Consider the following 115343-nt stretch of genomic DNA (forward strand, 5'->3'; position numbering starts at 1 on the left):
CTGGAAAATTTTCAACAATACCAGCACATCCATCATAAACATGAGAGACCATTGCCTTGCCGGCGATATTTGCTAGAGGTTTTCCGGGGAAACGAGTCGAGGCGAATCTTGATGGTATTAATACCAAAGCTTTTAAGTTCATTATTTACCTTTTTGACAGTAAATAATAACAAATACCTGTGATACTTGCAAAGTGTGATATCATAAATCTCATGAAATACTTCGCCTTAACACTCAGTGCCATTGTTTTTATTTATACGGCCTCAATTGAGAATAGACTTAATGCGCAAACTATTTCCGATTCAATTATTACTGACCCAAGTATTTCTCGTCGTTGCGACTCACTAATGAACCAAAGACAAGAAAAAGTTGAACACCGTCAAAGACTGCTTTTTCTCTTAGATCGAAACAAGAATCTTCTAAAGACGACACCTGATAATAAAAAGTCGATTTCCTCAAAGCTAAGAGACAATCAATACCGCGTCATCCAAGAATTAAAGATTACGAACTTGAAAGTTATTAAGCTCGAAGAACAAATTGTTCGCCGTGGATGTCCAGGATTGACTCTCTAGCGAGCAAGTGTTGCCATCTCATATCACGCAAGTCATAATTTTAGCAGACGCACAAAATTAGCAATTAGCTAAATGAGAGGGACTTCACTTATGACTAAAACAATAGGCTTTGTTTGCGCCTACCTATTTCTATCAAGCTTTTCTTATGCATTAGAACAATCTCCTGAAATCTTTATCCAAGAGGCCAGTGAAGATAAAGTTGATGAAAATGCTTATCGTCCACTCGATATTGGAACAGTAATCGAGCAAGGAATGAGAAGCTACCAAGACAATGTTATCCGTCGCAAAAATATTGAGATTCTAAAAAATAGATTAAAGGATACAAAAGAAGAGTTCTGGACGCCTAATCCAAAAATTAACTTGCAACTAAACCCACAGCGAATTGGAACACTTAAGAGTGGAAGTAATGACTTAACTCGCCTACCTCGTACAGCGAGCGGAAGTGTTGGACTGGAGCTTGGAGAATATACGCTTTTCAATTGGGGTAAGGACTACCTTAATTATAAGAATGAAAAAGAATCACTTGAGCGTCAAATTGACCGCGACAAAGAAACGCTTCGTGAGTTTAAACAGGAACTCGTTCGTGAATATGTAAGACTGATTCACGCTAAAGACTTGAAGATCATTGCTCGCCAATACCTTCAACGCGCTACTCTTGTTTATCGTATGAACCGAGAAAAAGTATTACAAAAGAAAATTACAAAACACGAGTACTACCAATCTCGCTCAGAGTACTTAAGAGCTCAAGAAGCCTATACTGACGCTAAGACAAATGAAAATATCGCTTCAGAAGATATGGCCAAACGTTTAAATGATCCTCCGGGAACACTTTATTTCATCAAAGACGATTATCAATACGAAAAGTCGACTTATAGCAGAGACAATGCCATCGCTACAGCGAGAAAAGTTTCACCATTTATTCTTGATAAGAAAGTCGAAAGAAATATTAAGAATCGCGAGTATGAAATAGCAGTTAGAGATAATCTTCCGCTGCCAAAAATCACAGTAAATTTTGGAACTTACTCTCAAATTTTTGACGGCAGCTCTGTAACAAATGACTACTACACGACATCAGTTGGTAATTCAAATATTGATCTTGTGGCCAGCTTAAACGCAAGTTGGACAATCTTTGGGGACGGTGGACTTTTTAATCGAAGAAAACTTGCAAATGCAAGACTAGAAAAAGAAAAGGCCATGTATGATTTAAGTCTTACAAGAAGAAAGGTTGAAGAGGCCATTGTTAATATCTTCAACTTTTTAAACTCTGCAGTTGAGCATCTAAATATTATTAAATCCCGTAATGACTCGTTAAAAAAGAGAATGGAGACAGCTCTTTATCAATATACAAATCGTAAGACACGTTATCTTGAGTACCAATTAGCGATGCAGGACTACTTTGACTCACTAACGAGAGAGTCGATTATTAAATTTCAATACCTGGCCAAGAGAGTTGAACTGGCCCAAATTGTAGGTCTAGAAAATCTTCCTGACCAAGCCTTTGATAAGGCCATTATTAAGGGAGGAGGACAATAATGAAAAAATTAAGTTTTATCTCTACTCTACTTTTATTAACACTAGCCTCAACTAGTTTTGCACAAGACTTAACAAGTTTTGAAGATATCAATATCACTGATGAAGATTATGGCTATGAACTTTCACGCTATAATATCAAAGATGATAATTTCTCACTTGAATTTAATTATGGTGGAATTACAAACTTAAGTGAATTTGCTTCGACAAATACAATCAGTGGTACAATTACATTTTACAGCGAAAGGTATTCACTAAATCTCTACGGCGCTCTTAATACACTTGACGTTGCGAGTGTAACACAATTTGATAACCTTGATGCAAGCCTAAGTGTTTACTCAGTCGGAGCAGGGCTAAGTAGACGCTCAATCCTAATCAACGACTTCATCAATATTAAGTCTATTTACGATGAAATTCAGGCACATCTTACTTATAATATAAGTGACTCAGAGGCTTTCGGTACTGAATTATCAGGGATTGGCTTTAATGCAAGCTATGGCCTAATTTATCGAGCAAGTAGTGGCCTACACTTCTCTGCACGATTTATTTATAACCTAATGGCATTAGAAAGCTCAGATGAAACAATTACGACTGAAGCATCAGCGAGTTGGGTAAGTGCTCAGCTTGGAGTTGGATTTATATTTTAATTAACTGGAAGACTTATGATTGAAAGATACGAAAAGAAAGAGATTAGTGAAATTTGGAGCGAGCAATTTAAATTTGAAAAATTTCTTGAGGTCGAAATTGCACTGACAAAGGCCCTTGAGAATGCCGGAATTATAAAAGAAGCATTTTCAAATAAGTTAAATCTTGTGACTGTTAATCCTGAGCGAATCAAGGAGATCGAACGTGAAACAAGACATGATGTTATTGCCTTTTGTACTTCAATTACTGAGCAACTAGAGACTAATGAAGGAAAGTATTTTCACTTTGGAGTCACTTCATCCGACATCATTGATACAGCTCTAACACTTCAAATAAAAGAAACACTCAATCGTATTCTACCAGCTTTTGAAATGCTTATTAAAACACTCGATGAAAAATCAAATGAGCATATGGAAACAATCTGCATTGGACGCTCTCACGGTATCTTTGCAGAGCCAATGAGTTTTGGCCAAAAACTGAGAGGACATCTTTGTGAGTTCAAAAGACGCTACAGTGATCTCAAAGATTTTTATGACAAAGAACTGACAGGCCAAATCTCAGGTGCAGTTGGAAATTACACTATTTTAACTCCGGCAATTGAAGCTGAAGTTTTAAACTTTCTTGGACTAAAAGTTGAACCTGTTTCAACACAAGTCATTCCTCGCGATCGCATTGCAAAGCTAACGACAATTATCTCACTATTTGGCTGCGCCTTAGAAAGACTATGTGTCGAGATTCGCCATCTTCAACACTCTGATGTTGCAGAAGTTTTTGAAGGCTTTAAAAAAGGTCAAAAAGGTTCATCGACAATGCCACACAAGAAAAATCCTATCTCAAGTGAGAACCTTACAGGAATGGCAAGAATGCTTAGAACATATAACCAAGTAGCAATGGATAACTGCCTGCTTTGGCATGAAAGAGATATCAGCCACTCAAGTGCTGAAAGGTTCTTTCTACCTGATATGTTTGGAATCCTACTCTACTCAATTGAGCGCATGAATAGCACTGTAGAAGATCTCGTCATTGATAAAGAAGCAATGAAATCTAAAGTCACTCAAAACTTTAAACACCTTTCTAGCTTCGTTTTACATAAATTAATTGAAGTTTCAAATAATACAAGAGAAGACTTATACCGCGTGGTTCAAAAGGCTTCATTTGAAGCAAGTGATCGCCAGTCTTTTTTTACGATTTTAGAAAACGATCTTCCAGATAGTGACGACAAGAAGCTTATTGGGCAACTAAAAGATCTCAATGATCTCGAAATCTATAGTGCCCATACAAAAAGTGTTTTTTCTCGTAGCTAAAACTAAACAGTAAATTCAGTAAATGGATGCGGAAGAAGTTCTTTAAATAGAACTTTTTTCGTAATTCCTTTTAGATTTCCTAGGTAAACAGGAAAGTCTGCCTTTACAAATTCAGACATGACTTGAAGGCAAAAAGCACAAGGAACTGCTGGCTCTTCTTGGTCTGTCACAACTACGATAAATTCGAAATCCTTCTTACCAAATTGTGCAACACTTGATAGAACACTTCCCCTTTCCGCACAAATTGTTCCACCGTAGCTAGCATTTTCAACATTACAACCTGGGATTGGATCATCAATACCGTTTAGTTTTAAGGCCGAACCTACTTGAAATTTTGAATACGGGGCATGTGCATTTGAGCGCGCTTTAATTGCAATGTCATATGCCTGCTTAACTTTGTCTGATACATCAATTTTATTTTCCATAGAGATCATTATAAATGAAATCACATCGAAGTCTATTTGAAAAAAACCGGCCTCCTTTTAATAAAATTGAAGAGTAGAGGCCGGACAAAACCTGGAGGAGTTTTGATGAGGCTTAAAAACTTAAACTTATATTTCCAAGAACATCTCGTTGATTAATCATCCCATGTCCTTTCTCTAGTGTTTCAGTAGAGATCTCACCTAAGTCCATTGCAACAAGAGGCTTAAGCGCCCCCGCTTCAACTAAATGAGTCACCTCTCTTAAGTAATTTCCGTATTCTTCATGATCAACTATTCCACTTGAAGAAACTAAAACAAACTCTTGCTCAACTTCTGGTAAAGCGCTCACAAAATCGTTAGGTAAAAATTCATCTCGAGTCGAAAAAAGAGATACCATACGAGTTCTCTTACTTACTATTGCCCTTAGCCTACGAATGTATTGATTCGGAGAGCTAGCACAAAGAATATAGTCAACTTTATCAATTCCCATTCGCTTTAATTGTGTAGCAATTGGAAGGGAGCTATTAATGGTCAAGTCTGCTCCCATCTTCTTTGAAAACTCCTTCGTTTCCATATCATCAGCAGTCGTAATAATTGTTAAATTCGTTATTTTGCTGGCCAGTTGAGTGGCCATGGCACCAATACTATTGCCTCCATCGATAATTAAAATTGTTTGCCCACGACTACGTTCGGGATCAACTTGTAATTTATCAAATAGACTATCAAAGGCCATAATTGATGCTAAAGGAAGCGTTGCCGCTTGTGCAAAGTTTAGATTACTTGGCTTATGTGAAACAAGTCTCTCATCCACAATTTGAAATTCTGAATTAGTACCACTTCTTTTCATATCACTAGTGTAATAAACTTCATCACCAACTTTAAAATCTTGAACGCCTTCACCAACTTCTGCCACAATACCTGAAGCATCAAAGCCCAAAGTCTTTCCCATATGTGTTGGTCTCATTTCATTATCATATGAGCCAAGTGAGACAGACTTAACCTCAATGAGGAGATCTCGTCCCTTTGCTTTTGGGCGGTCCACCTCTATTTGAGAGAAGCTCATTGGATTGATTTCGTTCACAATAAAAGTTTTCATAAATAAGTCTCCATGTAGTAGTTGTGTGATAACCACATGCCTATTATGGAATTTTGTAGCGTAAAGTTTGTGGAGAATTAGTCAATTCGCCGTGAATAATAATTTTTATTGTGATTTTAACGAAAAGATAATTTGATTTAATGAACAAAACCTTTAAATGTTGCGTCAAATACTATAGTATTTAGCCTTACACTTAAATAGGAAGAGAGACATGTCAGCTGATAAAATCAAGCATAGTGAAGATGTGAGTGCTTCGCTTAAAAATCGTTTTATCGATTTAACAATCAAGAAACCAGAGAACTTAAAAAATGATTTTCTTTCAGGACTAACAGTTGCTTTAGCACTTGTTCCTGAGGCCATCGCATTTGCTTTCGTAGCAGGTGTTCATCCAAAGGTTGGTCTTTATGCGGCCTTTATGATGGGACTTATCACAGCAATTTTTGGCGGACGTCCAGGAATGATTTCTGGTGCGACAGGTGCCGTTGCAGTTATTTTTGCTCCCCTTGTTTATAAAGTAATGGAAATGAGCAAAGATAGTGGAATGACTTTTGATGCGGCAATGGAAAATGCATTAAGCTATCTTTTTGCGGCCGTAATTATAATGGGACTAATCCAAATTATTTTTGGATTACTAAAACTTGGAAAATTTATTCGTCTCGTTCCTCATCCAGTAATGCTTGGATTTGTTAATGGTCTTGCTATCATTATCTTCCGTGCTCAATTTTCTCAATTTACGGTTGGTGGAGAACTTCTTGCTTCAACTCAACTTCTGGTAATGTGTGGATTGATCGCTTTAACAATGGGGATCAGTGTTTTCCTACCAAAACTAACAAAGGCCGTACCGGCAACACTCGTTGGTATCGTCGCGTCTACTGTTATTGGCTACTTCTTAAATGAAGCAAATCCAGGCCTTGTTAGAACTGTACTTGATTTTGTTCAAGACCAAGATAAGACAATCACAACAATTGCAGCAGGTCTTCCAACATTTAAAATTCCATACGTTGAATTAACAATGGATAATCTAAAGCTAATTCTTCCATATGCATTCCTTGCAGCAGCAGTTGGTCTAATTGAATCACTAATGACACTACAATTAGTTGATGAACTTACAGATACTAGAGGTCAAGGTAACCGTGAATCAGTTGGTCAAGGTCTTGCCAACTTAGTAAACGGATTCTTTGGTGGAATGGGTGGTTGTGCCATGATCGGTCAATCAATGATTAATATCCGTGGTGGAGGTCGAGGTCGCTTCTCAGGTATCACGGCGGCAATCTTACTACTAGGATTTGTACTTTTTGGTGCACCTTTGATTGAGATGATTCCTCTTGGAGCACTTGTTGGTGTAATGTTTATGGTTGTTATTGGAACATTTGAATGGTCAAGCTTACGTCTATTTAAGAAAGTTCCACTTTCAGACTTCTTAGTTATTATTCTTGTTTCTGTCGTGACAATCTTAGCGGACCTAGCTGTTGCAGTACTAGTTGGTATTATTGTTTCTGCTCTTGTATTTGCTTGGGAGCACGGAAAGACAATGCATGCAAAGAAAAGAGATGAAGACGACAAGACAATCTATGAATTAGATGGCCCACTATTTTTTGGTTCAGTAACATCATTTAAAGATCTTTTTGATTTTAAAGATGACAAAGAGCATGTGTATATTGATTTTGACAACTCACGTGTTTGGGATCACTCTGGTATTGAGGCCCTACAGAATATTACTGAGCGCTACGCACAGCAAGGTAAGAAGCTACACCTTCTTAATTTAAGTAAAGACTGTCTTATTCTATTGGATAAGGCATCAAATATAGTTGAATTATCTGTTATTGAGGATTTAAATACTCATATCGCAGATGATAGACTTGATGGGTAATTGATTTTTCTGTACAAAGAAAGTCTTTTCCTAAACAATTATTAGAGACACTAATTAAAGGATTAAATTATGAGTGAAGAAAAAGGATTAAAAAAACCAGTAAAACTAAAATCAGACTTAGCAGCAATGCTTGGTGAGACAGAACTACCAAGAACTGAAATCACTAAAAGACTGTGGGATTATATTAAAGAAAAAGGTCTTCAAACTAAGACTGAAAATGGAAAGCCAGAGAACGCAGGTAAGTTCATCGTAGCTGATGCAACTCTTCTTTCAATCTTTAAGCACACACACTCGACTTCAAAGTCTGGTAAAGTAACTGACCTTCGTAATATGAAGGAAGGTGAAACGATCAACATGATGCAAATGGCAGCTGTTGTTGGTGCAAATATCGAAAAATAATTTTCATAAAATTGCATAAAAAAAGGGCCTACTTAGTAGGCCCTTTTATATGGATATCAAGTCCAAGTTCTTTTTGAATTCTTTTAAAATATTTTTCTTCACTTGGTGAGATATAAGAGATAGCAATACCTCTTCTTCCCCCACGTCCAGTGCGCCCTATTCTGTGAGTGTAATTTTCAACTTGTTGTGGAAGACTAAAGTTTAATACATATCCTACGCCATCGATATCAAGCCCTCTTGCCGCAATATCTGTAGCAACAAGAACATGCATATTACCTTTTTGAAATTCTTTTAAGTTATAGATTCTCTGGCGCTGGTCTCGATCACCATGAATGGCACATGCTTTTATTTGATTTGCTTTTAAATGCCTCTCAAGCTTATTGGCATCTGACTTTGTTTTTACAAAGACAATGATACTTTTTACTTGGCGATCTTTTAAAAACTTTAATAGGAAGTCAGCTTTTCTTTCTTCTTCGACGAGATAGGCCATCTGACGAATCCCCTCATGCCTTGCTTTAACAGGTGCAATTTCAATTTTATGAGGATTCTGTAAAAGTTTATTTGCAATAGCTTCTACTTCTTTGGCCATCGTAGCAGAAAAGAAAAGGCACTGCTTACTTTCAGGAAGTCTCTTTAATACAAATTCAAGATCATCCTTAAAGCCCATATCTAACATACGATCTGCTTCATCAAGAACTAAGTGCGTTACTTCATCTAAAAAGATTTTTTCATCTCTTATAAGATCAACTAAGCGTCCTGGAGTTGCAACGAGGATCTGAATCCCCTTCGCAAGCTTTTGAACTTGTAACTTTTTTGCACTTCCACCATAAACAGCAAGAGTTGAAAGAGCTAGGCCCTTACCATACTCCTTAAAACTTTCTTCGACCTGCATCGCTAGTTCGCGAGTTGGTGCAATAATAAGTGATCTAATATGAAATGGTTTAAGTTTTGACTTACTCTTTGAGATTAAATCAAGAATAGGCGTCGAAAATGCGGCAGTCTTCCCACTTCCAGTCTGAGAGATCGCAAGAAGATCCTTGCCTTCTAATACAGAAGGGATTCCTTCAGCTTGAATCTGAGTTGGTTTTGTATAGCCCTTCTTTAAAAGAGCTTCTTCAATAGTTTGGGATAGCCCCAATTGCGTAAATTCTGCCATTCGTCATTTTTAGCAGAGTTTATAGGGGCCAGTCAATGTGTATTCCATTATACTAAGGATATGGAAGTTGCATTTAATAAAGAACATCTCTTAAAATTCGTCCAGACCACGATGCCATTTGGAAAGTACAGGGGACGACTTCTTATTGATCTTCCTGATGAATACCTCGTGTGGTTTTCGCAAAAGGGCTTTCCGCAAGGAGAGCTCGGCAGACTCCTAGAAGAGCTTGCCGAGATCAAATTAAATGGACTTGAATTTCTATTCAAAGACCTTCGTTAGAAACAATCCTCACCAACTCTATTTGGCATTTGATGACTTAGAGTGTGTGTAAACTTAAATCCACGAATATTTGCGTTAATATTTTCTTGAAGAGACACACGACATTGACCTTGCGCATCTTTAGAAAAGAACTTTGTCAGAGTTATTTCAAAATCAATATCTTCGACGCCTGGGTTGTTACCAATAACATCTTCAAGGTTTTGTGTATCGTACGTGAACATACATGGTCCATCTTCACCTACGTTACGGTGGTTCATAATCGTCTCTCCAGCAAGCTCCGGAACAATAACTTTAACAAAGAAAGTTTCACCATAACCAAGGCTCGTCCACTTAAGTTTGGCCGTACTAATATCAACTGGTAGTGTAACAGTACGCTTTGATAAAACTTTTTGATTAGCAAATGTCATTAATGTAAATAATAAGACAAATAGGACCTTCATTTCTCCTCCTCGATTCCTTTTGATGAAGAGATAATGGCCTTCCTATTAAGATAAATAAAATAACAATTACAAACTACTGTGATAAGTAATATTTATTATAAAGCATGGTACTCCAAAATGCGAGACCGATGACATTGAGAATAATTATTTGTGTGATACGAAAGAATTTTAATTTTTCTTTGTGCTTAATTCCTAATCCGAATTTATAAAGAGATAAAAGATTCAGAACGACAGGAACAAATATCATACCAAAGATAGCAAGTCTTAATGAGTCGTGCATATAATCCACTTCTTTTTGTGACTTACTTTCTTCAAGGTTTAAAACTTCGATGCCGTTTTTCTCTAAGATATACTTAGCATCGATATAATATAATTCTTCAACAGAAATCAAATACTCTTGGGCAGCTGCAGAGTTTAAGTAAATATGCTGATTCAAGTGGCCACTAGAAGAATGTACTTTGAAACCAGCGCTCTCTAACATTTCCCTTACATGCTTTGCATCTTCTAAGATTAATGTCGTATAAATTTGCTTAAGCTTCATTTTAATTTGCAATTAATTTTCTAATTGCCTCCACACAATTTGTCTTACGTGAAAACTGCTTTCCACCATAGAAGTTAGGATCAAGTGTCGCACGATTAATCTCACCTTGTTTGGCCGATTCCACGCGAAGCTCTTGAAATTCTAAAGCTTCGGGATAAATCGGCCCAGTATACGCCTTTCCTTCCGAAGCTATTGCAGAGTTCTTCCCTCTTGGCCTAACAGCTTTTTCCCAACCATCAAAAACAGGATTATTCACAAGCTGATCTTTAAGTGGACGATAAAACCTCATATTTGTGTACTGCTCTACATTTGCAAGACCTTCACCAATAATTGGACGATATTCTCGCATTTCAAGTCCTAAGTCATCTGTCATTTTCTTAAGATCTTCAATAAGCCTTGCTGGATTCTTAAGATATTCTTCATGACTTACATTTTGTAACTCCCCTGAAATCTCATCTGTTGTATTTAAGGCCTTATTTAAGATGGCCCTGAATAACTTCATTTGTAGAGCACTCTCATAAGCATCACGAGGAGCATTCATTAAACGAACCTCGGCTTTTCTGATTTTCGGATTAACTCTAAAAGCAGGACGCCATGGAACTTTTGGATTAGATATATCGAAATCATCACTAATAAATTTCTCAGGGATAACATCTTGGAAATATGCCGAAACATCTAAGTGAGTGTAACGGGCCTTACGTCCAACACGTTTATTAAAATAGCCTTCATTATAAAGTGCTTTTTTTAGTTCAGTTTCTGTCCCATTCCAATTAGCAAGTTTTTGTGCAAACTCATCTGAGATAGCAACTGGCTCCGCACTCTTAACACGATTTAAATCTTGAAACATAAATGCAATCACAGAGCGATACTCATTGAAGACAGCAAGAAATCTTGCAAACTCGTGAGGCTTACCATCAAAGACTGTTAAATCAATATTTAAGTGACCACCACCGGCCTTAATATATGGAAGTGCATTATTCTTTTGAAAAGTATCAAATACCGCCTGCATCTCATCCATATTTGGTTCAAATTTAGGTGTGACAACTTCAATAGATCCAGCTCGAACCGAGTCAATAATGACATCACCTGCTGGAGTATAATTTCGGCCAATACCATCCCACTCAACTCTCCATGATCGATCTTTAGAGTCACGGATTTTAAAAGCAATATCAAGACCGTGGCCATGCCCATCTTCATACAGTCTTTCAACTTCCCCTTCTCCACCTAAACGATCACGAAGATCAGTTGCAAGTTTTTCAAGGTATGCTTCTTTTTCATCAGGTGACATATCCACACGAGTTTGAAGCCATGACATTTTACCGTCCATAAGCCTTTGGCGATTATAACCGCCATCTTCATTTTCAATCATAGCAAAATCACCCTGATACTTAAGGGGAAATTTTGCAGAATACTCAATACCAAGATCAACTTTATTTACGTCTATTGGCATATTCGTACCTGGTTTGAATTTATGAAAGTTTTCTGTGTCAGAAAAACTTCTCTGCGGCATCATGTACTTTCTGATGTCTTCTGTGATATTTGAAGAAGCAACCCATTCTCTTTGTAAAGAGATGATGGCCTTTTTCAAGTTCTCTCGATTAGTATGTCTTAAGCTTCCAACATCAATGAGATAATCCCTTGTTAAATTTTTAAGAATCGTCTTCTTAGTTTTCCCAAGAATCGGACATTCATTATACCAATTCCAAAGGACGACATTATAGCCTTCAAGGGATGCTTGATTAAGTTTATCGGCGGCCCTCTTCGCTTGTTCCATTGTTAGACCAAAGCGATGCTTTAAATCGGAAGCTTCTGCATAATGTATCGTCTCTTCATCAATGAGAGTCCAAGAGCGAATCTTTTCAATTCCAGAAAAGTCATTACGAGAAAAACGTGAAGCAAGTGAGGCTTGAATAAAACGTGCGACTCTTGCATTCTTTGTTCCAGAGCGAAATTCAATTGAAATCGAATCATTTACAAAACGACCTTCATAATCAACTCTTAAAGGTCCTCTATTGGTTTCTTCTCCATCGATAATTCCATTTGATATTTCCCAATCATCAAGAATTTCTTTATAGTCTGCCGTTTCGATTCCTGAGCGCCCGGCAATTCCCTCAAGAACAATAAGGGCCTGAGCGACTTTAGTAAGTTCTGCAGCTTTTTGACGATTAAATTTTTTCCCAACTGGAACGACCATACGTTGATGTCCAGGGGCCTGAAACAACTCTCCATTTCTTCCCATTGTCTTTTTAAACCACGCAATCATCTCTTGGAATTCACCATATGATTTTTGAGGTTTAAATAGAATTTCCCAACCAACCGAAGTTGGCTCGATATCATCTATATATTTTTGAAAAATACCGATATTTGGAACCATACGGTAGTAAGGTTTCAATTCTGTTTCGATATGTGGAAACTCACCTTTAAAGAATTGCCTTCTTGTTAGAGGCGAAAGATAACTAAATGGACTGTTATTTGTTTTACTTCCCCACTCATTCCACATTTCCTCAAGTTCATCCAAAGACGCTTCTTCTGGATTAAAACCATTCAGAAAGGAAATATCCATGGCCTTACTTCGCCCTTTTTCATCGAAGAGCTCTTGTGCAGGATCGTAGCGAGTTCCGTTTTCATCTACCCATACACGACTTGATTGACCCGGGGTATTGTTCATCCATTTTGTGAAGAATTCTTTTAAAAATTTGCGACGCTTCGACTCTTCAGTTGGAAGAATATCCATAAATGCTCTAACATCTGGACCTAGAATTCTAGTTACATACGAAGAGGAGCCTTCTTTCTCCGCCCCCCATGTAATAGAGCGTCGGCCAGAGCCTTTGACACCTATTGCTTTAGCATTATAGCCAACAGATGCTTCCATCATCTCTCCCCAAATCTCATAAGCGCTACTTTGTGTTGAAGCGGGTGTTCGCCAATCAATTTCAGGTAGATTATTTTTTACAAAATAGACCTGAGGAAAAACACCTAATAGAAGTGAAAAGATTAAGATAAAAGAAGGGTTCTTAATAAACTTCATGAACATCCTTAATAAAGATTAATTATTCATTCACTTTTCGGAAATTCAACGTCCATACTTGACCAAAAGACTGTTTTAAAAATAATTCCAACAACTTACAAGCTTGCCTAAGTCTAATGAGATACATATAATCGCGCCCATGAAAAATAAAAAACCACTAAATTACTGGCGTATCAGTTTTAAACTAGTCTTACTTGTTCTAAGTATTTACATCTGGTTTGCGCTCTACCAAGGAATGACTGGTAAGTAATGAAGGCCGCAGTCATTGGAATACTTTCACTAAATATCTTAGCGGCCATCCCAAGTCCCGGATTTTGTCTTGCGGACTATGCTACGAAGAAGTATATCCAAAATGATTTTTCGGCTCCCTATCCAAAGGAAGTCATTTTTAGTTGTCAGTATGATTGTCGCGATATGGAAAGTGAATCCATTGAAAAGATCACTGGTATTTCAAAGGTAAGTGTCTCAAATATTTCTGATGATGCTTTAAAAGTTGTTTGCCAGGGTGTTATTGTAAAAAAATCAAAATGGGGATACGACTACGATCGCACACTTGAGTTCTATGCTCATCAAACAAATATAAAAGAAGTAAAGAGCTGGGCAAATCACACTATTCCAACAGAGAATAAATATACGACAAAGCTTCTCACTGATTTCAAAAATCATCTTAATAAAGTCTATCCTAGCTATAAGATCGCAGGAGAATCGAAAACTGAAGTAGCAAAAGAATTTGCACAAGCAGCTTATATTTTAGAAGAGATGGCAAAGCAATTACCTGAGAATAGAAATCTATTTGATGAATACCGACTAATGCTTGAGCAAAGAAATGGAGAAACGGGAAGTGAGCTAACGGCCAACAAGTTAGTCATGGACCAAATACTCTTTGGAGCAAGTTGGTCCATGAATATAAAAAATTAATCGCGTCGATTTAATTTTGAAAGAAGTCTTAATACTTCAATATATAGCCACACAAGAGTAACCATTAAAGAGAAGCCCGCATACCACTCAAGATATTTTGGTGCTCCCTGATCAACACTTTTTTCAATAAAGTCGAAATCTAGAATTAAACTAAATGCAGCAACACCTACTACAATAAGGCTAAATCCAATTCCCACTGGGCCATTTCCGTGAATCATTGGGATCGTTGTTCCAAAGAAAGACATAATGAAACTTACGAGATAAACACCCATGATTGCAAACATCGCCGTCATGATTACCTTTCTAAACATCCCTGTTGCTCTTACAAGGCCCCAACGATAAAGAAAGAATAAAGTAATGAAGGCAGAAAAAGTAATCGTTACAGCATTAAAGACAATCCCTTGAAATTGAAATTCATAGATTGCAGAAATTGACCCAAGAAGAAGGCCTTCACATAGAGCATAAACAGGAGCTGTAAACATGGCCAACTTTGGTTTAAAGATCGTAATAAGAGCGAAAATAAAACCGCCAATACCACCAATCAACGGATACATACCCATTTGTGGTTGCATTGAATTCTCCAGAGTACCTAGAGTTACATTCCATGTATAAATAAATGTCATAAGCATTAGAGCAAAGAGAATCATCCCTTTATTAAATACTCCAGAAAAAGACATTCTTTCATCTGATAAAGTTCCCGCCTTAAAGACGTCATTTCTTAGTGTCGGGTTTGTCGACCTCATAATTCCTCTTTTGTTATAATTTTAATTTATTATATCAAAAGCACAGAGGTTTGGTCTAAGAAAACAGAGTCTTTTTAAATAACAGAGAGAATTGTGTACCGTGATTGTCAGGTGATACTGCTTTTGTTTTTGAGTGCACAGAAATACTGCCATGACTAAGTTCGACAAAGGTCTTAACTATGGACATTCCAAATCCTGTTCCTTTTTCTCCACTTGTTCCAATTTTAGAAGGAATCGCATTATTTTCAAATAATACTTCTAATAACTCTTCCTCAATTCCTACACCCTTATCAATTAGATTAACTTGAACTCCATCACTTCTTTCAGTAACGGATATTTCAATTTCTTGGCCTGTTTCTGAAAATTTAATCGCATTTGATAATAGATTGCCAAAAATTTGATATTTTAATGCTGTGGAATTCCCCATGAAGTAAACATTCTGGTTTGCATTATAATCATACTTTAAGGTGATATTCTTATCATGTAATTTTGATTCAAAAACTCGATAGAGATATTCAATGATATGATTCAGATATACTTTCTCAAATTTTAACTCAACCTTACCTTGCTTAATTGATTGTAGATCACGAATCTGAGTTAAAATATTGCTTATTCCCGAAGTACATGAATTAATACGAGTTAAGCACTTTTGAATATCAGCATCATCATTAGTGGCCAATAACTTACTAAGCCTTTTAGCAGAGAGATTAACAACTGTAAGAGGGTTACTGATATCATGTCCTACTAATGTTAAGAGAGTATCAATCTGTTCCTTTTTTTCAACAATCGCTTGGTAGAAGCGATCTCGATCAATCATGTAAACAAACATAAAAAGAGAGTTCAAAAGAATAAAGCCAATCATGATCAGAACTTGACCTAAAACTTCTCCTGTTTCATTCAAGTAACTATGTAGAACAACACCATTTAGGTGCAAGATGAATAAATAAGTTGCGGCCAGAATAGATAAAATAAACCATAGGAGTAAATCTCTCCTGGTTCCAATCAAACCTGCAATCATAGGTAAAACTGCAAACCAGATAGGAGAAACACTAAAAAATCCTCCCGTTAAAATCGACCAAGAGAACTCATGAATAAAGCCTGCTAAAATTGTAATATTAAGAGCTAGTGATAAAGAACCAAAAAAGTAATAAAAAACGGGACTAAAAAAATGTATTAAACATGTACCGATTCCAATTTGATAAAGAAGAGGGTTGTCACAAAAGAAGTATGCAATAACCAAATGCCCCCACATTAAGGGCGCAGTTAAGAAAACTGTATAAATATACAGGCTCAATTGTGAAAGATCTCTTACAGATAGATCAGGCTCCCTAAGGGCCAAGAATCTAATGATCTTATTAATAGGGTTTACTGGATTCATAACCATTTATTAATACCACGAACACAAGTTTTGTTTAGATAATTAAGATATTAATAGTAGATAAGCGCTTAAAAATAAAGATAAATTTAAGCGCTCAGTGCTATTTGTAATTTTCCTTAAAAAAGCTGTGCAACAAAAAATATTGCCAACGATCTATGGCAAGTTAGAATTGAATACTTGCTGATATTTTCTTTAATGGCATGTACTCTATCCCCTCTATTTTTAAAGATTTATCCAAATTTTTAAGCTCCTTCTTGAAGTTTTCAGCAATTTTTCTTTGCCTTGGATCTTTAAACTTATAGCGAGCATTAATTAGCTTTGTCACAGTAGTCGGTGAAAAGAATAGATTATCGGCCATTGAGTATTTCATCTGATCGATAGCATTGACCAGCTTTGATCTCTTGATCATCTTTGTATCTTTTGTCGGTGCTGCTTGTCTTAGTCGCAGTGGAACTTTTCTTTTATCAAGGATTCCGTAATTATAGTGATCCGTAGCGTGTGCAACAGTAACGGTAAAAAGATAAGTCGTGACCGCTCGAACTAATTTATCATCTTCGAAAATTTCTTTACTCGAAGGAAATTCATTTACATGCTGATTACAGTAATCGGCCCACTTACTAATCCAAAAGTCATCGGTACTCACATCAGCTAAAATATCTCTTACGAAATTATAAAATACTTCGTAGTAGCGTTTTAAGTAAATGCCATACTTCCCCTCTACACTTGGCGATTTTAGTGAATAAGAAAATGGCGGGTATGAAAGATTACCTTTAATACCTTTATATCCTTCAACTAGTAAATCTCTTAAACCTTCAGGTCCTCCTGGGTAAGGAGCATAAGTCATCCACCACTTTTCTTGTAGAAGTGAACTCTTATAATTCAAGACTGCATTCTCTAAAGGAAGAGTAAATCTGAAGTGTGGAGATAATAATCTAAAAAGAATATGATCTTTTGGAAGAGATGTTTTTGAGATGGCGTTAATTGAATCAAAAGGAAAATGTAAAAGAGGATGAACAACAAGGGTTGCACATAGAGCACCACCTTGAAGAACAAAGTATTTCGCCAACTCCCAAGCATCACATGGATTGGAAATATCAAATACCGTCTCTGTCTTTTGAACGTAAATTGCTTGAACTTTGAAACGTTTCCCTTCTTTATAAAGAAGTGTTTTTGTAGCGCTCACATGAATACCTTCTAAAGGCTTAACAACACGAACTGCATCAAGGTCAACGATAAACCAGTTCTTTTCGTCTTTATTATAATCACTAAAACACTTCCAATCTTCATCATCCAATTTATCTGTTAGAAATTTACTCATCATGGAATAGTTTAGAAGATCTTCGAATTCTTTATTTGTTACTTCTTTAAGGCCAGGAAAGATTAGACCCTTTATAAAGTAGTATGGAGAGAGAGCTAGAGTGGCCACATAACGAGAGCCAATAAACATCCACCAATCAAGAGTTTCTCTAAGTGGTACATGAATAACCGCAGGAGACTCTCCCCAAGGGTGTACAGGAGAAGGTTGAGGCCATGGCCCCTTTCTCTCATACATGAAATCCTTTTGAGAATAGAGGTGCTTTGGAGAAGTTGCACTGTTGATCTGAGAGCGGATTTTATCCTTAACTCGACTTGAGAACTTGCCTTGATTTTTCATTTTGCCTTCCTAGCTTAAAAAAATATTATTCGATTTCAATACCAAAAGGACTCAAAAGGTTAAGGACTTCAGGCATTGAAAACTTACAGTTTTTTAAATTTGTATTTGCAATATCGATATAAAAATTTCGTGCATTAAGAAATTTAGAGCCTTTTAAATTGGCCCTTGAGAAATTTGTTCCCTGAAGATCGCTTTCAGAGAAATCACTCCCCTCAAATGTCCCTTGAGAAAAGTCTGTCTCTCTAAGAGATGAGCAAGTAAATTGCGCCCCATGAATTGTACAGTCCTGAAAAGATGCATAATCTAGAATACAATTTTTAAACTTAAGTTCGAAAAGAGTATTACAGTCTGCGAAGTTTAAACCAATACATTTAGAATCATTGAATGTAACATCACGAAATGTGGCACCTAGCAACTTCAAGTTACTTAAGTTTGAACCTTTGAAAGAACATTCGATGAACTTGGCCCCAGATACATCTATCTCACTTATATCAAGGCCGTTGAACTCACAGCAGATAAATTCACTACCCTTGAACTCACTAACCTCGCTAATATTATCAGTATCAAAAACTTCATCTTCAAAATATGGCATGAGAGCATTTTAAACTAAATTTATTAACGAGGCTATTTTAAATTTTATGAGAAAATAGGTACAGGTTTGCGATCATCATTAATAGCAACAAGAGTGAAACTCCCCTTTACTGCTTCAACTTGTCCCTCTTCGTACATACCTTCAAGCATTAGTCTTACTTCAACAACAAGACTGCTATTGCCAACCTTCGTAATCTCTCCTACAAGCTCGGCAAAATGCCCACCTGGAATAGGCATATTGAAGTCAACTCGGTCACTTGAGACAGTTACAAATTTCTTGCGGCCAAATCGAGTTGCAGTGATAAAGGCTACCTCATCCATCCACTTAAGCGTGTTACCACCAAATAATGTATCGTAGTGATTTGTACTATTAGGGAAGACGGCCCTAACTACCGTAGTTTTCGCGCGTGCAATAGCTTCGCTTAATTGCGCTTCATTCATAGATTCCTCCTCGGGATTAAAATTTTGCTAGCTTGGGATCGGACTTTACCGTTGCGGGACAGTGTTGGAATTACACCAACTTCACCTCCTAGCGCTAACTATCCTAAATCTCGATAAACTTAAAGGCAATAAGAATTACAATTAAGCTGGCTAATTAATGTGGCCGTGGTATTGAGAATCAACAATAATTAATTAAGGACACATATTATGAAGAAGTTACTATCAATTGCGGCCTTATTTCTTAGCTTCAATGCTGCCGCAGTTCAAACTACAGCAAGGCCATTTAGCTTTGATCTATATGCACCTACTAATGAGCTAAATTTTAAAGTTACTCTTGAGCAATGGTGCCGCTATGAAATTCCAGTTTGGGGAGATAGCGCAAAATTTGAAACAAAACATAAATCAACTGCTCTAGTTGAAAAGAAGTCTAATCAATCAAGTGGGTTAACTCGCTATACTTTTTCACTAAAACAAGCTCAAAGCTTAGATATGACTGGATTTTTTAAGTACGGCAAAGAGTGTACAAGTGGAATTAAAATTCTGGTTCAAAGTGCAAAGTATGCGCTTGGTTGGGCAAATCAATATGGCCGTCCAATTGAGTTTAGCTTCTTAGATGAAATGTATGCTTTTAAAGAATATGACACAGTATTTGAGCCAAGTGATGATAAGAATATTAAGCTATTTGAAGGTAATGAAATCTCGTTCGTATACGATTCGCTACCAAAGGCCAATCAGGTAAATGTAACGATTTTATCAAATGGCAAGAAAATACCGAGCGCTTTTACTAAAGGTGTTCTAAAGAATCCAGAAACTGGCTTACCTTACAAGTTAAAGAAATAAAAAAGGCCTCTTTAAGAGGCCTTTTATTTTTTAGTATCCTAATTTATCGTAAACAACTTCTTCTTGTTCAGTCACACAATCAGTAACTGCAAAGTAAAAATCTTGATTAAGTCTTGGCCAACCATTACGAGATACTTCAATCATTTGATCGTACTTTGTATATCCCTTGATTTCACATGTTGCTGCATATTCTGTTGCTGTATAAGAATCATCATCACCCCATACTTCATCAAGAATAACAAAGTCTAAAACACAAGAGTTAGTTTCTGCATTACACTTAAGAGTATCAAATCTAAAATTAAAATCACCTTCACACCAAGTATCACCACAGATATTATCAATCTCAGTAACAACTTTACTTTCTTCTTGCTTAGTTAGAGTGTTTGCAAAAACAGACGATGCAAAAAATGCTAGAATTATAATTTTTTTCATGAGTAATCTCCCAAATAATGATTTTTCGGGAATATAGGCTGAGCAGAAGTGTATGTAAATCCGATTAATAATATTTACATGATACAATAATTAGATAGATTAAAAGAGCTCTTCGATCATCTCGATTCCTCTAGCAAGCTTGGCCGAGGCATCTGAATCCCTTTCATTTCGATCTGCAATATCTCTTAAATCTTGCGATTTTATCTTCTTAGAGAGCTTAAACTTTGCTGAGAAGGCTTTTTTATCAACATAAGCAGTAATTATAGCTGTAGCGTATGCTTTATTCACTTCAGCAATGAAGTTATTAACTGGTCGATAATTATTCGCTTCTTTAACTAGCTTCTTAATTCGGCCACTATCTTGAGACACTTTAAGACCTCGATCTTTCATTTGCTTCATAAACTCTTGCATTACACCAGCACCACGTGTGGCCAGTCCAAGAAAGATAGAATCAATATTTTTTTGATTCACAGGAATTCGACTAATATTCTTATAAATAAAGAGTTCTGCACTTACTAATCCCGTTTCACTTGATAGCGTTGCCATATCTCTTAAATAGTTTGGATCAATCTCATTTTTTGGATCATAACCCCCAAGACAGATATTACAGGCCGCTACTTTTGCAGATTTCTTATCAGAGAAACAACAAACTTCACAACCATAACTCACATCAATTCCATGGCCATGTCGATATCCTAAATTATGTAGAAGCTCATGAAATACAATTCCTTCAAGCTCATCTCTAGGTGGACCATTTTTAATTGAGTTTAAAAACCCTGACTTCATTTTTGGATTAAGTGAGACATATGGGCCATCCACCCCTAAGTTTTTCAATTTGTTGTTACCAACAGATGCGTTAGCAATTGTTCCTTGCCAAGAATAATCATTTTGATGACATATAACTGATGTCGGCTTTACTTTACCACTTAATTGAATATTTAAGAGATTGATAATATTGGCGATCTCAGCTTTTGCTCCAGTCTCTTTATTATTTGTTCCAAGCTCTGACAGACAACTCATTCCTTTATCAAGAGAGTTTCTCATAAGAGTTTCAAAATTATCATCACCAAAGTTTTCTAAACAGCTCTTATGTATTTGTACTCCGGGTGTAAATTCATAAAAACCATTATTAAGTTTTTGTAGAATTGGATCAAAATCAGAAATCAAATCATCAAGCGAGTTGATGGATTTTAAAAAGCTCTCATATGAGCACGTATTTATCGCTTCGCTATGCTGAATATTTTGAATTCTTTTTTCAATAACCAAAAGACGCTTATCGTTTTCAATACGGTAAAGTTTATAAATCGATTCTTTCTCGAGTTTCTCAATGATTTCAATTCGATCAAATTTTAAATCGAAGTTATTATCAGATTCAATCGTCGTTAGATTTCCAACAACTTTCATCTGATAATCAAATTTTCCATCGTAATTACGATCATTCAGATGCTCAACAAGTCTCTGACTTTGGTAGCGAAAAATATTATCAATCTTTCCATCTTTATTATCATCAAACTCAAAGACTTGTTTTTCTTCGGCCTTGGCCAGAAGACTAAAGAAGGCCAAGATTATAATTGAAAGTATTTTAGAATGCGATTTCATCATGATATTTATTTATCGGAAGAATCATGAAAAAAATGACAAAAAAGGCCCACAATCGTGGGCCTTAAATATATGAAAATATATAGTCTAGATTACCAAGTATTGTAACAACGCTGACGACTTAACTTCTTTTGAGTTTGGTTATAGTAGATAGTACAGCTATGGTATTCATAGTGTAGCATTAACTTAACATGGTGATCCTCTTCCTCACCTACTGGCCAGAAATTAGGTGCATGACTAACCTCTAGATCCCATAGACGATCAGCTGTACAAAAAGCTTCTACAGAATCGTAATTTAAAAGATCAGCAGTGAATTGAATTGCTTCAACCTTAACAGCATCATTTTCAAATCTTAGACATTCATTTGATCCATTAATTGCGAATACTTGTGTGCTAATAAATAGCGCCACTAGCATCATAAGTGCGTTTTTCATAATTCCCCCTTATAAAAGTGAGGAAGTTTTACCTATCAAACAATAATATGACAAAACATATTGCGTTAATTAGGCCACTTTTGCGAGGAAAGTATTATCAAAAGTCTCGAAATCACCAATAATCTCGACAAGCTGAATATTTTTGAATTCAGGAAGCTCTATTGGATAGCCTCCACCAATAACGACTTCAATCTGACGCTCAAGTCTGTCGTCAATTTTTTGAAGATATGGAATAATACTCTTAAAGTAATCCCAGCTATCAGATGAAACAGCACCTAGGATGAGCCCCTTGCAGTTTAGGGCATTGATTGCTTCAGCAAGACACTCTGCTGGATTTGCGGCACCTAGATAGTAAGTTCCAACCCTTCTTGTTCGACATAGAATATCTGCAATCATAATTGAAAGCTCATGCAAATTTCCTTCCGGAGTTGCAAGAACATAACGTCCATTTAGATCATTATTAGGAAGACGTATCTGGCTCATTTGATCGCGTATAATCGTCGAAATAATATGTTCTTGAGTAACACTGTAACTTCCTTCAAAGACAAGTCTTCCAATTTTTTGCATAACTGGTAGAACTACTGAGAAGATAAAGTCTTGGGCACTAAGACTTAACCTTAGAAACTCTATTTCATTTCTCACACTTTCAATTTTGTATATAGCTAATGCTGAAAAGAGCTTATCAATTGATTGAGCAACCTTATCTTCTTCAGAGAGACTTGATTCACTAATAGCAATACTAAGTTCTTTAAGCTCGTCTAAAGACAGCCTCGCTACTTTGGAGATGGTTTGCCCAGACTTAATGAGTGAAGCAATCATCTTGGCGCGGGCCAAGTCTTCTGGGCCATACAAACGTTGACCGCCCTCATCGCGAATTGGGCTAAAAGCATTGTATCTCTTCTCCCACATGCGAATTGTGTGAGGCTGAACATTACAAATACCTGATATTATTCGAATTGCTACATTTTGCTTCATTTTTAACCTCAATATCTCACAATTAGGTGTTTAACTGTTGTATATTATATTATATATACAAGACCTATACAAGGAGTAATTAATGGGAATTATAATTACTGGTGCAACAGGGCTTATCGGCCGTGAATTAATTCATGAATTGGCCATTCATGGCCATGAAGATATTCGAGTACTGAGTCGAAATCCTGAGAAGGCACAGGCTTCTTTTAATATTCCAATCAAATGCTTTTACTGGGATCCACAAAAAGGTGAAGTCGATAAAGACGCATTTAATTCTGTAGATACTATCATTCATCTTGCTGGTGAAAATATTGGTGCAAGAAGATGGTCTAAAAAACAGAAAGAAGAAATCGTAAACTCTCGAGTGTTATCAACTCGACTACTCGTCAACACTATAAACGAAAATAAAACTTCGATTAAAAAATTTATTAGCGCAAGTGCGATAGGAATCTATGGCAATCGAAGTGGAGATCAAGTCTTAGATGAGCAAGCAAGCTTTGGAAGTGACTTTCTCGCTAAGACTTGTATTGCATGGGAAAAAGAAACAGAGAGACTCATTGATAAGGATATCTTGGTTAATCATGTAAGAACAGGGATAGTGCTCGCAAGTAATGGCGGTGCTCTTGAAAAGATGCTCATCCCATTTAAGCTAGGAGTCGCAGGAAAGCTTGGTAGTGGAAAACAGATGATGAGCTGGATTCATCTTGCAGATATGGTGGCCATCTATCGCTTTCTTGTTGAAAGTGATTTCGAAGAAAGTGCATTTAATGCGGTTGCTCCAAAAGCCTATTCAAATTCTAATTTTACAAGAGTAATGGGAAAAGTTTTAAAACGACCAACAATCCTTCCTGCTCCAGGTTTTGCTTTAAAGATAGCACTTGGAGAAATGTCGACATTAGTGTTAGACGGACAAAACGTTTACCCAAAGAATCTCTTAGATAAAGGCTATTCATTCAAATTTGAAAATCTGGAAGATGCTCTACATAATCTGGTGGGTTTAGAAAAAGAATTTAAACAAGTTCAATGGGTAGAAAGGCCACTAGATGAAGTTTTCGGCTTCTTTAGTGACGAGAAAAATCTTGAAACAATAACGCCTGATTCTTTAAGTTTTAAAGTCCTAGGAAAAAGTACTCCACAAATAGAAGCAGGAACAATTATTGATTATCAACTAAGTCTTTATGGCCTGCCATTTAAGTGGAAAACAGAAATATCAAGTTATGATCAAAATAATGAATTTACTGATACTCAGTTAAAAGGCCCTTATAAAAAATGGGTTCATACCCATGGATTTAAGGTGTACGCAAACGGTACTTTAATGACAGATAATGTTTCCTACATGGTTCCCATGGGACAACTAGGTAGTATGGTCGCAGGTGCCTTTGTCAAAAAAGATATTAATAAAATTTTTAACTATCGTAGCCAAAAATTATACAAAATTTTTGGTGAGACTAATAACCATGCTGAATAAAATTTAAGAGGAGAAGAAATGAAGAAGCTCATGTTACTTATTGCCATTTTATCAAGTTCACTAACTTTCTCTGGATCGTCACTTCCACTAGATACTGTCGATTATGTTGATCTACAAAGCTATCTTGGTAAGTGGTATGAAATTGCTCGCTTTGAACAGAGTTTTCAAAAAGGCTGTGCTGCAGTTACAGCAAATTACAGTCTACGTTCTGATGGTGATATCGAAGTTTTAAATACGTGTCGCCAAGGTTCACCAACAGGAGAATTAAAAACTGCCAAGGCCCGTGCTTGGGTTGTTGATAAAGAAACTAATGCTAAGTTAAAGGTACAATTCTTTCTACGTGGAATTAAGCTGCCAATCTTTGCAGGAAATTATTGGATCTTAGATCTAGGCGAAAATTACGAATACGCTATGGTTGGAGATAGTTCAAGAAAGTATCTGTGGATTCTTTCAAGAACAAAAGAACTTGATGAGAAGATCTACCTTGAGCTTATTGCCAAGGCGAAAGACCTTCACTTTGATGTTTCTAAACTAATTAAAACAAAGCACTAATTGCTAAACAAGGAGACCCCAATGTCTTTGCGTCCTAAAATTGCCATAAGCTCTTGTCTGCTCGGTGAGAATATTCGCTATAATGGTGGTCATTGTCGTGAAGACTGGGTCTACTCTGAACTATCAAAATTTGTAGACTTTGTACCAGTATGCCCTGAGTTTGAAATGGGTCTAGGAGTTCCACGAGAAGAAGTACATTTGTTCAAAGTTGATAAACAATCTAATGAAGTACGCTTAAGATCAAAGTTTACTAAAAAAGACCTTACGGAAGAAGCAAATCAGGTTTATCAAAATATTCATGCACGTATAGCTAACGAGGAAATAAATGGTCATATTTTTACAAGAAAGTCCCCTACTTGTGGAACTGACAACGTAAAAACAATTACCCTAAGTGATGAAAACTACGTTACGAAATCAACAGGACTATATGCTCAATATATTATGGATACGATGCCAACTCTCCCATTTATTGACAGTGGTAGAATTAAAAATCTGGAGCTACGAGAAAACTTTGTAAAAAAAATATTCTCTCATTTAAGATTTCAACAACTCGATGGATCGATAAGAGAGCTACAACTATTTCATCAAATGTATAAGTACTCTATTATGGAACATAATCAGAACAACTTAAGACTCCTAGGTGGAATAGCTGCCAATCATGAAAAACTTGAAGTTAGTGAAGTCTATTCAAAATACTTTAAGCTCTTCATGGAAACACTCGATATTCTCCCTACAAGAAAGAATCGACTAAATGCGTGTTTTCATGTTTTTGGCTATTTCAAGAAAGATCTCACAGCGCATGAGAAAGATATTCTCATAAAAATGATGGAAGACTATAAGAATGGAATATCTAACTATTTAACAGTTAATTCCTTTTTGAACATACTAACGAATACACACAAGAAAACTTACCTTCAAGATCAATACATTTTTGGGCCTTATCCAAAAGACTTGAAGCTTCTAAAAAATATTGCATAGAATGAGAAAGAAAGAAGAAGTTAATATATTTTGGTTTAGAAGAGACTTAAGACTTAGAGACAATCGTGGTTTACTCTATGCCCTTCAGTCTAATAAACCAGTTATACCGATCTTTATCTTTGATAAAAATATTCTTTCCAAGTTAAAAGATGAAGATGACCTAAGAGTAAGCTTCATTCACGATGCAATTCAACAACTCAAGGAAGAACTAATTGAACTAGGAAGTGATCTTCTTGTATATCACTCAACTCCAGGAGAAGCATACAAAGATTTATGTGAAACCTATACTATTGAGGAAGTTTTTACAAATGAGGACTATGAGCCTTATGCGATAAAAAGAGATAACAAAGTTGAGAAGATTCTAAAAAGTGAAGATATAAAATTCTCACGCTACAAAGACCACTGTATCTTTGCAAAAAATGATATTTTAAAAGAAGATGGTAAACCTTATGTTGTCTACACACCTTTTAAAAATAAGTGGCTTAGTACACTTGCACCAAAAGATATTGCAACAATTGAGACTCATAAATTCTTTAATAACTTTCACAAGTTTAAAGCGAAAGGCTTTCCAAGTTTAAATGAGCTAGGTTTTACTTACAATGAGAAGGCCAAGGATCAAGTGAAGACGATTAAAGGTAAGATCATCGATAGCTACGATCAAAACCGTGATATCCCAGCACTAGATGCAACCTCAAAGCTTGGTATACATCTACGCTTTGGAACAGTCTCTCCTCGAAAGTGTGCCCAAGTGGGCTTTAAGAGAAATCAAGTCTGGCTTAGTGAGCTAATTTGGCGAGAATTTTTCATTCAAATCATGTATCACTTCCCTCACGTGGTCGATGGACCATTTAGAGAAAAGTACGGCCAGATTAAGTGGAATAATGACAAGAGTCTATTTAAAAAATGGTGTGAAGGAAAAACCGGTTATCCAATCGTTGATGCAGGAATGAGAGAGCTTAATGAGACAGGCCACATGCATAATCGCGTGCGAATGATTGCAGCCTCTTTTCTCGTGAAAGACCTTCTCATTGACTGGCGTTGGGGGGAGGAGTACTTTGCACGTAAATTGAATGACTTTGAGCTGGCCTCTAATAATGGTAATTGGCAATGGGTTGCTGGAACAGGGTGTGATGCCGCTCCATATTTTAGAATTTTTAATCCCTATACACAGCAAAAGAAATTTGATCCTGACTTTAAATATATAAAGAAATGGGTACCCGAGTACGGAACTTCAGAGTACCCTAATGAAATTATTGATCACAAAATTGCTTATCATGAAACACTAAAAGCCTATAAGGCCTGTGAGTAAGAAACAATTAAATTGTTACACAATCAGTAATTGAACGCACTACTTTAAAATCTGAACCATAATCATCACTTAGATTATATTCAACAGTGATTTCATCATTTGAGTATTCGTCTGTCGCGAAATCTTCTTCACAGCTAAGAATCTCAATACGATCGTGTGCCCCTTGATAATAGCGCCCATTCATATCCTGTGCTGCTTGATGAATTTGACTGCATACTTGTGATGCATCACCCACAAAACAAAATTGACGTGCTCTAACAGCATCACTAACTTCATAATTAAAACTTGAATCACTAAAACCAATGATAGCACCAAGCTTTGAATCCGAAGTGATGATAAATGTTGAATTTGAAGAATGTGCAAACGCACTGACTGCACTCATCATAATGAGTGACTTAAAAATTGTTTTCATATTGAGCTCCCTAATACTAAATATGTTTTCCAACTTCTAGCATGATGATCTCAATAAATAAAACACTAATAGAATCTTAACGAAATCTAAAAATTAATGACAAAGGTAGTGTTTTCACTATCATTATCGATAAATAACTTATATCCCGAGCGCTCAATAATCTGCTTAGTAATTGCAAGGCCGACTCCATGTCCGTTTCCGCACTTCTTCTTCGACCGTCCTAACTCAAAGATACCTTCTTGAACTTTGGCCGGTATCCCCTTTCCACTATCGATAACTTTAACAAAGCGCTCAGTTGAAGATGCTACGACCTTGATCCATGGTGAATCCGTAGTTTTAATCTCATCTAAAGAGTTTTTAATGAGATTAACCAAGCAAAGACTAAGTTCCGTTTCATTTCCCTCAATTGCAAAATCATCCATCTCTATTTCAACTCTAACACTATGACGTGCAATCTTATCACTAACTAGTTCAAGAGCATCTTGTGTTATTTGGGAAACAGAGATCTTTTCTTTCGATGATGAATAATTCTTTTTAAAAATATTCATATAAAGGTCAGTTACTTCAAGGATCTTTCCAATATGACGACGCAGCTTTTGCGTATAGGGAGAGAGTTCCTTATCTACCATTTTATCAAGTCTATCGTTAGTCGTACCTAAGACAAAGAGATGATTTCTTATGTCATGAGCAATACTTGCAGAAGCAAAACCAAATTGAGCAACTTTAGAGAGCTTAACCATATCTTTTTCAAGGTTGTACATTTTAGTAAAGGCCAAGTCTTGATAGTACATATTAAAGCGCATTGATTCAAAGACATAACCTAGGTAATAGATCGGCACTAGATATCCAATTGTTTCAGTACCAATTAATGTATCCCAACAAGATACAAATAAAGTAAGAAGAATACCTGCTTTAAAAAGATACTCCTTGCCCTTTCTCTTATTTAACTCACTCCAAATCACAACGGTCGTATAAAGAATTGTTATAATTCCAAAAAATCCGACAACAACAACTAAAACGCTTGGATATATAGTTAAGTTTAATGCTTGAGTAAAAAGAGTTGATGGAGGAGTTGTGCGAGGAATAAACATGAGGTCGATATCTGTTAGCAGGTAAAGGAAACCTCCTATAACTTGGAAAATAGAATGACCTATACAAAAAATCTTGGCCGGCTTTAATAACTTTATATCCTGACCAAGAAAGCCTTCAATTGCCTTTATATAACAATAGTAAGTGAAATATGCGAAGAACCAGTAAGTGAGTAGAAGAAAATTTGAAAGCTTAATATCTGAAACGTGAGTATTGACGGCAATTAGGATGGCGTATGAGCCTGCTCCCAAACACATTGCGATATGCCAGAAGACCTTACGACTAAGCAACTTTCTAGAGGTATAAACCCCTATAGAAGCTTGGTATAAGAAAAACGCAAATGCGAAGGTCGTTACATATCTAGTAAGTACCTTATATTCTTCGATGCTCATACGTTAAATATACTATATTTAAAATAATTAAAACACCTAAAAACATTCGAATTTATTAAAATTATCTCAAGCTAGTTGGTAAAGGTCTTATGACTCCAAATTTTGACTCAATTGAGTTCTTCTTAATACTCTGTTCCTTCATTAACTCAACGATTTCTAATGCACTCATATTAGGGTTTTGTTCCATAAGATGGGCCGCCATATTAAGGGCCATTGGCGAGGCCATCGATGTTCCCGAGTGACGTATTTTCATATCACCAAGAAGGGCCGCCTCAACTTTTGTTCCTGGAGCAAAAAAGTCAACAAAGCTAGAACTATAGTTTGAATAATCTGCCATTTCATAATTTTCATCATTTCGCCAATCACTATCTGTTGTAGCACCAATAGTCACAACATTAGGATAAGTATAGCAAGCTGGGTACATACAATCACGGCTTCCATTCAGAAAGCGCCCATCATTTCCAGCGGCCACAAAGAAGACAACCTCAGGATTGTTCAAGAATAGGTTTTGCATACTTCGATATGTTTTACGATCAACTAGCCCTAGTGACTGGTGCGGAAATGAAAAACTCATATTTACGAAATCAACTTCTGATTTCTGTAGCTTTGCTGAAATCATATCGAGATATTTCGACTCTCCAAAATCTCCAGCAAAGGCCAGAAGAGATGCCGACTTTAAACCACGTAATGCAATTGAAGAAACATGCGTTCCATGCGATGTAATTGGACCAGTTGTTCCCTTGGCCTTAATCGTTTCAAATGGGATTCCGTAAACTGCAGCTTTTTGAACAGAAGGAGCACCCGTTCGAGGTAAGAATCCTGAAAATGGATTCATAAACTTGATATCGCTATCACCATCAAAATGGACGCCCAAAATATTATCAATAAATCCATCACCATCATTATCTTCTTTATTAAAAGATTCATTTGAATTGATTAGGATATGATCTTGAATATCGACATGGTTATGATCAAAGCCAGAATCAATAACAGCAATTTTCACAGTGGCATCTTTAGGCCCACCATCAACCTCACCTACTTCATTTTGAATATAGTCACCGATTTTGACGTCATCATTATTGAAAACATCAAATCCGATAATACGATCAGCATCGTAGATAAACTTATATTTAAAATCTTCACCGTCTGTATTAATAACTTTTCTCTCGACAATAGTACCTTCAGATATAGTGTCAATACTTTCTAAAACATGGGTTCTCTTATTAAAACCATATTCTTTTAAAATAACTTCTTGATCATTTATCTTTTGTACTAATACCTTTGACTGTACATGGTTCCCCTGAGTATTAAATACTGTTTTAAAGAATAATGAATCACTTTGATAATCAAAGGTAATACTTGAAATCTGTTCTCCCTCGATTGTATAGAAGTTCTGCTTTACTAATCTATTATCTAAATAGAACTCTTGGGAAGAAAGGCCATTAGTCTTTTCAAAATATTTTGAAATACTTTTCTTAGTACCTTCAATACATGTTTTGACATTGCCATCAAGAGTACAAGTCTGCGCAGCAAAAATATTAGTGATAGAAACTAGGGAAATAAAAAAAGGGATTATTTTCATAATCCCTTTATATCTTAATTCTGAATTTTATATTTGTTCTTTGAAAAAATTATGTCCAAGATTAAACTTTAGACACTTCTTAGTTTAACTCACAAGTGTAGTTAATTTTATTTTTCTTGAATAGAAAACAACGGTAGCTAACATTAATTGATACAGAGTTTTCGTCAATTGAAATTGTCTCTTTATAGTTAGAAGCACCACCAAAATCACCACAAGCATCTCCACCTGGACGATTAGAGTTTGTTGAAACAAGAAGAGTATCTGCATCTGTTAATTCTGCACTATCAAGAAGTGCAACTGAAACAGGATTTGCATATAGTTCAGGAGTATCAAACTCAACTCTTACAGCATCACTATCCTTCTCAACAAGAACAGTACAATTTCCTCTTTCTTCACCATTCATGATTACCTTACCAGACTTACCGTCAAAGCTTTTTAGGTCAGATACAAAGTTATTAATATCAGAGTTTGCTGATACATTCGCTCCAAATGCTGAAAGTGCAATTAAGATTGCTAAAGAAATTGATTTCATATGATTCTCCTTATTTTTAATGTCTTATAGAGAACCTTATACCTAAGAAATAAAATTTAATCAGCTTAACATGTAATTTTAACCTACCTGTCAAAAATCAATCACAAATGTCGTATTTAGCTCATCGCAGTTTAAATCGAGCCTAAAACCGGCCCGTCCCAGTAATTCCTTAGTGATAGCAAGACCTATTCCATGCCCGCCAGCACTTCCCTTGGTCGTATAGCCGAGACTAAAAAGCTCCTCTTTACTCACAGTAATCACTCCATGCCCACAATCTATAATCGACAACTTACGGGTTTCTGCATCCGTCTTAATTTTGACCCAAGGAGCATCGTACTTCCCCTCTTGAGAGACCTCCTCAAGAGCATTTTTTAATATATTAACTAAGCAAATCGTTACCTCTGTTTGATTGCAGCATAAGTCAAAGTTTTCTATGGCCACATCTAATTTTACGCCGGCCTCTTTAAATTTTGCAGAAACTAGCTCTAAGGCTTCTTCAATGACAAATTTAATCGTCGTATCAGACTTAATATTATTAGTATTCTTCTTGAAGACATCCATATAGAGATTAGTGATTTCAGTTATCTTATCTGTATGTTTATCAATTGAAAGATACGTCTCTTCAGGGTTTGTTGATCGCCCCCTAATTAAGCGCTCAATAGATATTTTAATAATGAAAATATGATTCCTAATATCATGAGCAATACTTGCGGCAGCGAAGCCAAATTGTGCAATTTTAGAAAGTCTAATAACCTCTGTTTCTAGGTTATACATTTTTCGATAACTTAAATTACGGTAGTAAATATTAAATCTAACTGCTTCAAATGCGTTCCCAAAATAATACAGAGGTAGAATTGCTCCAGTTACTTCAAGTCCAAGAAGTGAATCATTTAATACGACTAAAAAACTTATTATAATTCCTAACCGTAAGAGGCGCTCCTTCTTCTTTAATCGATTTAATTCTAACCAGACCATTGTGCATGAATAAAAGACCACAAGGGCACCGATACCCCCAAGTGCCTTCCCTATCAAATTTGGAGAAACATTAAAATTCATTGTTCTAGCGAAGAGACTATCTTTTACATAATTATGCTTATCAAAGAGAAAGTTAAAATCAAAAGCAAGTGTAGTGAAGGAACAAATAAGCTGAGTAACAACGAAGAACAGACAAAATGTCTTAGCAAATGAAAGACCTTTAACTTTATGCCCGAAATAAATCTCAACCGTTCTTAGGTAACAATAGAATGATGAGTAGGCACATATCCAAAATACAATAAGAATAAAATCAGATAACTTCTGATTAATAAAATGCGTATTAAAAGCAAAAACAAAACAGTAGCATGCAGTTGAAATACACATGGCCGCTGGCCAAAGAATATTGCGATCACGTATCTGATAATAATTCGCAAGGCTAGCAAAGAACTGATAAACGAAGAATGAAAAAACAAAAGTCGTTAAATATCTTGTAAATGAAATATATAAGTCAAGCTCCACAAACGTTCCTCTAAGTAAATGACTTAGCGATTAGTATAATAGAGATTAAACTCCATTTAATTAGACCAACCAAATTATCTTGATATTCTCTAATTATATCAATCGGTTACCCTTTAAACCTCAATGAAGGTGAATGGCAAGAGTTGTATTCGAAAGATTTTCATATAGCCAAGAATTAAAGTCGAAACGACTAGATAAGATTCTCTCCTCCATCATCTAATTGCTCAGGACGACTCCAATAACTATACTGCGGCGTCCAGTCACTGGATGATACACCGGCCAAAGATAGAATATTCCACATAGAGCAAAATTCATCTCCAGGACCGAATGCCGCAGAATTTTTTCGATACACCTTAGTGCCAACTTTTTGGTAACAGACAATTCCAGGCATATTCTCCTCACCTGCAACGACGCTTTGATCCTTAATATATTCTCCTCCCCCATGAGATAACATATTAAAACGCCACCCTCTCTCATTTGCAAAACGACGTTGTACGTCTGGCCTGTCTTTTGATACCAAAACGAGTGAACACACGCTCTCAATATGAGAAACAAAACCGTTAATTCCATCTCCCCACAATGTACAATAACGGCATCCTTGTCCCATATTGTGTATTATAATGAGCTGATCCTTATCCCCAAAAAGATCATATAAATTCACTGCACCTGCAGTGCTTCGAAATGTATAATTTTTAACTTCTTGCGAGGCTTGATCTCTACGTAGAGCCGCAACCTTTTGAGTTAACTCAAAAAGCTCCTTTTCCGCATCTCTTAGTGCTGAAACATTTTCCATATAATCTCCAAATGAATGAATTTATATTCAAGTGCACACTAGAAGCTGTCAATTTAGGAAAGGTAAAGAATAGAAAAGCTATTTTAAACAATTGATTAATTCTTCAATAAGCCTTTTTGTATCTCTATTTTCAAGAAAGTTTTGTCGTACACAGATATATATTCCGTGACTACTGTCTTTCTTCTTATAAATTTTTAATCCACCAGAATTATTGAAACTTGATTCAGGTACGACACAAAAATGGCCACCAGCTTCACAAAGAGAAAGCATTGCCTTATGTGAGTTTACACAACCTATGATTTCAAATTTAGATCTCCAATTTTTACCTAAAGTTTTGTGTAAGAATTCTTCTGTATAAAGGTCTTCATTACGATATGTGACGAGCTTTCTTTTGCGCTTACCATCCTCTTTCTTAGGGCCAACGAGGTAGGTGCCGTCACGAAAAACTTCAAAAAAGCTCAAGCTCTTTTGAGCAGGAATAATATGAGTCATAATGATATCTAACTCTCCTGCTTGTAATTTATCGATAAGATTAATGGCCGAATCGAACTGGAGATCAAAGTGACCAATTCTTTCATTTTCATGTAAGTCATTTAGGGCCGATAAGAGATATTTTTCACCTGCCTCAAAGATACTCCCAACTTTCAGATCAATTTTCTGTTCTTTATTATGAATAGCGCCACTAATAGTATTAAAACTAGGCAGGACTTGATCAAGAAACGCCTGTCCTTTTAGAGTTAATGATGTTGTTTTGTTTGAGCGAACAAAAAGCTCATAACCTAATTCATCTTCTAGAAGTTTTATCTTTCTTGAGATCGCAGGCTGGGATGTATTTAGCTCCCTCGCTGTCTGAGAAAAATTTAAGTTCTGTCCTAGGTGGCAAAATACTTCTATATAGTTGAGATTAATATTCATAGCTTTTAGCTACCATACTAATCTGGTATACACAAAATACTTTTATATTATTTCAATATATAAATATTTCTTGTTATGAATGGCCAACAAGGAGAATTTGTATGAAAACTGTGTGTAAAAATCTTATTTCTATTTTTTGTATTACTCTTACTGCCAATACAACTTTGGCATCTCAAATTAATTACAATACATTTACGAAACTATTTTGTAGTGATGATGTTTCAGGTCACACTTATAGCGTATCACTTCTAGACTATAAGCCTAATACGACATATATCCTGGAAAATAGCGGTAACAGATCATACAATGGCCACAGTGCAGTTAGATCGATAGAAGACGGCGAAATGGTGATTTACTCAGAGGAATCAGATTTTGGAATCGCATATCCTATCAATGACTTAAGTGGTGCCTACTATTTCGATGGTGGCGACAGCCGTGCTATTGAGTGTAATTTCTTTGATGAAAGAAATGTAAAAAGAATGAAGCTACCAAAGAAGCTTAACTTTCTAAAAAGACATGGAAATGTCGATGCTTATATTACCGATCTAAAAGTTGGTGGCCTTGAAATTATCCAAGAAGTTTTTGAAAATAAGGTTGTAGATATGGGCGATTGGTATCCAGTAAAAGTCGATAAAGATCAACAGAAGAAAGTTCTTTATACCCTTGATAAACATATACCTGCATTTCGCAAGCTAGTCGATGATATCAACAATTCAGGTATTCAATTTGTAGGCCTTTTATTCGGAAGAGATTGGTATTACGCCAATGGTGAAATTGCTTTCATTCTAAGACATGAAAATAAACTATTTCTTGCTCATTTCGAATTTGATAGTGATATAAGATTTGGAGATAAAGATCTTGATTATATTTATTAGAAGCAAAAGGGAGCATGAAGCTCCCTTTTTATATTCTTAGTAACAATAAGCATTCTGAGTAAGTAGAACTTTCTTAGTATCTACTAAATAAACCATTTCCTGCTCACATTCTGTTTTTACAGGAACATAAATTTGCTCACCTTCATCGTAAAAAACATCTGTCGTTTCTTCAGTCCAAAGCACGTTAAAGAAAACCTCTTTATCTTCTGCACTACTATTTGAGTAGTAAACATAAGCTTTTGGTCCAAAATATGATTTTGCAGTTTCTTCTACTGCCTTCTTTGCCTTAGCAATAACAGAGTTAGAAACAGGTGATGCAACTGCAGATAGAGATAGCATTGCTACCAGTAATAATTTTTTCATCGAATTCTCCTCATAAGTTTTTGTCTAAATAGCAAGCTTTCTATTTAGTCGTCCATGAGTTTTCTAAGGTATGTAATTTATTCTTCTAAATATTTTAATAACTTACTAGTGTCTATTTTTTAGTCTGCCCTATGATTAATTACACTTATGAAGCTTTTTTTACAGTTTCAGCTATATTGGCCTCATGAAAAATATAAAGAAAATAATTACAAATGGTCTAATCCTATCAACTCTCGTATCGAGTGCTATGGCACAAGAGAATCTCTACTTCTGGGAACAGAAGTCATTCAATCCACTACAGGAGAACTGCGAGTGGCGTTATGAAGGCTGTGTCTCAGTAGACGAAAATCAAATTGATATGCGCTCTCAAGCAAAGCGAATGCTTGATGAAATCTACAGCTGTAAAAATACAATTCAAGGCTGTAGTGAAGAAGAGCAAAGAAATATCGATGAAATGGAAGGAATTAAAGGAAGAATTGGAAACGAAACTATTCGTGGCGGGATGAATCCTAAAGAGTTCTCTGAATTCCTAAGAAAATACGACCCTAGTGATAACAAGAAGGGCTACTTCATACCACTTGGTCTAAGTGACAAAGAAGCACTTATGTTAGCAGCATCAACTTCACTGGGCCTTGTAATGTTTGCATCAGATGAAGAAACGATGGACTTCATTCAAGACCACAAAAATGGATTTACTGAAAAGTTAGTATACCCAACAAATAACCACGAACGCCTGATCATGGGCGGAGCTGCCGCAGGTTCTTACTTTATGGGTGTAGTGCTTGAAGATGGAAAGTTAAAGAAAGCAGGACTTTATGTTGTAACGTCACAAATTGCGACACAAATTGTAACGGAGGGCTTTAAGAAAACTTTCGGTCGTCAAAGACCTAATAAAGACCTTGGTGCCTATGAATTTGGAACTGAAGGGAAATCATTCTTCTCTGGACACTCTTCAGGTGCATGGTCATTTGCGACAGTATTTGCAGAAATCTACAAAGATAATAAAGTTGTGCCATACCTTGCTTATGGTGTTGCGGCCCTAACATCTTACGGCCGTCTACACGATCGCAAGCACTGGCTATCAGATGTATTTGCAGGGGCCATCGCAGGTCATCTCATTACAAAGCTTGTTATCAGAATGCATGAAAGTGATGATAGCCAAGGTGGACTAATGGTTTTTCCAAGCTGGAATGCTGAATCAGGAACATTCATGGTTAATTTTGAATGGACTCCTAAGAGAAAAAATTCACAGGGTGAATTCAAATGTAAAAAGATGCCTGAAGGAAAAGAAAAAATCCGCGCATGTATCTATGAAGCTTACTTAAGATCACAAAACTAAAACTGAGGCCAGCATAGCTGGCCTTTATACGTATAAATTTTATCGAGTAACTATGATAAATTTTGATATCCCCCTATAATCAGGCAAATTGGAGATATTATGAAAAAGTTGAAATCCCTAGCTCTACTAGCTCTTATTGGAATTAGTGCACAAGCTCAAGCGGCCCGTATCTGGTCATCAATCCCTTTTGTAAGAGGAGCGGATCTGTGTGCTTATAAGCAAGCCTACTCACAAACTCGAACTGAGTATATGAGTGAGATGACTGGCCTTGCCTCAGAGCTTATGCAATCTGGAGCAAAAGGTAGTGAAGCGCTACAGATGCTTGTTACTTTCGATGCTTTATATGACAAGAACGTAAGACTAGCGACTCAACATAAGTATCTTGATGTAACTCTTGAAAATACACTAAAGGCTTACTTTGATGGTTACTACCGTGATTTTCCAGTAGTTGATAGAAAACTAGAATTCGTCCAAATGAATAATATTCGATATATTTTTAATTCAATCAACAATGGTCAAAGGCCTGGTTGGATTCCTGATAATGCTGGTGCACTTGTTGATTACATGGCCTATGGATCATACTCTTTTGCTCCAAACTGTCGCGGAAATATTCAAGTAACTCTTACTCTTGTAGGCTCAGATGGTTCTACTAAAAACTATCAAGGAATTGGGCAACCTTCTGTTGTGATGTCTCAAATTGCTTCACGTATGTTTGAAGATTTCCAAAGAACAAAATTCCCTTCTACTCTAAGAGTAAATGGTAGAAAACTGACAATCATTGGAACGCATAATGGCTCAATCGGAAGAGTAAACTCACTAAGACAAGCAGAACAAGCTTGTGACAATATGTATGCAAGACTTCCTAATGGATCAGAGCTTGAGGCCATTGATGCCTACGGAGACTGGAACGGAGGTATTTCTATCCACCAAAATATTTGGGCCCTACGTGGCGGAAAGGTTTATCATCCAGGACTAATGAATCCGTCACCAGTGCGTGATCCATGGTCAGTAAATGCCAAAGTTATGAATTACTACTGTATTCGCTAGAGCTTAAAAAGTTTTTTAATATCAGTGTCGGGTTTAATTTGCCCGGCACGATAATCCATAACTCTCTTTCTCTTCTCATTGAAATAGTGATGAAGATGAATGAGAACACCAAATTTATCATCTAGTTCCATTTTAGAAATAAGAAAGCCGGCCTTAAGCTTTGGGATAATAACGGCATTATTAGTAGCGCAGTGGCGAGAGTAGACCATCTGAAATCCTTCTGCTTCAAGGATTGCGAGAGTCTTATCAAGCATGGCACCGTACACACCGTGTCGTCGATACTCAGGAAGAACTGCAGAGTTACACATATAGTAAGTGGTACTATTTTCTTGAAATCCCCAACTCCAGCCGATGAAATTCTTATCTTTATCGAATGCCGCAAGACAAAGTTGATATGGACTCCCCATATTCTCTTTTAGTCTTTTGATATTAGTTAATTCTTCTTCTGAGAGAATATCCCAAAGAACATAACTATGGTCTTCTTCAAAGACTGCTTCTTTGTGTGCCTGATAATACTTATCAAATTCTTTGCCTTCTAAGATTCTAATTTCAAATTCCATCATAGAAAAATGATACAGGAAATATTAACGGGTGCAAATCATTTGAGAGAATTTAAAGAGGAGGCTACGCCACATAGCCTCCCCCATTTTAGAGTTTTAGAATCTAAAACCAATACCGATACCAACAAGGAGAGGATCGATATCAACTTCAGCCTTCACAACTCCAGATCCAGTATCAACTGTTGCATCTGTTTGTAAGTAAAGTTTTTTTACGTCAAAGTTTAGATACATATTTTGTGCAACCTTGATATCTGTACCAAGCTGTAATGCATATCCAAATGAATCATCGTACTTAGTTGAGGCCATGTCTCCAGGAACTTCTCCATAAAAGATTGTGTAGTTGATCCCTGCTCCTACATATGGTTTAAACATACCAAAATCCATATGGTACTGAGCAAGTAATGTTGGAGGTAGAAGAGAAACACTTCCAAGGCTTCCTGTTCCGTTAAGATTTACATCATGAGTTGCTGTTGCAAGAATTAATTCAACAGCAAAGTTTGGATGGAAGAAGTAAGAGAAATCGACTTCAGGTACTGATTCGTTATTAATTGCAATATTACCACCGATATTATCACTAACATCAGGGCTTACACCTAGCGCTCTAACACGCACCATCGCGTTTTCCTGCGCGAATGAAAAAGAATTGAACATTAAGAAAAATAGAATTGAAATGATTGATGTTTTTTTCACAAAAACTCCTTGTGTGTTTTTTTATATAAAAAAAATAACAAAAGAGTTTTTAATTTTTTATGAGACAGATCAGAGATAAAAATAAAAATAAAAAAAAGCCTACTTTTGTAGGCTTTCATTTTTAATTCTTAGTAGTGGAATCCCCACTGTTGCATGAATGCATGATCTGAATCATCAAACATTGGCCACCAGCCTTGAGAACCTAGTTGCTCACCTGTTTCATAATCGATCGTATGGTTGATCCAACCTGTTGGCTCTGGTCCAACAAAACGACGAAGAACAATTCTTCCATCAACAATATAATCTGAACGGTGATAAGTTACAGTGAAAACAGAACCGTCAGCCTTTCTTCTAAAGAAACGAATTACTTCACGATCTGTTAAATTATCACCAAGGTTCCACATAAGAGTTGTGTCACCAAAATCTTTGGCCTTATACCAATCACCTACTAGGTAATCGTGCTTCATTGTTGAAACCATCGAACGGAATTCTTGGTATTCAGTCATAAGTGTTTTTGCGTCTGGGTGGTTATAACCAAAAACTAGGCAAGGCAGCATTGCCAGCATTAGAATGATAGATTTCATTAACTTCTCCTTTAAATTGAACGAGTATTTTCGCAATAAAGATCATGGAATGGCAATAATTGGCAACTTAAGAAAGTTAAATTTATTTATTTTCACATACTTACAATGAGATAAATAGCAGTAATTCTTATAGGATGGAAGATCGTTAGGGCCATAACATACTTATTTATGGTAGTTATAGCGCCATGCAAGTAAACGTAAAATACCTCGACAATCTAAAAATCGAAGCAAGCTTCGACGACTTTAAAATCATCTCAGACCAACCTGTTCGCTACAAAGGTGACGGTACAGCTCCTGGCCCATATGACTATTTCCTCGCATCCTCTGCCATGTGTGCAGCCTACTTTGCGAAGGTCTATTGTAATAGTCGTGATATTCCAACTGATGATATTCGTATCAGTCAGCAAAATATTGTGGATCCTGACAATCGCTATAAGCAATCATTTGTCATTCATGCAGAACTTCCCGCTACGATTTCTGAAAAAGATAAGAAAGGGATTCTAGCATCAATGGAGCGCTGTACAGTTAAGCGAGTCATCCAAAATGAAATCGATTTTAAAATAGAAGCAAAAGAAGTTTTAGGAAACGATGTTAAGCTTGAATATGAAGTTGAAAACACTAAAACGATGATTCCAGGCAAAGATTGTTCTCTTGAAGAGACAATCGCTAACATGACTGAACTTCTTGCAGGACTAGGGATTAAAATTGAAATCGCTTCTTGGCGTAACCAAGTCCCACACGTTTGGTCTGTCCATATTAGAGACGCAGACTCTCCAATGTGTTTTACAAATGGTAAGGGTGCAACAAAAGATGCGGCCCTTGCATCTGCTCTTGGGGAATACCTTGAGCGCATCAGTACAAATTATTTCTACAGTGATTACTATCTTGGTGAAGAAATCGCAAATGCAGACTTTGTTCACTACCCTAATGAGAAATGGTTTGAGATTCCAGAAGATGACTCTTTACCACTAGGGCTTATGGATGAAACACTTATCTGTGCCTATGATAACGATGGAGAGCTTTCAGCATCACATTTAGTTGATACGAACTCAGGAAATTATGAGCGCGGTATTTGTGCTCTTCCATATGAAAGGCAATCAGATGGAAAGACTGTTTATATACCGGCCAACCTTATTGCAAACCTTTTTGTAAGTAATGGGATGAGTGCTGGAAATACAAAATATGAAGCCCGCGTACAATGTCTTTCTGAAATTTTTGAAAGAGCTGTAAAAAAACAAATCATTGTTGATGAAATTACTCTTCCTGATGTACCCAAATCAGTATTAGAAAAATACCCAACGATTATGGAAGGTATAAACAAGCTTGAAGAAGCAGGTTTTCCAATCGTAGTTAAAGATGCTTCACTTGGTGGAAAATTTCCAGTTATGTGTGTCACTCTTATGAACCCTAGAAATGGTGGCGTCTTTGCTTCTTTTGGTGCGCACCCTCGTTTTGAGGTTGCTCTTGAGAGATCACTTACTGAACTTCTCCAAGGACGAAGTTTTGAAGGAATGAATGATACATTCCCTCCAACATTTAATGAATTTGCGATCAAAGAGCATAATAATATTGTTGATCACTTTATTGATTCAACAGGTATCATTTCTTGGCGTTTCTTTGCAGGAAAGCCGCAGTATGAATTTAATGATTGGAATTTTTCTGGAACAACTCAAGAAGAATATGACTACCTGATGGGGATTTTAAAAGAGCTCGAAAAAGAAGTATATATTGCTGACTACAATGAACTTGGAGCAGCGGCTTGTCGAATCTTGGTACCTAATTATTCTGAAATCTATCTTCCAGAAGACCTTATTTGGGATAACCACAATCAGGCACTAGACTACAGAGAAGCGATTTTAAACCTACACGCACTTGATGAAGAGGATTTGTCAGAGTTAGTTGGTCAACTTGAAGAAAGTTCTCTTGATAACTATATGCCTGTATCAGAACTAATTGGTGTGGCATTTGACGAAAGTACGGTTTGGGGACAATTAGTAATTGGCGAGTTAAAAGCACTTACATACCTTGCATTAAAACAATTTGATGATGCAAAAGAGCTAGTAGAAATGCTTGGTACGTTTAATGACAATACTATTGAGCGAAGACGTTTTTATCAAGTATTAAATATTGCACTTGATATTGAACTTGGCGACGATCTTGAGATGAAAGATTACATTGAAAACCTAACTCGTATGTACGGGCCAGATCTGATGGAGCGAGTGAATAAAACCATAACAGGTGAAAATCGTTTCGACGGCCTAACACCGACAAGTATGAATCTTGAGGGAATCGATAAACACCTTAAGTTAATTGAAAGTTATAAAAAGCTTCAATTGGCACGCCACAACTTTCTTAAATAAATCTTTATGGTAACCTCTTATAGAAAATCTTTAGGAGGTTACCAATATGAGTACAAATCTAAATACAATTCAATTTAAAGATGCAAAAGGTCTTACAAAGACGATCCCTGACTTTAATGCAAAAGCATACCTCATCGTTAATGTTGCTTCAAAATGTGGCCTAACACCACAATATGAAGGATTACAGAAATTATATTCAGAATACAAAGACAAGGGACTTGAGATTCTTGCGTTCCCAGCAAATGAATTCCTTGGACAAGAACCTGGAAGCAATGAAGAAATCCAGCAATTCTGCTCTCTTGAGTACAACGTGACATTTCCAGTAAATGAAAAGATCATTGTTAAAGGTGAAGGTCAACATCCTCTATACAAGGCCCTTACTGAAACAAAAAAAGATGCTGTAAGAAATGATAAGCCTGACTTTGAGCAACTTCTAACTAGTAAAGGACTTATCACAGGCCAAGAGCATGATATTCACTGGAACTTTGAAAAGTTTCTTCTAAATTCGAATGGTGAAATTGTAGAGCGCTACTTTCCTGATATTGCTCCAACTGATGAAAAGATCACTTCAAAGTTAAATGAAATTTTATAAGTAAGACCTGCGTTAAGCAGGTCTATTTCTTATGTCACTAACATTTTTATTCATCAAGAAGCGAATAAAATATTTATAGAAGAATTTTTTTATTCCTTTAGGGTTTGTTCCATATTTTTGATAAAACTCATCTGGTGTTTCATATAATCCCAAATCTCTTACGATCCCTTCCTTTTGAATATAAGTTGAGTTTCCACCTTTCCAATCGACTTCAGGATTCTGTAAATCTTTACAAGCAACTCCGTAGCCACAAAACGAACGAACATCCTTTCCGGCCATCTTTTGAATAGCTGTCAGATAGTCTATATCGAGGATAAAACCTTCAAGATTATACCATTTTCCATGATACTTAACTTCGACCCAACTATGAAGAATTTCACGAGGAGCGATTGTATAAAAAAATCCTGTAACTGCTCCGTATTGTAGTTTTTTGTCAATCGTAAAACCATGAAGCCTATTCTCAATCCCACAGGAAGTCAGTAAACTCATCAGTAGTGTTGCCTTGGTATTGCACTGACCGTAGCCGTCACGTAATACTTGAGATGCTGTAATATCATCACTTGAGTTATAGCCAAAATTAATCTCATCTCTAACATAGCGGTAGCAAGCTCCTATGATTTGAGATTCGTCTCGAGAAAGCTCTAGAATTTCATCTTTCAATTTGATTATATCGGGGTGATTAAGATCGAGTAACTTTGATTTCATATATTCTCCTTAAGAAGATAATACGAATCTTGGATATTTTATTCTTGTATAAACTGGCTATTTTTAAAAATTTCTTTTGGTGAAAGACCAAAACTTTGTTTAAAAAACTTTGAGAAATGTGCAGAATCACTAAAGCCAGCAGCGATGGCAATATCCGTAATATTTCGACCTTCTGCTTGTGCATCAACCGCCCTCTTAAGCTTTTGCCAAAGAATATACTTTCTAAATGTTACACCAACCTCTTCTTTAAATAGATGTAAAAGACGACTTTCCGAAAGTGCAAGCGAGTTTGCAAAATCCTTTAACTTTACTTCATCAAGGTTCTCATAATCTTTAATCATTTGAAATAGCTTGATAATTCTCTCATCCAATTCTTTATTAGATATTAGGCCAAGTTGTTTAAGAAAGCTTTCGACACTCTTGCGATTGATCGTTTCAAGTTTTAGAACTCTAGTATCAATATGTTCAACATCAAGTTTGAAGCTGGCATCTTCATCAATGAGAATCGTTAAATTGTGGCAACTCTCACTTAGGAATCTGTGCTTTGTTAAAGAAGGCAGGTAAATAAATCTCTTTTCAAACACGCCTTCTTCCGTCTCATATTTTAAAGGACAAGAATCTAGGGAGAAAGACAACTGTTGAGCAATATGAGAATGAAACTCAACATTTAGTGATTCGGATTCAATTACAGTGAAATAGTCAAAGAGATAAATTTTTCGATTCATGGCCCTATTATAAGGGCCATTTGAATCAATTACTAGCTTGTTATGCTGCGATTTTTTCTAATTTCTCAACTGCTGTTTTAATTTGTTCACTCTTCTTAACTAGATCTTCAACTTCACGAGCTGAAGACTCCTGTGAACTCTTTAGCTGCCATTGCGACTCATTTAGAGTATTAATCGAAGTATTAACATCTGCGATACCATTTTCTTGTTCAGAAAGAGCACCTAGGATTTCATTACACATACTTGAGGACTCCATTGACTGACCAACCAACTCTTCAAGAGCATCACGACAATCGGCCATTAACTTTTGCCCTTCGAGCAAATCTTTCTCTGTTACTTGAACGAGATTTTCAACAGTCTTTGTCGTCATATCAGTTAACTCTTTCACTCGACGAGTTGATTCATCAATTATTGTAGCGATCTCAATTGCTGACTCTCCACTAACCTTAGCAAGTCCCCCAATTTCTTCTGCCACAACACTAAATCCCTTTCCGTGCTCTCCAGCTCTTGCAGCCTCGACCGAAGCATTGAAAGATAAAAGCTTTGTCTGAAAAACGATATCACTAATAACTTCAGTCTTTTCTTGAATATCATTGATTGTATTCGAGATATCATTTAACTGAACACTATTGTCTCTAATGACTTGAATTACCTCTTCGTTATCTTTTTTGATGATATCAAAAGACTGCACAAGTCTTAGAATTTTTTCTTTAGACTCATTTGAAATATTTGCTGTATGTTTAGCAAGACCACTTGATCGATCAGCATTGTCCCTTGTTGAGTCAACCATAGACTTTATTTCAGTTATGGCCGCAGCAACATTATCCACAGAGTCAGTTTGCTTACTTGAAACATCAAGAATTTGTCTCGAACTAGAGTTAATATTATTAGCGATTCTCTCTAGCTCTACATATTCTTGTTTAAGGTTTCTAATGACTGACTTAATTGGAGCAATGAAATTTGCATACATTGAGTGCGCATTCCACAAAGAAAGGCCAAGAGCAATAGCAACACAAATCATAAGACCAATTAGAGTGCTCTTTTTAGCTTCAAAAACTGCGACATTAACATCATCTAGATAGACACCTGTTCCAATTACCCAACCCCATGGTTCGAAATATTTGATATAAGATGTTTTTTCAATTACATCACCTTCTTTCTTTCGAGCACGATAATAAGTTAGTTGGCCTTCCCCTTTTTCAAGACCAATCTTTAGAAATTCCTTATAAAGAAATGTTCCCTTACCGTCTTGATACTTGGCCATATTATTTCCAACTTTATATGGGTCTGCACCATGAGCAACAACATTAAGATTCTTATCACTTACAAAGAAATAATTCTTTCCATCAAAACGTAGCGCCTGAAGAAGGTTTTTAGCATGAAGCTTTGCTTGTGCTTCTGTAATCTTCCCCTCTTGTGATTCATCATAAAGATACTTAACCATACTATATGCATTATGTATCGCAACTTTAACACTTTCATTCTTTCCAATGCGTGCTGTTGAGTTAATTGCCGGAAGTGTTACAGCAAATAATAGAACGACAAAAACTGCTGAAGACAAAACAGAATAAACTGACGCAGAAAAGAAGTACTTGATTCTCTCTCTTAGACTAACCATTAGATTTCCTCCTAAATACCTCTTACTCCTCGTCAGTTTGCAAAACAAATTAATGAACCGAACTCAATTATTTTTATGATATTGGTCAGGGTTTACTATTTATAAGAGCGGCAATTATCAAGGACAATCAATTCATCATCATATAAAGACAACTCTACTCGACTTCCCTCGATTACAACTTCTCCAATTTCTAACTCATCTTTATCTGTACTTGTATAAATACGAGCATTAGTTGAACTATAGAACTCAATTCTTCCCTTCGCTAATACTTGAGTACCGTAAGGAGGCCATCCACACATTCTTCCCGATGGCGTGGATAATTCTTTAGTGAAACTAAATTGATTATTCTCGTAAAAGAAACTGTAAAATGATGGCCAACATCCTACTGCCGAAGCAGAAGCACTCTTGCAAAATAGATTTTCTGGTGCCTCTTGGGCATTGGCCTTCATTCCAAATGTTGTCCCTATAGACATAAGAAGAGTTAGTTTTAACATCAATAATTTCAAATACATATATTCCTCCCTTTCAGATGAAGGCAATATACAAAAGTAATTTATTGAATAAAAGTGAATGTTATTATATCTTTGGTAACTTATGGATACCAATAAAATTAGACATTTTAAATCGCTTGTACAGACCAAAAATATGAGAGAAGCCGCGCAAATTCTTGGGATATCTCATGCAGGGCTTTCAAAATCAATCAAAAGCTTGGAGCAAGAGCTTGGTGTTGATCTCATTACAAAAGACGGACGTGGTATAAAAATCACACAGGCGGGATTGCGAATTGCCCAAGAGATTGATCGACTATTACTAGAGGAAGAAAGGCTTTTACAACTGGCCAATCAAGAACAAATTAAAGTTGAAACAATTTGTCGGATTGGTACCTTTGAAGTTTTTTCTACTTACTTAGCACCAGATATCATGACTCAACTTGGTGACGATATTCAAGTTGAAATTCGTGAGTTAACACCTGGAAAAATTGAAGAAGCTATTATCAATGGTAATGTTGATTACGGACTGACTTATATTCCTGTACCTCATCATCAACTTGATCATTTAAATATAGGACATGTTCAAATGGGACTATATGGCACATCAAAATTCAACAAACAATATATAAGTGATAAAGTTGATTTTGATCTTTTACCTTTTGTCGCTCCTCTTACTTCTGTAAACGACACTCCGACAAGGGCACAAGGACTTGATGGATGGCCAGATGGAAGAATCAAGCGATTTATCAAATACCGTGTTAGCTTACTAGAGACCGCCTTATCAATTTCACGCTCAAGCTTAGCTGTTGGTTATTTTCCGACTTTTCTAGTCGATCTACATAATAAGAATGTTAAAAGTGAATTTAAACTTCATGAAATAAAGATTTCTAAACTTGATTCAACTAAGCAACCAATATATCTTGTAAAAAGAAAAGAAGATCAGGAAAATAGAATTACAAAAGTACTTGGTAAAGTACTACGAAAACTTAAATAGAGTAACTTGAATCAAGAATGACAAGAGGGATAATGAAAAAATTAGTTTTCTTCGTACCAAAAGCAAATGCTGAAATGGTTAAGAATGCAGTATTTGATGCTGGCGCAGGGACAATTGGAAATTACGATCGCTGCTCTTTTGAGGTTGAAGGTATTGGACAATTTAGGCCAAATCAAAACGCCACCCCACATATAGGAAGAGGTGGAGAGCTAGAAAAAGTTGTAGAATTAAAAGTTGAAACAATTTGTCCTGATAATAAAGTAGATGAAGTAATCGAGGCATTAAGAGCGGCCCACCCATACGAAGAGCCAGCAATAGATCTCTACGACCTTATTAATTTTTAATAGATAAAATCGAGGAGTATCGATGAGCACATTAAGTGAAAAAAGCTGTATTCCATGTCAAGGCGGAGTTCCACCTCTCCCACTTGATGAAAAGCTACAACTAAAAGACCAGATTGATCCACGTTGGAGCTTTACAAATGATAAGAAGCGCTTGTGTCTTGATCTAACATGTGAAAAGTTTGAGCAACCAATGGCCATTGCAAATGAAATAGCAAAGGTTGCGGATGAGCAGTGGCATCATCCTGATCTGTATATAAGTTTTGGAAAACTAAGAGTCGACTTATGGACACATAAGATAGATGATCTCGTGGAAAGTGACTTCATATTTGCGAGTAAAATCGATCAGATCCTAAAGTCACATAAGCTTTAAAATAATATTGTAAACGAATGGTATAACTTCAATAGCAATAAGAACAATGATGACAATTTCCATCAAATGACTTTTATGGTTATTTACTTCTGCCATATACATTTGTGAAACATCAAGTAAGTTTTTTAGTTTTTGATCCACAAGAGATTGCCATTGTTCTACTTGTAAACGCTTCAAACAAATACGAAATAAGCGTGCATAGTAAATATCTCCAATAACCTTAACGGAATTCTCAATTCGATCGACAAGTTCACTTGTTTCAAAATATAACTGACTTGCATCCTTAGCTAAGACAGAAATTTTACTAAAGACAGAAGGATTTTTTTCCACGACTTGGCGATATAAACCTGAAAGCTTCTTATCAAGAAGATCATCAAAGTAGCGAAGTTCTAGGAGCTGTATATTTGCAAATTCAATAACATCACAAATATCATGTCCATCAACTTCAGAATAAACGAACGCATTATCCCAATCGATTGCCACTAGATCATCCGGTCCATACGATATCGTACAATCGATAACCGGAGCGAGCATGGCCGGACTAAGCTTTACGTTCTTTTCCATTGCTAATAACTGATAAACAAAAGAGTCTTCTAGCCAATAATCCTTATTATGATATTTTGGAGAAGTAACGAAAATACTATACTCTTCACTTTGTTCCCAAGTCTTAGGCTTAATAAGAGAATCCCCTAACGACTCCACAAAGAAGTTGATTCGTTCTCGACAGAAGTTCTCTACAGAGTCTCCCTGAGACCAATTCTCTACCCATTCAATAAGCTCCTTCTTCTCAACAAAGAAAGGACATTCGATATCAACAGAAAAAGAAAGCGCACCATAACTCCAAAGTTTAACAGTTACAGCAACTTTCATATTTTCGATTGAATGATCTCCTAAGAAAACCACCAAAGGAGGATCTTGAAATAGCATATTTTTAGAAGGTCTATTTAAGCTAAACTTTTTTAAGATAGTAAGACTTTTGAGCTTTTCATAAGCTTTGTCTAATTTGACTTCGTGAGCGATATCAAAAATTCGATATACTTTTAGGACACCCATTTTCTTATTCATAAGTCACCAATACCTAATTTATGGAAATAGTGAAATAACACATTTCAACTGTCCACTTCCATATTTTGCCATTTTTTCAAACTCATCAATACCTACAGGGATGTTTATATTATCGACCTTATCTTGATTATCTTTCAAATCAGGATCATTAAAATAAATAAACTCGTCATCAATATTAGTTATGACAATCCAATGCGGAACTTTCGTCTCCGTCAATCGATAGGCACTAATTAAAACTAAGGCCAATCCTCCGCCTTCTATTATCTCACGGATTTTGCTGATGCCATAATTTTTAAAGTGAGTTTTTACACCTACTTCCTTGAGTTTCTTTTCAAAATTACTTTGAACTAGCTCAATCACCTGTTTTTTCTTCTTATCCCGTACTGTGTCAGTAAAAAGAGATGACTTTCTATTGATGTAAATTTCAGTTTTAAGGCCGCGATTCGCGGCTGCAAGAGCAATCCCATGAGGGCCACATCCACCATGGCCAGAAGCCATATAAATGGTTGTGGCCTCACGCCATAGATCTAACTCTAACTCTTGATTAAGCTTAATTTTTGGACGTAAAAAGCGAAGTGCCATCATCAGTGCACTCGGTCCACAAGTGAAGTCTGTCGTTTGTTGATAATAAGGGATATTTCTCTTTGCCTTGAGCGGAGCTTTACGGATCCTCTTCTCATAGCAAAGAGCATCTTGATGATCCTCATAATAGTCATGTTTTATCTTAAATTCTTTATATCCTAACTTTTCATAAAGAGAAATGGCCCCCTTATTAGTGCGTTTAACCTCAAGGCGCAAATATGAACATGAGTGTTCCAAACCCACTTTCTCGGCCAATAACATAAGTTTTTTTGCTAGCCCCTGCCCTTGATGGGCTTTACTTATAGCAATTGAGTAAATACGTCCTAAAGAAGTCCCTCTGTGAAAAAGAACGAGGATATAGCCAGCAATTACCTTGTTAACAAGGATAACTTTTAAGGCCCCATGAGACTTGGTAATGGCGTATTTAAAATTCGTGGCGCTCAGGCGATCGCCATCAAATGACTCCTCTTCAATTGCAAGGAGTGCGTTCAGATCTTCTAAGGTTGCATCTCTAAAAATATGCATAAAAAACTCTCGCTTTTTTTTAATAATTTATATTATTCTTGTGTAAAAAAATATCTTTATTTTTATGTGGAGATAAAAAAAGATGGAAAAACTTGTTGTCATCGTTGACCGTCTAAAAGATTGGCAACCCTACTTCCCAACTGACCAGGTCATTACAGCCAAGGACTACTTATCAAAAGAAGAGTACCAACAACTTAAAAACTTAAGAGTTTTGAACCTATGTAACTCTTCCAAGTACTTATCTCTTGGTTACTATACTTCCCTTATTGCCGAGGCACGAGGCCATAAGGTTATGCCAACGGTAAAGACTATTAATGATCTTTGTAAGAAGAAGCACTACACTTATGATCTCGACGAACTACAAAGTTTGGCACAAGAGGTGGCAACGAAGTATATCGACAATAAAGAGGAAGTTCGCTCAATTGCTTTTCGAGTCTTCTTTGGTGAAACCAAAGAGAAGCTCTTTAGGAATATTGGTAAGGTAATTTTTAATAACTACCCTGTCCCTATTTTTGAAGTACGCTTGGCCTTTAATAAGATTTGGAAGATTAACTCAATCGTACCTGTTCATATTTCTGATCTCAGTGAAACACAAGAGACATTCTTCGCTGACCATCTAGAGAAATTTAACAATCGTATTTGGCGTCTTCCAAATGCGAGGAAGCAATACAAATATGATTTAGCAATCCTAGTGGATGATAAAGAGAAGCTTCCTCCTAGTAACCCAGAAGCAATCAAGAAGTTCATCGAGATTGGTAATAAGAATGGACTCTATGTTGAAACAATTTCTAAGTACGACCTTGCACGAATCAACGAATTTGATGCTCTTTTTATTCGTACAACAACATCTCTAGTAAATCCTACCTATGCATTTGCAAAAACTGCTGTTGATGAAGGACTTATTGTCATTGATGATCCAAATGCTATTTTGAAGTGTACGAATAAGATCTATCTACACAACCTCTTTAAGAAGAATGGCATAAATACGATTAAGAGTGAAATTGTTAGTGACTACAACGAAGCAACACTTAACCTTCTTGTTGAAACGCTGAAGTTACCAATGGTTTTAAAGATTCCAGATGGAAGTTTTTCAATTGGTGTGACAAAAGTAGAAACTAGAGAGGAATTAAAAGAAGGCCTAAAAGACTTTCTACATAAGTCAGCTCTTATTTTAGTTCAAGAGTTCCTTTATACAGATTTTGACTGGCGAATTGGAGTGATTAACAAAAAGCCTTTCTATGCTTGTAAGTACTTTATGAGTAAGGAACATTGGCAGATCTATAATCACGCAAGTGGTGAAGAAGATAGCTCAGGAGATTCGCTGTGTTTAGCGATCGAGGATGTTCCACAATATGTAATCGATACTGCGACAAAGGCCTGTGCAAAAATTGGTGATGGACTCTTTGGCGTCGATATTAAAGATGACGGAAAGAAAGCTTATGTCGTTGAGGTCAACGATAATCCAAACCTCGATTTTGGAGTTGAAGACGAATTAATTGGCGACGAGCTTTATGAAATTGTTATCAAGCATTTCATCCATAAAATTGAAGAAACTAAGAATCTTCACTAGAATCATAAGTGTGGCCTAGCCACACTTTCTTTAAAGCTTCATAAAGCGCTTCATTAATATGCATTAACTTAGCATCTGAACTTTGTCCCAAGAGATATATTTGCTTAGCAAAGTCACCTATTACTGGTGCATCGTTTGGGTCTAACTTCTTTACTTCCTCAGGATACGCTTCTTTTAAGCGCTTACATATACTCATTGTTTTGCCCCCGTTCTTGTCTCGGTAAGCAGCAACACCAAATGAGCGACAGACTGCCGGCCTTGTTGAATAATTCATACAATAACCTTTAGTCCCATCTTCAGAGTTACGATGGTAGAAGACACAAGTTTTAGAAGGAGTCCCTTCAAGTTCATCTAACAACTCTTCAACTCTCTCAATTCCCTCGTCATTAAGTAGACGGAATGCACTAGGTAACATTTCTGAAGTTGAAGCAGATATTTCCTGACTCAAGCAACATGCTCCACACCCACTAAGGCAAGGTAGTTCCCTGGTCAATTGATAGCTAGAGAAAGTCTTTGCAGACTCTTCAAAGATTGATTCGATATGCTTAGAGATCTCTTTATTTAAATTCACAAAACCTTCAACATGTAAAAACCGAAGGCCATTCTATTCATAAAAATTTAATTGGCAATAAAATTCGACATGCAAATTCGCTTCAATAAATTCAACAGCTTAGCGTTTAGTAATTTATACAACACAACTACTCTAGATAAATTTTCTAGAGTATAAAGCATCCATGAAAATCATAATCACTACCCTATTTCTAAGTCTTACGACGTATGCAAAAGTTTTTAATGTTATGGCACCTCTACTTGTAGGTGATCCAAATAATTTAAACTCTGATTATTCCAAATATCAAATTGAAGACTTTAAAAGACAGTTACATGAAATAAAGGCCCTGGGGGCAACAGGTGTCAGTACAGATATTTGGTGGGGATTAGTTGAAAAAAATGATAACCAATTTGATTGGCAATACTATCAGCTCTTAAGTGATTTAATTATTCAAGCAGGTCTAAAGTGGGTTCCAATTCTTTCATTCCATCAATGTGGTGGTAATGTTGGAGATACATGTAACGTCCCTATTCCAAATTGGCTTTGGAAAAAATACGGACAAGATGCCATGTCAAAATCAGAGCAAGGTAATTACTCAAAAGAATTTCTATCTGTGTGGACAACTAAAAATGCCATCGGAGAATTTTACGATGTCATGCACTCGTTTAATTATCACTTTGGTCACAAGATGAATCAAATTTATGAAATTAATATTAGCCTTGGCCCTGCAGGAGAGCTTCGTTACCCTTCTTATAACTCCCACGATTATGGCACAGGATATCCGACAAGAGGAGCAATTCAAGCCTACTCAAATCCAGCAATTGAAAGCTTTCAAAATGCAATAAAAGAAAAATATAAGAGTGTTAATGCCTTAAATAATGCGTGGGGTTTTGGATTACAAAACTTCACACAAGTTTTCCCACCAAATCCGAATTTCTTTTTTTCAAATAACGAACAGTATACTCAATATGGGAAGGATTTTTATCAGTGGTATTCTAATAGCTTAAAACAGCATGGAAAGCGCATACTATCTGCGGCCATTGACGTCTTTAGAATGCACTCACATATTCAACTAGGTTTTAAAGTACCAGGAATCCACTGGCGTGTGGCACCTGGAGGGGATCGCTTAGCAGAGTTAAACGCAGGCTTAATCTCTACAGATAATGATATTTATAGCGATAATACAGGTCATGGCTATAACCGTATCATTGGTCTTGTTAACGAACTTAGGGCCGAGAAGAATTTTTACAATATCAACTTTCACTTCACTTGCTTGGAGATGGATAATTTTGATGGACCTACACATGCCCAAAGTTATGCTAAGGCCCTTGTGTTTTGGGTTGCTCAAGAAGCAAATCGACAAGGAGTAAGGATTCTCGGGGAGAATGCATTGGCAGGGACTTTATACTCGCAAAGAGCATGGGATAATATCGCCGATGCCCTTTACTTTGGAAATTATGATGGTGTTACATTTCTTAGAATGGGAACAATTTTAAGCAGTGGACTAGCAAGAGACAACTTCTATCGCCTTACTCATCCACACTAACTTTTTTAAGTAGAAAGTCTGCTCTATCGTCCAAGGCTTTGTAATTTTCGCTTGAAAGCTTCCCTCCAGAAAGAGAAAGCTTTCTTACACTATCTCCGATCACAAAGTCATGATAGTAATTATTTAAATAGATCACATTTGAGCTTACACCTAAAACCATTTGATCTCGCCTTGTAATACGCATAGACTGATCTATTGTTACCTCTTCTAAGTTAGAAAAGAATCTTAAGAAATAATAATTTCCAACAATCCTCCATTTTCCTTGAATAAATTCCGCCTTACTACTAGGCTTCTCCGAATATGAAATTGTTTTAGAGAACCAAGCATTCATCGAATCACATTTAAAATTACCGATAACTCGAGAGGCATACGTATAAAGTCCCTGCCAACGAGCAATACTTAAAGAGCTTAAATTGTCACATTCTAATTCAGATGAGTTTTCTCTTTCATTTTGTGCAAACTCAAATGGATGATAATCAAAATCAGAAGGGTTATATTCTGTTTTATTAATGACACTTTCAATCCATGCCTTATAGTCTGGTAAGAATGTATACATCCCCTTTCCTGAAGAGCAATCGAGATCCTCAACACCATCAAAAGCTGCTTTAGCATACCCTTGAGTCGCCCCAACTAAGTAAGTTTTATCATCAATCATAACCGTGGCAGGACCACCAGAGTCACCACGACAAGCTCCGTTGTCGTCTTCATAAAGTAGAATTGAACGCTCTAAAAGATTGCGCCTTATATCCATTGCTCTTACTTCAACCTTCTTGGCCCTACCAACAACTCCATTAGCATCTTGACCAAAGCCAGTAAGCTTAATCTTTCTATTTAAAACCTTATCACTTTCCAAAGGATCAAGAATTTCTATAACTTCAGCACTCTGTGGAGCTTCTTCTTCCAATTCAAGAATAGCGATATCAAAGTTATGCCCAAAGTCTCCTCTTACTGATTCGAGGTTATGCATTCTTAGCAAAGTATCCTGTGCCAAGTGGACTTCTTTGATATTAATAAATTTAGTACTGTTAGAAACAAAGGCAACTTGCATATTCTTAAAAGAAGAGCCAATCAAACAATGGGCAGCAGTAATAATGTGATTCTTGGAAATGAGGCTTCCCGTACAAAATGACTTAGCCAGATCATTTTCTTTAGTTATAGCAACCGTATATTTGAGTTCCTCTGCTTGAATCGCTAGGGACTCTCCACCAATAATGGCATTCGCTTGTGTTTTAACTTCCATCGCTCTTTGGGAACAAGAAGTAAGTGAAATTAACAGGGCAATACATAAAGGAATATTTCTCATGTAAAGAATGTAGCAAAAGAGAGCACTCGTAAGTAAAACTTCGTAAAATCCAGATAGTAATTATATGTAAAACTCTTGGCCAGTTATCGTATTTTCAGCAAGTTAGACACTCACCGAAGCAAGTAAATCTTATCTGGCACCTATTCATAACTACTTTATTTTATTACAAAGCATTATGACAAAAATAAAACTTCTACTCCTAGCACTTCTACAATTATCGATCTATGCCATATCCTTTGAAGGTAAGGTCCTCTATATCCATGATGGCGACACCATGACTGTTTATAGTGACTTCCTTGGCAAGAAAAAGAATATCCGCATGCTAGGAATTGATACTCCTGAAGTAGACTTTAATGGTAATACTCAAGGACAAATATCTCTTGATGCTAGAGACTTTCTAAGAAGTCTTGTGCCAATTGGAAGTATGGTAACAATTGATCTTGGAAGAGATGGTGATCTTAATACTCGCCGTCTACTTGGAACAGTCTTGTATAAAGGTCAGGACATAAATTATGAGATGCTAAAATCGGGGCTAGCAGTTCCTTATTTTATCGAACCTTTTGATAAAGAAATCATGTACAAATATATGGAAATTTCTGAAAGAGTCTTTCTCGAAGAAATTGGTCTTTACGCACTAGACGTTCAGCTTCCTTACGAGTTTCGCATGAGTGTTCAAAATCGAGTTGGAACAAATTACGTTGGTGACCTTAAGACGAAAATCCTTTATTCTCCTGAAGATGGCCACCTTGTACCACCTTATCGCAGACTCTTCATCCGTTCTTTTGAAAGAGCAATGCAACTGGGCTACAAATTATTTACAAAGTAATTATTCACAAACGTGCCTAACAATTTCACTTACACCATCACCTGATTCAACTTCAGTTGTGTAGATAAATTCGTTATCCTTTGGCCCGTATGCGATAGCCTCTTGTTGAGGAAGATCTTTTGTCCTAACAATTCTAAAGTCAGTCTTTGCTTCTAATTTTCTAGAATTAAATTCCGCTAACGAATTAAATTCAATATTAAATTCGAAAACAGCCCCATAAGTTAGAACAAGTAGAGTTTTCCCATCTTTAGAGATGTCCATTGCTGTCGCAATCCTTCCCCAAAGATTGTAGTTATACAAATGAAATGGAAGATCAATAATTGCAACTTCCTTTAATTCCATTTTTTCTTCTTTCTTTACACCTTCTTGGATTTTTTCTTTTTCGATTTTGAATAGCTTCGCTGGCATTGCACGACGATTTTCTTCATCGACAATTTTAGTTAAAATATAAATATCACCACCTGGATGAACAACCATACTTTCAGCATCGTACTTTTCTTTATTTGGATAAACTAATCTCAAAACAAATTCAGGATCAATCTCTTTGGCATCATCTTTAAGCTTTGCTTCATTAAGAGCTACGACAGAAAGGAACTTTCTCTTCTTCTTATTGTCTCCAATGTCGGCGATGTAAACACACTTTTGCTCACCACATGGACCCAGAGACATATCTTCCATATCATACGGTCGGAAATTATTGATTTTAACTTTCTTTGTATTCTTCCCTGTGAGAGTTGTCCAAAAAATCTCAGGGCCTGATCCTGAATCATTTAAGTTATACATTCGATCATCATAAATCTGAGAGATTGCAATTCCAGATGTCTCATTTAAAACAGTATTATCAAGCCTACCAATTACCTGTGGTTCAGACCATTTCTGACAAATAGCAAATGTTGAAATTGACACGAGCGCAATTGTGATTAGACGTAACATAGATCCCCCAAAATGTTGCTGGACTATTAAATCACCCGTCGTTTACTATGACAATACACATGCATGGAGAGATTAAATGCTAGACTTTAAGGCAAAACCAATAATTGCAGTTATTTACCTTCGCCCTCTACTTGGCTACCCGAGTCATCCTGGGTTAAATAAAGTCATCGACTATGCTCTAGAAGATCTTGAAGTCTTAAGAAAGTGTGGAGTTGATGCTGCCCTTTTAGAAAATGAGCATGACAGACCTTATACTGTTGAGGCTTCAAAAGAAGTCATCGCAAGCATGAGTGTTGTGGCCAACATGGTTCAAAGACAAGCAGGTAACTATCCTATAGGCTCAGAGTTTTTAATCAATGATCCAGAAGCTTCACTTGCTATTGCTAAGGCCGGTGGAAACTCATTTATTCGTACAGACTACTTTGTCGATCGTATGGCACGAGAAGAATACGGTGGTGAAATGAAAATTGATCCAAAAGGCTTACTTGATTATCGAAAAAAGATTGCGGCAGATGACATTCAGCTCTTAACAGATATTCAGGTTAAGTATGCGACGATGTTAGAAGAGAAGTCTCTTGCCCAATCAGCTCGAGAAGCTTATGAATACAAGAGTGCTGCCGCCGTAGTTTCTGGGCGCGAAACAGGAATTGCTCCTAGTGTTTCAGAAATTATGGAGGCAAAAGAAGGCGCACCAGATCTTCCAATCATTATTGGTTCTGGCCTTTCTCATAACAATCTAGATGAACTCTATCCTGCTCTTGACGGCGCTATCGTTGGAAGCGCGCTTATGACAGACACTCGTATGGATTATGAAAAGATTGCACCATTTATGGATATCGTAAGAAGGCTTAGACAATAATGTATACCTTCATTGGTGATGCTGGATTTGATGTATATTCAACATCAAACGAAAAATTTCTTGGCGGCTGTTCCTTAAATGTAGCAACCCACTTTAAGAGAAACTCAAATTTAAGAGCAAGCCTTATCTATCCTGCTGCAAGTGATGGTCAAGAGATCATCAGTCATTGCCAAAAAGAAGACATCCAAGCTCATCCACTTGAACGAAGTGGTAAGACACCAATTCAGTTTATCGAAACCCTTGAAAGTGGAGAAAAGAATTTTACAGAATACCAATCAGGCGTAATTGAAGATTTTGCATTAACAACGCAAGAAAGGAACATGATTTCTGCCCTCGAAGGCTACATCATTTGTCCATTATATACTCAGATCCTTCCATTTATTGATCAACTTATTGCTTGTTCACCTAAAGCGAAATTCATTTTCGATTTCCACGATGCTAGTGAAATTGATATTGAAAAATATCTAAAACATGCAAGTCTCGCTCAGTTCGGCTTAGTTAATGGCCATCCTCTCGAAGACTTTCTCTATGACTATGTAAAGAGTCACGAGATTGAAATTTTGATAACAAGAGGAAAAGATACGATTAGCAAGTTATCAAAAAAACAAATTGAAAACTACAACCCAATCCCATTAGAAACAGTGGTCGACTCGACCGGAGCTGGCGACGCATTCCTAGGCGCATACCTCGCCCTCAACAATATCGAAAAAGCATCTCAATATGCAAAATCTATTTTATCTGTAAGGGGCGCGGGTACCAATCGAGAATTCAAAGACTTATAGTCGAAAATTAACCAATCCAAATACAAGTGCCTAACTACTTATTAGTGGAAATCTTCATATGTACCCGCGCCCCATTTTGAAAAATATTAATATCAAAATGAAAATAAAGTGCGCAATATCGGTGTAAGACTTATTACCTCTAAAAACAAGTGAGGTAAAAATGAATCAATTACTAATTAATTTTAAAGAATCAAAAACATTAAATGAATTAACAGAAATTCTAGATAGTGGATGGCAAACATATAAATCTAATGCATTGTTATACAGCAGCTTCACATTAGGTTTTTCATTATTACTATGGGCACTTTCAATTATCCCATTTGCCTCCGGTTTACTAACACCATTTTTTTTAGCATCGTTTTACACAGCAATCATCAAATCAAAAACGAAAAAAGAAATTACAATTTATGATTTCATTGCAATTCCTAAAGAAAAATTCAATCTAATTTTTATTAGCGGCTCCTTGTCATCATTGATTACATTCTTTGGTTTTATTCTCTTTATCCTTCCAGGACTTTACTTTTTCGCTTCTTATCTTTTTGTTATGCCTTTAACTCTAGAGAAACAAAATGATAAGTCTAGTGCATGGGAGATATTAGAAGAAAGTAGAAAAATATTTACAAACAATTATAAAATCATAACAGCAGCTGTATTTGTTTACATTGCTCTAGCACTACTTGGAGCACTAGCACTCGGTCTAGGACTTTTTATCACAATACCTTTAATAACTTGTATCAATTATCAACTTTATAAAAAAATTAAGTAACAACTTATGGCGCTTAATGCGCCATTTTTTTTAGCGAGGTAATAATGCCTAAGAAAAAATTAATTCGACAAGGAGAATTCCCCTACCACGTTACGACTCGTAACAATAACAAAGACTGGTTTAGCATTCCTATGCATGAAGTTTGGGATATTTGTAAAGAGTCCCTAATTTATGCTCTAGAGAAAGAAAAAGTCGAAATAAACTGTTTTGTTCTTATGTCAAATCACTATCATTTACTTCTGACTACTCCTGATGAAAATATCGATCGTTTTATGATGCATTTCAATTGGAGAATTAGTTATTTAATTTCTAAAAAGACAGATAGAATTAATCACAAATTTAGCAATCGCTATAAATGGTCAATCGTGGCAAATCAAAGTTATCTCTATAATGTTTATCGCTATATTTACCAAAATCCGATACGTGCAGGAATCTCTGAAGCTTGCATTGATTATCCTTACACATCACTACATTTTACTAGTTTTGAAGCACAGCTATTTAAATATCGGCCTCATATAAATTATACTGGAGCTAAACAACTTATAGAAAGGAAGTACGATACTGACTTTGATAATTGTATCAGGAATTCCTTAAAGAAAAGCTACTTTACTCCAAAACAGAATATATCTGCACTTTATCTAAAAAGATTAAAAGGCATTAAGATTGGAATGTAACAAGTGGAAATCTCGATTGGTACCCGCGCCCCTTTTTAGGAGGCATAAAGAGGCTTAAGTTTTATTTCACCTTTTTCAAATGCTATCTCATGAATTGAAGAAATAAATCGTCGCTCACTTCCTGATTCCTTTTCTTGAAAGATGATATATTTGAAAACCTCAGAAACTACCAAAGCAGCTTCTTCTAAGTTATATCCATATGAAGAAACAACAGACTGTCTGATCAAACGATCAATTACATTAACAGGACCACTACCTCCAGCACAAGCAACTCCAACAGAATTATTTCTAACAAGATCAATATATGGATAACTCAATCTTTCATCTAAGTAGCTAAGTGTAATGTAGTCACCTCTAGATTCTTCCGCTGCACTCATGACCTCGGTAATAGAATCAGCATCTTTTCCACGTGGCATAAGTCTTGTGACTAAATTTCGATAAAAAACTATCGATGGCGCTGTTTCGATAGAAACGAGTGTCTTCTCTTTTGGTAAGAGATTTAGAATCGTATTATAAAGAGTTGTCTTGCCTGAACCAAAGTCTCCTGCACAAAGAATACCTTTATTTGATCCAACAATTTCTGTAATAATATCTTTTCCTTTTTCTGTAAGCGCATTTAAAGAGACATAATCCTCAAGAGATAAAATTTTCTTAGGAAGTTTTGTTAATTTAAGCGAAGGGCCTTTAATCGATATCGGAGAAAGAACAACTGAAACAGTTAGAACTTCTGTTATATATCTAGAGAAGGACACTTGATCTTTAGTTATACTAAAACGATCTTTAAGTGCGTTGATGACACTTTCATACTCGTCTTTACTATTGAAGCATTGTACAGGGTGCCAGCTATCATTTTTTTTAACTGATACATCGTGATAAGCACCAATGCTAACTTCATCAATAGATTCGTCACATACTAATTTATATAAATTTCCAAGTACTGCTTCTAATTGATCGTTCATCTTCTCTCCTACAGTTAATATCTACTGTAAGCTTATTTGTTATCTTAAAATAAATCACCTAGGGACTTCCCTAGGAGGCTACTAACCACCTGAATTTAAGTGCATTAGTGACGGCCTCTGTACGCTTACTTGCTTGAGTCTTTTTGAAAATAGAGCTCATATGGTATTCAATAGTCTTTTCAGATATAGAAAGAGCATTGGCGATCTCTTTATTCGTGTAACCAAGAAAGACCAAATCTAGTACTTCAGCTTCTCTTGCAGTCAAAGGATTATCAGATGAAATCGCCGACTGATCGACTGATTTTGTTAATGACTCCAGGGTTTTAGCGACGCGATTAAGGCATAGAGATTGGTTTTTACCTCGAGAGTAAAGACGACATTCTTTTGCTAAATTGAGTAATTCTGCCTCAAGGGTTTTGATAGATGCTCCCCTAATTAAACTAAATTAGTAAAAAACAAAAAATCCGTAGTATTCCTATCGGTTAATGGCCTTGAAATAATTAGCTTATTTGATCTTTGGAGAGAGTTAAACTACTGAAATCTCGATTGGTACCCGCGCCCCTTTTAAGTAAGAATTACAGGAGGAGGTGTCATATGGTCTAAATAGAGTTAATTAAGTTGAATATTGAATAAAAAGGGACAAAGAGGGGCAAATGAAGATCTTATCACTACTTACCATTCTATTTACTCTAAATGCCACAGCAGGATGTCTTGAAGACCAAACAACCTGTGACTACGAATTTCAAGGCTGTGTGAATTTTGCGATTCAAATGCCATATGAAAAAGATATCTCTTCAATGCTCTATCGCTGTCAGGAAAAATACTTAACAGTAATCACTTATGAACAATGTATGTCAGTGGCAGAAGAAATGATCTTCATGAGAGACAAGAATAAGGCCCGCGCAATATGTGGAACACAATTTGGTGGTGCATTTAATTTTGATCAATGCCTAGCTCATGCTGAGGCACAAGCCTATACTGAAGATATCACTCGCCTAGGACTTGAATGTTTTGAAAAACAAAAAGAAACAATCACACTAGCACAGTGCTCACAGGTTGCTGCACTTATGCACTTTATTAAAGACAAGAACTATATCAATCGATACTGCTTTGAAAAGCATTTCTAAATACAAAGCCTCCGAAAGGAGGCTTTTTTATTTTCGCACTAATTCAAGATATGCATACATTGCTCTTCGCTTGAGCTTCTTCGAAAAACCAAGAACTTCGTTGGTTGAAGAGACCCCCGCATAAATCGAAACTTTCTTTTTCTTAAAATATTTCAATGCTTCATAGTATAGCAGTTTTGAAACACCACGGCCTTGAGCATCCGGATGAACTGAAATTGACATTATATGACCTATCTTAGTTCTTGTAATACTTGGAACGATGAAACCAATTGCCTTCCCGTTCTCTACAGCAACTAACGCATCCACATCATACTTAATAAGACCATCCACAAAACCCAAAAACATCTTACGGGGAAAATTCTCACAGCGTGAAGTTGCACTAAACTTGTGAGCAAGGTACTCAATATCGACAACCTCATCTCTTAATTCTTTATTGAGTTTTACGATTTTAACATTCTTATCAAACTCATATTTTGAAAGGTACTTTAGGCCATCATCAACACTTGCCAGAAGCTCCTCTCCACGGCTTCGGCCGCCTAACTCGAGCAATTGATTATATATTTGTGACTTTACTGGAACATAGAAGTGTGCTCTTTTAATGCGTTTAACATTTTTAAACACATCCTCGACCATGTCTCTAGTTTCAAGTACAGACCATTTTGGAGCAATTTGAACATCAACTTTTATTATTCTAAGACCTATATCATTTGAAGCAAAGAACTGATAAAGGTATTTATTTTTCTTCTCATCATGACGTGTGAATTTAGAAATATCACTTAAACTCTCTCTAATATCATTTTTACGAGTTGAAGTGTATTTTTTTGGTACAGGGATGTCCTTGCTTTTGCAAAATTTCACGAGAGCAGAATTATCATATAACAAATCAAGGAGCTTTCTATTCATTAATAATCCAATAAACTTTTAATAGTTGGATGATCTACTTTTTCTAGCTCTGCCTTGATATACTTCATCGAAGTTGCAAAACTACCATCATTCCAAATGCTAGAAATATTAGCTTCTTTTTCTTCTATTAATTGTTTTGACGTTAAACCAATTTTCTCAGTTTGAATTCTTGTGATGATACCAACCAGCTCACCTGTTTCACGATCAACTAATGGAGATCCTGAATCACCACCTGAAGAATCACAACCTGTAGCAATTGAATAAACCTTATCAAGCTTTCTTACTCTATCATCTCCAAAAATAATCTGACAGTCATGAGAATTCTCGTAACGTGCTAGTCCAAGTTTCTCATTATCAAAGAAACCAAATCCGACAGTAGTTAGAGGAGTTCCCTCAACGGCAACTTTATCAAAATTTAACTTCACAGGTGTTACAGTTTCCATAAGAATTGATTCTTTATCCTCCATGTCGATTGAAACAATCGAAAAATCTAAATCATCACTATAGAAAACAAGCTCTTTTGCTTTTAAAGAAAATTTTGGTCCGGCAATAAAATGAAAAAGCATATCTTTAAAGTTTTCACGATCAATAACATGGGCAGCAGTAGCAACAAGGTGCTCTCCTGCAAAATGGCCGAGATAAAAAGCTGTACCAACATTCTTCAGTGTTAATTTATTGGCAGTATTTACTACGCCAAGTCCAGTGATTAAGATTGAGCTCTTTAGTGTTTCTACATCTGGCGAATCATTTTCACTAATATGAGTACGATTCCATTCATCACCAATAATATACTCTTTAATATTTAGATCTCTTCTCTGATTCGAAAGTACATATTTAAGATAAACGCTTGGGTAATTAATATTTTCGTAGAGCTTAATAATAGCTTGATAAACTGACCTTGAAGAACAAGTACGCTCGATGCGATTAACTTTAGTTACATAAGCTCTAATATATTCTTGTCTTAAATCCATGAGATTCGTTATATATACACCGTCATCACTCATATTCTTAGTGATGCTTGTAATTTCGGCCAGAGAGCTTCTTTCTTGCTCCTCACTACACAATTGTGCTTGAGTATTGAAAGTGATTAAGAATAAAATTAGAATAATTGGTAAATTAAAGCGCATTTTCTATTAGACCTTTTTTAGCGTTTAGTTTCTTTTTAGTTAAACGAATTAGACGATTTAAGGAGATATATCTCTCCTTTCCTTTACGCATACAAAGTTCATTACTTTCACTAGCAATTTCAATAACGGCATTGCGAACTTCTTCATATGAAAAATTTGAATTCTTATATTTACGATTGACTCGTTTTACAAATGTATAGAATAGATTATTGTCACGACTATATTTATTCTCTTGTAACTCAAGTACTTCTTCTTCGATTTTAGAATCTATATCCTGATTAGCAATTTCTTCTTCAGAGAGCTCAGACATTTTTAAAATAATATATGTTCCAATAATTCCTTTTTCATTTTGTAAAAGATCAAAGAAAGAAGCAACAGCAGTAATTCCAAGAACAATTGGGATAGAGAATGGAACAAACGCCACAATAAATACAGCAATAGGATGACCAACAACTTTTGCTAACCAGTAGTAACCTTTTAACTTATATACCCAATCTTTATCTGTCTGATTACTTGACTGGTCTTTAGGATAGAATGTCTCAATTTTATCTTTATAGGCGTCCATACACTGATATTCAAAAGTGCTTGCCTGGGCAGTACTCCATAAAATCGAAATACATAAGAATAGGGTTTTAAGTATTTTCATCATATTTGTAGAAAAGAGAATAAATGAATTTTTTATAAAATACTTAAGTATTGAAATAAGTATCTCGGTGTTCAGGTAGTATACACCTCCACACTTACCAATAATATTAACCACTTAGACTCAATCTATATTTAAACATTCTTTAATCCAATCTAATTATCTCAATACCGAAAAAACCATTGTGGAAAATAAACTTAACTTAGACATTCTACTAGAAAATATTGATGGCATTGCCTATCGCTGCTTAAATGATAAACAGTGGACAATGCTATTTATGACTTCAGGAGTAGAAAGGATTCTTGGGTATAAACCTGAAGAATTAATCAATAACAATGAATTATCGTTCGCTGATATCTACCACCCTGATGATGCTCTTAGAGTTTGGAATGAAGTCCAACTTGCTATTGAAAATCACACATTCTTTACCATTGAATATCGAGTTAAACATAAGAAAGGTCATTATATTTATGTGTGGGAGCAAGGCATCGGTATTTATGAGAATGGCAACCTAATTGCTATTGAAGGCTATATCTGTGATATCACAATTAAAAAACTTACAGAAATGGAGCTAATGGAGATCGTTGAAAAGCAAGCAAAAGAACTTCTTAAGAAAAAAGAAGGTGAAATTGAAAGAGCGAACTTTCAACGCATTTTAGAGCTCACAAAAGGTATGGCCCACGAATTAAAAAATCCACTTACACTGACATTAAATTCTTACCAAATACTTAGAGCTGAGATTTTTAGAAAAGAGCGTCGTCCAGAGAGAATTGATATGCTCCTGTCTGTTATGAAAGATGCCAATACTCGAATAAATGATATCGTAGAAACAATTGATTTAACTTTTCGTTCCGTATCTAATATCAAAGAAATTTTCAATGTAAGTAAACTAATCGAAAAAAGTTTAACTATCGATTATAAGCAAGAAATAAAAGAACAAAATATACACTTATCAATTTCCGAAGAAACCTCTAACTATAACCTATTCATAACCGGGCAAAACTTTATTCAAGCTCTAAAAAACATAATAAAAAACTCAATCAATGCACTTCAAGAGAGTAGTAAAAACAACAAGAGAGAAATAAGTATAAATATCGAAATTGATAATAACAATCAATCGTTATTACTTAAAATTAAAGATACGGGAATAGGCATCTCACAAGAATATGTAAAAAGTGTCACTCTCCCCTTTTATTCTGCAACCTCACAAAAAACAAGTGGTGGATTGGGGCTGGCAATTGCAAAATTCTTACTACATAACGATAAAATTGATATTTCATTTAAAAGCGATATTGGTAATTGGACAGAAGTTACTTTAAGTATTCCAAAGGAAAGGTGGAGGCATAGCGATGGCGATTAATATACTCTTTGTTGATGATGAAGAAGCTCTACTTGAACTTATCGAAATGATATATGAAGAAGATGTTCTAGCAGGAAAGCTAAGTACACAATTTGCGTTATCAGGAAAGGAAGCTCTTACAAAACTAGCTAGTGATAAAGGTATAGACATAACTGTACTCGTCACCGATATAAATATGCCTGATATGAATGGTATAGAACTCGTAAAAGAAGTTAAAAAGAAATATCCACATATCATCATCTATATGATGTCTGCTTATGGTGATCAAAAAACACTAGAAGAAGTGAGTAAACTTGATATTAAGCACTACTTTAATAAGCCTGTGGACTTTAGTGAACTCAAATCAACTATTGAACAAGATTTAAGCTAAACATGTAGAAGATAAATATTGCAATCAGTTCTTTTCATTATATCTAAAGTAACACTACCAAGAGAAAGGTGTTCAAAAATATAATGCTGTGGTTTTAAAACCACAAGATCTGACTTTTCTTCTTTAAGTAACTCTTCAAGACGACGTGCTGGTTCAGCATTGAGAATCATCTTTAATGTATAGCTCGCTTCTACTCCTTGTTTCTTTAACAATGCCTGTGCCTTTTGAAGCTCATCCTCGGCTCCCTTATGAAGCTCAGACATCTCATTAGAAAGGACTTCTCGAGGAAAAGGCCCATCAGGGAATACTTCCAAATTATAGCTCACAAAATTAATTGGAACGATACAATCCATATGAACTTTAGCGTTGTTACATTTTGCAAGATTTGCAACTTTTGCCAAATCATCTTCATCGATTGACTCATAAGGAATAAGATAAGTTATTTTTTTAAATGTATCGACTCCAGATTTATTGATAAGAACATCCTTATTCAAATTAAAAAGAGATTTTTCTGCAAATGTATTGAGAAAGAATCGATGTAGGTCACCGTGATGACTGGCACCAACAGACAGGACCTCCATTTCAGGGTCTTCCTTCAAATGCTCAATTCCTTCATTTATTGATCCCTCGAAGTTTTCAAAATCAATATCTTCTTTATCAATATCAAGACGTCCAAGGGTTGCGTTCACCATCTCTAAAGATGTTTCTTCAATTCTCTTTTTCCAAATAGGATCTTCAATTCGACGCGACAGGGCCGAAGACGCGTGAAATTGTTTTTCTATCTGAGGAGAAATTGTATCGATATGGTAGAGAGAAGGTTTTAATCCTAGGGCCTTAGCAAAATTAAAACCTGAACGAATATTTTTTTCAGAACCTTCATGAAGGTCTGAGCAGATAACCAGTTTTTTCATGCTGCCTCCAAGTATATATTATTTGGCAAATGGATTTAATAAAACTTAAATTAACTCTATATATTCAAAGATTGGACTGCTATCACTTGTACTTTAGAGCCAGTTAACTTGGCGCTAGACTTGCTATGATAATACTCATGAAGTTGATGAATACTAAAAATCACATCCTTAGCGTGATGTACGTCTTATTTCTATGTCTAATTCTTGGTCAGAAGTCTACATATTGTGCAATTATTGACAATAATAGCGAGGACAATATCTACGCTTCCCAAAAAGACAAAGAGCGTTTTGAGATAAAGAATCTAGTTAACGAGACGGGATTTGATTATGGGATAGACCTCAGTGATCAAGACCTAGAAGAAATTGCTGAGAGTGTTGGGAAATTTAAAATCTCTACACTAAGCTTTTCAAAAAGTCGCTTTAATCGTGAAGGTGCCATCGAGTGGTATCATAATATTCGTAACGTTAGTAAAGTATTTTACAACGTTATAACTGATCATAAACACTACAATGAGCATACTGCGGTTAGAGCTTCAATAAACATGGCGCATCAGCTTGTTTCATGGTGGATAACTCGAACAAATTACACCCTAGTACATGAAGTTGCTCATGGTGAGGCAATAAAAGAATTCGGCGGAAAAGATATCAAGCTATGGGTTGGAAACGACTCTTTTGATAGTGTTGGTGCATTCTATCTAGCATTCATGTCAACATATAATCGAGGTGCTATTAGCTACACAGTAGATGCATTAAGTCCCGAGCAAGAAGCAGCTATTTCAGCAGCTGGCATTAACTCACAACTGCGTTTAGCAGAAGAGATTGCAGAAGAAAGTATTATTAATCGCAGGTTTGATCAAAGTGATGCCCTTCACTATATATTGAATAAAGTCATCTCGACAGTTTACTATCAATACGATCCAAATTCGAATATGAGTGACCTCGCCCACTACGCGCAAGCACTTCATCAGCAAGGAATCATCCATGCAGATGAAATTGATTCTACAAAAGAGTATATCTCGAATATTTCTTTCTTAGCGACACTCTTATCAGGTAGAACATGGGAGGCCGTAAACGCTTTTAGTGACGAAATTATGTTAAATAAACACTACACTGACACGTATGCATTCAAAACACCAGTGGGCGAAGTAACATGGCCAGAATTTGCAGCATTCCTAAACAATAAAGGAGTTAGTGGAAAAATCTCAGCGAGCCTTCTAACTGAATCTCGCATGACATATCACTTTTCATTTGAAACACCACTAATTGGAGAAACAGCTAACGAAGTAGGTTTAGGATTTACATATAAGTCAGATAGTTGGCAAACAACAGTTAAGACATATTTTAACGATCAAGATGGCCGTGGTGCTACAATTAGATCTCAATACGATGTTGGAAGAAAAAATGGTTTTTCTTTCTTTGCTGAGGCCAAGGCCGAAAATGGTACACTTAACCAAAGAAGGCATCAATACAGCCTAACAGGACAAGAAAGTAATGAATTTGAAACTAGTTTTAATATTGGGGTTGAATATCGTTTCTAAGAACGATAGAAATTTACAACGCGTCCCTGTTGCTTGCGGCTTTGATGAGATTCTAACTTCTCAAGGCCAGCAAGATTGTCCAGTGCATTCAGCATAATTTCATCCCAACCAGAAATAAATAGCAGATAAAACTTGGCCCCAGAATCAATTAGATCCTTAAAGTGAGCAATAAGCCTTGGAACGTTATCTGTACCAACTGAATCGTAGAGATAGTAAACATCACGGCCGGCAAAAGCCTGAGGATTTTCTAGGAAATCACAAGTTTCAAATTTAACATTATCTAGTTTAAAATAGCTAGCAACTGAATTTGTGAACTCAACTCTTTCCTCAACTAACTCAAGACCTAGATAATCAAGCTTCTTATCCATCATTAAGGCCATATAGAGTAAAGCACGTCCTGTTCCAGAACCAAGATCACATACACTTTTTATATCACTTCTAGAATTGATAAAACTAATCAAGAGATCAAGATCATCATAGCAGGCCGTATAAACGTGATAATTTTCTCCAAAGATAACATTATCATCGTCACCATTACACTCATTCCCCTCTTCATATTCTTCAGGATAAAGATGTTCAATATCTATAATACGAAGAAGCCTGTCATAAATTAAATCACGGAAACTTGGATCAAACTCACCACGAGCAATAATTTTTTTAACAGATTTGAAGATCTCGGTCATGAGTGGGAACTCAATATTATCAAAGAACCTCTCTCTTAAAACAAGAGCATCTCGACTATTGACCTGACAAATCTTATTTAAAAACTTACTTTGTTGATCGATCGGTCCTGCTAGAACCTTTTTCCATTTTTTATCGGCTTTTTGAAAGAACATATTTTCAAACTAGCACTTATTTTTGGATGAGTTAACTAAAACTTTTGAAGAAACACTTAAACATTGAAATTATTCACTGTATTTCAAGTTCTAAGTTCAGGATAGCGTTCACTCATTAAATTAATGAGTTTATCGAAATCCACAGGTTTTTCAAAATAATCGAGGGCACCTAGCTCTTTTGCCTTATTTCTGTATGCGTTACTTGAATAGCCTGAAATCATTATCGTATCGATATTTGGAAATCTATGATTAACTTCTTTTAACAATTCAAAACCATCAATACCAGGCATATTGATGTCTGTTAATATCAAAATAATATCCTGGCCTTCTTCACTCTCCAAAATCTCTAAAGCATGGGCACCAGAAGTTGAAAAAGATAGAAGCATTTTATTGGCCTTAACCCAGTCTTCAAAAATATGCTCAAAGATGAATAGCACATCCTCTTCATCATCAACTAAAAGTACATGAACCCTAATCACGAAATCTCCTTAGGAAAACGAATCTTAAAAATTGTAAACTCGCCTTCTTTTGACTCGACAAAAATCTCACCATTATTCTTCTCTATAATCGATTGTATGATAGACATACCAAGCCCAGAACCTTCCCTTCCTGACTTTGTCGTAAAAAATGGCTCAAAGATATTATTTAGGAATTTTTTTGGAATCCCTTCACCGTTATCTTTAATTTCGATTAGTATATAATGATCTTGATCAAAGGTTTGAACAGACAACATGGCCTGACCATCTATATTCTTAAACTTCTTATCTAGAGAATATATTGAGTTTTCGAAAAGATTTAAAAAGACTGATTGAATATCATTAGTGAATACATGTAAATCTTCACTTGTATTTAGAGAGTATTCAAATTTGAGATCAACACCATCCGTTTTCAATGAAGAGGCATGATAGGCATACTTGAAAGACTCTTCAATAAGCTTATGTAATGAATACTTTTTCTTTCCATTAACCCTGGTATCCAACATAACATCTAGGATATTTTTAATTCTTAAGCTATGGGTAGAAATAATATCAAGCGCTTTACTCAAATCTTTTGAAACTTTACTATCATCACCACTCAAGCGCTCTTTAAGAACCATAGCAACTTTACTTGCATTTAAAATGAGATTTAGAGGATTCCTAATTTCATGAGCAATGCCTGTAGTTAATCTACCAAGCGCGGCCAATTTTTCTTGTTGAAGCATTGTCTCATGAGACTTTTTAATGAATTCTTCTTTCTCACTTACTTCTTTTGCAATAATCTCATTTAAGTCAGCAATTTTTTGATTTGCGTTCATCATAGCAAGCTCGACACCGATGCGACTTGCAAATAAATCAACAGCTGTTGCCACAAAGGTTGGATCTTTTATGGGGGCTGTATTCAAAAGAACAATCAAACCGAGAAAATCGCCAGAAGGAAGTAAGACAGGAGCACCAATATAAGCATCGACCTCCATATTCTGAAGCATTAGATCTTGTGGATAGTCTACGCATACATTCTCAGGATGCATGCAAACTCGTTTCCCCGTAATTACATCATGACAAGGAGTCCCTTCAAGATCATATTCTAAATTATCAATAAATTGCCCATTAGATATAGCAAAATCTGTAAGAATAATATTTGGATCACCTTCCTTAGGTCTTCCAACAAAAATGAAGTCAATCTCTAAATATGTAGCAATATTCTTTAAGAGACTCTTTATATATTCAGCACCACTTAAGTGCTGATTTATATTATAAATCTCTTTAATAATATTAATTTTATCTTCCTGATCTAATAGGCTTACCATGATGCCTCACTTTATTTAATGATATTTCATTATAAAAGAATTGTGAAAAACATGGGTTTAAGAAATCTAAAGATAAGTTTGGAAGATATTAGCGTCTTCGACGACCCCGATATCTCTTTTTGTCCTTAGGTTTTGATAAGGGATATTCGTGATGAAATGGATGATCTAATACTTGAGGTATATTCTTTCCAATTAGCTTTTGAACATTACGAAGAAAAGGCAAATCTTTTTCACTACATAGTGACAGGGCAACACCTTCTTTTCCCGCCCTTGCTGTTCGTCCGATACGGTGAACATAGTATGTTGCATCTTCCGGCATATTATAATTGATAACGAGATCCACATCATCAACATCAATACCTCGAGACGCAATATCTGTTGCCACAAGAACTCGAATGGCACCAGAAGTAAAGTCTTCAATAGCTTTATTTCTCTGTCCCTGTGTTAAGTTACTATGAATCTCCCCAACATTAATCTCACTACGAGCAAGAAGCTCAACGACTTCTGAAACGGCATACTTAGCTTTACAAAAAATAATAATTCGTGACTTAGATTTGTCCTCTAATAAACTCAAAAGAAGATAATTCTTATTTTCGGCCAGTGTAAAGTAAACGAATTGTTCAATCTTATCTACTGTTGAAGATTGCGCAGCGACTTCAACTTTTACAGGATTTTTTAATATTTGATTCGCCAGTTTTTCGATTTCTTCTGGCATAGTCGCCGAAAATAGAACTGTCTGATGCAAATTTGGTAGCTTGCTAGCGATATCAATGACACCTTCATAAAATCCCATATCAAGCATCATATCGGCTTCATCAAGAACAAAGGTTTCGACTTGGGATAATTTAATGAATCCTTGCTCCATTAAGTCGATGAATCGCCCAGGAGTAGCAACGACAATATCGACGCCTTCATTTAGAGCAATTATTTGTGGGGCACTACTGACCCCGCCCTTGATTACGGTGGAACGAACGTTACCCTTTTTTGAAAAGGAGAGAATACTTTCGTTAATTTGAGTTACCAGCTCCCTCGTTGGGGCAAGAATAATAGCACGACAATGATTAGGCATAAGTTGTACTTCATTTGTCATGAATTTTTCAATCATTGGTAAAGAAAATGCAGCGGTTTTCCCAGTCCCCGTTTGTGCGATTCCCAATAAATCACGGCCTTCAAGTAAAGCGGGTATCGACTTCTCTTGTATAGGAGTAGGTTTAATATAGCCAATATCAACAAGTGCATCCTGAATACATTTGCTTAGCTTAAAAGAATTAAAATCCACCATAGAGATTTATCTCGCATTTCACTCTTCTTGAAGAAATAGATTACTTAGAAACAGCTCTTGATTTTCGAGCAGGTACAACTTCTTGTTCATCAACGACATGACCATTTTCATAGAAGTATCTAAGAACACCTGTCTCTTTTGTTGAAGGCCTATAAACGCGGCCGTCAGCTGTCGTACACTCTGACTCAGAAGCGTTTGGCTCACAGAAGACTTGGTGTTTGATTGATTCTGTCAGTCCACCGTACTCTTTTTGTATTTCTTTACATTGAGGATCTTTAGTTGGTGCAAGTTTACCGCCTTTATAGACAAACCCACACTTATTAGAAAAATTCACACCATTGATAGATTGTGTGACGGAGTTAACTCTCCCCTCATTGTCGTATGTGAATTTTGTTCTGACTTTATCAACTGTTTCCTCTAAGAGATAGTCACCGCTTTTCCAATTTGCAATTTTAAATGAGTACTTAGGATGAACCTCGCCATTGTCGGCCACACAACTAAATGTTGTTGTCTTATTCTTACCATTCACTTCAGTAAGCTTGTAGAGATAACCAGATGGACACTTTTGCGAGTGTTTATAATGATCGACCTCATTTCTAGCAGTGACTGATGTGGAAGTTATTAAGATAAGAAGAATACTTAGTTTTTTCATAAGTACTTTATCGGTTCAAAATTCAACTTACTTTAGTATTTTAGTCAATCATCTTAGTAAATATATGAAATTATTAAGTTTTAAAAAATTATGTAACAAAAGATGCTAATGCTTCGAAGGACTAGAAAACATAACTAATAAACCTGATAAGAGGAAAAAAATGAAACAAATATTATTAATTGGTCTAGTATTATTCACATCCTGCAAAACGACAAGGCCACCATTATCCGAGTTTTTTGGAGAGAGCTTAAATAAGCTCACTTATTTTGGTGAAAATAAACCAAAAGAAGAAGTTATCTCCTTAGGGCAAAAGCTTTTTTATGACACACGCTTAAGTAAGGATGGGACTGTTAGCTGTTCAAGATGTCACCTACCACAGCTACACTTCTCTGATGGCCTTCAAAAGTCTAGAGGGACAAAAAATCGTTCTGCTCCTAGAAATGCACAAACGTTAATAAATACTGCAGGTCAAATCTCACAACATTGGGATGGAAATAGACAAGATGTTGAGGAGCAAGCAGCAAAGTCATTCTTTATCAAAGTCCCTTTTGACCTTGATAATGAAGAGCACTTAAAAGAGAAGTTAATTAGCAATAATTATGCTCAAGATTTCTTTAAAGCATTTAATGTAAAACTAGAAAGTGAAGATGCGAAGTCTCTTGTTAACTTATCTGCAAAAGCTATTGGTGCATTTGAGAGAACACTTGTTGGGCCATCTCGTTTTGATGATTATCTTGATGGAAATGTTAAGCGTCTGACAGTACAGGAAGAGAGAGGACTTAAGAAATTCATCGATTATGGCTGTATTGGATGTCACAGTGGTCAACTTGTTGGTGGTGAGATGTATCAGAAATTTGGAGTTGTTGAAGATCCTTACAAGTACACAAAATCCGAAAAAAGGGACCTAGGCCGTTATAATTTTACAAAGAATGAAGATGATAAAGAGTTCTTTAAGGTTCCACCGCTTAGAAATGTAACTAAGACTGCTCCATATTTTCACGATGGAAGTGTTGCAAATCTTGACCAGGCCGTCTACATCATGGGTAAGGTTCAGCTTGGAATCGATATTGCAAAACAAGATCGTGACGATATTATCGCTTTTCTATCTACTCTTGAAACAAAAGAAGAGATTATGAAGCAATTATCAGAAATACCAAGTTTGCCTTAACTTAGTTATTCTTTCCAATTTGGATTGATTTTACTAGTGAGAACATGGTCTTGCCAGCTTCCTGCAATCATAAGGTAGTTTCTAGCAATGCCATGTTCTTCAAATCCAAGGGATTTAAGAACTTTACTACTTCGAATATTTTCAGGAATATAATTGGCCTCAACTCGATGAAAATTTAGTTCATTAAACATATAATTGATCCCACAAGAAAGTGCTTCGTTCATATATCCAAAGCCTTGAAACTTCTCACCTAATTTATAACCAACACGACAATTCTGAAAAGGTCCACGCTCAAGTGTTGTGAAGTTAACCATACCTATTAATTCACCACTTTCTTTCAAAAAAATATTGAATCGAACCGATGTCTTATTTTGAAACTCATCTTTGGCATCTTGAATCTTCTTTGCCCAGTAATCTAACATGAAAAAGTCATCGGGTTTCTTGGGATCCCATGGAGCAAGATGGTTTTCATTATTTTTGTAAAATTCAAGAGTGGCAACTTCATCACCAAGTTCAGGAATTGCTAAAAGAAGTCTTTGTGTTTCAATTTTCATTAATAAAATATAAACGAAACAAAAAATCATGACAACGAAGTCCTAATATTTCTTAAGTTCTTACTTTACCAAACTTGCTTTGAGAAAATTTCAATTTTTCAATAATCTATACTCATGAATGAGTTAATTAAAAATCATCAAGATCGATTTATCGCTCAAAATACTGGCCTATCAGAAGAAGTGATCGATGCTTATTACCGAATTCCTAGACATCTTTTCATCTCTAAATTTAAGGATTATCCAGATAACTGGGTCGACTTAGATGATGATAATTTGGAGCGCTACCTTCCTCTACTCTATGCCGACCACCCTCTGGCGATATTTGGCAACCAAGAAGTTGTCTCAACAATTTCTCAACCTTCTTTCGTTCTAACAATCCTCGATTTATTAAATTTGGAGCCAGGTCAAAAAGTCTTTGAACTTGGCTGTGGAAGTGGATGGAATGCTGCCTTGATGGGACATATTGTAGGAAGAGAAGGAAAAGTTATAAGTGTTGAAATTATTCCAGAACTAGTTAAGAGGGCCAGAATATCATTAGATAAAATGGGCATTAAAAATGTAAAAGTAATTGAAGGAGATGGAACAAAGGGCTTCCTTGAAGATGCTCCTTATGACAAAGCAATCTTTACGGCCGGAGCTTATGATCTACCTAGTGTTTTTCATAAACAATTAAGAGATGATGCTACTCTCGTTTTTGTTCTGAAAGGAAGTCTTGAGGCGGATGTGTTATACGTATTAAAAAAAGATGATGTAGAAGGGTGCTTTATTTCAACCAAAGCAATTGCCTGTAGCTTTGTACCAGTCGTAACGAGTTCAAAGCATAAAGTTTCAGAATTTAATCTTTCGATGGCCCTAAATCATACTCTTAAAATCTATCCAAATATAAAAGAAGTGGATATCCCCTGCCATCACATGATGAAACAACACGATTCTCTTTTTGTATGGGTATAAATATTTTATTAAGCGACTTCTTTGGAAATAATTACTTTTGTACCACGACCTAGCTCTGAAACAAATCTTACATTAAGACCTAACTCGCGACATACTTTTCTGATGATAAAAAGGCCAAGGCCTCGCCCTTGTTCACCATGAGTTCCAAGAGTACTTTTAAAGAGTTTATCCTCATTTCTATTAATTTCGTTAACAAGACCTGAATCAATCCCGATTCCACTATCTTTACATGAAAGGAAGAACTCGTTATCAGTCATTTCAATTCGAAAACAAACCTCAGAATCTTCAGGCGAAAATTTAATTGCATTTTGTAGGATATTACCCAAGATACTATCTTTAAAAGCCTCTTTATTAGTTCTGATAGTAAAGCTCTTATCAATCTCTGATTCAATTCTTAACTTAATATTCTTCGCTACTGATTGATCTTGGTATTCAAAAATTAATTCTTCTAATAAGTCCCAAACAACAACATCAGTCATCAAAAATGAGCTAGAATTATCATCAACCACATTTCGTGTATTTTCAATTATTCCCTTAACCGACTTATAATAGATATCTAGTTTTTGACTGGCCTTTTCAATTTCGCCACGTGCGATTAATCTCTTCACATGTTCAACAATGAGCATTTTATTAGCAATATCGTGACTTATGATTCTATTGGCAAGTAGAACCTCTTTATGGGCCTCGCGGATTTTCCTTTCGGCCGTCTCAAGCTCTAAATTCTTTTTTTCAAGATCATTAGTATGTTGAAGATTTTCAATTATAAGATTCTTATAATACTTATCGAGCTTAAATAACCTTAGGATGGCAATTTGGAGGGATGCAAAGATTGAAGGCGCCCCCATGTGCTCATTAACGTGATAAATTAGAATATTTTTATCTTGGCTTATTTCGACATCCCATGACATCGAATCAGACACTAGCTTTGGCAAGGCCAAGAAAACGATTCGATACATATCCACAAAAACTGGAAAAATATCTTCAGGACGATCAAAGGTCAGCTTAATATCAAATGTGGTTTTGCCTGTTTCTATTAACTCGATCTTAACTGCGTCCGTATAGAACGTCTTAAATGAGTATTTTAAGATAAAGTCACCCACAAAGCGAAAGCTGATCATTCGTGAAAGAATATCTAAGACACGTTTTACGTACTTATTAGTGAGTCCATGTTTCGTCATCGCCTCGTAAAACTTTTCATATTTATCATTTAAAGCTTCAGTAATGAGACGGTAATCATTCCACGTCATATACTTTTTTTCATTGCTAATAATGTCATAGTCATGCCCTAGATTTTCAAAGAAAACCTTTGGATCATCATTATTTTCAACGATGTAATTTATGTATGCATGGACTGCTTTATTGCTGACGTTCAAATCTTCCCCAAATTTAGTGGAATACTACCCCATAAGACTTATTTAATCTAGAGTATTGAGCAATTCTTATCTCAAGGTTAACCATATAAATAGCTGATCTTTTAATGAAAAATTAACCAAAATTAAAACTATGAATCTGTTTTACTGCTAATATAAATTTAGTGCTAGTTCTTGTTGGAGAATGACCACTCTGCGTACAGCATATCGTTGCGTGTGCGGCATAACAAAAAAGCCCTTCTCACTGAGTAGGGCTTTTTTATTTCATGACATGCCGAATACCTTACCTTAGAATTTCTAAATGAATTTGGCCCTCTTTGATTTTGACGGAACAATTACCTTCAAAGACACATTTACAGAATTTATTTTCTATTCAGTAGGTCCTAAGAAATTACGTCTTGGAAAGCTCCTATTATCCCCTTTTATTCTTGCTTATAAGTTAAAACTCTTATCAGGCCCAACGATGCGTGCGCTTATCGTTAGATATGCCTATTCAAGACAAAGCACCACAACTCTTAAGCACCAAGGCCAAAACTTTTCTCAATCATTTCTTCCAAAGGTTATTAGAACTAATGCACAAGAAGAGATCGATCGCCATAAGAAGCTAGGAAACAAAATTGTTATTGTGTCGGCCTCTTTGGATCTCTATCTTGCTCCTTGGTGTGAAGCTAATGGTTATGATCTTATTTGCTCTTCCCTAGAATCTAAGGATGGCAAATATACAGGTGGCTATTACGATGGGGACTGTACAGGCCATATGAAGGCACAAAGGGTCAAAGAGAAGTATGACCTATCTAGTTTCGATAAAATCTACGCATATGGTGATACGGCCGAGGATCAGCAGCTACTAGAACTTGCTGATGAGCGCTATATGTGTTGGACGAAAATCTAAGTTTTCAGTCAATAAATTATACATACATTCAACTCTACGCTGTACTTATCCTAGCTCTCTAATCTATATTAAACAAAAACTGATTACCCAGGAATTTTTATGATTAGAAAATACATCATCATCTTTGCTTTTTCATCTTTTGCATTTGCTAGTGAAAGTGAATTAAGTGTTGCGACTAAAGAACTATGTAAGAAGATTGGTAAAAACCATGCGCAAGACACTGTTCTTTGTAACAAAATCATTAAAAATGATGGGCCTCTCGATATCAATGTTATTCCTGTCTGCTCTGAAATTGCAAACCACTCAGTAATCTATGGCATGACTTGTGTAGAAAAAGCTGCGGGTAAAAAATTTCCAAAGAATGCCACTCAAAACTGCATTAATATCGCAAAGAAAGTTAAAGAGAATTCAGTCAATGCTATTGCCTGTGTTGAAGTTTCTGTAAATAAAGAGTTTGATAATAATATTTTAAAAACGTGTGATGTATTGGCAAACTACTCAACGTTTAATGGGTACCACTGCCTAAGTTACGCAGCTAATTCGAATTTTAGTGCCCCTGCTGCCGAATTTTGTACAGCAATGGCAAAAGAGACAAAGGACTTTGCAACTTATACATTTAATTGTTTGGAACTAACGGCAGATAAGAATCTATCTGAAGACGACTTGGCCCCATGTTTTGAAGAGTTACTTAATGGTGGAGAATTCGCTCCATTCAAAGCAAAAGAGTGTCTGCTACAATTTTAAGTAATTAGTAGATCGACTGCTCAGAATAAGTTGTAAATAATTCCAAAGCTTCGATACCGGCCAGAGAGTTACCAGTGGAATCTAAAGCAGGAGACCAAGTTGAGATAGACATTTCATTTGGGATAACGCCGACAATTCCACCTCCAACTCCAGACTTAGCAGGTATCCCTACTCGGTACGCAAAATCACCGACTGAGTTGTAAAGGCCACACGTCATCATTATGGCATTCATTCTCTTATTTTGGCTCTTAGTTAATATCTTTTTTCCATTCCACGGGTTTTGCCCATTTGAGCTAAAAAGCCTAAACGATCTGGCCAGATCAACGCATGACATTTCAATGGAACAAATCGTTGTATAAATATCAATTACCTTCGATACTTCATTATTGATATTGCCATAGCTTTTCATGAAGTACGTTAGCGCATAGTTTCGATTGGCAGTAGCAAGCTCTGACATTCTAACAGATTCATTAATAAAGATATTTTCGTTTCCACTTAACTCACGAATAAATTTTAAAACTTCATTTACAGGATCTTTATAGAGATCAATAAGTGTGTCGATAACAACGATTGCACCGGCATTAATAAATGGATTGCGAGGAATTCCTTCTTCGTTTTCAAGAAGAACAAGAGAATCAAAACGATTTCCAGATGGTTCTAGGCCAACACGTGACCAAAGTTTGGCGTCTAGTTTTTGATAAGCTAGAACAAGAGAAAAAACTTTAGAAATAGATTGAACAGAAAACGCTTTTTGGGCATTCCCAATAATATACTCGTGTCCATCATTAGTACAAATAGACATTCCAAATTGATTAGGATCAATCTTTCCAAGCTCTGGTATATAGTCAGCAACTTTACCTTTTCCGATAATAGGTGAAATCTCGGAATAAATCCTTTCTAAAATATCTGTATAATTCTCTTCCATGACTAGTAATATAGCTTCAAAATCTTATTTTTTTAATTTTAATTTTTAATATTATGAAACTCTTACTTACTACTTACTTAGATTTGAGAAATCAGGCATTTCATGATTCCACTTTTGATAGATTTTTTCGAGCTCTTTTGACTTTAGAAGAGTTTCCATATTCTTATCGAAGATCTTAATTAGCTCTTCAGACTTCTTTGTGCGAGCGTATCTAACATAGAGGTTCTTTGTAATCACAGGCTTCATTACGTACTTGGAAGGGTCTAGCTTTAGCGCCTTAAAATTCGGCATAATCGTATTTTTAGAATCAATGAAGAAATCAATACGTCCCTTTTCTAAAAGCCTAAGACCATTATCCGTATCCTGAAGCTCTTTCCAGTCCATCTTAGTTTTTAAATATTTGTGATAATCATAACCACGAACCCAGTAAACTCTTTTACCAGCTAAACTCTTTTGGCCCTGCCAGTCTTTTAAAGTCCCCTTTTTGAAGACGACCAGTGTGTACTCAACATCGATTGGATATTGAGGGTAAATTGACTCTTTGACTGTATTGTATGCTCCAAGCATGGCATCTTTGTGATTTTCATTCACATACTTAACAGCTCTTGGCCAAGGAACGAAGGTATAGTTAACTTTGATATCTGAGAGTGAATAAGCTTTCCTAACAATTTCGAAGTAGAGGCCACTTCCATCCTTATTTGTAAAATCTTTCCATTCAGGAGTTGAGATCTCTATTGTTTTAATCTCACTTGCAATACTCAAATTAGACCATGCAAGGAGAATAAGAAATTGTATTAGAAGGTGTTTTGTCTTAACCATAACAATTCAAAGGCTATATTAACCAAATAGTATTGACAAGAAGGTACGCGCCACTTTTTCAAGATATCAGTATGTTAGATGGATTAATTTAGTTTTAAAAACTTTTCGATCTTCTTTAACTTGGCCTTATCTTCACTAATTCTATCTTTGATTAAGGCCTTCTTCTGTTCAAGATTCTTTTTGAAATTTTCACAAGGCTTACCCTTTTTAATAAAAGAGTCCATCCCACGTTTAATCTCACTTAGTGTAAAGCCCAATTCCTTTGCACTAGAGATAAAACGAATCTCTTTCAAGTTTATCTTTGTATAGATCTTATAACCATTAATATCTCTTTGCGGAGGTGATATTAATGAGATCTTCTCATAATAACGAATCGTATCTCTTGATAAACCACTAATATTTTCAAGTTCAGAAATATTCATATTTTCCCTTTACTGTGGAGTTACTCCACACCCTATTATAAATTCAAAGGAGCTTATATGTTAATAACTCAAGTACGAAATGCAACAATTTTGATTAGCTACAAAGAAAATCTTATTTTAGTCGACCCAATGCTTGCTAATAAAGGCATACTGCCGCGCCTTCGCTTTTTTGGCTCAAGCGTAAAGAACCCAACAGTTGAACTTCCGGAAACGTTTCATCAGCAAAAGGGACAGATCACTCATGCCTTAATTACTCATTGTCAAAAAGGGCATTTCGATCATCTTGATAGTGCCGGTAGAAAATTTTTAAGAAGAAAAAATATTGCTACATTTGCGACTCAAAAAGATGCAAAATACTTAGAGTCAAAAGGAATCAGATCATGGCCACTTGAAAAAAAAGATAAATTCTTTGATGGTTCAATTCGTCAAATTCCGGCCAAACACGTAAGAGGCTTTCTCTATCCTTTCCTTGAGCATGGAGTTGGTTATTTTATTAAATTACCAAATCAACCTTCTCTCTACCTTATGGGAGACACTGTTCTTACACCTCGAATTATCGAGTTTATCAAACAAGAACAACCTGACTATATCGTAGCGCCAACAGGAGTTGCCCAATTTGATATTGGCTCACCACTACTTCTTCCTAAGAAAGACATAAAGAAATTAATCGAGATAAGCACAGGAACAATCATTGCAAACCACATGGATGCTCTTGATCATTGCCGATTATCACGAAGGGAATTAAAGGAATTAATAGGTAAAGAAGCAAGTAAGAGAGTCATCATTCCTGAAGATGGAGAGACTATTAAACTAAATTAGGGGGGCGAAATGCCCCCTACTTCTTTATCAGCTCAATCACTTTTAGAGTTGCTTCTTTGGCAGATGCGGGATTTTGCCCTGTAACCAATCTTTCATCGACGATAACATTTTCACTCCAGGCCTTACCATAGATATGCTTTCCACCTCTTTGAGCAAGCTTTTCTTCTAGTAAGAAAGGAATGATATCGAGTTGCTCAATCAATGCCTCTTCTTCTCTTGTGAAAGCGGCGAACTTCTTCCCATCAATAAGATACTTTCCATTTGATAATTTGATATCTGAAAGCGCGGCCGTTCCATGACAAATTGCTGAGACAACTCCTCCCATTTCATAAAGCTCTTTTGAGATGCGATTGACTTCTTTATTATTGGCGAAGTCCCACATCGCTCCAGAGCCGCCACTATAGATCACAGCTGCATAATCTTTTGGATTAATTTTTGCGAGAGGAATTGTGCGAATAACCTTGGCCATAAGACTCGCATCTTTTAAGAAGCGATCATTATAGCTGTCCTTTTCGGCAAAACTATTCATATCAATCGGTGCACTTCCACCTTGTGGGCTGGCGATATCAACTTTAATACCGGCCTTAATTAATTCGTAATAAGGATGTGTTAATTCCGGTAACCAAAAACCTGTCTTCTTGCCAGTATTACCTAATTTATCGTGGCTTGTGACGACAATTAGAACCCTTTGATTTGTTTTGGCCAGAGTATTAGTTCCTAGACCAAGAGTAAGTAGTAAAGCTGAAATTTTAAATAACATACGCATATTTTCTCCTTTATCGTTTGTTGATTATGGAGTTAATATAGCGTGGCCATTTTTTGATTTCCTTTACATAGGTTGAAAAGTTGTTTTTTTTAAGAACGTGATGCCTTTTCTAACCACAATTCGCCTTTCTGGCGCATTTCTTCATTTCGTGCAGGATGCTCTGGATAGTAGATCTTGTCATTGTCAGGCTCACACTCCCCTGCACAAAGATAGTAGATGTAGTCGCTAGATTTATTAATAAGAGTGTGGGCAACACCTGAGCCGGCCTTGAAATCAATGCCAGTAAATGGTTTAACTACAGTTTCCTGGCCATCTAAGTAGACATGAGGCTCACCTTCAAGGACAAAGACAAATTCCTCTTCCACAGAGTGAGCATGAGGCCATGACGTTCTCTTCCCCACAGGAACTCTTTCAAGCCAAATTGCGATATTCTTCATCCCAAATTTTCGGCTTAAGCAAACACCATTTGAGAACGTTTCAGTATCTCCTGGATAAGAAAAGCTATCATTCGTTAGGTTATCAAATCCGTTATAGACCTCAATAGAGTCATCTCTTAAGCTCTCATCAAATGTACCAGGCAGTCCATCATGTCCCCCTAGAACTTGTTTGGGCATATCGTCCCACCACTTATCACCACACTCAGCTTTTAAACTTAGATCTAAGTGAAAGTGGTATTGGTTATCAGGTTTAGTTCGATCCCCTGAAACAAATAGCTCACAAGGAGAATCATAATTATTGATAAAGCAGTGACCAACACCTGTTCCCGCAGGAAAGCCGATGCAGTCACCTTTGCTCATTTTTTTAATCTTTCCATTTAACCAAAGATCAATTTCGCCAGAGATCACATAGACAAATTCTTCTTCTAAGCTTTCTGCATGAGGCTCAGATGTTCGATACCCCGGAGGAATTTTAAAGTAATGTGCCGCTACTCTTTTTAAATCAAAGTGCTTTGACATATTTGCATTTGTTCCACCAATCTTTAATTCTTCATTAAAGTGATCATCATTGATCTCTGTAATATCAACAAAGTGTCCCACATCTTTCAAATCTCTTTCCAAATCTCAATCCTAGTTAAACTAATTTCTCTTAGTATAACCGAAACAGAAAACTTTAGAAATTAATGCAAGAAAACTTTTGTTCAGCAGTCGCCATTATACTTGGTGATTGGAAGTCAATACGATGATGAAACTTAACGTCGTCATGTAGCCTAAAGCTCTCGCCCCCACAAATATTAACAATAGAATCAAGGGCCATTTCAAATGCATCAAGCTCAGCATGCTTACCTGCTAATATATTAGCGACTCGTGAATGAGTGTGAAAGTACAGGGCCTTCCCCTTAGCGGTGAAAATATCTTGTGCAAAAGTATTTAGTGATAAGAGCGCACAGGCCATGATAATGATAGATTTCATTTTTTCCTCCATTTAGTTGAACTAATAATGATCAAACTTTATGGATAAGAAAAATAAGTATTAAGTGATTATATAATAAGATTATTTTATTTCTTACCATCGTAGCAACACTATATCCAGAGGAGGTAATGGAACCCTATTTCTGGCATTCAAATTGCTCTATATATAGCTAAACTACCTATAATTAAGGGATTTATATGAAGCTTTCACTTATAAATTTGATTAGTTTAATGACAGTGTTTACTTTTAATACACTAGCAAGTGACTGCGATTTTAATAAGAAGAGCATCGACCCTTCAGCTGAGATCATCCGAAATATTAAGCTTATAGAAGTTGCGACAAATGCCCTTCGTATTAAGAGAGGCAATCTTGATATCAATACAGACCTAAGCGAAATTAAAAAGATCGATCGTAGAAAGCAAAAGAATAAGAATTCACCAAAGATATTAGATGCGGTAGGAAGAATTGATATTCGTTTTTCAAATGGAGATAGAGCGAGCTGTTCGGGAACATTAATTGCGGCCAAACCGGGACAATCTAGCCGTACAATTAGCTCCGCTGGACACTGCTTTGGAAATACAAAGACAAAGTCAAAGTATGATATCAAATATATCACATGGATAACGACGACAAAGAGTGGAAAGAAAATCGCAGCAGACCTTACTCTAGAAGACTTAAACCTTGACCATGACAATGCTCTACTTTCTATGAAGTACAAAATTCCATTTTCAACGATTACACCTGCTCTTTATGAGAATGAAGTGGCCTTCGACCCAAGTGATATGATTTTCTATAATGAGAAATCAAAAATTATCGCTGCCGGTTATAGCACTGATGACTACCTTGGAAAGAATGGAGAGGTCTTAACTTACGACGACCAAATTACTTACAACCACCTTAATAGGTCTTTATCAGACGAGTTTAATCACATCTCAAGTATTACTTTTGAAACTGTTTCATTTTCTGGTGCAAGTGGCGGTGCTCTTCTAATCGATACAGATCTTTCAGAGGAAGATATCGAAAACCCATACAAGCAAACATATTATATCGGTACACTCATTCAGGTTGGAGGTAATGGTGCTGAGATATACGGATACAAAAATAGAAGCACAGTGGGAAGTGATATGACAATTTCAAGATCGTATCAAATGCTTAACCCTGAAATTATCAATCATTTGAATGACAAATAATAAATTTAGAGTAATAAAGACAAATGAGTTTTAATGATCACCTGGTCCTCGCCCCTATTCGCGGCGTAACCAACTATGTTTATCGCAATGCCTTGGAGCAGACCTTTTCTGGCGCTGATAGTGCCATCGCTCCTTATATCGTGACGAAAGAATCAAATGAACTCAATGAACGTCAACTCCACGATGTTCTTCCCGAAAAAAATCTCATTCCTACAACGGCCCAAATTCTTACAAAGGAAATTGATCAATTCCTATATGTGGCCAATATCTATAAAGACTTTGGTGTTAAGAAAGTTAATTTGAATATGGGCTGCCCATATCCAATGGTGGCCAATCGAACAAAAGGCTCAGGACTTCTTCTTCATCCTCAAAAAGTAGAAAAGCTCTTAACAGGAATTAAAGAAAAATGTCCCATCGAATTTACGGTTAAGATTCGCCTTGGGCGTGAGGATGTCTCAGAAATTAAAGAGATCATTCCCATGATTAATAAATTAGAAATTAATGATTTCACAATCCATGCTCGCTACGGAAAACAGATCTATGTTGGCGGTGTTGACCTTGATGCTTTTGAAGAGTGCCTACCTCTTTTAAATACACCTCCTTGCTATAACGGTGACATTAATACAGTTAAAGACTTCAAGACTTATAAGGCAAGATTTCCGCAGATTAATCGCTGGATGGTAGGACGCGCGGGCCTTTCAAATCCTGCCCTCATGGCACAAATCAAAGGCTCAAAATTTAATGAGCAAACTTATCTCGCAAAATTCATTGAAATGCATAAGCTTATGACTGAAGAATACCTCTCAATGGATAATGCCAAATCAGACTACCTACAAAAGATGCGAGGCCATTGGCTCTACTTCAAAGATATCTTTGAAAACGAGCACAAGGTTTACAAGAAAGTGAAAAAAGCAAAATCCATCGAGCACTACAATGATGTTGTTGAGTGGATCTTTGAGCAGGATCTTAATCCTGACTTTTTGGATTAATATGTTTTCATCATCTAAGCAACTGAAAGCTTATTTAAAGGAGCTTTTGATAGTGGCGTTGATCCATTCAAGGAACCTTTTCGTTAAACTTGGTAAAGAAAAAGCATCTAGAACTATTTATTGAATTAACTCCAAGATAAAAAGTACCCAGCAATCATTAGAAGCCAACCAACAAAGTAAAATAAAGAGTTCTTTTGGTCCATAAGATCACAACCAAATGAGATAAGCTTTTTGTTCTTTATTATTGAAAATTTGGCCTTTAGAAAAAGTCCTAGGCCAATAAATGAAATTATGAGTCCCCAAAGATTAGGTTCTTTGTCTTTAATGTATTTTAGATAATATAAAATGATAAGCAGCGGAATTGTCGGAGCAACCAGAGCGGCATGTATTTTCCCAATAAACGTTTGTGTATACTTATATTCCATAGACTCCTCTAGAAGAGAAAGCGGATAAAGACAATAATTAGAACTATAACAAATAGCCATAGCTCCCAAAGATTGAAAATTAATTCAATCATATCTTTTTTAAATTCATCTTTTGATTCGGGCCCAAATCTGAACTCACCGTCTTTCATAAAGATATTTTATCATAGATTCGCACTGTCTAAGTTTCTGAAATCAAAGCATTACCCAAATTCGACTATAACCACTCTTGCCCAATCCTTCATTGGCTTCTAAGGGTAATTACCTAGAACTTTAAATGAGAATTAGTCGAGAACTGTTTTAAAGTTTATCAGCTATTAACTTAGCTGTTTCATTTAACTTGTCTCTTGATGACTCATCAGGATCAGTGCCTGAAAAGCCCATTCGATGACCGTCACCTGTGAACCTTGGCGCTATGTGAAGATGAGAATGTGGAACTTCTTGGCCTGCGATTTCTCCGTCAGAAAGAAAAAGGTTCGCTCCCTCGCAAGATATGTCAGACTTCTCTATGGCCTTTAGTATATTTTGAGCTACTTTAAACATCTCTCCGACCATATCACTATTTACGTAAGAGAATCTCTCATGGTGCTCATTAGGGATAACCAGTACATGCCCTTTATTAATCGGATTGAGGTCCATGAATGCCGTGACCTTGTCACTCTTGTAAACAAAGCTAGCATCAGCTTCACCTTTTAGGATTTTACAAAATATGCAGTTATTCATTACAGCTCCAAAAGATTAACTTTGATTTAAGGTACCTTTGCATTGACCTTGCGAGAGGAAAGCACAGGAAAAGCTTCTCAAGCTGCTTCAAATAATATAAAAACATCTTACTAACTTCTAGATTTTAATATATTCCATCAATAGTATGATCATGGATAGCTTCTTCTAACTTTTTTAAATCATCTATTGCCTCAAGAAGAGCTTTAATAACTCTCCCCTCTCCAAAAGCTAACCTAGACGCTGTTTGTAACTCCTGAACAATGCTCTTCGCTTTTGAAAGTTCGCTAGACGCACGAATACCATCTCCGCCGGCGACCATACTCATTCCTCTTCGAATGCCCCTCTTGGCAACATTAATCTTATGCGTAAAGCGATCCTGAACTTTCAATAAGTCGAAAGTATTTTCATATTTAGTTACACTTTCATTTGCAATCTTAATCAAATCTTCTAAACAGTCTAGTGTTAATAAATTTTCGTATTTTAGTGTAATTTTAGTTTCAGGGTTTGCCTCTGGAGGAATAATGATTTCGCTAACATCTAAGTAATATACATCTTCGTTTTTATCGATCAAGTCGACATATACAATAATCACAGGCAAAGGAAGTGCATTCCAGTAAAATATATCCTTACATTGAACTTGTTTATTTCCATCTTTTTCTGACGACTTCACTTGAACTTTAATAAACTTACCTAGACTTTTATCCTCTTTAAAAAGCTCTATTTCACCGTCAATTCCGATATCAGTAAACTTCAAAGGCCTATATGCACACTTAAGATTTTTAGTTACAGTATAGCCAACTAAAAACTCTCCTGAGTCACCGATTAGATTTACCTTCTTTTCCATTGTTTCCCCCTCCTGTTTTACTACTGCATGAATATAATTTTGGTTCCAGGTGCCTTTTCGTTGACCTTGCATACAAAAAACACTTGGAACGTTAATTGTATTTTACTTAAATCTACTGAAAGAATTAACCTGTGAGCAAACTCCAAATTATATGCCCCTCATTACTATACGAATCATCAACCAATTCTCAATTATTGGGTTTGTTATTTAATCTTTTTCCAAACTCTTCTCTTTGTTTATTAAGTTCATCTTCATGAATTTGATGAAGCCACTCTTTGGGAACACTGGAAGCTATTTTTATACCAGAAGACAGCTCTAAATTTAAGGAGTCAAAAGATTTATCAAGATTTTTGGCATTACCTGTATAAGCCTCACTACCCAAATATACAAAATAGACTCTTATTGCAAAAATCCTTATTTGTTGATCCGACGAGGAACCTGCTTTTATAGACTGAGCAATTACCTCATTAAAGCTAGTTTCACCTTTTAAGCTTAGCTCTGCAAAAAGTTCAGCAATAAAAATAGTTAAGCTATCTTGAGAATTAAAATCAGAACCTTCTAAAATACGATTTAAAAGTAATTCCTTTCTTTTGTCATCATGATCATTAAGCAAATAGTCTCTAACAATAATGGTAGAGTAAGTAATCCCTTTGTAGTTAAGTAGTAAAAAATATATTAACGCACTGTTGAAATCTTTATAACTTATAGCCTCACATTGCTCAAGATAAAGAAGGATTGCCTGAACACCAACCGAAGGAAGTTTTTTTAAGGTCAAGAACATTCGAAAGTTTCCATCAAAAGATAAGAGCGATATTGCTTTTCTTTCGACAATATCAAATATTTCCAGATATTCCTGAGTGACAACATTTTGAACTTCAATCTGTCGTGTTCTTGAGTTAAGGTCAACAGGAATGATTTTACAGCTATCTATAAAACTTAGGATTTCATCAATTACATTAATCGCACTGTTTACTTGCTCCTGCGTTATTTCCTCTCTTAACATTTGGCCATTATGATAGGCAATTGTCATAATTTCACCATGTGACATTTTAAGCTTTTCTTTTGATGAAACAAGCTCTGCCTTTGTACTTGTTGTAACGGCAAAGTTAAGGCTTGACCCCTGAACCTTTGAGAGGATATTCGCACTAGCAAAAGATATAAGAGCTGTTGAATCTATTAAGATATCCATATTAGGATCATATTCATTTAGATGGTGAAGCTCCTCTTTTATTCGCTTTTGGTCTGCAAAATCTGCACGCAATCCACCATTTCCAAGAAGGAATGACCACATTTCATACATATTCCTTCCTAGAGCAACAGATAGATATGATACAGGCATATTTTTGTTTTTATAGATATCAAGTATTTGATCACAATATTCTGACTGCTCTTTGAGCATGGCCTTTATCTTATCAATTTCTAAATTACCCTCTTCATCAACAACTCTCATAGGACGAAGTAAATTACTTTCTGGAAAACGATTATTAAAGTTTTTCATTATATCTTGATAGAAAGTAATATTTTCTTCTGAGCAAATGACTAGATTATTTGGTTCTTTCTGACTTACAGTTTGAAAAACAAGAAAGAAGTTAAATTGTGCTTCAGCCACGGTAAAGGCTTGTTTTGCGGCGACTTTGGCTTGCATTAGAGCTTTTTCATACTTACCTTTTGACATAAGAAGTTGGGAGAATCTGATTCTTGCCTCATAATCTTCTGGAGATAAGTTAATATATCGATCATGAATATCAAGAAGTTTTTCGATATCTCCTTTTTTGTATAATGCAGTAATATAGTTATGCAAAAATTGCTTTTCATTAGGATTGTCATTAACTATTTTTTCTAAAAGAAGTAAACATGCATCTAAATCACCAAGGTACAAGAGAGCATAGGCTTTGAATGCTTGAAACTTTCCGACATCCTCTTCCGGATCCCAAGAATCCACCTTCTTAATAATTTCATTATATTTCTTTAGCTCATAGAGTGTATTTAGATAGTTATATATTTCTGATTTTGGAGAATCTCTAACAATAATTTTTTCATAAATAGACTCAGCCAATAAAAAGTCCTTTAAATCATATAAGGCAAATCGTGCGTAGGATACTTTTAACGCTACATCAATAGGGTTAATAGCAATCCCCTTTTCATAAATGCTTTTGGCCTTCTCTAAATCCTCTGCCGAGCTGAGTTTCTCTGCATGAATCAAATATATCCAAGTTGAACCAGGATATCTTTTTTCAAGTTTATTATAGTTATCCAACAAAAAATCATTATCTTTCGTAACCTCCCATAAGTGCGCAAGGACTTTGTCTTTTTGTTCTACATCAAGGCCAATCAATTCGACTTGCTTTTCAAATTCGTAAAGGTAGTCTAGATCATTTGTTTTCTCAGCAGCACCAATTAGAGTAAAGAATCCTTCAAACTTTACGATCGTTTCAAAATCAAGTAATTTAAATAAATTTAGAGTCTCGACAAAATCATTCTCAAAGAAACAGCATTGAGCGGTATTTATAATTAGTTGTGGTTCTTTGACTCCCTTTGCAATTGCAAGCTTTGCAAGTGGAATAATTTCATTTCTTTTCTTGAGAAGATAGCCACAATTCACAAAACAAATTATAGCAACTTTTGCATCAACTTTTTTGAAATTGGTTACGTTTTCAAGTTTAGACTTAAGAGCATTATAACTAACCTCAATATATAGCCTTGATTTTCCTAAGGTTTTAAATGGGTCACCATTTTTTTTTGTTTTCTCTTGAAAGTAGGACAGAATGTAGTCTGTGGCGCTTCCGACAAGACGCAAGTCACTACTTTTATCATTAATTACTTGAAAAGCTAATTCAAGAACCTTGTCATCAACTTCACCTTTATGTGCCAATAGTTTTATGTATTTGTACTCCTCGACTTCTTTATTTCGGCATTCTTCAATTATTTTTTTTGCTTCTGAAATATTGTTTCTATTCAGTTGAATAATTGCTTTAATGTGGCAAAGAACATCTTTTCGATCGTTTGACAGAACAAACGTCTCAGTATGCTTAAGCGAATTTAAAACATGATCAGCCTTATCAAGCTGACTTAAGTTTGTTAGTAGTGCAGAATAAAGAACTCTTGAGTAAGTTGTTTTTACCTTTTCATCTAATTCTTGCTCGTAATACTGAATACCATTCTCCCAGTCACTTTGATCCCCCGTTATATATAAACTCAAAGTTAAGCATAAGACTTTATCTAATAAAGCCTCACTCTTCTGCTGAACCTTTGGTAAGAGAAACTTTCCTTTCGAAGTACCTTCATTTATATTTTTATCAGCCCTTAGTTTTTCTAGCTCTTCAATTTTTTCAACAATTACAGCTTCATCAGCTACTTCATCAAGATCACCGCCGGTAAAATAAGGCTCATTTGAGTTCAGGGGACTAGAAGTAAGAGCCGAGATAGTGCCCCCCTCCTTACCCGCAAGCCTTTCCAACTTAATTAATTTTTCCAAAACGATATCCATTTTAGATGATTCAGCTTCTTGATTACCAATAATAGTCTCAAAGCTGGTCTCAGTATTTAACTGATGAGAGGCTGTAATAACGGCTGAAAATTGAGGAGATTCAATTAAATTAATTCTAAGGTAATAACAAAAATGCTGCGCAAAGTAATCTGAATAATGTCTTCTTGTTGTTTCGTTTGAATGATAGATTAACCCTTCATCGAAAATTACAGACTCTAATTTTTTTATAAATGATACCTTTGAGTCTTCAACCTGATCCCAACCTTGAGCGATCTTACGAATCTCACTCAAAAAGTCATTTACGTCAATTTCAATAACCTCTTTTGTCTCACAAATTTTTCTCTGAGCCGAAGCAATCGCTTCTCTAAGCAGCTTATCTAAATCTATATTTTCGGTCGTGATATACTTAAAGAGCAAAACTAAACCCTTTCCAGTAAAAGTGCCAGCAGCTTTCTTTAATGCAATCGCTTCAATTACCATAATTCCTCACATATTTTTTAGTCGTTATAGCTTTCCACCAATACCCTTAAACGTCTCAACAAACGCTGAATATTTTTTTGGGATACACTCTCTTTCTTAGTTTTATACTGAGGGTTAAGAGGACTCATTTTAGGTAATGTTGTTTTTTTGGTTCCTGGTGCCTTTTCACTGACATTGCGTAAAGAAAAAGCACCTGGAACTTATTTTAATGTATGTGTATATTTAAGTTCAATTATTTTTTTACTTTAACTTGGGTGCTTTTCAAAAGAAATCTTTTAACCCACGTTTTCTCACTCTTGTTCATATTAGAATAATCAAGCTTATCTATGGATATCTTATTTAGGTTATTAGATATAATTGCCTCATAACATGCAGGCTTTTTAGTGTCATCTAGAGAGTCACATTTTAATATTTCGACTAGGCTCACTTCTAATGTAGCTGTCGTAACATTTTTTTCAGAAATATCATATGCTCCCTTAGCAAGGAATACAAAACCAAGAAGAACTAAGAAGAATGAGCCAAGTGCTGGAAGTTTAATGTTTTTGACGTTTATATCGTAGTCATCCTTTGTTGCTTGCCCAATAATTCCAGATATTGTTAAGAAACATGTTAATAATGCAACAAAGAAAAGTATGATTGCTAAAATATATAAAAATGAAGAACCTGCTCCTTCCCCTCTAAGTTGCATCAAGGCTGTAGCTGCAGCTAATCCTGCTGTCGCAATTGTAATCATACTACTCATACCATTTGAATAGATATCAATGTCTTTCTTATCCTTCATAATATACCTCATCACCAAAAGGGAGGGCATGGCTGATCTGTAATTTTGCCCCACACTTTCTCTTTAAACTCTCTACTATCTCTCATTGTTAATTTAGTAACTCCATTACTATTACTGGGCACTATTTCCTCAATTACTCTAGAAACCAATGTTTTCATTTCTGATTCATTCATTTGACCGGTAGCTAGTGCAACCTGAATTCTCAATCTTAGAAAATCGAACATATTTTCAGCTTGTTTATAAAATGCATCCGTAAGTTCTACATTTGCTCTGTTTAAAGCAGAGTTCATAAGTTCATCCACTCCTATATTCTGCATACGCTCTTCCATTTGACTTGCAATATTATCATCTAGTAGAAAAAGCAAATAACTAGCTTCTTGATTGATATAGTTAAACACATCATCTTTAAATCTCTCATGCATTAAAATAATTTCATCAACCGAACCTGCTCCTAATACATATCCACACTCAAGCACTTGAGGATAGTCGCTAATTATTTCAGCTCTACTCATCCCTTCAAACTTCTTAACAAATCTAATTAAGCCTAAAATTGCAGTCGAAGCTTCATAAACGAATTTGAAGTCCTTTGCGCTGCCATCAACTATTACTTTAAAAGGATTCGTTGCATAAATTACATCATCATCACCTTTGCCATTTTTCCACATAGACAATCGTCTTAACACACAAGGAAAGCAGTAACCACAGTGATACTCATCTGCTGTTGGTGCCATTAAATAATCTTTGCTTCTCTGCTTTTTTACAGTTTGTTGAATAGTACCTGAATGAGCACAAGAAACAGTCCAATCTATTGCGTCATCAATATTCAGACTGTAACCAAGTTCCAAAACCTCTGCCTTCGTGTATAGTGCTAACTTATTTTTAATATTAATAGTCGTATCTAACCATGTACTAACAACTTCACCAAATAATTTTAAAAATAAAGGATATGCGGTTCTAGTAGAGAATGATGAGGAACGTGCTACATCGAGGGGCAAGTGAACTGCCATAATGCCATTCTCATTTATGTATATATCTTCAAGATTATTTAATTTTGCAATTACACTTGCTATACTCAAAAAATGAAATGAACGAAGTCTTTGACTACTTTCTTTCTCGTAAGGTGTGTCACCAGGATTTACAGCTGTTTGAGAAAAGAAGTTAAATGATCCATTCTCAACGACTCCAAGATGCCCTTGAATCTGGGATAAATTTGCACGATCGTTTGTGTTTATACGGACAAAAATAAGATTCTTATCTTCATCAAGTAATTTTGCAGCTCCTACAAGACTATCTTGGCCACCAGAGAGTAGACAAATATCAGTAGCATTCCTTATTTTTCTTGAGAATTTGTTAGGACGGAATGAAGTAAATTCTTGATCAACATAATCACTAATTACAAAGTTTATGTTATCCGCACCAAGAACGCTAAGTGCCCACTCAAGTTTATCTTTTATTTGTCTGAACGCAGCCGCATTTCTGAGACCTATATGTATGTTTATTCTCCTAACCCACCTTTCTCGCATCTCTCTTGGACACAATTTATCTAAGTTGAAAATCGCAATAGAAACATCCACGAGATCCCGAACCTCATCTGTAGCATTTCCATCCTGAGAAGTTAGCTTTACTGATCGACAAATATCATTCCAATATCTGCCATCTTTAGCATAAGGGAGATAAATATTATTATTGCTAATCTGTAGCTCTAATTTTGACCTGTCTACATAAACATTATATTCACTCATCCGTGACCTCTCCAGACTGCGTAAATATGCTTTTTAATTTTTCAGTAATAGTTCCAGTCTGTGATTGGTTAAGTTTACTCTCAAAATATTGTTCAGAACTAGATAGTACGCGATCTAAAGAGCCTAAATTTGTCAATCCCTTCGTGCCAATATTCATAGGAAGGTCTCGAGAGGCAATGTAGTCTATTATCCTTTTGGCGTAATTTGATGCAAATTTCTTCATAACATCTGCATTGTTTGACATTAAGGCTGTAGATGCTGCTGATAAAGCGATTTCGGCAAAAAAAGAGTTACAGTTATTTATGGCTAATTCCTTTCGTGATGCCAGCATCATATTAAGTACTTTTTCTTCACTTGAAGTATTAGCTGAGATTTGTCTTTCTAGAGATGTGATTACACTTTCAACACCTCTGTCGACAATAACCTCAGAAGCACTAGCGTCGTACTGAGATTCATAAGCAACAACAAGTTTTGAAGTTATATTTTCTATATTCGTAAAATTCCTAATTGAATCTTTAACGTCATTCCACTCATTCCCACCTTCTGAACTAGCTGTAGGAGATGGTTGCGAAACAGATGTTCCCATAATTAATCCTCTATAAAATAATCCATATCAATCTTCTTTAGCTCATATTTAGATTCAAACCTTGGTTCAGGTGCTTTTTCGTTGACCACACATAAAAAAACACACCAATTTTACTACCCATCACAAGCACATCCCTTCGGCTGATAACATTGGTACGTTCTCGATATACAAGAGTTCCCACACGCTTTGCCTTTACGACATACTTTGCAACAAGCACTATTCACTTTATTAAAATTATAATTTTGATGAGACTTCTGATACTGACTTGAACGAGACGTTCCAGAATTGTGGCAATGGTAATCACCAGTCTTTCTATTATTATGGCAGCCTGAAGAATTTGTTCTTCCAGAATGGGCCAAAACATTTATTGAAAAAATAAGAATGATGAATACGATAAAATTTCGAAACAAATTTCTCTCCAAATAAAATATAATGGATCCCATCGCCATTCCCCACCCAAAACTTAACCCTCGTACACCACCATAACCTCAACAATTCCAACCACATACATACCATCTCAAACCACGCCAATAACAAAATGAACACCTTACAATTCCAACCTAAACTGCACCTCAAGATTTTAAAGTCAAAAAAAGTTCAAATAAATTTTCGAAAATGTTAAGCTACTCCTCACACAAAAGAGGATTTTCAAAGTGCCAGAATTACCCGAAGTCGAAACCATCAAATCACAACTCTCACACGTTCTCCCAATGGAGATCGAAGACGTCGTATATTCTGACGTGAGTGATTCGATTGTGAAAGATAAGGACTTCAATCCAAAAGGCATGACTCTTGAGCGAGTGGAGCGCCAAGGAAAAGTTCTGCGCTTTTTCTTCACTGATCAAGACGGAAATGAATGGCGTGCAATTTCAGGTTTAGGGATGTCGGGATCGTGGCGAATTGCCACGGAGGAAATTACAGAAAAGCACACTCATATAAAACTGATTGGAACAAATGCCAAAGGCCCGTTGCACTTGGGCTACATCGACCCAAGACGCTTTGGAGTCTTTCATCTCTACTCTCCACCAAATGAAGCGACTTGGCTTACGCGCTTAGGACCTGATGTTTCAAAAGCAGAGTTCACACTTGAGTATCTTTTGATGCTTAAAAAAGAAAGGCCTAATAAAGTTTTAAAACCGTTTCTTTTAGAGCAGAACTTTTTTTCTGGTGTGGGAAATTACATGGCCAGCGAAATATGCGCCCGTGCGGGAGTTCGCCCAACTCGTCGTATGAAGACACTTACAAAGCTTGAGCTTGAAAAAGTTTTCATGGCAGTAAAGATTGTTTTAGATGATTCTATTAGTACTGGTGGCACGACTTTCTCTGGTGGCTATCAAGATGCGTTTGGAGAAAAAGGTGAAGGTGTAAAAAATCTTGTGGTGTTCTATCAAAAGATTTGTGGACTTTGTAAAGAGACAGAAGTTAAGAAGATCACACTTGCTCAACGTGGGACTTACTACTGTCCTCACTGTCAGAAATAAGACTTACTCCACAATTAGATAATCTTCAATCTTATAGTGATTTAATTGATTTACTAAATAGAGTCTTCCCTTCTTTGTGATGATACGAAAGAAGTCGTTTCCTATTTCAGGGTCGCGAAGTTTTTTTCTAAGACGACTTAAACTCACATCCATTGTGTTCTCACTAGTTGAACCAAAGAGAATATCTGTAAGCTTTCCCTTTTCTCCGTTACCCGCGCGATTGATGAGACGAAAGAGTTCCATGTCAGTTCGGCTTATGATGTGAAAGAGTTTGTAAATTTCCATTAAGTGAAAGCGGCCATAGAGGGCGTCGATAAACTCCTTCTCCCCCATGCTCTTTAGCACACACAGGTTTCCTCCAAGCGGTAGAAAGCGATTAAGGTTTGGCTGAGTAAAGTCATCGATCACATAGACAAATTTTAGAGTGGTATATTTGATTTCTTCAATGAGCTCATCTGGAATTGTATCGAGTTCAATAATAAGAAGTTCTCCAACTCCTGTTTGAGAAGGTAGGACATCTAAGTATTCAATGGTAAGTCCGAACGCTTCTTCAATAGCATCCGCATGAAAGAGTTTTCTCTTATCACTTGTGTATGCCAAAATTTTCATTTCTACCTCTAAGTAATTTTACTTGAAACGACTAGGTAGGAATCTTAATTTTTTCTAATAAATGTTTTGGTATTTCGTAATTCGTTAAACGACTGACCACATAGAGTCTTCCGCTCTTTGTGATAATACGAAAGAAGTCATCGCCGATATTTGGATCACGCAGCTTCTTTCTTAAACGACTTAAATTTACGTCCATCGTACTTTCACTAGTGGAGCCAAAAATAAGTTCACTTAATTTAGACTTCTCTCCATTACCTGCCCTTAGAATAAAGCGAAATAATTCAACATCGGTATGACTAACTAGGTGAAGTATCTTAAACATCTCCATTTGATGAATGCGACTTGTGAGAATTTCCATGAAGTCTTCAAATGGTGTGCCCTTAACAGCAAATAAATTTCCACCAATTGGAAGCAAACGATTTAAGTTGTGCTGCTTAAGCGTATCAACCAGCGTCACGAACTTAACTCTTGTATATTGGGCCATATCAATGAACTCATCAGTGATCTCATCGAGGTCTAAAAGCAGAATTTCTCCAGGGCGAAGGTCAAATGGTAATTCATCTAAATACTCAAACTTGGCACCATAGAGGGCCTCGATTTCCGCCTCCCTAAAGATTTTCTTATGATTAGATGTATAAGCCTTTAATTTTATTGACATAGTAAACCTTACGTATTTGTAAGTAAATAATATTGCCTAAACATATTATCATCATGTTGTACCAATAACAATAGTTGGTAAATAATAAAACTGGAGGTTATGGATGAAAGAAAGAAGAGTGTTTGAGAACATCGCTGAATTAATTAGAGTCAAAAGACGTTCTTTATCACCTAAGGTGTCACAACAAGGATTGTCGTACCGCCTAGGTTATAAGAACGGGCAATTTATAAGTAATATTGAACGTGGGCTTTGCTCAGTACCACTACGTTCACTAAATACTGTATGTAGTGTTCTAAAAGTATCTAAGGAAGAACTTAAAGAAGTACTACTAAAAGACTATGAGCAAACTATTGATAACTACTTTGCAGAAGCTGCCCAAGAAGAGGCAAGCACTATTGTAGAAGCGAGGGACGCTTCTTCAAAAGATAAGGAACGAAAGGGAAATTTTGAATTTGCCAGCAGTTTAGTAATCTAAGTAAGTCACTAGGAAAGGTGACTAAATTCCCCTCAGGTGTACTTAAAAAGCACTTCGATTCAATATAATCTGAGTACACCTGAGGAACTTTTTTCAAATTGAGAATAATAGGCCATAATGCATACACATAAAAGTACACGCATACGAGGTCTAAATGGAAACTCAATCCCCATTACAAAAACTAATCAATCATTTTAAAAATAAGCGCGGCCAAATTTATACGGCCTCGTTCTTTTCAGTTTTAAATAAAGTATTCGACATTGCTCCTCCCCTTTTAATCGGCCTTGCCGTTGATACAGTCGTCAAGCAAGAAGACTCATTTCTTGCAGGCATGGGAGTGACAGACAAAGTTGAACAAATCTACATTCTAGGTTTTCTCACATTTGTGATTTGGGCCCTGGAGTCATTATTTGAATACTTATTAAAACTATGGTGGCGTGGACTGGCCCAAGAAGTTCAACACGATCTTCGTATGGAAGCCTACGATCATCTTCAAAACTTACACATCTCTTTCTATCAAGATAATAACTCTGGGAATTTAGCGACAATTCTAAATGACGACATCAACCAACTAGAGCGCTTCTTAGATGTTGGGGCCAATGATATTATTCAAACCCTAACAACAGTTGTCTCTATCGGTGGAATCTTCTTTTATCTTTCTCCGCAAATTGCCCTATTATCATTAACACCTGTCCCATTTATTCTTTGGGGAAGTTTCTACTTTCAAAAGAAGGTACAACCTCGCTATCAAAATGTTAGAAGTGAAGCCGGACTACTTGCGAGTATGCTTGTAAATAATATTGCAGGGATGATGACGATTAAGTCATACGTTGCTCAAAGATTCGAATATGACCGCTTAGAGAAGCAATCAAATCAATATGCTAAGGCCAATAAAGATGCCATTCGCGTCTCTTCTTCTTTTAGTCCAATCATTAGAATGGCCGTTCTTTGTGGATTCCTCTTCACTCTAATCATCGGTGGTATCGATGTTCTTGATGGTAAGCTAGAAGTTGGTTCTTACTCTGTTCTAATCTTCTTAGTACAACGACTACTTTGGCCACTAACAAGACTTGGTGAAACTTTTGATCTTTACCAAAGGTCAATGGCCTCAACATCTCGAGTGATGGAGCTAATTGAAACAGAAGTTAAAGTAACTGATGGTGATAAAGAGCTTGAAGAATTTAAAGGAGCTGTTGAATTTAGTGGTATTAACTTTAAATACGATGAAGAAGACAACACTGGCCTTAAAGATATCAATCTTAAAATTGAAGAAGGACAAACTATTGCACTTGTTGGGCCAACAGGCTCAGGAAAGTCCACAATGCTTAAACTTCTTCAGCGTTTTTATGATCCACAAATTGGTTCCGTTAATTTTGATGGCCACAATATTAGAGAGCTAAAGCAGAATTCACTGCGCTCTCACATTGGGTTTGTCTCACAAGAAACTTACCTCTTTCATGGGACTGTCTTAGAAAATATCATCTACGGCTCGCAAGGAGCATCTGAAGTTGATGCCATGAGGGCCGCAAAACTTGCAGAGGCACATGACTTTATCGAGCTTCTACCTAACGGCTATCAGACAATCGTTGGTGAACGCGGCCAAAAACTTTCAGGTGGTCAAAGACAGCGTATTGCCATTGCACGTGCCATCTTAAAGGATCCGAAACTTTTCATTTTTGATGAGGCCACAAGTGCCATTGATAATGAAACAGAAGCGGCCATTCAGCGCTCTCTTAAAACAATCACAAAAGGACGCACTACTGTCATGGTTGCCCATAGGCTTTCAACAATTATTCATGCGGATCAGATTTGTGTTTTAAATGAAGGAAAGATTGAACAACGTGGAACTCACGAAGAACTTATCGCTCAAGAAGGTCTTTATAAAGCACTATGGAGTGTTCAGACAGGAACTGCTTAGAAAGCAAATTTTAGAAAGCAAACTTCAAAGACGAATAGATGGTGTCGTTAGCTCGGTAAGCCGACCAATAAGAATTCTTATTTGGCGACTTAATCAGCTCGGCACCTAAATTTAAACTAGCAGCACCACGCCAAAAAGCATAAGTCGCTTCAGCCTTTAGGATGATATCATCGCGATCAAAGTCATACTTTAAATCCCCCATCACATTGATGAAGTCATTAAAATAATAACGCCCACGCATACCAAGAGCATTACTCCACTTCGCAGTATCAGAGAAGAAATCATCTGATCCACGCTCATTATTTGTCAGAAGGTTGATATAGTTTAAAGAAAACATATAGTAACCTTGATTGACGTTAAATGAGACAGAGGCGTAACTTTCTTTTTCGTAGTTAGGCTCAATATTGAAATACTCAGATTCGAATTTCTTATTTTCTTCACGGCTAAAGTCAACAACCTTAAAGTCGTTTCCAAAAGTCGCCGTCGGATCACTCATATCAACACCGGCAACCATTTGCACGTCACCTAACTGCTGCTTATATTGAATTCCATAATAAAGATGGTGGTTAACAACCGGTGAAGCATCAACTGCAATAACGTCGCGATCTTGGTCAAAGCGAGCATCAGCATTCATCTGAAGACTATTTTGTGGCTTATAGATAAAGAAGGCCGAAAGCTCAGAACTCTTTTGCTCATTCGTTCCAGAAAGTCTAAAACCAAGAGACTTATTCTTTACAACATCATTATAGATATTAGGCATATCGATCGTGTAATAAAGAGGAAGAACATTTCCTTCAAGCACAGTGTACTTTGGTGGAAGTCTTACCCACTCACTCTTACTCGACACATTCCCATCTTCAATTTCAAGCCCTGGATTCATTCCTGGAACAAAGAAGTATGAGAAGAAAACTGAAAAATTTAAATTCTTATTAAATTTGCGATCGTATTGAATACCAACTAGACCTTCTTTCTTTTCAGAAAGTAAGTAGAAACCTTGGTTTGGATTTAGAGTACTAAGTAGCCAGTAATCTTCGTTCTCATTCCATCTAAGAAGCTGGCGGCCAAGAGAGATACGATTATCTTCATCTTTAAACTCAATATAAGCTTCAGGCATTGAAAAGTTGAAAGCAGGCTCTTTTGTAACATAGGCCCTAGCAGCAAATTCACCATAAACCTTACCATTCCACGCTCTTGTCTCGTAATTTCCTTCGATTTGGGCCCAGTCGTCATACTCAGACTTTTTAGCTGGGTCATTTAATCGTTGAAATTTCTCATATGACACACTTCCATCTAGCTGTGCGTAGACAGCAAGGCCAGAAAGCGACACGCATAGTAATGTAATTTTTTTGATGAATTTATTCATTAAAGTTAATTAAATCAGAAAAGATTCGTAAATAGAAGTCTTTAACTCGGATTTGGTATCTATTACCTTGGGTGTTAACACTTTTGACAGTATAGTGTTAGGAATTGTGCACACTTTTAACGCATTACGTAAAAACATTTCAAAATATTCGGTTATTCCTTTTCATTTAACTAGAAATTTTCTAGAATTTGGGTGAGGGAATTATGATTAAACACAATAAGTTATTGAAATTACGAGATTTCATTACCTACCTTCTGGTAGCACTACTAGTTTCGTCTTGTGGTTTCGTCAACGATGACCCTGTCGAAGGTGCAGACATCGCCGAGTATGACGGAATTTCAGCTAGTTGCAAAATCGACACGGATCGTATCAAAAAATTATTCGAAGTTAATATCGAAAAAGACCTTAATTGCGTTCAAGATACACTAAATAAATTCAAATATGTTGAGTCCAGAGATAATCGTTTCTTCTTCCGTGAAGATATCGTGAAATTTGCTCGCAAGTATATGGATAACCCAGCAGGTTCTGCTGACGATATTATAGAAGGCCTTGATCTTCTTTTTAAATTAAACACTCTTTTACAAAGAGATATTCCGGGACAAATGTCTCGCACGAAAATTGATTCTTTCTTTCAAATCCTAAAAGAGTTTAACCGTTCAGCTGTTAAGATCGTTGCAACAGTTAAAGACCTACAAGATGTTAAATCAAAAGAAGATTACTATAAGACCTCTGCCATCTTAAGAGCACAGGCCGATGCGTTTTCTTCAAACTTAAATGAAATCCTTCAACAAATTCCTGGACCTGCACAGGCCATCGATATTCAAAGTCTAATCCTCGACATTACAAGAGACCTAAAAGACTTCAAACTTGGTAAGGAACTTCTAAACTCTCTTCTATTTGCTAAGAAACTATTTCTTGGTGGTTCACGTATCTACGTTGACTCAGATGAGTTTGCCCAACTTTTTACTTTCTTCCCAGTTTTCCTACAGAATACAATCGATATCTTCTTCCTTAAAAAGGAATACTTCGAAGATGGATCAGAATACTTCAACAAGCTTGCTAATAACCTAGAAGAGCTTAAGCTCTATGTTTACGAGCACCAAAAAGAAGAAAATATCATCACGATTGCCGATATCAACAATATTATTGATGAATTCTTTAACGAAGATGATGACTTTATTTCAACAATTCTCGGTACGACTAAAGATACCAACGTTAAACTTAAGTCACTTATTCGTTTTGCAAAGAGAGATCTAATTCGTGGAAACCCAGAAGTTTTCTCTTATGCAGACGTTGAGCTATCTCTTGGAGTTGTTAACGTTGCACTTAGATCTTTTGAGTCAGTAAATGTCTTAAATGATCTAGTTAAAGACATTGAAGAGAAAGACTTCAATAGAAAAGTTGAGATTAAAAAGCAATTCCGTGCCGAAGTTGGGCGCCTAAGTGAGAATGCAAAGAAGTTACTAGACGAAGATATTTCAATCCCTCGTGACCACGAGATGAATGTTCTTAAGTTCGCTAATGATACGATCAAGCTTTATGACATCGACCTAATCGAAGATGTTGTTAAGTCATTTATGGCACTGAAAGTAGTAACAACTGGTGGTAGCCGTGAAACTCTCCTATTCCCAGAGTTAATGACACTTCTGACAAAGACAGATCCACTTGCGGCCCTATTCTTTGACCTTAAGTTTCTTGCAAAGGAATACCTTGAGAAGACTCCACTAGAAAAGAACAACTTTTTCTTAGCTCAAGTTAGATCAGTTCAAGACCTTATTCTAAGTGATCTTGAAAATGACCAAGTAATTACTGTTACAGATATTAATAAGCTAATTGAACAATTCTTTAGTAAGCCAGAAGACCTTGATAAGGGAATCGCCATTAAGAATCTTGTTCTTAACTATAAAGATAATATTCTAAGGCTTGCTCCAGAAATTGATTATCTTTCATTTAAGCAATTTAAATCAACTGTAAATGTTGTTGCAATCGTTTACCGCTACCTAGCATTCCTTGATATGCACATTGAGAATGTTAAGCTATTTAAAGACGAAGACTCAAAGACAGCAAGAAAAGTTATTTCGAGAAAGGAATATGTAAATCAATTCCTTTCGATTAAAACGGAACTAGCTAATTACCTACTGGATAAAGACTTTGTTAACCAAGATGGTCTTATCAAGTCACTTATTGCTCGTCTTAAAGAATCAAGCGGAATGTTTAAAGAACCATTTAACTGGAAGCTTTACTCAGAGGCCATGGCACTTAAAGGTCTAGTACTAGGTGGAAATAACCTTATTCTAAATCGTGATGATCTTTATTATTTAACTGAGAAATCAGAATCTCTAGCAGAAGTACTTTATGATGCCTTCTTTACGGACTTCTCTGATGATACTCAATCAGTTCAAAATATTGCAAAAGTTCTTGAGCTGCTTCGTAAGACTCGCTCAATCTTCCACCCTATTGAAGAGAAGAAGAATTATTTTACAGCAAAAGAGATCCTTTCATTTGGTGATGAGCTAATTAAAGAGCTTAATCGCAAGTCGGATAATCCAAAGGATGAAAGTGAACTTCTTAAAGTTTCAAATTTTAAGCGTACACTAATCGACTTTACTCAGCGTATTTTTGATCCAATCCCTCGCTCAGAGCTGATGTATCCAATTCCATGTAAACCAAACCCAGCTTACGATGCCGATAAGCAAGGTAGTTCTAAGTGGATTTGTTCAGAGCTTGATCCTCCGGGAAGTGAGAATTTTGACCTAATGATTACAAGTGATGCTGTTAATCGCATCCTAGATATTGCAGATAGTGCTTTTGAGACACTTTTATTCTCAGACTCAACTTTCCAATTCTTTGACGAGAGAATGAATTCGCCTAAGCCACTTTATATTGATCGTCGTGAGTACCCAACGGAGAGAGAAGTTCCAGAGTATAAGTACATCACTAAGAAATCATATGTTGTTCTTATTGAAGAGTTTACTAAAGTTGCTCGTGACTATCGCTACTTTAGAAATAAAGACGGATTCCCTACTTATCAGGCGAATATCGTAAGAAACAAGACTGGTTTCAATTCGATCATGCTCTTTAGAAATGTGCTTCCACACATGCTAGAGGGTTATAAGACAGAGGGTGATACAACTCCTCCAAGACAGTCAAAAGGTTTATCAGATAACCAACTTAACAACGCACTAGTTGGACTTAAGGCCGCTCTTGAAGAAATGGGACTTTGGACTGAAGACTTTAAAACTTTTGGTGAAAATATTCTTCTTCTATCGGATCTTTTCCAGGCAACTTCTGGTGGTGACCTATTCATTAACCTAGATGAAGTAAGTGAGTTTATCGAACTTATCTTTACTGCAGCTAAGATCACGACTCTTTTAGAAGAAAATCTTTATGAGAAGAAAGAGTGTGACACTAGAGTTGATGAAGCAGGCTTCTCAGTAATGGACTCAAAGTGTATTCGTACAAAATTCTTTGATAAATTATTTGGTGAGAGCGAGCTGAATCTTTCAAAATACTTCCCTCGCCTGAAAGAGTATGTAAAGAACAACAGCAGAGAGCATGTTGTTGAATTTATCAAAGGTGTTGAGATCTTCTCAAGAAGTGTTGAAGATGTTGATAAGATTTGGTGGAGAAAGAAAGACTTCACACTTGTTATTGGCGCAATGTTAAATATCGAATCGACTTATATTCGTTTTGATAGAAATGCAGATAATAAACTAGACCGCGGTGAATTAGATCGTGGTTATAAGGATGCATATAAGAACGCAATCATTAGTATTGCTAAACTAAAAGGTAAATTAAAGACCTTTGGACGTACAGCATTTTTCTACCTATTAAAGTACCATAAAGACCCAGGTGTAGTTAATATCGCTTGGACTCACGTATGGTTTAAGAAATACTTCAATGATTTTGAGGCCAAGCGTCTTGATATCAGTGAGCTATTGAGATTCTTAGTTGACAAGCGTAAGCCAGAAGATCCTTCTATTATGTTTAAAGAAGAATTAGCTGCTTGTGCTCTAGGTAGATCTGACGTTGATGAAGATGAGCTAAACGAGATTTTCAAAGGAATGAGTATTGAAATGATCGAAGCACAAATTAAGAAATGTCACGCTGACTACGTTCAATCAAACGGAAGTGAAGCATTTTATGGAAATTTTCATTAATCAAACTGTTGCCATCCTAATCGATGGCAACAATATCGAAAGAAGTATTCACAGCGTAACAAATAACTCAAATACCATGGTTAATTTTGATACGCTCATCCCAAAACTCTTAGATAATCGAGGGCTAAATCGCCTCATCTATTTTAGAGAAGGAAAGAATATCTCTTCTAAACTAACAGAGCGTCTGCACAATCACTACTATGGATCAGTAATTCCATGTCATAAGAGTGCCGATATCCCTCTGACAATTAAAGCGACACAGCTTGCCTCGAAGGTTGATACGATTATTATCCTTTCAGGTGATTCTGATTATATCGAATTAGTTCGCCACTTAAGAGCAGAAGGTGTCCGTGTTGAAATCGCCTCAATCCCTGAGACGACTTCGAGCCTGCTTGTTGAAGAAGCAGACTATTATCACGAAATTGATGAAAGTGATTGGTTTGAACTTCAAGGCCAAACAAGACAAACAAGACCTAAGAAGTATAGCAAGAACAAAAGAAACTAAGACTTAAGTAGGTATCGACTTAGACAAAGCTCCGAAAGAGAGTGATCTATTTCCTGTAGTTTATCTTTTAGATCATTTACAGCAACAAGTTCTAGCTCGATATCTTCATCTTCATCAAAATTTTGCTTCCCATCTGGGCGACAATTCTTTGCGAGATAAAAGTGAGCAGTATTGCTCATAAAGGCAGGGTTAACACTTACAGGCCCTAGGCTTTCCCACTCGTCACTAATATAGCCAGTCTCTTCTTCTAGCTCTCTTTTAGCTGCAGCAAGAGGATCTTCTCCGCGCTCAACTGCACCGGCAGGAGTCTCGATTGTGATTACATCTTTTCCAAAGCGATACTGCTTAACAAGAACGACTTTATTGTCTTCGGTAATGGCAACAATATTTACCCAATCAGCAAGACGGATAATATCATAAGGGCCTGCACCAATTGGTTTTGTAGGATGATTGGCAACAATGGTTTCATACAAAAAGATATTTCCGCGGTAAACGTTCTTTCTCTCTTTAATAATCCATTTTTCCATTACGGCCCCTAAAACTCCATTAGCATGGCGGCGTCATTTGCCTTTGTCGCCTCTAAGATTTTCTCATTTGTGCGATCTCTTAGTTCAAGATACTTAATGAAAGCATCTTTTCCAATTTTTTGAAGTAGTAGATCGTCATACTTTTTTTGAATTTCACGATCAAACGCCATTTCTTCTTCAGTTGGATTATAAGTATAGTTTTCACCATACTTTTCTTCTAATTGATCATGCATTTCTTCAAATGCAGAAACCTTATCATTGAAAAGACCCTCTCTCATACTGAGGTAATCTTTATATTCTTTCTCAGTAAGCCCAAGGTCATTAATAAATAACTCTTTTACATTTGTAAGCCACTCTTCTTCAAGGCGATCAAATTCTTCTTCTTTTGCCTCTAGCCTTCTTTCAAGTTCTTCATCATCAACAACATCAAGATCTAGGTTTGGAGTTCCCTCATTGGCACCAAGAGTTTGGGCCTCCTCACTTTCTGCAGCAACTTTCTTAGCAGGAGTATCCTCAAATTCGACGACATTAACTTGAGAAGTCATCACTTCTAGAGAGTTTTTATCGTTAGCAATATTTGTCTTAGATTGTTTTGTATTGAAAAAGTAGAAACCACCAGCTGCGATGGCAAGTATGATAATTGTAATTACGATTTTTTTCATAAATTAACTCAAGGTTTAATATTCTCAAATATAATATTAGCACCTAATCGCTTAGCTGTCCTCATTTGTTCTTTAGTTCTTACTGTCCAAAAGACAATATTATTAAAAGTAAAATGCTTGATAATGCTAAGCTGTAGCTTTGAGTATGTATCGATATCTAGTCCAATATAATCTGGCCTGATAACTGGAATAAAAGTCATATTCTCAAGAATCTTTTGCTTGAGAGGATTAAGGCTTGTATCACTAAAATCTCTTGTTACAAGTAGGCCCAAAATAACGGCCGGATAGTGCTTTCGAAACCACTTTAAACAAAATGGATTAAAGGATTGAATCGTATAATCCCCTTCATAGCCTTGAAGAAGTTTCATGACTTCAGACTCAAGCTCTCCATTGTGTTCGATAACCTTCAGTTCAATGATAAGAGGAACTTGTCCATTAACAAGATCGAGGACTTCCTTAAGAGTAGGAATCTTCTCTTTTGTTTCTTTGATATAGAGCTGTTTTAAGCTATCGAGAGTGTATTGAGATACTTTGCCATTGCTGCCCGTTAGACGCTCTAGGGTTTCGTCGTGAAAGACCACCACATGGCCATCACTTGATAAGTGAACGTCTAACTCAATAGCATAATTATGTTTAATGGCCGCCTTAAAAGCGGCCATCGTATTTTCAGGTTTTTTTTCGTCGTGTAAACCACGATGAGCAATATAAGTATCGAGATAAAATGTCATTATAATGTTCTTAAGAACATACGAAGATCCGATTTATCCTCATCACTAAGTAGTTCATTACCCTCTTTATCCGTAAAGATTCGTTCGTAGTGACCTGAGTTTGAAAGCCCTGGTAACTTTGTATTGTAGTAAGCTTCTCTAATTCTGCGCTCCTCAGGAATATCCATTCCAACAGGAAAGCCATTACAATCATAATCAAAGTCTAGCATCGGATCAACTGCTGGGATCTGATAGAACTCTTTTACTCTTTGCGCTGGCGGAGTCATTAGCTCACAAAGATTTGGAATTGAATTATTGTGCATATATGGCCAACGGGCCCAGATTCCGTTTAGTGGTGGTGGTACATATCCTTTTTGTGGCTCCACAACAGTCTTCATCCATTTAGAAATTGCTAATTCATTTAAAGCCTCAGCAAAGTATGCTGTACCTTGATAGCGAAGAGGATCTGTTCCAACATCCTTAACAGGTGTCTTTTCATGATAGATAAGCTTTTTCGTCTTAATTTGTTCACTCTTGGACATAAGTGCAGAAAAAGGAAGATCCCAATTCTTCTGGTACTCTCCGTGACATTTCTGACAACGATTCTCAAAATGCTTTTGTCCTCGCTTTGCTGATTCAATATCAATACGTGACACATCAAAGAAATCATCAATACGTGGTGCTTTTGTTGAGAAGGCAGCAGCCGTAAGCTCTTTAATAATTTCAGGATTATCTTGTAACCATTTTTCTAATTCATATAAATCTGTTCCACGCCCAAGTTCATTCCACAGGAAGTTTGTGAAGATTGGGTTACCTGCAACAATTGATCCATCTGATAGCCAACGAGTTTTATACTTAAGCGTCCACCATGGCATTGGCTTAGAGTCGGCAACTGTTGAAACAAGAGGATTAAATCTTGGAAAGACTTCATTAAGTTTAGACTTTGATGCGTACTCATCTTGTTTACGATGAGCAAGAGAGAGAGCAACTTGAGGAAGTGAAGTATCAAGTCCAAGTACCATTGGTGATGTTGCTCCAACAGAGTGGATATTCTTCTTTGTTCTCTTAAGCATTGCAACTTCACCATCTGTTGCATTTGTTACTTTTTGAAATGTCTTCGTCGGAATAAATGGAAGAAGTTTTTTTGCTTTAACAAAAAGTTCATTGGCCTTCACTGTTTTATTTGTTAGGCCCATAACAGTTGTTCCAAAAAGGCTTGCTGAGTGACAAGTGGCACAGCTAAAAGTTAGCCCTTTTCCCCACTGAGTATCAACAATACTAGCTCCCATATAATAATCAGGCTTGTGCCCTTCTGGATAAGGGATACGATAAATCCCCGTTGCATCTTCATTATTATATGGATTAAGTCCTAGCCATTGATAGAAAGATTCAACACTATTAACACCAAACTTCTTTTCACCAAGTGTCGTTAAAACAAAGTTTACAAATTTTTCGTCGCGTAGTTCAAAGAAATTATTAAAAGCTTCATATGGAATAAGAAGTCCTGTTACACTAACTGGCCAAACCAGTGCGTGCTTTAGTCCATCTTGAGTTACTTGTTCGTATTCATCTTGAGATAGTTGGTAGAGGTTTTCGCGATTCTCACCCTTTTCAATTTTAGCATCACGTCCCCAATCTGGTGCGTATGAAAATGCAGATAAACTAATTAGTAGTAAAAGTAGTGATTTCATCCTCTCTCCCCTCTAAATTTTTAGAATAAGATTAACTTCTTTCGAGTGTAATCTTCCATCGCATACGCGATCCCCTCACGTCCAAGTCCAGAATCTTTTATCCCTCCATAAGGCATGGCATCCATGCGAAATCCTGGGACGTTATTGAAGATAATTCCTCCAACATCGATTCTTTGACTTGCTTCCTTCATATTTACTAAGCTGTTTGTAAAAACACCAGCTTGGAGTCCATATTTTGAATCATTTACAAGCTCAATGGCCTCTGAAAATGAGTCATAAGGCTCTAAAATCACGACAGGACCGAAGATTTCCTCTGAAACAACCTTCATATCCAAATCTGTATTAGTTAAAACTGTTGGAGCATAAATATGGTGGTCTTCATCAATAATATGCCCACCACACAGAAGCTCGGCCCCATTTGATATGGCCTCTTGTACCCACTGATGAATTCTCTCAAGAGCACCTTCATTGATGACAGGGCCATTAATCACACTCTCATCTTTTGGGTCACCTGAACCAATTGTCTCGACCTGCTCAAGAAATAATTCAACAAATTCATCAAAGATTTCACTGGCAATAAAAACTCTCTGAGTTGAGATACAAATTTGTCCTGAATATAAGAAAGAGCCATTAACAATTTGAGCTGTCACAGCTTCCATATCTTCAACGTCATTAACGATAACGGCCGCATTACCACCAAGCTCAAGAAGACACTTCTTCTTTCCACTTAAGGCCTTTAGCGCCCAACCAACTTTTGCACTTCCCGTAAAAGAGAAAACACTAATTCTTTCATCTTCTAAAAATCTTTGTGCAAGAGCATCTTCACAAATAACAATATTCACAACTCCTTTTGGAAAACCAACTCTTGAAAGTAGCTTTGCAAAAGCAAGTAGAGTAATTGGAGTTTGTGGTGATGGTTTAACAATAATGCTACATCCGACAGCAAGTGCAGGAGCGATTTTATGAAGTGCAAGGTTTAGTGGAAAGTTAAATGGAGAGATACCAAAAATAATCCCTTCCGGTTCATGGCGAATAATGGCCATCTTATCTGCACCAGGCCCATATGAAAGGTCAGGCGTTTCACTGCTGTGATGACGAGCTTTTTCAGCAGAGAGCCTAATTGTTTCCACACAACGAGCAACCTCACCCTTTGCATATGATATTGGCTTTCCCGCTTCCATACATATTAAATGAGAAAAGAACGAAGCCTCTTCTTCTAAAAAGTCAGCAAGCTTAAATAGTAATTTACTTCTTTGGGCACTATCAAAATTTTTATATTCTTCGAATGCATTTTGTGAAGATTGAATAACCTTTTCGTATTGGTGAGAAGCTAAGAGATCAACTTCATTTAAAATACTTTGATCGTATTTATTAAGGACTTCAATAGAGCTTTCACCATAGAGAAATTCATCATTCACGAACGAGGAACGAAATTGCGAAAAATTTTGCATAAAAAAACCACCTTGCTAAGGTGGTATTGTATCTATTCTAAAAATAATGGGTCAATTAATATTGCTTAAAAATCAAATTCACTACCAGCGTGTTGAGTCGATAATTCATAACTTAATGAAGGATTATCTTTTAAAAAGAGTTCTTCTCCACCCATAAATAATTTGATGGAACACAGATAGCAAAGTTTAATTTTAACTTCTCTTCCATTGAAGCTTGAGTATAGTCTTGCCTTAATCATTTTACTTCTGCGAGGTCCGTTGGCCAAAGACCAGTTACGCCCTGCAGCTGAACACGCATCACACATAGCTATCACCTTCATGTTATTTCAGATACATAAAAACTGTTTAACAACGATTTCTATAGATTTTATCGTCATTCTAAAATAAAACTTAATAAATTTATAGTTACTGTATTTTCAAGCATTTAGGTTTTACACATTTGGCCTAAAGTGCCAATCTAATGGGTCAGCAAATATTCTCTGGCCAGAAAAAATTCCCTCATGATACCTTTTATAAGTTATTGAAAATCAACGAATTCGGAGAAGTTAATGACTGCAACTATCAGCCCATTAAAAGTAAAAAATCATCTTGCAACGGCACCAACAAATGCCCCAATCTATGCAACTAAAATTCATAACTTAGCGGGAGAGGAAATCACTCTTGCAGACCCAAAAGCAACAAGAGCTCTTGTGGCCCTAATGAATCAACACGCAGTTATTGGTGGAGCAGCTTGCCACTGGGGTGGACCTGCGGCCTTCGCAGAGATGATGAGTGCTCTTCACTCGATTATGTTCTCACAAGGACCAAATTGGTTTGAGAAATTTAACTTCGTAAACGATGCTGGTCACGCAGAAAATGGAATTTACGCTCTTCGTGCAAATCTTGGTTTTGATGGACTTACATTTGAAAGTCTAAGAGGCTTCCGTTCAATAACATCAAAACTTACTGGTCACGGTGAAGCTCACTTAAATCCAGAAGGTGTTTTCATTTCAAATGGCCCACTTGGTTCAGGACTTCCTCAGGCACAAGGTCTTGCTCTTGCAGATAAGGCAATTGGAAATGATCGTGTAACTGTTTGTACAATCTCTGACGGTGGTTGTATGGAAGGTGAAGCTCGTGAAGCGATGGCCGCAATTCCTGGTCTTGCACAAAAAGGTAAAATGAATCCATTTGTTATGATTATCAGTGATAATAATACAAAACTTGGTGGGCGTATTACTGAAGATAGCTTCGATATGAAAGGAAGCTTCCTTGCTCTTAGAGAAATGGGTTGGGATCTTGTAAGAGTTGAAGAAGGACACGACCTAGAAAGAGTTTATCAAGCAATCGAAGAAAATATTGCAAAAGCAAAATCAAATGAACTTAAGCCAATTGCTCTTGTTATCAAAACAATCAAAGGTTACGGTGTAAAATCAACTGAAGAAGCAAAGTCTGGTGGTCATGGTTATCCTCTTGGAGCATATGATGAAAAATTAATTTCATTTCTTGATGAAATTTATACTGGTGAAACTTGTCCAGAAGAGTTTAAAAATTGGGCAAATGAAATCCTATCTTCAAAGCCAGCTCCAAAAGAGGCTTCTAAGTCTTCGGCCCCTTCAGACAAGGTTCAGCCAGGTCTTGCAAATGCTATGATTAAAGCAACAAAAGAAGGGCTTCCAGTTTTTTCTGTAACTTCAGATCTTGCAGGTTCAACTGGTGTTTCAGGCTTCCATAAAGAATTCCCTAATCACTATGTTGATATTGGTATTGCAGAATCGAATATGGTTTCAACTGCAGTTGGTATGGCAAAACAAGGATTCATTCCTGTTGTTGATACTTTTGCACAATTTGGTGTAACAAAAGGAAATCTTCCTTTAATCATGTCTCAGCTTTCTCAAGGTGCTGTGATTTGTTTGTTCTCACATACAGGTTTCCAAGATGCTGCTGACGGTGCTTCACACCAAGCAACAACTTACTTCTCTGCTGTAGCAGGAATTCCAAATACAACAGTCATTGCTCTTTCAACGAAAGAAGAAGCTGAAAGCCTAATGTATCAAGCAATTAAGAGATACGAAGAAGCAGTAAACAAAGGAAAAACACCAGAAACAACTGTATTTTTCTTTGGCCGTGAAAAACATCCAGTTTCATATATTGATGGTGCAAACTACGGTTGGGCCAAAGCTCAAGTTCTAAGACAGGGTACGGACGGAATTATCGTAACTCACGGTCCACTTGTACAACAAGCTCTTAAAGCTGCGACAGAACTTGAAGCAAAAGGTAAAAATATTACTGTTATCAATAATCCATTTATTAACAAGATTGATGTTGAAACATTCAAGGATCAGCTAGCAAAGAATGGAAATAAAATTGTAACTGTTGAAGATCACCAACTAACAGCTGGTGCTGGAGCAATGCTTTGTCATGCTCTAAAACAAGAGGGACTTGAATTTAATCTGAAGTCACTTGGAAATGATGGCCACTTTGGTCAGTCTTCATACACTGCACTTGAGCTTTATAAGAAATTTGGCTTTGATGCAGATGCAATGATTAATCAATTCTAATTAAATATAGGCCTCAGAAATGAGGCCTTTTTATTACCTTTCTTAGGCCATTTTAAAATACGCTAAAACCGATATCCCCTTCAAGTAACTCTAATAATGCAATAAGGAGGAATCGTGTTTCATTCCAAAAAATTACTCTATCTCATTACCCCCGCCCTACTCTTAATCTCACTACTAGGTTGTACCCGAGCTGAAAGATATTCATTCACTAATGATCCTAAGCCTGCATCAAGGCACACTCTGGATTCTCACAAGGCCGTTTCCCAAGAGTTAAACTTTGATGATGATCGAGACTTTAAAGATTCTCAAAAGGGTTTTATTGCAAAACTTGAAGGGCCAATTAAATCAAAAGATGGAATGAAAGAGATTTTTGATCCTGCTAAATTTCCTTCCCTCACACAAGGAAAGCCACCTGAAACAGTAAACCCAAGTCTTTGGCGTCAATCGCAACTAACATCAATCAATGGACTCTTTCGTGTCACTGACCATATCTACCAAGTAAGAGGAATTGATCTTGCAAATGTTTCCTTTATTCGTGGAAAAAAAGGATGGATTGTTATTGATCCTCTAATGACAA

At 36.2% G+C, this 115343-nt stretch carries 119 protein-coding genes and 1 riboswitch (2 of these 120 running past the window's edge); of the genes, 46 read left to right on the top strand and 73 right to left on the bottom strand.

From position 1 onward, the window contains the following. A protein-coding gene (locus ACMAYX_RS04495) for a 3-deoxy-manno-octulosonate cytidylyltransferase (RefSeq protein WP_412471591.1) crosses the window boundary here: on the bottom strand, positions 1-142 show its start. 623 nt of this gene lie to the left of the window's left edge; only the first 142 of its 765 coding nucleotides appear in the window; it begins with the start codon at positions 140-142; the stop codon falls past the left edge of the window. A gap of 70 nt (positions 143-212) precedes the next feature. Here ACMAYX_RS04495 and ACMAYX_RS04500 point away from each other — a divergent pair, with 70 nt between their 5' ends. From ACMAYX_RS04500 to purB, 4 genes are all read left to right on the top strand, one after another. Further along, entirely contained in the window at positions 213-572 is a 360-nt protein-coding gene (locus ACMAYX_RS04500) for a hypothetical protein (RefSeq protein ID WP_103216711.1), read from the top strand. A 90-nt stretch (positions 573-662) separates the two neighbouring features. Then, the gene (locus tag ACMAYX_RS04505) at positions 663-2105 is read left to right on the top strand and encodes a TolC family protein (RefSeq protein WP_392991311.1); all 1443 of its coding nucleotides are present in this window, start codon (positions 663-665) and stop codon (positions 2103-2105) included. Then, positions 2105-2749: a hypothetical protein gene (locus ACMAYX_RS04510; RefSeq protein ID WP_103216709.1), complete on the top strand. Its 645-nt coding sequence runs from the start codon at positions 2105-2107 to the stop codon at positions 2747-2749. The genes ACMAYX_RS04505 and ACMAYX_RS04510 overlap by 1 nt, the downstream gene beginning before the upstream one ends. A gap of 15 nt (positions 2750-2764) precedes the next feature. Beyond that, positions 2765-4051, top strand: a complete 1287-nt coding sequence (purB, locus tag ACMAYX_RS04515; RefSeq protein WP_412471592.1) for an adenylosuccinate lyase — start codon at positions 2765-2767, stop codon at positions 4049-4051. A 2-nt stretch (positions 4052-4053) separates the two neighbouring features. On the opposite strand, the gene cdd is transcribed toward purB, so the two are convergent. Further along, positions 4054-4476, bottom strand: coding sequence for a cytidine deaminase (cdd, locus tag ACMAYX_RS04520; protein WP_103216946.1), 423 nt, complete (start codon positions 4474-4476; stop codon positions 4054-4056). 112 nt (positions 4477-4588) lie between these two features. Beyond that, the gene (locus ACMAYX_RS04525; RefSeq protein WP_412471593.1) at positions 4589-5569 is read right to left on the bottom strand and encodes an alcohol dehydrogenase catalytic domain-containing protein; all 981 of its coding nucleotides are present in this window, start codon (positions 5567-5569) and stop codon (positions 4589-4591) included. A gap of 211 nt (positions 5570-5780) precedes the next feature. On the opposite strand from ACMAYX_RS04525, the gene ACMAYX_RS04530 reads away from it, so the two are divergent. Continuing rightward, positions 5781-7439, top strand: coding sequence for a SulP family inorganic anion transporter (locus ACMAYX_RS04530; RefSeq protein ID WP_103216706.1), 1659 nt, complete (start codon positions 5781-5783; stop codon positions 7437-7439). A gap of 69 nt (positions 7440-7508) precedes the next feature. Further along, positions 7509-7838 carry an SWIB/MDM2 domain-containing protein gene (locus ACMAYX_RS04535; protein ID WP_103216705.1) on the top strand — a complete coding sequence of 110 codons (330 nt, stop codon included), beginning with the start codon at positions 7509-7511 and terminating at the stop codon, positions 7836-7838. Positions 7839-7866: 28 nt separating this feature from the next. Here the strand turns inward: ACMAYX_RS04535 and ACMAYX_RS04540 are convergent, their stop codons facing one another. Beyond that, positions 7867-8994 (bottom strand): DEAD/DEAH box helicase, encoded by a 1128-nt coding sequence (locus ACMAYX_RS04540; RefSeq protein ID WP_412471594.1) that lies wholly within the window; start codon positions 8992-8994, stop codon positions 7867-7869. A gap of 60 nt (positions 8995-9054) precedes the next feature. On the opposite strand from ACMAYX_RS04540, the gene ACMAYX_RS04545 reads away from it, so the two are divergent. Next, on the top strand, positions 9055-9273 hold the full coding sequence (locus ACMAYX_RS04545; protein WP_103216703.1) for a DUF3820 family protein: 219 nt from the start codon (positions 9055-9057) through the stop codon (positions 9271-9273). On the opposite strand, the gene ACMAYX_RS04550 is transcribed toward ACMAYX_RS04545, so the two are convergent. The 3 genes from ACMAYX_RS04550 to ACMAYX_RS04560 all read right to left on the bottom strand — a co-directional run bounded on the left by ACMAYX_RS04550 (position 9270) and on the right by ACMAYX_RS04560 (position 13282). Further along, complete coding sequence (locus ACMAYX_RS04550) at positions 9270-9713, bottom strand: hypothetical protein (protein ID WP_412471595.1); 444 nt, start codon at positions 9711-9713, stop codon at positions 9270-9272. The two genes, ACMAYX_RS04545 and ACMAYX_RS04550, sit on opposite strands and share 4 nt — an antisense overlap. Positions 9714-9786: 73 nt before the next feature. Beyond that, positions 9787-10254, bottom strand: a complete 468-nt coding sequence (locus ACMAYX_RS04555; protein WP_412471596.1) for a hypothetical protein — start codon at positions 10252-10254, stop codon at positions 9787-9789. A gap of 1 nt (position 10255) precedes the next feature. Then, positions 10256-13282 (bottom strand): hypothetical protein, encoded by a 3027-nt coding sequence (locus ACMAYX_RS04560; RefSeq protein WP_412469756.1) that lies wholly within the window; start codon positions 13280-13282, stop codon positions 10256-10258. Between the two features lie 249 nt (positions 13283-13531). Here ACMAYX_RS04560 and ACMAYX_RS04565 point away from each other — a divergent pair, with 249 nt between their 5' ends. Continuing rightward, entirely contained in the window at positions 13532-14200 is a 669-nt protein-coding gene (locus tag ACMAYX_RS04565) for a hypothetical protein (RefSeq protein WP_412469757.1), read from the top strand. On the opposite strand, the gene ACMAYX_RS04570 is transcribed toward ACMAYX_RS04565, so the two are convergent. From ACMAYX_RS04570 to ACMAYX_RS04590, 5 genes are all read right to left on the bottom strand, one after another. Beyond that, a complete protein-coding gene (locus ACMAYX_RS04570; protein WP_103216698.1) occupies positions 14197-14943 on the bottom strand; it encodes a Bax inhibitor-1/YccA family membrane protein in 747 nt (248 codons plus the stop codon). The two genes, ACMAYX_RS04565 and ACMAYX_RS04570, sit on opposite strands and share 4 nt — an antisense overlap. Positions 14944-14998: 55 nt before the next feature. Further along, complete coding sequence (locus ACMAYX_RS04575) at positions 14999-16321, bottom strand: sensor histidine kinase (RefSeq protein ID WP_412469758.1); 1323 nt, start codon at positions 16319-16321, stop codon at positions 14999-15001. A 163-nt stretch (positions 16322-16484) separates the two neighbouring features. Continuing rightward, positions 16485-17975 carry a hypothetical protein gene (locus ACMAYX_RS04580; protein WP_412462823.1) on the bottom strand — a complete coding sequence of 497 codons (1491 nt, stop codon included), beginning with the start codon at positions 17973-17975 and terminating at the stop codon, positions 16485-16487. A gap of 25 nt (positions 17976-18000) precedes the next feature. Further along, on the bottom strand, positions 18001-18567 hold the full coding sequence (locus ACMAYX_RS04585; RefSeq protein WP_392991290.1) for a pentapeptide repeat-containing protein: 567 nt from the start codon (positions 18565-18567) through the stop codon (positions 18001-18003). A 44-nt stretch (positions 18568-18611) separates the two neighbouring features. After that, a complete protein-coding gene (locus ACMAYX_RS04590) occupies positions 18612-19007 on the bottom strand; it encodes an acyl-CoA thioesterase (protein ID WP_392856563.1) in 396 nt (131 codons plus the stop codon). Between the two features lie 17 nt (positions 19008-19024). Continuing rightward, positions 19025-19129: riboswitch (cobalamin riboswitch) on the bottom strand. Between the two features lie 85 nt (positions 19130-19214). Between ACMAYX_RS04590 and ACMAYX_RS04595 the strand changes: the two genes are divergently transcribed. Further along, positions 19215-19847 carry a hypothetical protein gene (locus ACMAYX_RS04595; RefSeq protein ID WP_412469760.1) on the top strand — a complete coding sequence of 211 codons (633 nt, stop codon included), beginning with the start codon at positions 19215-19217 and terminating at the stop codon, positions 19845-19847. 30 nt (positions 19848-19877) lie between these two features. On the opposite strand, the gene ACMAYX_RS04600 is transcribed toward ACMAYX_RS04595, so the two are convergent. The 4 genes from ACMAYX_RS04600 to ACMAYX_RS04615 form a co-directional block, all read right to left on the bottom strand. Beyond that, positions 19878-20279, bottom strand: a complete 402-nt coding sequence (locus tag ACMAYX_RS04600) for a hypothetical protein (protein WP_412462825.1) — start codon at positions 20277-20279, stop codon at positions 19878-19880. 99 nt (positions 20280-20378) lie between these two features. After that, positions 20379-21881, bottom strand: coding sequence for a hypothetical protein (locus tag ACMAYX_RS04605; RefSeq protein ID WP_392991286.1), 1503 nt, complete (start codon positions 21879-21881; stop codon positions 20379-20381). Between the two features lie 89 nt (positions 21882-21970). Continuing rightward, positions 21971-22312: a hypothetical protein gene (locus ACMAYX_RS04610; RefSeq protein ID WP_103216690.1), complete on the bottom strand. Its 342-nt coding sequence runs from the start codon at positions 22310-22312 to the stop codon at positions 21971-21973. A 69-nt stretch (positions 22313-22381) separates the two neighbouring features. Next, complete coding sequence (locus ACMAYX_RS04615) at positions 22382-23287, bottom strand: MerR family transcriptional regulator (RefSeq protein ID WP_412469762.1); 906 nt, start codon at positions 23285-23287, stop codon at positions 22382-22384. An 82-nt stretch (positions 23288-23369) separates the two neighbouring features. Between ACMAYX_RS04615 and ACMAYX_RS04620 the strand changes: the two genes are divergently transcribed. The 4 genes from ACMAYX_RS04620 to ACMAYX_RS04635 are packed head-to-tail and all read left to right on the top strand — an operon-like array spanning position 23370 to position 27594. Further along, the gene (locus ACMAYX_RS04620; RefSeq protein ID WP_412471597.1) at positions 23370-24755 is read left to right on the top strand and encodes a TIGR01777 family oxidoreductase; all 1386 of its coding nucleotides are present in this window, start codon (positions 23370-23372) and stop codon (positions 24753-24755) included. An 18-nt stretch (positions 24756-24773) separates the two neighbouring features. Beyond that, positions 24774-25307 (top strand): lipocalin family protein, encoded by a 534-nt coding sequence (locus ACMAYX_RS04625; RefSeq protein WP_103216687.1) that lies wholly within the window; start codon positions 24774-24776, stop codon positions 25305-25307. Between the two features lie 21 nt (positions 25308-25328). Beyond that, positions 25329-26285: a YbgA family protein gene (locus ACMAYX_RS04630; protein ID WP_392991283.1), complete on the top strand. Its 957-nt coding sequence runs from the start codon at positions 25329-25331 to the stop codon at positions 26283-26285. A gap of 1 nt (position 26286) precedes the next feature. Beyond that, positions 26287-27594 (top strand): cryptochrome/photolyase family protein, encoded by a 1308-nt coding sequence (locus ACMAYX_RS04635; protein WP_412471598.1) that lies wholly within the window; start codon positions 26287-26289, stop codon positions 27592-27594. 7 nt (positions 27595-27601) lie between these two features. Here ACMAYX_RS04635 and ACMAYX_RS04640 read toward each other — a convergent pair whose 3' ends face one another. The 7 genes from ACMAYX_RS04640 to ACMAYX_RS04670 all read right to left on the bottom strand — a co-directional run bounded on the left by ACMAYX_RS04640 (position 27602) and on the right by ACMAYX_RS04670 (position 34803). Next, the gene (locus tag ACMAYX_RS04640) at positions 27602-28006 is read right to left on the bottom strand and encodes a hypothetical protein (RefSeq protein ID WP_412462826.1); all 405 of its coding nucleotides are present in this window, start codon (positions 28004-28006) and stop codon (positions 27602-27604) included. A gap of 86 nt (positions 28007-28092) precedes the next feature. After that, a complete protein-coding gene (locus ACMAYX_RS04645) occupies positions 28093-29487 on the bottom strand; it encodes a sensor histidine kinase (RefSeq protein WP_412471599.1) in 1395 nt (464 codons plus the stop codon). A 61-nt stretch (positions 29488-29548) separates the two neighbouring features. Next, a complete protein-coding gene (locus ACMAYX_RS04650; protein WP_412471600.1) occupies positions 29549-31069 on the bottom strand; it encodes a S8 family serine peptidase in 1521 nt (506 codons plus the stop codon). Positions 31070-31148: 79 nt separating this feature from the next. Beyond that, positions 31149-31601, bottom strand: a complete 453-nt coding sequence (locus ACMAYX_RS04655; protein WP_412469768.1) for a hypothetical protein — start codon at positions 31599-31601, stop codon at positions 31149-31151. 90 nt (positions 31602-31691) lie between these two features. Continuing rightward, positions 31692-33095, bottom strand: a complete 1404-nt coding sequence (locus ACMAYX_RS04660; RefSeq protein ID WP_412470805.1) for a sensor histidine kinase — start codon at positions 33093-33095, stop codon at positions 31692-31694. Positions 33096-33285: 190 nt separating this feature from the next. Next, positions 33286-33888 carry a DUF899 family protein gene (locus ACMAYX_RS04665; protein ID WP_392991273.1) on the bottom strand — a complete coding sequence of 201 codons (603 nt, stop codon included), beginning with the start codon at positions 33886-33888 and terminating at the stop codon, positions 33286-33288. Positions 33889-33966: 78 nt separating this feature from the next. Continuing rightward, entirely contained in the window at positions 33967-34803 is an 837-nt protein-coding gene (locus ACMAYX_RS04670; RefSeq protein WP_103216677.1) for a LysR family transcriptional regulator, read from the bottom strand. A gap of 101 nt (positions 34804-34904) precedes the next feature. Here ACMAYX_RS04670 and ACMAYX_RS04675 point away from each other — a divergent pair, with 101 nt between their 5' ends. Continuing rightward, positions 34905-35678, top strand: a complete 774-nt coding sequence (locus tag ACMAYX_RS04675) for a hypothetical protein (RefSeq protein ID WP_412470806.1) — start codon at positions 34905-34907, stop codon at positions 35676-35678. A gap of 36 nt (positions 35679-35714) precedes the next feature. Here the strand turns inward: ACMAYX_RS04675 and ACMAYX_RS04680 are convergent, their stop codons facing one another. Continuing rightward, positions 35715-36041 carry a hypothetical protein gene (locus tag ACMAYX_RS04680; protein ID WP_103216675.1) on the bottom strand — a complete coding sequence of 109 codons (327 nt, stop codon included), beginning with the start codon at positions 36039-36041 and terminating at the stop codon, positions 35715-35717. 184 nt (positions 36042-36225) lie between these two features. Between ACMAYX_RS04680 and ACMAYX_RS04685 the strand changes: the two genes are divergently transcribed. Beyond that, on the top strand, positions 36226-37380 hold the full coding sequence (locus ACMAYX_RS04685; protein ID WP_412462831.1) for a phosphatase PAP2 family protein: 1155 nt from the start codon (positions 36226-36228) through the stop codon (positions 37378-37380). A gap of 99 nt (positions 37381-37479) precedes the next feature. Continuing rightward, positions 37480-38427: a hypothetical protein gene (locus ACMAYX_RS04690; protein ID WP_412471601.1), complete on the top strand. Its 948-nt coding sequence runs from the start codon at positions 37480-37482 to the stop codon at positions 38425-38427. Here the strand turns inward: ACMAYX_RS04690 and ACMAYX_RS04695 are convergent. The 3 genes from ACMAYX_RS04695 to ACMAYX_RS04705 all read right to left on the bottom strand — a co-directional run bounded on the left by ACMAYX_RS04695 (position 38424) and on the right by ACMAYX_RS04705 (position 40261). Further along, positions 38424-38990 (bottom strand): GNAT family N-acetyltransferase, encoded by a 567-nt coding sequence (locus ACMAYX_RS04695; protein ID WP_412471602.1) that lies wholly within the window; start codon positions 38988-38990, stop codon positions 38424-38426. The genes ACMAYX_RS04690 and ACMAYX_RS04695 overlap by 4 nt on opposite strands. A gap of 93 nt (positions 38991-39083) precedes the next feature. Then, entirely contained in the window at positions 39084-39677 is a 594-nt protein-coding gene (locus ACMAYX_RS04700) for an OmpW/AlkL family protein (protein WP_412462833.1), read from the bottom strand. Positions 39678-39805: 128 nt separating this feature from the next. Continuing rightward, on the bottom strand, positions 39806-40261 hold the full coding sequence (locus ACMAYX_RS04705) for a hypothetical protein (protein WP_021266502.1): 456 nt from the start codon (positions 40259-40261) through the stop codon (positions 39806-39808). 185 nt (positions 40262-40446) lie between these two features. Between ACMAYX_RS04705 and ACMAYX_RS04710 the strand changes: the two genes are divergently transcribed. Then, entirely contained in the window at positions 40447-42621 is a 2175-nt protein-coding gene (locus ACMAYX_RS04710) for an OsmC domain/YcaO domain-containing protein (RefSeq protein ID WP_412471603.1), read from the top strand. A gap of 46 nt (positions 42622-42667) precedes the next feature. After that, a complete protein-coding gene (locus tag ACMAYX_RS04715; protein ID WP_103216669.1) occupies positions 42668-43213 on the top strand; it encodes a glutathione peroxidase in 546 nt (181 codons plus the stop codon). Between the two features lie 12 nt (positions 43214-43225). On the opposite strand, the gene ACMAYX_RS04720 is transcribed toward ACMAYX_RS04715, so the two are convergent. The 4 genes from ACMAYX_RS04720 to ACMAYX_RS04735 form a co-directional block, all read right to left on the bottom strand. Next, on the bottom strand, positions 43226-43918 hold the full coding sequence (locus tag ACMAYX_RS04720) for a transglutaminase-like domain-containing protein (protein WP_412462835.1): 693 nt from the start codon (positions 43916-43918) through the stop codon (positions 43226-43228). A 38-nt stretch (positions 43919-43956) separates the two neighbouring features. Next, positions 43957-44643 carry a helix-turn-helix domain-containing protein gene (locus ACMAYX_RS04725; RefSeq protein WP_412471604.1) on the bottom strand — a complete coding sequence of 229 codons (687 nt, stop codon included), beginning with the start codon at positions 44641-44643 and terminating at the stop codon, positions 43957-43959. Between the two features lie 40 nt (positions 44644-44683). Beyond that, the gene (locus tag ACMAYX_RS04730) at positions 44684-46261 is read right to left on the bottom strand and encodes a methyl-accepting chemotaxis protein (protein WP_412462837.1); all 1578 of its coding nucleotides are present in this window, start codon (positions 46259-46261) and stop codon (positions 44684-44686) included. 95 nt (positions 46262-46356) lie between these two features. Then, positions 46357-46773, bottom strand: coding sequence for a hypothetical protein (locus tag ACMAYX_RS04735; RefSeq protein ID WP_412471605.1), 417 nt, complete (start codon positions 46771-46773; stop codon positions 46357-46359). Positions 46774-46855: 82 nt separating this feature from the next. On the opposite strand from ACMAYX_RS04735, the gene ACMAYX_RS04740 reads away from it, so the two are divergent. From ACMAYX_RS04740 to ACMAYX_RS04750, 3 genes are read left to right on the top strand one after another with little or no spacing between them, the layout of a single operon-like run. Further along, positions 46856-47746, top strand: coding sequence for a LysR family transcriptional regulator (locus tag ACMAYX_RS04740; RefSeq protein WP_103216664.1), 891 nt, complete (start codon positions 46856-46858; stop codon positions 47744-47746). A 32-nt stretch (positions 47747-47778) separates the two neighbouring features. Further along, positions 47779-48090, top strand: coding sequence for an NGG1p interacting factor NIF3 (locus tag ACMAYX_RS04745; RefSeq protein ID WP_412462839.1), 312 nt, complete (start codon positions 47779-47781; stop codon positions 48088-48090). A 22-nt stretch (positions 48091-48112) separates the two neighbouring features. Continuing rightward, positions 48113-48460, top strand: coding sequence for a 4a-hydroxytetrahydrobiopterin dehydratase (locus ACMAYX_RS04750; protein WP_412471606.1), 348 nt, complete (start codon positions 48113-48115; stop codon positions 48458-48460). On the opposite strand, the gene ACMAYX_RS04755 is transcribed toward ACMAYX_RS04750, so the two are convergent. Both ACMAYX_RS04755 and ACMAYX_RS04760 read right to left on the bottom strand, forming a co-directional pair. Beyond that, positions 48446-49525 carry a hypothetical protein gene (locus tag ACMAYX_RS04755; protein ID WP_103216661.1) on the bottom strand — a complete coding sequence of 360 codons (1080 nt, stop codon included), beginning with the start codon at positions 49523-49525 and terminating at the stop codon, positions 48446-48448. The genes ACMAYX_RS04750 and ACMAYX_RS04755 overlap by 15 nt on opposite strands. A gap of 18 nt (positions 49526-49543) precedes the next feature. After that, entirely contained in the window at positions 49544-50632 is a 1089-nt protein-coding gene (locus tag ACMAYX_RS04760) for a GNAT family N-acetyltransferase/peptidase C39 family protein (RefSeq protein WP_412462841.1), read from the bottom strand. A gap of 82 nt (positions 50633-50714) precedes the next feature. Between ACMAYX_RS04760 and ACMAYX_RS04765 the strand changes: the two genes are divergently transcribed. Next, positions 50715-52202, top strand: coding sequence for a RimK family protein (locus ACMAYX_RS04765; RefSeq protein WP_103216659.1), 1488 nt, complete (start codon positions 50715-50717; stop codon positions 52200-52202). Here ACMAYX_RS04765 and ACMAYX_RS04770 read toward each other — a convergent pair. Beyond that, positions 52186-52773 (bottom strand): YkgJ family cysteine cluster protein, encoded by a 588-nt coding sequence (locus tag ACMAYX_RS04770; RefSeq protein WP_412471607.1) that lies wholly within the window; start codon positions 52771-52773, stop codon positions 52186-52188. The two genes, ACMAYX_RS04765 and ACMAYX_RS04770, sit on opposite strands and share 17 nt — an antisense overlap. 163 nt (positions 52774-52936) lie before the next feature. Between ACMAYX_RS04770 and ACMAYX_RS04775 the strand changes: the two genes are divergently transcribed. After that, positions 52937-54298, top strand: a complete 1362-nt coding sequence (locus ACMAYX_RS04775) for a family 14 glycosylhydrolase (protein WP_103216657.1) — start codon at positions 52937-52939, stop codon at positions 54296-54298. Here ACMAYX_RS04775 and ACMAYX_RS04780 read toward each other — a convergent pair. Continuing rightward, a complete protein-coding gene (locus tag ACMAYX_RS04780; RefSeq protein ID WP_103216656.1) occupies positions 54282-55601 on the bottom strand; it encodes a S1 family peptidase in 1320 nt (439 codons plus the stop codon). The genes ACMAYX_RS04775 and ACMAYX_RS04780 overlap by 17 nt on opposite strands. A 175-nt stretch (positions 55602-55776) precedes the next feature. On the opposite strand from ACMAYX_RS04780, the gene ACMAYX_RS04785 reads away from it, so the two are divergent. Continuing rightward, on the top strand, positions 55777-56427 hold the full coding sequence (locus ACMAYX_RS04785) for a thermonuclease family protein (RefSeq protein WP_412471608.1): 651 nt from the start codon (positions 55777-55779) through the stop codon (positions 56425-56427). Here ACMAYX_RS04785 and ACMAYX_RS04790 read toward each other — a convergent pair whose 3' ends face one another. Then, the gene (locus ACMAYX_RS04790; protein WP_412471609.1) at positions 56428-57360 is read right to left on the bottom strand and encodes a hypothetical protein; all 933 of its coding nucleotides are present in this window, start codon (positions 57358-57360) and stop codon (positions 56428-56430) included. It abuts the gene before it with no gap. A gap of 76 nt (positions 57361-57436) precedes the next feature. Between ACMAYX_RS04790 and ACMAYX_RS04795 the strand changes: the two genes are divergently transcribed. The 4 genes from ACMAYX_RS04795 (at position 57437) to ACMAYX_RS04810 (ending at position 60441) form a co-directional block, all read left to right on the top strand. Then, a complete protein-coding gene (locus ACMAYX_RS04795; RefSeq protein ID WP_412471610.1) occupies positions 57437-58219 on the top strand; it encodes a BtpA/SgcQ family protein in 783 nt (260 codons plus the stop codon). After that, positions 58219-59001 carry a PfkB family carbohydrate kinase gene (locus ACMAYX_RS04800; protein WP_412471611.1) on the top strand — a complete coding sequence of 261 codons (783 nt, stop codon included), beginning with the start codon at positions 58219-58221 and terminating at the stop codon, positions 58999-59001. The genes ACMAYX_RS04795 and ACMAYX_RS04800 overlap by 1 nt, the downstream gene beginning before the upstream one ends. Before the next feature lie 160 nt (positions 59002-59161). Further along, positions 59162-59767 (top strand): hypothetical protein, encoded by a 606-nt coding sequence (locus ACMAYX_RS04805; protein WP_412471612.1) that lies wholly within the window; start codon positions 59162-59164, stop codon positions 59765-59767. 44 nt (positions 59768-59811) lie between these two features. Beyond that, on the top strand, positions 59812-60441 hold the full coding sequence (locus ACMAYX_RS04810) for a transposase (protein WP_392991239.1): 630 nt from the start codon (positions 59812-59814) through the stop codon (positions 60439-60441). A 35-nt stretch (positions 60442-60476) separates the two neighbouring features. On the opposite strand, the gene ACMAYX_RS04815 is transcribed toward ACMAYX_RS04810, so the two are convergent. Both ACMAYX_RS04815 and ACMAYX_RS04820 read right to left on the bottom strand, forming a co-directional pair. Then, positions 60477-61400: an ATPase, T2SS/T4P/T4SS family gene (locus ACMAYX_RS04815; RefSeq protein WP_412471613.1), complete on the bottom strand. Its 924-nt coding sequence runs from the start codon at positions 61398-61400 to the stop codon at positions 60477-60479. 70 nt (positions 61401-61470) lie between these two features. Continuing rightward, complete coding sequence (locus ACMAYX_RS04820; RefSeq protein ID WP_158246772.1) at positions 61471-61665, bottom strand: response regulator transcription factor; 195 nt, start codon at positions 61663-61665, stop codon at positions 61471-61473. A 388-nt stretch (positions 61666-62053) separates the two neighbouring features. Here ACMAYX_RS04820 and ACMAYX_RS04825 point away from each other — a divergent pair, with 388 nt between their 5' ends. Continuing rightward, the gene (locus ACMAYX_RS04825; protein ID WP_412471614.1) at positions 62054-62527 is read left to right on the top strand and encodes a hypothetical protein; all 474 of its coding nucleotides are present in this window, start codon (positions 62054-62056) and stop codon (positions 62525-62527) included. A gap of 27 nt (positions 62528-62554) precedes the next feature. Here the strand turns inward: ACMAYX_RS04825 and ACMAYX_RS04830 are convergent, their stop codons facing one another. Genes ACMAYX_RS04830 through ACMAYX_RS04840 form a run of 3 tightly spaced genes read right to left on the bottom strand, consistent with a single transcriptional unit; the run spans position 62555 to position 65122 of the window. Next, entirely contained in the window at positions 62555-63430 is an 876-nt protein-coding gene (locus ACMAYX_RS04830) for a GNAT family N-acetyltransferase (protein WP_412471615.1), read from the bottom strand. Continuing rightward, positions 63430-64557: a S1 family peptidase gene (locus ACMAYX_RS04835; protein ID WP_412470817.1), complete on the bottom strand. Its 1128-nt coding sequence runs from the start codon at positions 64555-64557 to the stop codon at positions 63430-63432. The genes ACMAYX_RS04830 and ACMAYX_RS04835 overlap by 1 nt, the downstream gene beginning before the upstream one ends. Next, entirely contained in the window at positions 64547-65122 is a 576-nt protein-coding gene (locus ACMAYX_RS04840; protein WP_412471616.1) for a hypothetical protein, read from the bottom strand. Before ACMAYX_RS04840 ends, ACMAYX_RS04835 begins: the two co-directional genes overlap by 11 nt. 262 nt (positions 65123-65384) lie before the next feature. On the opposite strand from ACMAYX_RS04840, the gene ACMAYX_RS04845 reads away from it, so the two are divergent. Both ACMAYX_RS04845 and ACMAYX_RS04850 read left to right on the top strand, forming a co-directional pair. After that, on the top strand, positions 65385-66560 hold the full coding sequence (locus ACMAYX_RS04845) for a PAS domain-containing protein (RefSeq protein ID WP_392991225.1): 1176 nt from the start codon (positions 65385-65387) through the stop codon (positions 66558-66560). Continuing rightward, entirely contained in the window at positions 66550-66930 is a 381-nt protein-coding gene (locus ACMAYX_RS04850) for a response regulator (protein WP_103216642.1), read from the top strand. Before ACMAYX_RS04845 ends, ACMAYX_RS04850 begins: the two co-directional genes overlap by 11 nt. On the opposite strand, the gene ACMAYX_RS04855 is transcribed toward ACMAYX_RS04850, so the two are convergent. After that, complete coding sequence (locus ACMAYX_RS04855; RefSeq protein ID WP_103216641.1) at positions 66927-67841, bottom strand: universal stress protein; 915 nt, start codon at positions 67839-67841, stop codon at positions 66927-66929. The genes ACMAYX_RS04850 and ACMAYX_RS04855 overlap by 4 nt on opposite strands. A 137-nt stretch (positions 67842-67978) precedes the next feature. On the opposite strand from ACMAYX_RS04855, the gene ACMAYX_RS04860 reads away from it, so the two are divergent. Next, on the top strand, positions 67979-69379 hold the full coding sequence (locus tag ACMAYX_RS04860) for a hypothetical protein (protein WP_412471617.1): 1401 nt from the start codon (positions 67979-67981) through the stop codon (positions 69377-69379). Here ACMAYX_RS04860 and ACMAYX_RS04865 read toward each other — a convergent pair. The 5 genes from ACMAYX_RS04865 to ACMAYX_RS04885 all read right to left on the bottom strand — a co-directional run bounded on the left by ACMAYX_RS04865 (position 69376) and on the right by ACMAYX_RS04885 (position 73935). Next, positions 69376-70215 (bottom strand): methyltransferase domain-containing protein, encoded by an 840-nt coding sequence (locus tag ACMAYX_RS04865; protein WP_412470819.1) that lies wholly within the window; start codon positions 70213-70215, stop codon positions 69376-69378. The two genes, ACMAYX_RS04860 and ACMAYX_RS04865, sit on opposite strands and share 4 nt — an antisense overlap. 83 nt (positions 70216-70298) lie before the next feature. After that, positions 70299-70694 (bottom strand): response regulator, encoded by a 396-nt coding sequence (locus ACMAYX_RS04870; protein ID WP_103216638.1) that lies wholly within the window; start codon positions 70692-70694, stop codon positions 70299-70301. Continuing rightward, complete coding sequence (locus ACMAYX_RS04875) at positions 70691-72001, bottom strand: sensor histidine kinase (protein WP_412471618.1); 1311 nt, start codon at positions 71999-72001, stop codon at positions 70691-70693. Before ACMAYX_RS04875 ends, ACMAYX_RS04870 begins: the two co-directional genes overlap by 4 nt. 88 nt (positions 72002-72089) lie before the next feature. Then, the gene (locus ACMAYX_RS04880; protein WP_412471619.1) at positions 72090-73283 is read right to left on the bottom strand and encodes a DEAD/DEAH box helicase; all 1194 of its coding nucleotides are present in this window, start codon (positions 73281-73283) and stop codon (positions 72090-72092) included. Between the two features lie 40 nt (positions 73284-73323). Continuing rightward, the gene (locus ACMAYX_RS04885) at positions 73324-73935 is read right to left on the bottom strand and encodes a hypothetical protein (protein WP_392991210.1); all 612 of its coding nucleotides are present in this window, start codon (positions 73933-73935) and stop codon (positions 73324-73326) included. Positions 73936-74095: 160 nt separating this feature from the next. Here ACMAYX_RS04885 and ACMAYX_RS04890 point away from each other — a divergent pair, with 160 nt between their 5' ends. Further along, the gene (locus ACMAYX_RS04890; RefSeq protein WP_412471620.1) at positions 74096-75103 is read left to right on the top strand and encodes a cytochrome-c peroxidase; all 1008 of its coding nucleotides are present in this window, start codon (positions 74096-74098) and stop codon (positions 75101-75103) included. Between the two features lie 5 nt (positions 75104-75108). Here the strand turns inward: ACMAYX_RS04890 and ACMAYX_RS04895 are convergent, their stop codons facing one another. Next, positions 75109-75657 (bottom strand): GNAT family N-acetyltransferase, encoded by a 549-nt coding sequence (locus ACMAYX_RS04895; protein WP_158246771.1) that lies wholly within the window; start codon positions 75655-75657, stop codon positions 75109-75111. A gap of 114 nt (positions 75658-75771) precedes the next feature. Here ACMAYX_RS04895 and ACMAYX_RS04900 point away from each other — a divergent pair, with 114 nt between their 5' ends. Beyond that, the gene (locus ACMAYX_RS04900) at positions 75772-76608 is read left to right on the top strand and encodes a protein-L-isoaspartate O-methyltransferase family protein (RefSeq protein ID WP_412471621.1); all 837 of its coding nucleotides are present in this window, start codon (positions 75772-75774) and stop codon (positions 76606-76608) included. 8 nt (positions 76609-76616) lie between these two features. On the opposite strand, the gene ACMAYX_RS04905 is transcribed toward ACMAYX_RS04900, so the two are convergent. Further along, complete coding sequence (locus ACMAYX_RS04905) at positions 76617-77981, bottom strand: ATP-binding protein (protein ID WP_412471622.1); 1365 nt, start codon at positions 77979-77981, stop codon at positions 76617-76619. 298 nt (positions 77982-78279) lie between these two features. Between ACMAYX_RS04905 and ACMAYX_RS04910 the strand changes: the two genes are divergently transcribed. Both ACMAYX_RS04910 and ACMAYX_RS04915 read left to right on the top strand, forming a co-directional pair. Then, positions 78280-78870, top strand: coding sequence for an HAD family hydrolase (locus tag ACMAYX_RS04910; RefSeq protein ID WP_412471623.1), 591 nt, complete (start codon positions 78280-78282; stop codon positions 78868-78870). Between the two features lie 99 nt (positions 78871-78969). Next, on the top strand, positions 78970-79614 hold the full coding sequence (locus ACMAYX_RS04915) for a hypothetical protein (RefSeq protein ID WP_412471624.1): 645 nt from the start codon (positions 78970-78972) through the stop codon (positions 79612-79614). Between the two features lie 4 nt (positions 79615-79618). Here the strand turns inward: ACMAYX_RS04915 and ACMAYX_RS04920 are convergent, their stop codons facing one another. The 3 genes from ACMAYX_RS04920 to ACMAYX_RS04930 form a co-directional block, all read right to left on the bottom strand. Then, complete coding sequence (locus ACMAYX_RS04920) at positions 79619-80539, bottom strand: glutaminase (protein WP_412471625.1); 921 nt, start codon at positions 80537-80539, stop codon at positions 79619-79621. Positions 80540-80608: 69 nt separating this feature from the next. Further along, complete coding sequence (locus ACMAYX_RS04925; protein WP_412471626.1) at positions 80609-81358, bottom strand: substrate-binding periplasmic protein; 750 nt, start codon at positions 81356-81358, stop codon at positions 80609-80611. Between the two features lie 83 nt (positions 81359-81441). Further along, positions 81442-81780, bottom strand: coding sequence for a MerR family transcriptional regulator (locus ACMAYX_RS04930; protein ID WP_392991200.1), 339 nt, complete (start codon positions 81778-81780; stop codon positions 81442-81444). A 57-nt stretch (positions 81781-81837) separates the two neighbouring features. Between ACMAYX_RS04930 and ACMAYX_RS04935 the strand changes: the two genes are divergently transcribed. Further along, the gene (locus tag ACMAYX_RS04935; RefSeq protein ID WP_412472256.1) at positions 81838-82599 is read left to right on the top strand and encodes an MBL fold metallo-hydrolase; all 762 of its coding nucleotides are present in this window, start codon (positions 81838-81840) and stop codon (positions 82597-82599) included. Positions 82600-82615: 16 nt separating this feature from the next. Here ACMAYX_RS04935 and ACMAYX_RS04940 read toward each other — a convergent pair whose 3' ends face one another. From ACMAYX_RS04940 to ACMAYX_RS04950, 3 genes are all read right to left on the bottom strand, one after another. Then, complete coding sequence (locus tag ACMAYX_RS04940) at positions 82616-83365, bottom strand: type 1 glutamine amidotransferase domain-containing protein (RefSeq protein WP_412469803.1); 750 nt, start codon at positions 83363-83365, stop codon at positions 82616-82618. Between the two features lie 89 nt (positions 83366-83454). After that, entirely contained in the window at positions 83455-84423 is a 969-nt protein-coding gene (locus ACMAYX_RS04945) for a cupin domain-containing protein (protein ID WP_412471628.1), read from the bottom strand. A 52-nt stretch (positions 84424-84475) separates the two neighbouring features. Further along, positions 84476-84775 (bottom strand): hypothetical protein, encoded by a 300-nt coding sequence (locus tag ACMAYX_RS04950; RefSeq protein ID WP_392991193.1) that lies wholly within the window; start codon positions 84773-84775, stop codon positions 84476-84478. 197 nt (positions 84776-84972) lie between these two features. Here ACMAYX_RS04950 and ACMAYX_RS04955 point away from each other — a divergent pair, with 197 nt between their 5' ends. Continuing rightward, on the top strand, positions 84973-85965 hold the full coding sequence (locus ACMAYX_RS04955; RefSeq protein ID WP_412471629.1) for a hypothetical protein: 993 nt from the start codon (positions 84973-84975) through the stop codon (positions 85963-85965). Positions 85966-85988: 23 nt separating this feature from the next. After that, complete coding sequence (locus tag ACMAYX_RS04960) at positions 85989-86954, top strand: tRNA-dihydrouridine synthase (protein ID WP_412471630.1); 966 nt, start codon at positions 85989-85991, stop codon at positions 86952-86954. Positions 86955-87079: 125 nt separating this feature from the next. Here the strand turns inward: ACMAYX_RS04960 and ACMAYX_RS04965 are convergent, their stop codons facing one another. The 9 genes from ACMAYX_RS04965 to ACMAYX_RS05005 form a co-directional block, all read right to left on the bottom strand. Beyond that, a complete protein-coding gene (locus tag ACMAYX_RS04965) occupies positions 87080-87379 on the bottom strand; it encodes a hypothetical protein (RefSeq protein ID WP_412462869.1) in 300 nt (99 codons plus the stop codon). 8 nt (positions 87380-87387) lie between these two features. Next, on the bottom strand, positions 87388-87528 hold the full coding sequence (locus ACMAYX_RS04970) for a hypothetical protein (RefSeq protein ID WP_412470824.1): 141 nt from the start codon (positions 87526-87528) through the stop codon (positions 87388-87390). A gap of 148 nt (positions 87529-87676) precedes the next feature. Then, positions 87677-88099 (bottom strand): HIT family protein, encoded by a 423-nt coding sequence (locus ACMAYX_RS04975; protein WP_412471631.1) that lies wholly within the window; start codon positions 88097-88099, stop codon positions 87677-87679. A 124-nt stretch (positions 88100-88223) separates the two neighbouring features. Further along, positions 88224-88943, bottom strand: coding sequence for a DUF4365 domain-containing protein (locus ACMAYX_RS04980; protein WP_412471632.1), 720 nt, complete (start codon positions 88941-88943; stop codon positions 88224-88226). A 187-nt stretch (positions 88944-89130) separates the two neighbouring features. Continuing rightward, on the bottom strand, positions 89131-92910 hold the full coding sequence (locus ACMAYX_RS04985) for a tetratricopeptide repeat protein (protein ID WP_412471633.1): 3780 nt from the start codon (positions 92908-92910) through the stop codon (positions 89131-89133). Positions 92911-93142: 232 nt separating this feature from the next. Continuing rightward, entirely contained in the window at positions 93143-93691 is a 549-nt protein-coding gene (locus ACMAYX_RS04990; RefSeq protein ID WP_412471634.1) for a hypothetical protein, read from the bottom strand. A gap of 11 nt (positions 93692-93702) precedes the next feature. Continuing rightward, positions 93703-95433 carry a hypothetical protein gene (locus ACMAYX_RS04995; protein WP_412471635.1) on the bottom strand — a complete coding sequence of 577 codons (1731 nt, stop codon included), beginning with the start codon at positions 95431-95433 and terminating at the stop codon, positions 93703-93705. After that, positions 95426-96019, bottom strand: a complete 594-nt coding sequence (locus ACMAYX_RS05000; RefSeq protein ID WP_021265875.1) for a hypothetical protein — start codon at positions 96017-96019, stop codon at positions 95426-95428. The genes ACMAYX_RS04995 and ACMAYX_RS05000 overlap by 8 nt, the downstream gene beginning before the upstream one ends. Positions 96020-96132: 113 nt before the next feature. Further along, positions 96133-96468 carry a YHYH domain-containing protein gene (locus tag ACMAYX_RS05005; protein ID WP_412471636.1) on the bottom strand — a complete coding sequence of 112 codons (336 nt, stop codon included), beginning with the start codon at positions 96466-96468 and terminating at the stop codon, positions 96133-96135. Positions 96469-96672: 204 nt separating this feature from the next. Here ACMAYX_RS05005 and ACMAYX_RS05010 point away from each other — a divergent pair, with 204 nt between their 5' ends. After that, on the top strand, positions 96673-97500 hold the full coding sequence (locus ACMAYX_RS05010) for an Fpg/Nei family DNA glycosylase (protein WP_412471637.1): 828 nt from the start codon (positions 96673-96675) through the stop codon (positions 97498-97500). Positions 97501-97503: 3 nt separating this feature from the next. Here ACMAYX_RS05010 and ACMAYX_RS05015 read toward each other — a convergent pair whose 3' ends face one another. Together ACMAYX_RS05015 and ACMAYX_RS05020 are read right to left on the bottom strand one after the other, a co-directional pair. After that, positions 97504-98109, bottom strand: a complete 606-nt coding sequence (locus tag ACMAYX_RS05015) for a hypothetical protein (RefSeq protein WP_412469814.1) — start codon at positions 98107-98109, stop codon at positions 97504-97506. 31 nt (positions 98110-98140) lie between these two features. After that, complete coding sequence (locus ACMAYX_RS05020; protein WP_412470832.1) at positions 98141-98767, bottom strand: hypothetical protein; 627 nt, start codon at positions 98765-98767, stop codon at positions 98141-98143. Positions 98768-98870: 103 nt separating this feature from the next. Here ACMAYX_RS05020 and ACMAYX_RS05025 point away from each other — a divergent pair, with 103 nt between their 5' ends. Both ACMAYX_RS05025 and ACMAYX_RS05030 read left to right on the top strand, forming a co-directional pair. Next, on the top strand, positions 98871-99242 hold the full coding sequence (locus tag ACMAYX_RS05025) for a hypothetical protein (RefSeq protein ID WP_103216611.1): 372 nt from the start codon (positions 98871-98873) through the stop codon (positions 99240-99242). A 154-nt stretch (positions 99243-99396) separates the two neighbouring features. Continuing rightward, a complete protein-coding gene (locus tag ACMAYX_RS05030) occupies positions 99397-101160 on the top strand; it encodes an ABC transporter ATP-binding protein (protein WP_103216610.1) in 1764 nt (587 codons plus the stop codon). 10 nt (positions 101161-101170) lie between these two features. Here ACMAYX_RS05030 and ACMAYX_RS05035 read toward each other — a convergent pair whose 3' ends face one another. Then, on the bottom strand, positions 101171-102523 hold the full coding sequence (locus tag ACMAYX_RS05035; RefSeq protein ID WP_146037754.1) for a hypothetical protein: 1353 nt from the start codon (positions 102521-102523) through the stop codon (positions 101171-101173). Between the two features lie 203 nt (positions 102524-102726). On the opposite strand from ACMAYX_RS05035, the gene ACMAYX_RS05040 reads away from it, so the two are divergent. After that, positions 102727-106683 (top strand): hypothetical protein, encoded by a 3957-nt coding sequence (locus ACMAYX_RS05040; protein WP_412469817.1) that lies wholly within the window; start codon positions 102727-102729, stop codon positions 106681-106683. Further along, positions 106667-107188 carry an NYN domain-containing protein gene (locus ACMAYX_RS05045; protein WP_103216607.1) on the top strand — a complete coding sequence of 174 codons (522 nt, stop codon included), beginning with the start codon at positions 106667-106669 and terminating at the stop codon, positions 107186-107188. The genes ACMAYX_RS05040 and ACMAYX_RS05045 overlap by 17 nt, the downstream gene beginning before the upstream one ends. On the opposite strand, the gene ACMAYX_RS05050 is transcribed toward ACMAYX_RS05045, so the two are convergent. The 6 genes from ACMAYX_RS05050 to ACMAYX_RS05075 form a co-directional block, all read right to left on the bottom strand. Then, positions 107185-107715 carry an NUDIX hydrolase gene (locus ACMAYX_RS05050; RefSeq protein WP_103216606.1) on the bottom strand — a complete coding sequence of 177 codons (531 nt, stop codon included), beginning with the start codon at positions 107713-107715 and terminating at the stop codon, positions 107185-107187. The two genes, ACMAYX_RS05045 and ACMAYX_RS05050, sit on opposite strands and share 4 nt — an antisense overlap. An 8-nt stretch (positions 107716-107723) precedes the next feature. Next, a complete protein-coding gene (locus ACMAYX_RS05055; protein WP_412471638.1) occupies positions 107724-108377 on the bottom strand; it encodes a hypothetical protein in 654 nt (217 codons plus the stop codon). An 8-nt stretch (positions 108378-108385) separates the two neighbouring features. Then, a complete protein-coding gene (locus tag ACMAYX_RS05060; RefSeq protein ID WP_103216604.1) occupies positions 108386-109105 on the bottom strand; it encodes a glycerophosphodiester phosphodiesterase family protein in 720 nt (239 codons plus the stop codon). Continuing rightward, entirely contained in the window at positions 109105-110775 is a 1671-nt protein-coding gene (locus ACMAYX_RS05065) for a hypothetical protein (protein ID WP_103216603.1), read from the bottom strand. Before ACMAYX_RS05065 ends, ACMAYX_RS05060 begins: the two co-directional genes overlap by 1 nt. Before the next feature lie 20 nt (positions 110776-110795). Beyond that, positions 110796-112226: an aldehyde dehydrogenase family protein gene (locus tag ACMAYX_RS05070; protein WP_103216602.1), complete on the bottom strand. Its 1431-nt coding sequence runs from the start codon at positions 112224-112226 to the stop codon at positions 110796-110798. Positions 112227-112291: 65 nt separating this feature from the next. Beyond that, positions 112292-112531: a hypothetical protein gene (locus tag ACMAYX_RS05075; protein ID WP_103216601.1), complete on the bottom strand. Its 240-nt coding sequence runs from the start codon at positions 112529-112531 to the stop codon at positions 112292-112294. Positions 112532-112774: 243 nt separating this feature from the next. On the opposite strand from ACMAYX_RS05075, the gene ACMAYX_RS05080 reads away from it, so the two are divergent. Together ACMAYX_RS05080 and ACMAYX_RS05085 are read left to right on the top strand one after the other, a co-directional pair. Then, complete coding sequence (locus tag ACMAYX_RS05080; protein ID WP_392991150.1) at positions 112775-114766, top strand: transketolase C-terminal domain-containing protein; 1992 nt, start codon at positions 112775-112777, stop codon at positions 114764-114766. Positions 114767-114880: 114 nt separating this feature from the next. Continuing rightward, positions 114881-115343, top strand: partial view of an alkyl/aryl-sulfatase gene (locus tag ACMAYX_RS05085; RefSeq protein WP_412471639.1) — the 5' end (the start) only. The gene runs 1538 nt beyond the window's last position; 463 of the gene's 2001 nt are visible here — the first part of the coding sequence; it begins with the start codon at positions 114881-114883; its stop codon lies beyond the right edge, outside the window.

The sequence above is a fragment of the Halobacteriovorax sp. RT-2-3 genome (assembly GCF_047085075.1).
Taxonomy (GTDB): Bacteria; Bdellovibrionota; Bacteriovoracia; order Bacteriovoracales; family Bacteriovoracaceae; genus Halobacteriovorax_A.

Coding starts and splice junctions, on each gene's coding strand:
- ACMAYX_RS04965 (WP_412462869.1), bottom strand. CDS start 87,379: ATGGAATATAAGTATACACAAACGTTTATTGGGAAAATACATGCCGCT.
- ACMAYX_RS04940 (WP_412469803.1), bottom strand. CDS start 83,365: ATGCGTATGTTATTTAAAATTTCAGCTTTACTACTTACTCTTGGTCTA.
- ACMAYX_RS05060 (WP_103216604.1), bottom strand. CDS start 109,105: ATGACATTTTATCTCGATACTTATATTGCTCATCGTGGTTTACACGAC.
- ACMAYX_RS04875 (WP_412471618.1), bottom strand. CDS start 72,001: ATGGTAAGCCTATTAGATCAGGAAGATAAAATTAATATTATTAAAGAG.
- ACMAYX_RS04865 (WP_412470819.1), bottom strand. CDS start 70,215: ATGTTCTTTCAAAAAGCCGATAAAAAATGGAAAAAGGTTCTAGCAGGA.
- ACMAYX_RS04925 (WP_412471626.1), bottom strand. CDS start 81,358: ATGGTTAAGACAAAACACCTTCTAATACAATTTCTTATTCTCCTTGCA.
- ACMAYX_RS05055 (WP_412471638.1), bottom strand. CDS start 108,377: ATGAAAAAAATCGTAATTACAATTATCATACTTGCCATCGCAGCTGGT.
- ACMAYX_RS04600 (WP_412462825.1), bottom strand. CDS start 20,279: ATGAAAAAAATTATAATTCTAGCATTTTTTGCATCGTCTGTTTTTGCA.
- ACMAYX_RS04740 (WP_103216664.1), top strand. CDS start 46,856: ATGGATACCAATAAAATTAGACATTTTAAATCGCTTGTACAGACCAAA.
- ACMAYX_RS04795 (WP_412471610.1), top strand. CDS start 57,437: ATGCTAGACTTTAAGGCAAAACCAATAATTGCAGTTATTTACCTTCGC.
- ACMAYX_RS04995 (WP_412471635.1), bottom strand. CDS start 95,433: ATGAGTGAATATAATGTTTATGTAGACAGGTCAAAATTAGAGCTACAG.
- ACMAYX_RS04950 (WP_392991193.1), bottom strand. CDS start 84,775: ATGAAATCTATCATTATCATGGCCTGTGCGCTCTTATCACTAAATACT.
- ACMAYX_RS04565 (WP_412469757.1), top strand. CDS start 13,532: ATGAAGGCCGCAGTCATTGGAATACTTTCACTAAATATCTTAGCGGCC.
- ACMAYX_RS04900 (WP_412471621.1), top strand. CDS start 75,772: ATGAATGAGTTAATTAAAAATCATCAAGATCGATTTATCGCTCAAAAT.
- ACMAYX_RS04860 (WP_412471617.1), top strand. CDS start 67,979: ATGAAGTTGATGAATACTAAAAATCACATCCTTAGCGTGATGTACGTC.
- ACMAYX_RS04920 (WP_412471625.1), bottom strand. CDS start 80,539: ATGGAAGAGAATTATACAGATATTTTAGAAAGGATTTATTCCGAGATT.
- ACMAYX_RS04630 (WP_392991283.1), top strand. CDS start 25,329: ATGTCTTTGCGTCCTAAAATTGCCATAAGCTCTTGTCTGCTCGGTGAG.
- ACMAYX_RS04825 (WP_412471614.1), top strand. CDS start 62,054: ATGAAGATCTTATCACTACTTACCATTCTATTTACTCTAAATGCCACA.
- ACMAYX_RS04890 (WP_412471620.1), top strand. CDS start 74,096: ATGAAACAAATATTATTAATTGGTCTAGTATTATTCACATCCTGCAAA.
- ACMAYX_RS04665 (WP_392991273.1), bottom strand. CDS start 33,888: ATGGAAAATGTTTCAGCACTAAGAGATGCGGAAAAGGAGCTTTTTGAG.
- ACMAYX_RS04885 (WP_392991210.1), bottom strand. CDS start 73,935: ATGAAAAAACTAAGTATTCTTCTTATCTTAATAACTTCCACATCAGTC.
- ACMAYX_RS04500 (WP_103216711.1), top strand. CDS start 213: ATGAAATACTTCGCCTTAACACTCAGTGCCATTGTTTTTATTTATACG.
- ACMAYX_RS05065 (WP_103216603.1), bottom strand. CDS start 110,775: ATGAAATCACTACTTTTACTACTAATTAGTTTATCTGCATTTTCATAC.
- ACMAYX_RS04725 (WP_412471604.1), bottom strand. CDS start 44,643: ATGAATCGAAAAATTTATCTCTTTGACTATTTCACTGTAATTGAATCC.
- ACMAYX_RS04800 (WP_412471611.1), top strand. CDS start 58,219: ATGTATACCTTCATTGGTGATGCTGGATTTGATGTATATTCAACATCA.
- ACMAYX_RS05040 (WP_412469817.1), top strand. CDS start 102,727: ATGATTAAACACAATAAGTTATTGAAATTACGAGATTTCATTACCTAC.
- ACMAYX_RS04880 (WP_412471619.1), bottom strand. CDS start 73,283: ATGGTGGATTTTAATTCTTTTAAGCTAAGCAAATGTATTCAGGATGCA.
- ACMAYX_RS04785 (WP_412471608.1), top strand. CDS start 55,777: ATGACAAAAATAAAACTTCTACTCCTAGCACTTCTACAATTATCGATC.
- ACMAYX_RS04645 (WP_412471599.1), bottom strand. CDS start 29,487: ATGAGCATCGAAGAATATAAGGTACTTACTAGATATGTAACGACCTTC.
- ACMAYX_RS04760 (WP_412462841.1), bottom strand. CDS start 50,632: ATGCATATTTTTAGAGATGCAACCTTAGAAGATCTGAACGCACTCCTT.
- ACMAYX_RS05070 (WP_103216602.1), bottom strand. CDS start 112,226: ATGCAAAATTTTTCGCAATTTCGTTCCTCGTTCGTGAATGATGAATTT.
- ACMAYX_RS05020 (WP_412470832.1), bottom strand. CDS start 98,767: ATGTCAATAAAATTAAAGGCTTATACATCTAATCATAAGAAAATCTTT.
- ACMAYX_RS04670 (WP_103216677.1), bottom strand. CDS start 34,803: ATGAATATTAATCTCAACTATATAGAAGTATTTTGCCACCTAGGACAG.
- ACMAYX_RS04840 (WP_412471616.1), bottom strand. CDS start 65,122: ATGGACGCCTATAAAGATAAAATTGAGACATTCTATCCTAAAGACCAG.
- ACMAYX_RS04835 (WP_412470817.1), bottom strand. CDS start 64,557: ATGCGCTTTAATTTACCAATTATTCTAATTTTATTCTTAATCACTTTC.
- ACMAYX_RS04955 (WP_412471629.1), top strand. CDS start 84,973: ATGAAGCTTTCACTTATAAATTTGATTAGTTTAATGACAGTGTTTACT.
- ACMAYX_RS04655 (WP_412469768.1), bottom strand. CDS start 31,601: ATGAAATCAATTTCTTTAGCAATCTTAATTGCACTTTCAGCATTTGGA.
- ACMAYX_RS04550 (WP_412471595.1), bottom strand. CDS start 9,713: ATGAAGGTCCTATTTGTCTTATTATTTACATTAATGACATTTGCTAAT.
- ACMAYX_RS05015 (WP_412469814.1), bottom strand. CDS start 98,109: ATGAAAATTTTGGCATACACAAGTGATAAGAGAAAACTCTTTCATGCG.
- ACMAYX_RS04815 (WP_412471613.1), bottom strand. CDS start 61,400: ATGAACGATCAATTAGAAGCAGTACTTGGAAATTTATATAAATTAGTA.
- ACMAYX_RS04575 (WP_412469758.1), bottom strand. CDS start 16,321: ATGAATCCAGTAAACCCTATTAATAAGATCATTAGATTCTTGGCCCTT.
- ACMAYX_RS05000 (WP_021265875.1), bottom strand. CDS start 96,019: ATGGGAACATCTGTTTCGCAACCATCTCCTACAGCTAGTTCAGAAGGT.
- ACMAYX_RS04715 (WP_103216669.1), top strand. CDS start 42,668: ATGAGTACAAATCTAAATACAATTCAATTTAAAGATGCAAAAGGTCTT.
- ACMAYX_RS04595 (WP_412469760.1), top strand. CDS start 19,215: ATGAAGAAGTTACTATCAATTGCGGCCTTATTTCTTAGCTTCAATGCT.
- ACMAYX_RS04590 (WP_392856563.1), bottom strand. CDS start 19,007: ATGAATGAAGCGCAATTAAGCGAAGCTATTGCACGCGCGAAAACTACG.
- ACMAYX_RS04895 (WP_158246771.1), bottom strand. CDS start 75,657: ATGAAAATTGAAACACAAAGACTTCTTTTAGCAATTCCTGAACTTGGT.
- ACMAYX_RS04985 (WP_412471633.1), bottom strand. CDS start 92,910: ATGGTAATTGAAGCGATTGCATTAAAGAAAGCTGCTGGCACTTTTACT.
- ACMAYX_RS04975 (WP_412471631.1), bottom strand. CDS start 88,099: ATGAATAACTGCATATTTTGTAAAATCCTAAAAGGTGAAGCTGATGCT.
- ACMAYX_RS04720 (WP_412462835.1), bottom strand. CDS start 43,918: ATGAAATCAAAGTTACTCGATCTTAATCACCCCGATATAATCAAATTG.
- ACMAYX_RS04615 (WP_412469762.1), bottom strand. CDS start 23,287: ATGAAGCAAAATGTAGCAATTCGAATAATATCAGGTATTTGTAATGTT.
- ACMAYX_RS04805 (WP_412471612.1), top strand. CDS start 59,162: ATGAATCAATTACTAATTAATTTTAAAGAATCAAAAACATTAAATGAA.
- ACMAYX_RS04935 (WP_412472256.1), top strand. CDS start 81,838: ATGTTAATAACTCAAGTACGAAATGCAACAATTTTGATTAGCTACAAA.
- ACMAYX_RS04970 (WP_412470824.1), bottom strand. CDS start 87,528: ATGAAAGACGGTGAGTTCAGATTTGGGCCCGAATCAAAAGATGAATTT.
- cdd (WP_103216946.1), bottom strand. CDS start 4,476: ATGGAAAATAAAATTGATGTATCAGACAAAGTTAAGCAGGCATATGAC.
- ACMAYX_RS05075 (WP_103216601.1), bottom strand. CDS start 112,531: ATGTGTGATGCGTGTTCAGCTGCAGGGCGTAACTGGTCTTTGGCCAAC.
- ACMAYX_RS04735 (WP_412471605.1), bottom strand. CDS start 46,773: ATGTATTTGAAATTATTGATGTTAAAACTAACTCTTCTTATGTCTATA.
- ACMAYX_RS04750 (WP_412471606.1), top strand. CDS start 48,113: ATGAGCACATTAAGTGAAAAAAGCTGTATTCCATGTCAAGGCGGAGTT.
- ACMAYX_RS04830 (WP_412471615.1), bottom strand. CDS start 63,430: ATGAATAGAAAGCTCCTTGATTTGTTATATGATAATTCTGCTCTCGTG.
- ACMAYX_RS04635 (WP_412471598.1), top strand. CDS start 26,287: ATGAGAAAGAAAGAAGAAGTTAATATATTTTGGTTTAGAAGAGACTTA.
- ACMAYX_RS04540 (WP_412471594.1), bottom strand. CDS start 8,994: ATGGCAGAATTTACGCAATTGGGGCTATCCCAAACTATTGAAGAAGCT.
- ACMAYX_RS05030 (WP_103216610.1), top strand. CDS start 99,397: ATGGAAACTCAATCCCCATTACAAAAACTAATCAATCATTTTAAAAAT.
- ACMAYX_RS04780 (WP_103216656.1), bottom strand. CDS start 55,601: ATGAGAAATATTCCTTTATGTATTGCCCTGTTAATTTCACTTACTTCT.
- ACMAYX_RS04580 (WP_412462823.1), bottom strand. CDS start 17,975: ATGAAAAATCAAGGCAAGTTCTCAAGTCGAGTTAAGGATAAAATCCGC.
- ACMAYX_RS04525 (WP_412471593.1), bottom strand. CDS start 5,569: ATGAAAACTTTTATTGTGAACGAAATCAATCCAATGAGCTTCTCTCAA.
- ACMAYX_RS04765 (WP_103216659.1), top strand. CDS start 50,715: ATGGAAAAACTTGTTGTCATCGTTGACCGTCTAAAAGATTGGCAACCC.
- ACMAYX_RS04640 (WP_412462826.1), bottom strand. CDS start 28,006: ATGAAAACAATTTTTAAGTCACTCATTATGATGAGTGCAGTCAGTGCG.
- ACMAYX_RS04855 (WP_103216641.1), bottom strand. CDS start 67,841: ATGAAAAAACTGGTTATCTGCTCAGACCTTCATGAAGGTTCTGAAAAA.
- ACMAYX_RS04910 (WP_412471623.1), top strand. CDS start 78,280: ATGAATTTGGCCCTCTTTGATTTTGACGGAACAATTACCTTCAAAGAC.
- ACMAYX_RS04915 (WP_412471624.1), top strand. CDS start 78,970: ATGATTAGAAAATACATCATCATCTTTGCTTTTTCATCTTTTGCATTT.
- ACMAYX_RS05050 (WP_103216606.1), bottom strand. CDS start 107,715: ATGGAAAAATGGATTATTAAAGAGAGAAAGAACGTTTACCGCGGAAAT.
- ACMAYX_RS05025 (WP_103216611.1), top strand. CDS start 98,871: ATGAAAGAAAGAAGAGTGTTTGAGAACATCGCTGAATTAATTAGAGTC.
- ACMAYX_RS04730 (WP_412462837.1), bottom strand. CDS start 46,261: ATGGTTAGTCTAAGAGAGAGAATCAAGTACTTCTTTTCTGCGTCAGTT.
- ACMAYX_RS04555 (WP_412471596.1), bottom strand. CDS start 10,254: ATGAAGCTTAAGCAAATTTATACGACATTAATCTTAGAAGATGCAAAG.
- ACMAYX_RS05045 (WP_103216607.1), top strand. CDS start 106,667: ATGGAAATTTTCATTAATCAAACTGTTGCCATCCTAATCGATGGCAAC.
- ACMAYX_RS04530 (WP_103216706.1), top strand. CDS start 5,781: ATGTCAGCTGATAAAATCAAGCATAGTGAAGATGTGAGTGCTTCGCTT.
- ACMAYX_RS04545 (WP_103216703.1), top strand. CDS start 9,055: ATGGAAGTTGCATTTAATAAAGAACATCTCTTAAAATTCGTCCAGACC.
- purB (WP_412471592.1), top strand. CDS start 2,765: ATGATTGAAAGATACGAAAAGAAAGAGATTAGTGAAATTTGGAGCGAG.
- ACMAYX_RS04675 (WP_412470806.1), top strand. CDS start 34,905: ATGAAAACTGTGTGTAAAAATCTTATTTCTATTTTTTGTATTACTCTT.
- ACMAYX_RS04980 (WP_412471632.1), bottom strand. CDS start 88,943: ATGGAAAAGAAGGTAAATCTAATCGGTGACTCAGGAGAGTTTTTAGTT.
- ACMAYX_RS04775 (WP_103216657.1), top strand. CDS start 52,937: ATGAAAATCATAATCACTACCCTATTTCTAAGTCTTACGACGTATGCA.
- ACMAYX_RS04610 (WP_103216690.1), bottom strand. CDS start 22,312: ATGAAAAACGCACTTATGATGCTAGTGGCGCTATTTATTAGCACACAA.
- ACMAYX_RS04650 (WP_412471600.1), bottom strand. CDS start 31,069: ATGAAAATAATCCCTTTTTTTATTTCCCTAGTTTCTATCACTAATATT.
- ACMAYX_RS04505 (WP_392991311.1), top strand. CDS start 663: ATGACTAAAACAATAGGCTTTGTTTGCGCCTACCTATTTCTATCAAGC.
- ACMAYX_RS05080 (WP_392991150.1), top strand. CDS start 112,775: ATGACTGCAACTATCAGCCCATTAAAAGTAAAAAATCATCTTGCAACG.
- ACMAYX_RS04560 (WP_412469756.1), bottom strand. CDS start 13,282: ATGAAGTTTATTAAGAACCCTTCTTTTATCTTAATCTTTTCACTTCTA.
- ACMAYX_RS04790 (WP_412471609.1), bottom strand. CDS start 57,360: ATGTTACGTCTAATCACAATTGCGCTCGTGTCAATTTCAACATTTGCT.
- ACMAYX_RS04960 (WP_412471630.1), top strand. CDS start 85,989: ATGAGTTTTAATGATCACCTGGTCCTCGCCCCTATTCGCGGCGTAACC.
- ACMAYX_RS04535 (WP_103216705.1), top strand. CDS start 7,509: ATGAGTGAAGAAAAAGGATTAAAAAAACCAGTAAAACTAAAATCAGAC.
- ACMAYX_RS04690 (WP_412471601.1), top strand. CDS start 37,480: ATGAAAAAGTTGAAATCCCTAGCTCTACTAGCTCTTATTGGAATTAGT.
- ACMAYX_RS04695 (WP_412471602.1), bottom strand. CDS start 38,990: ATGATGGAATTTGAAATTAGAATCTTAGAAGGCAAAGAATTTGATAAG.
- ACMAYX_RS04570 (WP_103216698.1), bottom strand. CDS start 14,943: ATGAGGTCGACAAACCCGACACTAAGAAATGACGTCTTTAAGGCGGGA.
- ACMAYX_RS04990 (WP_412471634.1), bottom strand. CDS start 93,691: ATGAAGGATAAGAAAGACATTGATATCTATTCAAATGGTATGAGTAGT.
- ACMAYX_RS05035 (WP_146037754.1), bottom strand. CDS start 102,523: ATGAATAAATTCATCAAAAAAATTACATTACTATGCGTGTCGCTTTCT.
- ACMAYX_RS04850 (WP_103216642.1), top strand. CDS start 66,550: ATGGCGATTAATATACTCTTTGTTGATGATGAAGAAGCTCTACTTGAA.
- ACMAYX_RS04710 (WP_412471603.1), top strand. CDS start 40,447: ATGCAAGTAAACGTAAAATACCTCGACAATCTAAAAATCGAAGCAAGC.
- ACMAYX_RS04705 (WP_021266502.1), bottom strand. CDS start 40,261: ATGAAATCTATCATTCTAATGCTGGCAATGCTGCCTTGCCTAGTTTTT.
- ACMAYX_RS04680 (WP_103216675.1), bottom strand. CDS start 36,041: ATGAAAAAATTATTACTGGTAGCAATGCTATCTCTATCTGCAGTTGCA.
- ACMAYX_RS04605 (WP_392991286.1), bottom strand. CDS start 21,881: ATGATGAAATCGCATTCTAAAATACTTTCAATTATAATCTTGGCCTTC.
- ACMAYX_RS04620 (WP_412471597.1), top strand. CDS start 23,370: ATGGGAATTATAATTACTGGTGCAACAGGGCTTATCGGCCGTGAATTA.
- ACMAYX_RS04510 (WP_103216709.1), top strand. CDS start 2,105: ATGAAAAAATTAAGTTTTATCTCTACTCTACTTTTATTAACACTAGCC.
- ACMAYX_RS04930 (WP_392991200.1), bottom strand. CDS start 81,780: ATGAATATTTCTGAACTTGAAAATATTAGTGGTTTATCAAGAGATACG.
- ACMAYX_RS04755 (WP_103216661.1), bottom strand. CDS start 49,525: ATGAATAAGAAAATGGGTGTCCTAAAAGTATATCGAATTTTTGATATC.
- ACMAYX_RS04745 (WP_412462839.1), top strand. CDS start 47,779: ATGAAAAAATTAGTTTTCTTCGTACCAAAAGCAAATGCTGAAATGGTT.
- ACMAYX_RS04625 (WP_103216687.1), top strand. CDS start 24,774: ATGAAGAAGCTCATGTTACTTATTGCCATTTTATCAAGTTCACTAACT.
- ACMAYX_RS04685 (WP_412462831.1), top strand. CDS start 36,226: ATGAAAAATATAAAGAAAATAATTACAAATGGTCTAATCCTATCAACT.
- ACMAYX_RS05005 (WP_412471636.1), bottom strand. CDS start 96,468: ATGGCGATGGGATCCATTATATTTTATTTGGAGAGAAATTTGTTTCGA.
- ACMAYX_RS04585 (WP_392991290.1), bottom strand. CDS start 18,567: ATGCCATATTTTGAAGATGAAGTTTTTGATACTGATAATATTAGCGAG.
- ACMAYX_RS04810 (WP_392991239.1), top strand. CDS start 59,812: ATGCCTAAGAAAAAATTAATTCGACAAGGAGAATTCCCCTACCACGTT.